A 107,121-nucleotide genomic window follows, 5' to 3' on the forward strand; every position below is an offset into this window, starting at 1 on the left:
AATCCACAACCACGATCTCGTCCACAAAGCTCAATTTCTGCAGACATTGTTCCAGTTGTTTGCCTGCATTCTTGGTGATTAGCACCGCGCTGACTGCTACTCGCATCTGTTCATGTATTCCCATTTATAAAATGATGAAACTGGTAGAAGGTTGCTTCTTCTTGTGGATAAGTACGTTTATCCGTTTATTTTCAATGGCTTGATTCTATCCAAAACCTGTTGTCAGCCGTGCTCGCAATTGGGTGAGCAGTTGTGGATAACTTTAGAGGTTTCTGCAGACTCATGGTTGTCCACAGTTGTTGATCCGGTTTTGCAGACTGGCTTGTGCACGACTTTTTTTGTATCCAACCTGGCCTACCTCAGCGGTTTTTCATTAACGCAACTATAAAATGATGAAACTGCTGAAGGTGGCACTTTGCTGTGGACAATTGCTAAAAAGGCCTTTGCTTCATAGGTTTGTCCTGTTGATAGGCATGGGATTATTGCATAGGGCAATGGCAGGGCAGATTGTGGGTAAATCCGGCCGGACTTATTCACAGCCGCTTATCCACATCCCGTCACGAGGGATTTTACGTGGTTAACCACAGCCCCGCTCGGGTACAATGCGCGCCATGATGAATGTGCTGATTGTGCGCACCTCGTCGATGGGCGACCTTATCCACACTTGGCCTGCCATCACCGAGCTGAAGACGCATTACCCGAATATCCGCTTGAGCTGGCTGACCGAGGAAAGCTTCGCCGACATCGCCCGCCTGCACCCGCAGGTGGACGAAGTGCTGACGCTGAGCTGGCGCAGTTGGCGCCGGCGCCTGTGGCAGCCCGCCGCCTGGCGCGAACTGAAGGCTTTGAAGCAAAAGCTGCGCGACGCGCGCTTCGATTTGGTGCTGGACAGCCAGGGGCTGGTCAAGAGCGCGATTCCGGCCCGCTGGGCGCGCGCGCCGTTGGCCGGGCTGGACTGGAGCAGCGCGCGCGAAGCCTTGGCCAGCCTGTTCTACGACAAGAAGCACAAGGTTTCGCGCAAGTTGTCCGCGATCGCGCGCAACCGGCAGTTGTTCGGCCTTAGCTTCGGCTACGCGCCGGAAGGCCAGCCGCTGTTCGGCGTCCGGCCCGGCGAGCGGCCCAGCTGGATGCTCAGCGGCCGCTACGCGGTGCTGCTGCACGCGACCAGCCGCGCCTCCAAGGAATGGCCGGAGGCCCGTTGGGTGGAATTGGGGACTCGATTGTCTTCCGGCCATGACATGGTGACCGTGCTGCCCTGGGGCAGCGACAAGGAAAAGGCGCGCGCCGAACGCCTGGCCGCGCGGCTGCCGGCCGCGGTGGTGGCGCCCAAGATGAGCCTGGGCGAAGCCGCCGGGCTGCTGGGCCACGCCAGCGCGGTGATAGGCGTGGATACCGGCCTGGTGCACCTGGCCAACGCGCTGAACGTGCCGGTGGCCGCCATCTACACCGATACCGACCCGCAGCAGACCGGCGTGGTGGAAACGCCGTGGGCGACCAATCTGGGCAATATCGGCCAGTGTCCCACCGTGGACGAGGTGCTGGCGGCGCTGCAATCGCGGCGGGATTGGACATGAGCTGGCAGCTGGCGCTGTACAACGGCCTGTGGCGCGCGCTGACGCCGCTGGTGCGGCGCTATCTGAGGAAGCGGGCGCGTAAGGCGTCGGCCTACCTAGAGCACTGGGATGAGCGCTTCGGCCAGGCCCTGTCGCCCAAGGCGGGAGGCGCGATCTGGATCCACGCGGTGTCGGTAGGCGAGACGCGCGCCGCGCAGCCGCTGGTGGCCGCGCTTCGCCGCGAATGGCCGGACGCGCCGCTGTTGCTGACCCAGATGACGCCGACCGGCCGCGCCACCGCCGAGCAGCTGTACCCGGACGCCGAGATCCGCTACCTGCCCTACGATTATCCACAGGCCGCCACCGATTTTCTGCGCGCCTACCGGCCGCGTTGCGGCGTGCTGATGGAAACCGAAATCTGGCCCAATCTGATCCACGCCGCGGCGGCGCAGCGCGTGCCCTTGCTGCTGGCCAATGCCAGATTGTCGGAAAAATCGCTGAATGGTTATCGCAAGATCGCCGGGCTGATTTCGCCGGCGTTGGCGAAATTGACCGCAGTTGCCGCGCAAACGTCTGAAGATGCCGAGCGTTTGACGAAGTTGGGCGCGCGGAATGTTTCGGTCTGCGGCAGCAGCAAATATGATATTGAAGTGCCTGAATCGCAACGTCATCTTGCCGCTGACTTCCGCGCGCGGGTCGGCGGGCGGCCGACGCTGTTGTGCGCGAGCACCCGCGACGGCGAGGAAGCGCTGATTCTGGACGCCTGGCTGGCCGCCGGCGACGCGGTCGGCGACGCGCTGCTGGCTCTGGTGCCGCGCCATCCGGAACGCTGGGACCAGGTGGAAAGATTGGCCGCCGAGCGCGGCCTGAAGCCGCAGCGCCGCAGCGACGGCGCCGCCATCGCCGCCGATGCCCGGGTGTGGTTGGGCGACAGCATGGGCGAGATGTTCGGCTACCTGGGAGCGTGCGACGTCGCCTTCATCGGCGGCAGCCTGCTGCCTTACGGCTGTCACAATCTGATCGAGCCGGCCCAGATGGGCGTGCCGGCGCTGTTCGGCCCGTCGGTGTTCAATTTCCAGCAAGCGGCCGCCGATTCTCTGGCCGCCGGCGCGGGCCGCCAGGTGGGGGACGCCGCCGAGCTGGTGTCGACGGCCTTGTCGCTGATGGATGATCCGGCCGCCGGCGAGGCGATGCGCCAGGGCGCCGCGCGCTTTCGCGACGCCCACCGCGGCGCCAGCGAAAGGATGTTGGCGCTGATCCGCCAGGCGCTGTCTTCCTGACGGCCGCTCAAAGCTTTTTTCGGGCCGCGCGGCCTAAAAATGAAAAACCGCCCGAAAGGGCGGTTTTTTCATGGTTGGCGTCATTGTCCCAGCCATTTGGCGGACAGTCTGGCGAAGCCGCCGTCCTGCATCCGCTGGCTCAGCCATTGGTCGACCCAGGCTTTCCAGCGCCAGTCGTTGGGCAGCAGGTAGGCTTTCTGCGAGAAGTCGAACGGCTTGTCCGGATGGATGGCGCACAGTTCCGGATGCAGCTTCTGCTGGTAGCGGGTTTCCACCGCGTCGGTTACCATCGCGTCGGCCTTGCCGTCGATGATCTGCTGGAAAATGCGGTTATTGTCGGGGAAAACCGTCAAATCGGCATCCGGCAGGCGTTGGCGGGCGAAGCGCTCGTTGGTGCCGCCGGGATTGACCACCAGCCGCGTTTGCTTGCGGTTCAGCTGTTCCAGCGTCTGGAAGCGGGCCGCGTTCTCGCAGCGGGCGATCGGCGTCTTGCCGTCGTTCAGGTAGGCGGCGGAATACAGCGCCTGTTTCTGCCGCTCCAGGCTGATGGAGATGCCGCTCATCGCGATGTCGAACTTGCCGTCGCGCTGGTCGCGCATCAGCGTCGGCCAGCTGGTGGCCACCAGTTGCAGCTTCACGCCCAGCGCCCGCGCCAGGTCCGCGGCCATGTCGATGTCCAGGCCGCGGTATTGACCGCTGGCCGGATCCAGGCGGCTGAACGGCAGATAGTCGCCGGTGGTGCCTACGCGCAGCTCGCCGCGGGCGAGGATATCGTCCAGCCGGTCGGCCTGGGCGGCCGGGCTCAGCAGCAGCGCCGCCAGGCAGGCGGCGGCGATGGTTGGGGCTTTCATCGGCTGCCTTCGCGCGGGTTCAGGGGGAAGGCGAACAGGTCGCGGCGGTAGGTTTCCACCACCAGGCTGAACGGGGTATTGCCGTCCTTGTACAGCACGGCGCGGTGCTGCAGCACTTGTTCCGGGATGTCCAGGCCGCGCTTGGCGTCGCCGGCCGGCAGCGGACGGGTTTCCCAGCCCTGCGGCAGCGGCGACCACAACAGTTTCGCGCTTTCGGTGCGGCGGGTGAAGTCCAGCGCCTTGACCGCGGCGCCGAACGGCGTGTCGGTGGTGTCCAGCAGGCGGTTCATCTCGGCGGTCAGCCGCGACGGCACGTACCAGTTGTCGGCCTCGGACAGCACGCGGTCGCCGCAGGCCAGCTGCACCCGGCGGTAGCCGATGGGCTCATCGGCGCCCACCTTCAACTGGCGGCGGATCTCGGCGTCGGCCGGCTTGCGGGTGGCGGTGTCGCGCAGTGCGCGGATGCGGGCCTCGGCGGCCAATTTGTGTTCGCCGCACCATTGCTGCAGCGTGCGGGTGGCGCTGGGATTGCTCAGCAGGGTGGCGTTCAGGGTCTGCAGCAGCGCCTGCGCCTTGACGCGGGTGTCGGCGCCGTCTTGCCAGCCGGGATAGGACCAGGCTTCGGCGTGGGCCTGGCCGGCCATCAGCAGCGCGGCGGGCAGCATCCAGGCCAGCGTCTGTTGGCGAAATCTTCCGGCATGGGTTTTGTGGGTGGCGTTATGCTTCATGGATCTTTACAAAAGTAGAACAAACATACTAATGAGGCCAATAGTAAACGCAAAGTTCCGCTAAGTTGAAAACAGGGTCGACCGCACTGGGCGGGCCAGCCCGTTTTCCCCTTTTCGAGTCGCCCTGCGAGGAGCCGTCATGGCTAAAGATTTTTCTCCCTTGCCCACACTGACTCTGCCGCGCACCACCGACCTGGTGAGACTGGACCAGCGGCCCCATCCGCCGATAGGCGTGGACAGTCCGGCGTTGAGCGTGATGACCGATCTGAAGCTGGTCAATCCGATAGGCATACGCGCCGACGCCGATCTGCGCGAAGCCCACCAGCGCATGGTCAGCCACGGCATCCGGCTGCTGTTCGTCCACGACGACGACGACAGCCTGCTCGGCTTGGTCACCGCCGTCGACCTGCTCGGCGAGCGTCCCATCCAGTGCATGAAGGAGCACGGCAAGCATTACGCCGACATCCAGGTATCCGATGTGATGACGCCGCGCGGGCGGCTGGACGCGTTGAGCCTGGCCGACGTGGCGGCGGCCAATGTCGGCCAGCTGGTCGCCACCATGCAGCATCTGGGCCGCCAGCACGCGCTGGTGGTGGAAGTGAATCCGTCCAACGGCCACCACGAGCTGTGCGGCTTGTTCTCCACTTCGCACATGGCGCGCTTGCTGGGACAGCCGCTGTCCTTCATCCGCGTGCCGCAGGCGCTGTCGGAGATCCAGTACTCGCTGCTGCACGCCGGTTGACCCGGAAGCGGGAACGGCAAGAATCGGGTCGCCGCCGGGCGCGCGCCGCCATAGACTTCGGACATCGCAATGATACGAAGGAGAGCGCCATGGCCTGGCAACTGGAAACCCTGGACCCGGTTTTCGTCGAACGCGCGCGGCGCGAAGGCGTCGACGCGCTCGGCCAGCCGGTGCGGCGGCTGACGGCGGCCGGCGGCGAACCGTGCCGCGACGCGCTGCGCCGCGCCCGCCCGGGCGAGGCGCTGATCCTGGCGAGCTACAGTCCGTTCCGCCAAACCGGGCCCTACCGCGAGTACGGGCCGATTTTCCTGGCCGGCGAGCCACAGCCGCCCGCCTTGCCCGGACTGTCGGCGCTGCTGGGCCGAGCCGGAGATAATGCCTACCTCGGCGACGGCGTGGCGCTGCGCGCTTATGACGACGGGCAGACGATGTTGGAAGCCGTGTTGCTGCCGACGCGCGAGGCGGGGGCGACGCTGGCGCGCTGGGAGGCGCGGCCGGAGATCGCGTTCGCGATGCTGCGTTTTCCCGCGCACGGCTGCTACGCGCTGCGGCTGAACCGGAGCGCGTGAAATGGACGCCCTTTTGCATGCCGACGAGGAAGCCGGCCGCGATTACGCCCGCGTCCGCGACGCCATCCGCTACCTGGTCGCCCATGCCGGCGAGCAGCCGCAGCTGGCCGACATGGCCGCCGCGCTTTATCTGTCGGAATCGCGGCTGCAGCGGCTGTTCAGCCGCTGGGCCGGCGTCAGCCCCAAGCGCTTCATCCAGCAACTGACCTGCGAGGCGGCCAAGGCGCGGCTGGCGGCCGGCGCTTCCCTGCTGCCGCTGTCGCACGAGCTGGGCTTGTCCGGCAGCAGCCGCTTGCACGACCTGTTCGTCACGCTGGAGGCGATGACGCCCGGCGAATACCAGCAGGGCGGCGCCGGGCTGGACATCGCCTGGAGCGTCGAAGCCACCCGTTTCGGCCCGGCGCTGCTGGCGCAGACCGCCCGCGGCGTGTGCGCGCTGCAGTTTGTTTCCGGGGACGAGGAGGCGGAGGCCTGGCTGCGCGGGCAATGGCCGCGCGCCGCGCTGCGCCATATCCCTGGCCAGGCGCGCGCGTTGTGCGGCCGCTTGTTCGATCCGCTGGCCGAGGCGGGCGGACCGCCGCTGGCGCTCAGGGTGCAGGGCAGCAATTTCCAGATCCAGGTGTGGCGGGCGTTGCTGGCCGTGCCCTACGGCGGCCTGCTCAGTTACGGCCAGCTGGCCGGAAAAATGGGGCGGCCGGGCGCCGCGCGCGCGGTGGGCAACGCGGTGGGAGCCAATCCGGTGGCCTGGCTGATTCCCTGCCACCGGGTGATTCGCGCCGAGGGCGCGCTGGGCGGCTACCGCTGGGGCGAGGAGCGCAAGCTGGACCTGATAGGCTGGGAAAGCGCGCGGCTGAGCCGCGAGGAAGCGACGGCGTGAGCGGGCAGCGGCGGGAGTTCGCTTGGCTCGCGCTGCTGGCGGCGCTGTGGGGCGGGTCTTTCCTGTTCATGCGCGTCGCCGCGCCGGCTTTCGGCCCGCTGCCGCTGATCGCGCTGCGCGTCGGACTGGCCGCCTGCCTGTTGCTGCCGTTGCTGTTGTGGCGCGGGCAATGGAAGCTGTGGCGCGGCCACTGGCTGCCCATCGCCGTGGTCGGCGTGTTTTTCACCGCGTTTCCGTTCAGCCTGATAGCCTGGGCGCAGCTGTCCTTGTCGGCCGGCATGGCCTCGGTGTTGAACGCCACCACGCCGTTGATGACCGCGCTGTGGGCGTGGCCGCTGGCCGGCGAGCGGCTGTCTTCGCGGCGGGCGGCGGGCCTGGTTTTGGGCTTGGCCGGCGTGTTGGCCTTGCTGGACGGCCACGGCGCGCGTTTCGAGGTCCGTTCGCTGGCGCCGGTATTGGCGATGCTGGGCGCCACCGCCAGCTACGGTTGGGCCGGGCATATGGCCAGGCGCTGGCTGCCCGGCATGCCGCCTCTGGTGACAGCCTGCGGCGGCTTGGCCAGCGGCGCGCTGCTGATGCTGCCGCTGGCGTGGCATGACTGGCCGGCGAGCCAGCCGCCGCAGAAAGCCTGGATCGCCCTGGCGCTGTTGGCGGTGTTTTGCACCGCGCTGGCTTATCTGATTTTTTACCGGCTTATCAACCGGCTGGGCGCGACCCGCGCCAGCGGCGTCACTTACTTGGTGCCGGTGTTCGGCGTGCTGTGGGGCGCGCTGTTCCTCGGCGAAACCATCGGCGCTGCGATGCTGCTGGGCGCTGCGCTGATCCTGGCCGGCGTGCTGGCGCTGAACGGGCGGCGCTAGGCGGACAGCCGGCTCAACTCGTGGAAGAACAAGCGGCTCAACCGTTCCAGGCCGGAGTCGTCGCGGCCTTCCGCTCGGCGATACAGGGCAAGCGGCACCGAGGGCAAGGGAGGCAGATAATCATCCGGCAACGGCGCCAGCCTGCCGCCGACAGCATTGGGCAACAAAGCGCCTACTCCCAAGCCTGCCTCCAGCGCGGCCTGGACGGCGAGCTGGCTCGCGCTTTCGAATACGATGCGGAATGGACGCGCGCTCAGGCGCAGCGCTTCCAGCATGGCGTCGCGCCAGCTGCATGGCGCGGCGAACATCACCAGGGGCAATGTATTTCCTTCCGGCATGCGCCCGTCCAGCGCCATCCAGCGCAATGGGCATTCCACCACCCACTTCGGCGTTTCCCTCAAGCCGCACTGCAGCGGATTGGCTATCAGCAAATCCAGATCGTTTCGGCGATAGGCCTCGCTGAGTTCGATTTCCATCGCGGCCCGCACCTCCACTCGCAGCGATGGATGAACGGCGGAAAAATCGGCTAATACCTGGGGCAGATGATGACTGATCACATCTTCGATCAGGCCGACCCGGCAGCGTCTCGGCTCCATGGCCAGAGCGCCGGGCACCATCTGTTCGGCCAGAGAGACGATGCGCTCGGCGTAGGGAAGCAGCGCCTGGCCGGCCGCCGTCAGCGCCACGCCGCGGGTGGAGCGCTGCAGCAAGGTCTGGCCGCAGTGTTGTTCCAGCTTGCGCAGCTGCAAGCTCAGCGCCGGCTGGGTTCGTCCCAGCTCAAGGGCGGCGCGGTTGATGCTGCCGAGGCGGGCCACGGCGGCCAGCGCGCGCAGCAAGGCGGTATCGATGTCGCTGGTCATATGAATTTCTTATAACGATTGCCGGATTTTCCAGTCTACCTATAGCGGCGACGAATGTTTAGCATGGGCCCAATGTGAATCGCCGCAAGGAGAGGAAAATGTTTTTCGCCGCATTATTGCTGGCGGTGGCCGGCTCCGTCGTCTACCACCTGTCGATCAAGCAGTTGCCGCAGGAGTTGAACCCGTTCTTTTCGCTGGCGGTCAGCTACGGCCTGGCGATGTCGCTGTGCCTGGCGGGCATGTGGTGGCTGCCGGCGGGCCAGCGCGGGATGTCGGCGCTGAACTGGAGCAGTTTGGGCGTGGCGCTGGGGATACTGGGAATCGAGATGGGCTTCCTGCTGGCCTACCGCGCCGGCTGGAACCTGGGCTACGCGGCGCTCAGCTCCAATGTGCTGAGCACCGCCTTGCTGCTGCCGATAGGCTATTGGCTGTTCCGCGAGAGCCTGTCGCCGGGCAGGCTGGCCGGGCTGGGGCTCAGCCTGGCTGGCTTGTGGATGATGCTGCGCTTTCGCTGAGCGTCTCGCCCAGCGGCAGGCGGATGGCCACCTTGAAGGCGCCGTCCTCGTCGGTCAGCTCCAGCGCGCCGCCATGCTGCTTGACCACCCGCGAGACGATGGCGAGGCCGAGGCCGCTGCCGCCGTCGGTGCCGCGGTGCTCGGCCAGCCGCTCGAACGGCGCCAGCGCGGTTTCGCGCAGCGCGGCGGGTATGCCGTCGCCGTGGTCGATCACGCTGAGCATGGCGTCGCCGGCGGCCTTCTCCAGCCGGACCACCACCGGCGGACGGCCGTAGCGGCGCGCGTTCTCCAGCAGATTGCTCAGCAGCCGCTCCAGCGCCAGCGCGTCGGCCCTCAGTTCGATCTCGTCGCGGATGTCCAGCCGCGCGTCCATGCTCTCGCGGCGGAAGCGCGCCACCACGCTGGCGGCCAGATCGGCCAGCGCCACCGGCTCCAGCCGGCTGGTCTCCTCGGCGCGGGCGAAATCGATGAACTGGCGGACGATGCGCGACAGCTCGTCGATGTCGGACAGCATGTCGTGCTGGTCGGTGCTGGCTTCCTGCATTTCCAGCGTCAGCTTCAGCCGGGTCAGCGGCGTGCGCAGGTCGTGCGACAGGCCGGCCAGCATCAGCCGCCGCTCGCGCGCGGCGTTGTCCAGCGCCTGGGCCATGCCGTTGAAGTTGTGCGCCAAGAGCTGCATCTCGCGCGGGCCGGTTTCCGGAATCGCCTGCGGCATCGAGCCGCTGGCCAGCTGGCGGCTGGCCTGCACCACCTGGCTGATCGGCCTGGTGATGCGCCAGGCCAGCAAGGACGCCAGCAGCGTGGCGAACAACGCCGCCAGCAGCGAGGCCTGCAGCATCGGGCTGATCATGCGGTCGCGGTAGCGGCCGAAGGGGATCACCAGCCAGTACGGCTGGTCCAGCACGTGCACGTGCACCCACAGCTCGCTGTGGTCGGCCCGGCGGGCGTAATGCGCCTGCACCGGCTCGTTCAGGTCATGCGACAGCCGCTGCGCCAGCATCGCGCCGATCTTGGGCAGATCCTCGCTGAACTGCTGGCCGCGGTCGGCGTTGAACGGCAGCAGGCTGGGCAGCCCGGGGCGGTTGTAGTTGTCGAGGAAGGCTTGCCGCTCTTCCTCGACCATGCCGGTCATCGAGTCCTCGAGAAAGGACAGCGTGTCCAGCACCTGGATGTACAGCTGCCGCTCCAGCAGCTTGTGGCGCTCGTTGTTGGCCAGCCAGATGGTGAACAGCTGGGTGGTGATCACCACGGTGACCACCAGCAGCGCCAGCCGGAAGAACAGGGAGCCTAACAGCTTGCGTAACAAGACCTACTCCCTGGGCGATCCGTCCGGCACGAACACGTAGCCGTAGCCCCACACGGTCTGGATGTAGCGCAGCTGGCTGTCGCTTTCGCCGTTTTCCAGCGCTTTGCGCAGGCGGGAGATGTGCACGTCGATGCTGCGGTCCAGCGATTCGCCGTTGCCCTTGCCCAGCGCCAGCTCCATCAGCTGTTCGCGGGTCAGCGGGCGGCGCGGATGGCTGACCAGAACCGACAACACCGCGAATTCGGCGCTGGTCAGCGACACCGGCTGGCCGCCGCGGCGCAGCTCGCGCTGGCCGAGGTTGAGCACGAACTCGCCGAACTCCACCACGTCGTCGGCGTCGTGCAGCGCGGCCAGCGCCGGCGTGGTGTGATGGCGGCGCAGCACCGACTGGATGCGGGCGGTCAGCTCGCGCGGATTGAAGGGCTTGGGCAGGTAGTCGTCGGCGCCCATTTCCAGGCCCAGGATGCGGTCGATGTCCTCGCCGCGGGCGGTCAACATGATCACCGGCAGCGATTCGCCCTGGGCGCGCAGCCGGCGCACCACCGCCAGCCCGTCCTCGCCCGGCATCATCACGTCCAGCACGATCAGGTCGGGACGGTTGCGCGCCAGCTTGCGGTCCAGATCCTTGGGATCGGGCAGCGTTTCCACGATATAGCCCTGCTGGGTCAGGTAGCGGGTCAGCAGTTCGCGCAGCTTGGCGTCGTCGTCGACGACCAGGATTTTATTATGTTCCATATGCTGTTCCTTCAGTGTTCCGGCTGCCAGCTTAGCGCGGCGCGGCGCAGGCTGGGACGCCTTGTTTTTTACAGATGTTAAGCCGCCACGTCGCGATACAGTCGTTAACAATTGTGACGTCCCCATTGACGTCCGCGCAAATGCTTGCGCTTAAGCTGGAACAAATGGCCGGCGCGGAAGCCGTTTCAAGCGGGAAATATGCAGTATTTTCATGACGCTGGCCGAATCCGCCGCTGCCGGAAAATGGATCGCTGCGACGCTGATCCGCATCCGATGCCTTGCCGGGCTTGCGTTTCGCCGCCTTGAGCGGCGATGGCAGCGCGGTCAACAGACAGGATAGAATATCGACATGAAGCGATATCTGATCATGCTGGCGCTGGGTGGCCTGCTGGCGCAGCAGGCCGCGCTGGCGCAGCATTTCCCCGGTCCGGGACCCGGCAGGCATGCCGAGGGCCGGCCGTCGGCGCGCGGGTGCGATGGCGATCAGTCGTGCAACAACCGCCGGCTGCGCAATCTGCGCCAGCGCGAAGCCGCGCGCAACGGCGACATCGGCTTCGATCCGGTCCAGCATCAGTCCAGCCGTCTGTTGCCTCCGCCGGACGATCATGTCAAATCAGTACCCAGCAAGCCCAATTTTTGGCAGGATAAACGCCGGCAGGAGCAGATGCAAAACCAATCCGATTGATTCGACGTCCGCTGGGGAAAGGACAGGACGATGACGCAAGGGGGAAAGCGCGGCGCAAGCCTGGGAAGGCGGGCCTTGACGGGCCTGCTGTTGTGCGGGCTGTCCGCTTTTCCGCTTGCCGGGTGGGGCGCCAAGGACGACTGCGCCGACGCGGTGGCTCCCCAGCGCTGCCAAGCGCATCTGCAGGGGCTGCGCAGCTGCCTGGATCTGCCGGAGGCCAGGCGCCGGGCCTGCCTCGCTTATTACACCCCCCCTCTCAGTTGCCAGCGCCAGCGCGACGCCAAACGCTGCGAAGCGCTGCTGGCGGCGCAATCGTCGTGCGAAGGCATGCTGGGAGCGCAACGCCGCGCCTGCGTGGACGAGCGTTTGCCGCCGGCGTCCTGCGCCCTGCGCGGCCAGCGGCCTTGCGCGGCGGACGACGCCGCCTGCGACGCCGGCCGCCACCGCGACGGTTGCAGCCGTCCATCCCTGCCGTTGGACGAGTAGCGGCCGGGATCAGGGCAGCAGGATGACGGAGCCGGTGGTGCGGCGCGCTTCCAGGTCGCGGTGCGCCTGCGCGGCTTCCGCCAGCGGGTAGCGGTGCGACGGCGCGAGCTTGACCGTGCCGTCCCGCAGGCGGCGGAACAGCGCGGCGGACGAGGCTTCCAGCTCGGCGCGGGTGGAGATGTAATCGCCCAGCCTGGGCCGAGTCAGGAACAGCGAGCCGCGCTTGGTCAATTCCAGCGGCGCCAGCGCCGGCACCGGTCCGGAAGCGTTGCCGAACGTCACCATCATGCCGCGCGGGCTCAGGCTGTTCAGCGAGGCCTCGAAGGTATCCTTGCCCACCGAATCGAACGCCACCGGCACGCCCTTGCCGCCGGTGATCTCGCGCACCCGCGCCGCCACGTCTTCCTCGCGGTACAGGATCACGTGGGCGGCGCCCAGGCCGCGGGCGATCTTGGCCTTGGCTTCAGAGCCCACGGTGGCGATGACGTGGACGCCCATCGCCGACAGCCACTGCAGCGCGATCTGGCCGACGCCGCCGGCGGCGGCGTGCCACAGCACGGTCTGGCCCGGCTGCACCGGGAAAGTGCGCTGCACCAGGTATTCCACCGTCATTCCCTGCAGCATCGCGCAGGCGGCGGTTTCATCGGACACGCCGTCCGGCAGCTTGACCAGGTGTTCGGCGGCGATCAGCCGTTCGGTCGAATAGGCGCCCAGCGGGCCGCCGGCATAGGCGACGCGGTCGCCGGGCGCGAGTCCGGCCACGCCCTCTCCCACTGCTTCCACCACGCCGGCGGCCTCGCTGCCGAGCCCGCTGGGAAGCGGCAGCGGATACAGGCCGCTGCGCTGGTAGGTGTCGATGAAATTGACGCCGATCGCGGTATGGCGCACCCGCGCCTGGCCGGGGCCGGGCGGGCTGATTTCCGCATTCTGCAGGCGCAGCACTTCCGGGCCGCCGGTTTCCGTGAAAACGATAGCTTGGCTCATGGCGTTTCCTTTGCGAGTGGATGGCACAGTCTGCGCCGGGCCGTGGCGGGCCGGCAAGCGGGGGCGGCTAGACAGGGCGTCAAACCTGGCTGGACAGTCGCCGCCGCGCCCAGGCGACCACCTCCGGCAATACCTTGGGCCAGTTGTTCAGCCGGTGGTCGTCGCCGTTGAATACAGCCTGCCGGCTGTGGCGGTAATGGACGGCCGCTTCGCGCCAATCCAGCGTCTCGTCGCGGCTGCCCAGCAGCAGCCAGTAGCGGCCGGCCGTCGGCGCCGCCACTCGCTGCGACAGCAGGGCCCGCAAGTCGTCGTCCCCCAGCGTGTAGACCTCGCCGGTGTAGGGGTTGGTCTGTTCGCCGCGAAAGCGCTCCAGATCCCGGTCCGGGCGCACCGCGGGATTGATCAGCGCGGCGGGACGGCCGCGCAGTTCGGCCAGATGCGTGGCGTAGAAGCCGCCCAGCGAACTGCCGATCAGCAGAGTGTCGGCCGGCAGGCCCGACACCAGTTCGTCGGCCTGGCGGATGGCTTCGGCCGGATGCGGCGAAAGCCGCGGACAGTGCAGGACGATGTCGGGCGCGTGCTGGCGCAGCCAGGCGGCGGTTTCGCCCGCCTTCAGCGATTGCGGGCCGGAGTTGAAGCCGTGGAGATAAACGATGTGCATGATGGACGCCGGTGTGGAGTGTGTCGATGGTACGACGCCGGCTGAGGTTTGTCTTTGCGGCAAGTGCTTAATTTCGTTGTAAATCTCGAGTAAAAGCTTGCAACCAGCGGCGATGAGCCATTGTCATGCCAGTGGGTGCAATGCTCAAATAGCCGCAAAATCCAATTACAAGAGGAGAACCACCATGACCACCCTTCCGGTAGGCGGCCCCACCGTTGCTCCGCATTCGCTGGAAAGCCTGATCGTCGCTTGCGGCTACCTGCAGCACAGCGCGCTGCTGTTCGCCGAGGACATCAACGACGACCTGGCGCTGATCCGCTCCGGCTTTTGCCCGCGCCACCAGGTGCAGCTGGACGCGCTGGGCGACATGCGGGTCAGCCAGGAAGTGCACGAGGAAGTGGACGCGCTGTTGCAGGACAGCCATACCCTGCGTTTCGCGCTGCACGAGATGCTGATGCAGTTCGGCCCCGCGGTGTGCAACGATCCGCTGGCGCGCGTCATCTTGCAGGGAGTGCGCAGCCTGGGCGATTGGCACCAAGTATGCCGCTCGCTGGCCGATCTGGGACGCGGCCCGGTGCGGGCGGCGGCCTGAGCGCGGTTTCGCGCCCGCCAGGGGCGGGCGCATCGAAGCGTGGTGCGTCAAATAAATTGTTTGCAATTAAGTAGTGTGCTATTTAATATGCGGACATGGAGCAAGAAAAAATTTGTCCGCCGCCGGACGCGCTGCTGAAGCTGGACCAGCAACTCTGTTTCGCGCTGTATTCCGCCTCGCTGGCGATGAACAAGGTGTACCGCGACAACCTGAAGCCGCTGGGCATCACTTATCCGCAATACTTGGCGCTGCTGGTGCTGTGGGAACAGGACGAGCGCTCGGTGTCCGACATCGGCGAGCGGCTGTATCTGGACTCGGCGACGCTGACGCCGCTGCTGAAGCGGATGGAGGCGGCCGGCTGGCTGGAGCGCAGGAGGCTGCCCAGCGACGAGCGGGTGGTGGTGGTCAAGCTGACCGAAGCCGGACGCGCGCTGCGCGGGCAGGCGGAGCGGATTCCGTTGCAGCTGTTGTGCCGCAGCGGCCTGCAGCTGGATCAGATCGCCGGTTTGCGCCAATCGCTGTGCGATTTGCGGGACCAGTTGCTGCAATGACCCGTCAGGGTTTTGATAATCAAATAGCGCACTATTTAATAGCATATTATTTCAATCGTAACGGCGACACGCCAAGGAGAGCCAGATGAACCCTCTGCAGAAAGTACTGTATACCGCCGAAGCCACCGCCACCGGAGGCCGCGATGGCCGGGCCGAATCCAGCGACGGCGCGCTGGCCGTGAAACTGAGCACGCCGCGCGAGCTGGGCGGCGCGGGCGGCGACGGCACCAATCCCGAGCAGCTGTTCGCGGCCGGCTATTCCGCCTGCTTCATCGGCGCGCTCAAGGTGGCCGCGCAGCAGGCCGGCGTGCGCCTGCCGGCCGAGGTGTCGGTGACCGGCAAGGTGTCGATCGGGCCGATCGCCCACGGCTTCGGCATCGCCGCCAAGCTGGCGGTGTCGCTGCCGGGCGTCGAGCGCGAGGCGGGTCTGAAGCTGATCGAAGCCGCGCATGGCATCTGCCCCTATTCCAACGCCACCCGCGGCAATATCGAAGTGGAGCTGACGCTGGCGTAAGCGCCGCGAAGGGAAAACAGCGGGCCGCTCCGGCGTTCGGGGCGGCCCGCTGTTTCATGCTCTGTCTCGGCAGGGGTTCTGGAAATCGCTGCAGTGGCTTCCGTTGCGCGCGCAGCGCTAGCCCACGGTTTCGGAATGGCGGCTGGGCGACTGCTTGTTGCCGTACATCTTGCGGTCGGCCACCGCCAGCAACTCGTCTATCAGCAGGCCGTCCTCCGGGTAGTAAGCGATGCCGATGCTGACGCCGACCAGCACCCGGTGCTGATCGACCTGGTAAGGCATCTGTATCGCCTGCTTCAGCCGCGCCGCCACCTTGTCCGCCTCGCGGTTGGACTCGATGTCCTCCATCAGGATCACGAATTCGTCGCCGCCGATGCGGGCGACGGTGTCTTCATTGCGGATCACGTCGCGGATGCGGGCGGCGATCAGTTGCAGCACCCGGTCGCCGACCATGTGGCCATAGGTGTCGTTGACCGGCTTGAAGCGGTCCAGGTCCAGGAACAGCAGGCCCAGGCGCTTGCCGCTGCGGTCCAGCCGGGTGATCGCGTGCTGCAGCCGGTCGTAGAACAGGTTGCGGTTGGCCAGGCCGGTGAGGCGGTCGTGGTTGGCCAGGTGGAACAGCTGGCTTTCGCGCTGGCGGCGGCTGTCGCTGCTGCGCACGAAGCTGAAGCCGGCCAGGCCGATGCCCAGGCCCAGCAGCAGCGACAGCAGCATCCATACCGTCCATTCGAACAAGCCGATCTGCGCCCAGCCTTGCTGCCAGCTCAGCGTCAGCCGCAGCGGCTGGCTGCCGCCGCCCAGCAGCTGGCTGGTCTCCAGCCGCGGGAACAGCAATTTCTCCAACGCGCTGGGGTGGGCGCCGCCCAAGTACAGCGCCTGGCCTTCCGGCGGGCGCAAGGGGTCGTCGCGGTGGTGCAGGCTGACTTCCATGCCCGGCTGCAGCGCGATGTCGGTGGGCAGCAGCGAATCGGCGCGGACGAACAGCATCACGAAATGCTGTGGCTGCAGGCCGATCAACTGGTCGTCGAGGCGGTCGTCCACGCCACGCAGCAGCACGTAGCCGGAATCGCCATGCGGCTGCAGCCGCAGCTGGCGCGACAGCGTGGCGCGGCCGCTGTTGATGCAGTCCTGCAGCGCCTCGCGCAGCCGCGGCTGCTGCCAGGCGTCCCTCCCCACCAGCCGCAGATTGGCCTGCGACTGCGGTTCGGCGTACATCAGCGGGAAGTAGGCGTCCTGTTCCGGCAGGCGGACGCCGCCGCCGGCGAAGCCGCGCAGCCGGTAAGCGGCGCCGTAATCGCGCTGCAGCGCACGGTCGTAGCCGGCGACCTGTCCGGCCGGCACGCGCTCGATATGGGCCAGCGTGGTGATTTGCGGATAGCGGCGCAGCAGTTGCGCGACGAAGGGGTGCTTCTGGCGGTGTTCGGTGCGGTGGTCGATGCTGCTGAAGGTGGCGTAGCTGTCGAGTATGGTTTCATTGGCGAGCAGGCGCTGTTTCAATTGCTCGGTCAATTGCTGGAGCTGGCTGTTGAATTGCTGTTCGGCGCCCAGCAGGGAGCGGCTGGCGATGGACAGGGCGGCAAGCGCGCTCAGTATCAGCCATAGGACGAGGCACCCAGCATAGACCAGTCTTGCGTGCATGTTAAAACCATCGACATATATTCAGCAGTGAACGATTCTATAAGAACAATGGGTCTATTTTTTAGCAATAAGCCGGGGAATGCCGGTTTTAAGTAGTAGTACGTAATCAATTGCCTACGCTCAGCGCGGCGCGCAGCGCGTGGATCTGGCGGCGGCTGACCGGCAGCGGCGTCGGGATGTCGCGCAGTCTGACAATCCACTGTTCGTCGCCGCCGTCGTCGCCGCGGCACAGCTCCTGCACGGCGTGGCGCATCACCAGGCAGTTGCGGTGGATGCGCAGCGCCGATTCGCCCAGCCGCTGCTCCAGCGCCACCAGCGCGTCGTCCAGCAGGTATTCGTTGTCGGAGGTGACCAGGGTGACGTACTTGAGCTCGGCTTTCAGGTAGCGCGCGTCGGCGAAGGGCACGTTGAGCAGGCGGCCGCGCTGGCGCACGGTGAAGCTGGGCTGCTGCCGGCCCTCCCGCCGCGCCTGGGCGCGTTGCAGCGCCTGTTCCAGCCGCTCGCGCCGCACCGGCTTGAGCAGATAGTCGGCGGCGTCCAGTTCGAAGGCCTCCACCGCGAAGTGATCGTGGGCGGTGCTGAACACCAGCGCCGGCGCCAGCGCCTGCTGCCGCAGCTGGCGGGCCAGCGCGATGCCGTCCAGGCCGGGCATGCTGATGTCGAGCAGCAGCACGTCGACCGGATGGCAGGCCAGCCAGTCCAGCGCCGTCTTGCCGTCGGCTAGGCAATGGACCTCTTCTACGCCGCAATCGGCCAGTAGTTGGCGCAGCCGCTCGCAGGCCAGCGCCTCGTCGTCCACCACCAGCGCCCGCAGCGCGCTCACAGCGCCCATTGCGGCTTGTCCATCTTGTTCACCAGCGCGCGCCAGGAGTGCAGGATCTTCTGGAACTTGTTGTTGGTGGGCGCGGTGTCGCGCACCTTGCCCAGCAGCTCGTAGGCGCGGCGCATATGGCTTTCGTGCCAGCCGTTCTGGCTGACGTAGGCCATCACCGCGTTGATCAGGTTGAGCATGATCTGCACGTTGTGCGGCATTTCGTCCAGCGCCTTGACGAAGCGGTCGATCGCCGCGTCGAACTGGCCGGACTGCGCCTCGCGCACCGCCTGGTTGTTCAGCTCCAGCACCGATTTGACGTTCTGTGCGATCAGTTGGCGGCCGGCCTGTCCCAGGCCGATCTCCTCGAACATGTCGCCGAAGTGGGCCAGCATGTCCTCGTCGTCGTGGTGGTTGCGCACCAGGTATTCCATCACGTCGTTGCCCTGGCCGTCGCGTCCCTGCTGGTAGCAGGCGCGCGCGTATTCCAGCTGCGATTCCTGATCCAGCTTGGGGGCCAGCTGCTTGAAGCGCTCGCCGGCGGCCTGCAGCAGTTCGCGGGCCTTGTCGGCGTTGCCGTTCTTGGATTGAAGCTGGCTGTCCATCACGCCGGCCAGCCACTCGCCTTCCTCGTTGTAGCGGTAATCGTGGCGCAGGCTGGCCAGCGTGCGGGCGGCGTTGCCGCTGTCGCCCCGGGCCAGCTGGACCCGAAGCAGCGCCGCGTAATGGGTGGGGCTGCGGTGCCAGGAGTACTTGGCGATGTCCAGCGTCTGCTGGCAGGCGGTTTCGGCGGTGGCGAGGTCGTGGTTGAGCAGCGCGATCTGGGCCAGCTGCTGCTGGCGGCGGAACACCACCGGCGACATTTCGGTCGCGGTCTGCAGCGTGTGCTGGGCGCGGCCCAGGTCGTGGCCGCGGTAGAGCCGGGCCAGCCAGTCGTAGGCTTCCATCACCTGGTTGTTGTCGGCCAGCACCGCCTCGAACAGCAGCCGCGCCTCGTCGTGGGACTTCAATCCGGCCAGCGATTTGGCCAGCCCCATCTTGGCCCAGGTGGAGGGGCGGACGCGCAGCGCCTGCATATAGGCGTCGCGGGCGGTGTCGAAGTCGTTGATCTTCAGCGCCAGCGAGCCTCTCAGCCGCATGAAGTCGAGCGCGAACTCGCCGTTTTCTTCAATTTTGAGGCCGCAGGTTTCGATGGCGGACAGGTATTCGTGGCGCAGCACGCTCTCGTCCACCAGCCGCAGGGCCTCGCGCTTGCGCATCGCCCGCTCCAGCCGGTCGCGCAGCACCTCGCCGGTGAACGGCTTGAGCAGGTAGTCGTCGGGCGCCAGTTCGGCGGCGGAGATCACCCGCTGCGCGCGGCGCTCGCCGGTGACGATCATGAATACGCAGGACTGCTTGAGCAGGTTGCGCTCCCGGATCTCCTCGAACAGGTAGAGCCCGTCGTAGCCGTTGCCCAGATCGTAGTCGCACAGCACCACGTCGAACTCGTACTTGGCCATCTTGGCCAGCGCGTCGCTGGCCTTGGCCGCGTATTCGACCGAGTTGGCGCCGAACGACGACAGGGTCATCGCCAACGCGCGCTGCATCTGCGGCAGGCTGTCTATGATCAAAAACAGCCGCTTGGCGTAGGGATCGTCGAAGGCGGCGCTGCGCGTCGGCGCCGTCTTCACGTGGTGCACCGGCGCGGATGCCGCTGTCGGGGAGGGAGTGGTTTCGCTCATGACGCCTCATCGGCTCGCTGTGCTGTGGTTGCGGATCGCAGTGTCGGCGGCGCGCGCGTCCCGGCTCAGGCCGGGCTCAGTTTCGCATAGCGCATATCCAGCCATTTGACGCCGTGTTCGGCGAAGTTGATTTGCAGCCGCACATCCTCCCCGTTGCCCTCGGCGTCTATCACCACGCCGATGCCGAACTTGGCGTGGCTGACCGCCTGGCCGATGGACAGGCCGTAGGCGTTTTCCGCCTGCCGGCGCGGCATGGCGGCGGAGCGCCGCGCCTGCTGCGGCGCAACGGGTGCTTTCACTGTAGCAGACAGCGAATGGATCAGTTCGGCCGGAATCTCGTCGATGAAGCGCGACGGGATCGGGTAGCGGCTCTGGCCGTGCAGCATCCGGCTCTGCGCGCTGGACAGATATAGCCGCTTGCGGGCGCGGGTGATGGCCACGTACATCAGCCGGCGCTCCTCCTGCAGGCCCTTGCCGTCCATCACGCTGTTCTCGTGCGGGAACAGGCCTTCTTCCAGCCCGCTGACGAATACGGCGTCGAACTCCAGGCCCTTGGCCGCGTGCACCGTCATCAGCTGCAGCGCGTCGCTGCCGGCGTCGGCCTGGTGCTCGCCGGCTTCCAGGCTGGCGGCGGACAGGAATTCGGTCAGGGCCTGTTCCGGCTGGTCGGGCATGAAGCTGGCGGCGGCGTTGACCAGTTCGTCCAGGTTGGCCAGCCGCTCCTCGCCGTCCTTCTTGTCCTGCTCGTACATGTCGCGCAGGCCGCTGCGGTCTATCACCAGGCTGATGGTTTCGGCCAGGCTGAAGTCGCGGCTCTGCTCGCGCAGCCGCTCGATCAGCAGCACGAACTCGCCGATCTTGGCGGCGGTGCGGCCGCTGCCGGCGCCGCAGGCGGCCTGCCACAGCGAGATGCCCTGCTCGCGGCCGGCGGCCTGCAGGTTTTCCACGCTGCGCGCGCCGATGCCGCGCGCCGGCACGTTGATCACCCTAAGCAGCGCGTTGTCGTCATCCGGGTTGGCGACCAGCCTGAGGTAGGCCAGCGCGTGCTTGATCTCCTGGCGTTCGAAGAAGCGCAGGCCGCCGTAGATCCGGTACGGAATCTGGGCGTTGACCAGCACGTGCTCCAGCAGCCGCGACTGGGCGTTGGAGCGGTACAGCACCGCCATGTCGGATAGCGCCAGGCCTTCGCGGTGCAGGCTCTTGACCTCATCGATGATGAATTCAGCCTCGTCGCCGTCGCTGCCGGCCTGGTAGAAACGGATCTTTTCGCCCTCGCCGGCGTCGGTCCACAGGTTCTTGCCCAGGCGGCCGTCGTTCCGTTCGATCAGCGCGTTGGCGGCGTTGAGGATGTTACCCATCGAGCGATAGTTCTGCTCCAGCCGCACCGGCTCGGCTACCTGGAAGTCGGACAGCAGCGCGCGCATATTGCCGACTTCGGCGCCGCGGAAGGCGTAGATGCTCTGGTCGTCGTCGCCGACGGCGAACAGCGCGCCGTGCTCGCCGGCCAGCAGTTTCAACCACGCGTATTGCAGGCGGTTGGTGTCCTGGAACTCGTCCACCAGGATGTGGGCGAAGCGGCTGCTGTAATGCGCGCGCAGCGCCTCGTTGCGGGACAGCAGCTCGTAGCTTCTGAGCAGCAGCTCGGCGAAGTCGACCACGCCCTCGCGCCGGCACTGGGCGTCGTAGGCGGCGTACAGCTCCATCAGCTTGGCTTCGTACGGGTTCAACGCCGGCGGCAGCGATTCGGCGCGCACGCCGGCCTCCTTGTTGCCGTTGATGAACGATTGCACCGCGCGCGGAGGGTATTTCTCGTCCGATAGCTCCAGGCTTTTCAGCAGGCGCTTGATCGCGGCCTGCTGGTCGGCGGAGTCGAGGATCTGGAAGGTTTGCGGCAGGCCGGCGTCCCGGTAGTGGATGCGCAGGAAGCGGTTGCACAGGCCGTGGAAGGTGCCGATCCACATATTGCGCACATTGACCGGCACCAGCGTCGACAGCCGCGTCTGCATCTCGCGCGAGGCCTTGTTGGTGAAGGTGACCGCCAGCACCCCGGCCGGCGAGGTCTGGCCGGTGGACAGCAGCCAAGCGATGCGGGTGGTCAGCACCCGGGTCTTGCCGCTGCCGGCGCCGGCCAGCACCAGCGCGCTCTTGGCGGGCCAGGTGACGGCGCGCAGTTGTTCGGGATTCAGGCCGGCTAACAGATCGCTCATGTCGGGACGCTTTTTCGCTGCAAAAACGCCATTTTAGCATGCGAGTCGAGCGGTCCGTTCCCGTCCGGCGGCGCGGAGGATCAGCCGGACGCGGCGTTTATTCCTGCCACAGGTAGTGCGACATCAGCGTTTTCAGCCGGCCGCTCTTGTGCAGGCGGTCGATCGCGCGGTTCAACTGGTCCAGCTTCACCGGCGAGCGTTGCGACAGCGCGCACATCGTCGGCTGCGACGACACCACCAGCGGATGGATCTTGAAGCTGGCCGCTTCCTGGGCATGGCCGCGCGCCCACCAGACATAGGTCAGCTCGGTGACGATGGCCACGTCGCTCAGCCGCTTGTCCAGCGATTTGGGCAGCAGGTCGAAGCGAGCCTCGGTGACGCGCTCGCTGCGGTTGCCGGACCACAGGTATTCCAGCGACGGGTAATGGTAGCCGTGGATGGTGCCGATGCGCTTGCCGGCCAGATCGTCCAGCTGGCGCAACGGGGGCTGGCTCTTCAGCGACAGCACGCGCTCCACCAGCGGATAGATTTCATGGCTCCAGCTCAGCCGGGCGGAGTTGCCGTACCAGTCGGGATTGGCGTTGCAGATGATGTCCACCTTGCCGCTTTCTATCGAGGGCTCCACCCGCCGCCGCGCCAGCAGCGTGAATTGCGGCTTCATGCCCATCTCGTCGGCCAGCAGCGCGCCCAGATCGCGGGCCAGGCCCCCGCTCAGCGTGCTGCCGTCCTCGGCCAGCACCGCGATCGGAGCCGCGTCGGTATCCGATACGCCGATTCGCAATGGCGTCGGTTCGGCCTGGGCTATCAAGGAAAATAGACACAACGGCAACAGCCATTTCTTATGCAAACTGGCCATATGGGTACTCTCTCAATATTCTATTGCCGGAAGACTGACGCATCGAACGACGATGTTAAGATGGATTGAAGCTCAGAAGTACCAGCGTTTGCTTTCGTTTTAGACAAAATACCAGCCACCGCCATGACAAAGCCATTCCTTCATCCCGTTTATCAGCAGTTATCGCAACGCATCCTGATCCTGGATGGGGGCATGGGCACCATGATCCAGCGCCATCAGCTGGACGAGGCCGATTACCGGGGCGAACGCTTCGCCGACTGGCGCTGCGACGTCAAGGGCAACAACGATCTGCTGGCATTGACCCGCCCCGACGTGATTGCCGGCATCCACCAGGCCTATCTGGACGCCGGCGCCGACATCGTCGAAACCAACACCTTCAACGCCACTTCCATCGCGATGGCCGACTACCAGATGGAAGAGCTGGTGTGGGAGATCAACCGCGAGGCGGCGAAGCTGGTTAAAGAGCTGTGCGCGGCGGAGACCGCGAAGAACCCGGCCAAGCCGCGCTTCTGCGCCGGCGTGCTCGGTCCCACCAACCGCACCTGTTCCATCAGCCCGGACGTCAACGACCCCGGCTACCGCAACGTCAGCTTCGACGAGTTGGTGACAAGCTACACCGAGGCGATAGACGGCCTGGTGGCCGGCGGCGCCGACCTGCTGCTGGTGGAGACCATCTTCGACACCTTGAACGCCAAGGCGGCGGTGTTCGCCATCCACCGGTATTTCGACGAGCGCCCGGACACGCCGCGCTTGCCGATCATGATTTCCGGCACCATCACCGACCAGTCCGGCCGCACGCTGACCGGCCAGACCACCGAAGCGTTCTACAACTCGCTGTCGCACGCCGACGCCGCCAGCTTCGGCCTCAATTGCGCGCTGGGCCCGGATCTGCTGCGGCCCTACGTCGAGGAAATGTCGCGGGTGTCGGCCACCTACGTCTCCGTGCACGCCAACGCCGGCCTGCCCAACGCCTTCGGCGGCTACGATCTGGAGCCGGAAGCGATGGGCGAGTACGTGCGCGAATGGGCCGAGAGCGGGCTGATCAACATCGTCGGCGGCTGTTGCGGCACCACGCCGGAGCACATCGCCGCCATCGCCCAGGCTGTGGCAGGCGTCGCGCCGCGCCAGTTGCCGCAGATCGAGGCCAAGTGCCGATTGTCCGGCCTGGAGCCGTTCAACATCGGCGACGGCGACTTGTTCGTCAACGTGGGCGAGCGCACCAACGTCACTGGTTCCCGCGCCTTCGCCAAGCTGATCCTGAACGGCGACTACGCCACCGCGCTGGACGTGGCGCGGCAGCAGGTGGAGAACGGCGCTCAGGTCATCGACATCAATATGGACGAGGGCATGCTGGACGCCCACGCCGCGATGGTGCGCTTCCTGAACCTGATCGCGTCGGAGCCGGACATCGCCCGCGTGCCGATCATGATCGACTCGTCCAAGTGGGAGGTGATCGAGGCCGGCCTGAAATGCATACAGGGCAAGGGCATCGTCAATTCCATCTCCATGAAGGAAGGCCGCGACAAGTTCGTCGAACAGGCGCGCTTGATCCGCCGCTACGGCGCCGCGGTGATCGTGATGGCCTTCGACGAGCAGGGCCAGGCCGACAATTACGCGCGCAAGATCGAGATCTGCGACGAGAGCTACCGCATCCTGGTGGACGAGGTGGGTTTTCCGCCGGAAGATATCATCTTCGACCCCAATATCTTCGCCGTCGCCACCGGCATCGAGGAGCACGCCCGCTACGGCCTGGACTTCATCGAGGCCACCGGCTGGATCAAGCAGCACCTGCCGCACGCCAAGATTTCCGGCGGCGTGTCCAATGTGTCATTCAGCTTCCGCGGCAACAACAAGGTGCGCGAAGCGATCCACGCGGTGTTCCTGTATCACGCCATCCAGCGCGGCATGACCATGGGCATCGTCAACGCCGGCGCGCTGGAGGTGTACGACGAAGTCGACGCAAGCTTGCGCGAGCGCATCGAGGACGTGGTGCTGATGCGCCACCCCAAGGACGGCGGCGACGCCACCGAGCGGCTGATCGAGCTGGCCGAGAAGTTCAAGGGCGAGGCGGCCGGCGAGAAAAAGGGCGAGGACCTGGCCTGGCGCGGCTGGCCGGTGGAAAAGCGGCTGGAGCACGCGCTGGTCAAGGGCATCACCACCTTCATCGTCGAGGACACCGAGGAGGTGCGGCTGAAATCGGCGCGGCCCATCCACGTGATCGAAGGCCCGCTGATGGACGGCATGAACGTGGTCGGCGACCTGTTCGGCGCCGGCAAGATGTTCTTGCCGCAGGTGGTGAAGTCGGCGCGAGTGATGAAGGCCGCCGTCGCCCACCTGGAACCGTTCATCGAGGAAGAGAAGATCCGCTTAGGGCTGGCCGACGCGCCGGCCAAGGGCATCATCATCATGGCTACGGTCAAGGGCGACGTGCACGACATCGGCAAGAACATCGTCGGCGTGGTGCTGCGCTGCAATAACTACCAGGTGATCGATCTGGGCGTGATGGTGCCGTGCCAGAAGATCCTGGATGCCGCCGTCGAGCACAAGGCCGACATCATCGGCCTGTCCGGCCTGATCACCCCCAGCCTGGAGGAGATGAGCCACGTCGCCAAGGAGATGCAGCGGCTGGATCACGCGGTGCCGCTGCTGATCGGCGGCGCCACCACCTCCAAGGTACACACCGCGGTGAAGATCGCGCCGCATTACCGGCAGCCGGTCATCTACGTGCCGGATGCCAGCCGCGCGGTGGGCGTCTGCTCCAACCTGCTGTCCGATACCCTGAAGGACGCCTTTGTGCTGGAAAACGCCGCCGAACAGCAGCGCGCGCGCGAAGGCCACGCCAACAAGGCCAACCGCAAGGTGGTCAGCCTGGAGGCGGCGCGCGCCAACAAGGAAAAGATAGACTGGGCCGATTACGTTCCGCCCAAGCCGCGATGGCTGGGCGTGCGCCGCTTCGAGAACTATCCGCTGGCCGAGATCGCCGCCTACATCGACTGGACGCCGTTCTTCCAGAGCTGGGAGCTGGCCGGCCGCTTCCCGCGCATCCTGAATGACGAGATCGTCGGCGAATCGGCGCGCGCGCTGTATGAAGACGCCCAGGTCATGCTGAAGCGGATCGTCGACGAGAACTGGCTGGCCGCCAACGCGGTGATCGGCCTGTTCCCGGCCAATAGCGTCAATGGCGACGACATCGAGATCCGCAATCCGGACAACAGCGCCAGCTTGATGACCTGGGTCGGCCTGCGCCAGCAGCTGCCCAAGATGGACGGCAAGGCCAACTGGGCGCTGGCCGACTACATCGCGCCCCGGGACAGCGGCGTGGAAGACTATATCGGCGCCTTCGCCGTCACCGCCGGCATCGGCATCGAACCGCACGTGAAACGCTTCGAGGACGCCAACGACGACTACTCGGCCATCCTGCTGAAGGCGCTGGCCGACCGCCTGGCCGAAGCCTTCGCCGAGCTGATGCACGCCCGCGTGCGGCGCGAGTTCTGGGGCTACGCCGCCGACGAGCATCTGGACAACGAGGCGCTGATAGACGAGCAGTACCGCGGCATCCGCCCGGCTCCCGGCTATCCGGCCTGCCCCGACCACACGGTGAAGACCGAGCTGTTCCAGCTGCTGGACGCGCCGGCCATCGGCATGACGCTGACCGAGGGCTACGCGATGCTGCCCACCGCCGCGGTGTCCGGCTTTTACTTCAGCCACCCGGCTTCGCGCTACTTCGGCGTGGGCAAGGTGGAAAAGGACCAGGTAGCGAGTTACGCCGAGCGGCGCGGCGTGACGCTGGAGCAGGCCGAGCGCGATCTGGCGCCGAATCTGGGCTACGACGCCTAGGCCGCGCCAGCGATGAGGCCCTGGATCAAACCCGCCCTCGCCAGCCTCGCCTTCGGCGGCTGGTGGTTGCTGCTGACCGTGTGCCGCGACCGCTGGGTGATGGTGACGCTGGCCGCCACCCTGCTGCTGTGGGAGGCCCTGCCGCGCGGCCTGCGCGGGCGGGCGCTGCTGCTGGCCGGCATCGGCTGCCTGCTGGATCTGGCGCTGGCGGCCGCGGGCCTGCTGCGCTTCGTCGGCGTTGGCGCGCTGCCTTTGTGGATGATGGTGTGGTGGCTGGGTTTCGCCTGCTGGTGGGTGTGGCTGCTGCAAGCCTGGCGGCCGTCGCCGCGCTTGCTGATGCTGTTGGGCGCGATCGCCGCGCCGCTGGCCCGCTACGCGGCGTTCAAGCTGCAAGCCTTGCAGCCCGGCGCGGCATGGTGGCTGCTGCTGCCCTTGCTGGCGCTGTCGTGGGGTTTGCTGCTGCCGCAGACGCTGAGGCTGGCTGGCCGCCTTCCGGCTGAGGCGAGGACGGAATGAAGCGGGCGATGCTGGGGATGGCGCTGCTGTGGTGCCCGCCCTGGTCGGCTTGGGCCGCGGTCGATAGCGAAACCCGCTGCTTCAGCGCCGACAACGGCGGCAAGCCGGTCCATTTGCAGTTCACCGTGGTCGGCGACGCGGACGCCGGCTGGCAGGCGGCCTATGTCCGCTATGGCAAGCGCGGCCGGCCGATCACGCTGGCGTGGCTGCGCGGCGAGCATGAAATGCTGGCCGAAGACCGGTCCTGGCAGTTCACCGACGAATGGCTGGAGATCGTCGACGGGAAAATCCATGGCCGCTACACCACGGTCCACCAGGGCGCCCGCTACTACGGTTTCCACTATCGCGGCGCCGACGGCCGCGAAGTCGAGTTCGCCGAGGATCTGGCCGCGTTGGATTCTTCGGGGCGGCGCTGCGAATGGTAGCTGTGGATATATTCTGCATTGGGGCGGGGTTGTGGATAACGATCAGTTGATCGCTTCCGGATCGTCCTGTGCTTTTGATCTGTCCATGCCAGCGGCTTCATGCCCACCCCAGCGGCAGCAGGCCCAGCGCCGCCAACGCCAGCAACAGCCACAGGCTTTGCCGCCCAGCCTCGCGCGCGCCCAGCGCGCAGGCGTAGACGCCCTTGGCGGCGTTGTTGGCCGCGGCGGCGATCAGGATGGCCGAGGCGGCCACCGGCAGCGGCGTCAGCGCGGGCGTGGATTGGGTAATGCCCATGATGAAGGGGTCGACGTCGCTGACGCCCATCACCGCCGCCAGCGCGTACACGCCGCCGGCCCCCAGATATTGGCTGGCCAGCCGGGTAGCGGCCAGCATGGCGAGGAACAGCAGCGCGAACAGCAACGCGGCGCCGATTTCCAGCGGGTTGCGCGGCCGGTAGTCTTCCTGCCGCCGCGCCGCCGCCTCATGGCCGCTTTTCGCCCACAACCAGCCTCCCAGCAGCGCCGCGGCCGCCAGCAGCAGGAAAGACAGCCACAGCCGCTGCAGCAACGCGGGATTGAACAGCGCCAGGAACACGCCCAGCCGCAGATACATGATGCCGGAAGCCATCAGGATGGCGCCGGCGTACAGCCTGGGCGAGCCGGCGGCCACCGAACGGCGAGACAGCACCACGGTGGTGACGGTGGATGAGTAGGCGCCGCCGGCCAGCGCGGCCAGCAGCAGGCCGCTGCGGCCCTGGCGCAGTCGTTGCAGCAGGTAGCTGCCGTAGGACACGGCGCTGACGGCCACCACCACCAGCCAGGCCTGGAACGGGTTGATGCGGAAGCGGCCCAAAGGCGCGTTGGGCAGCAAGGGCAGGATCACCGCCGCCAGCAGCAGGAACTGGGTGACGGTGAGGATGTCGGCCGGGTCGATGCGGCGGGCCAGGCTTTCCAGGCCGGCCTTGAACTCCAGCAGCAGCACGCTGGCGACGGTCAGCGTGGTGGCCAGCCAGAACAACTCGCGGAACACCAGCGCGCCGATCAGATAGGTGGCCAGGGCGGACATCTGGCCGGTGACGCCGGACTGGCCTGAGGCGTCCAGCTTGTGCCAGTAGGACAGCAGCAGGAAGGCGGCCACCACGATGAAGCCCAGCGTCAGCGGCAGCAGCTCGCCGCCGGACAACGCCGACATCGCGTAGCCTATCAGGCCGATCAACGGGTAGGTGCGCACGCCGCCGAAGGCGTAGGGATCGCCGTTGGTCTTGCGCTCTTCTCGTTCCAGGCCGATCAGGAAGGACAGGAACAGCACCACGATGATTTGCGTGGCTTCCGGCGGCAGCCAGTCCGGGTAGATCATCTTCGCACCTGCCTGCATGACGATGCATTCCCTTCAGGATACGCCGCCGCCGGCGCGTCGGCTACGAGCAGTCTGCGTTCAGCGACGGGTAAGCGGTGTTCAGCAGCCATTTGCCGGCGGTGCCGCCGCTGCCGGGCGCGTTGTAATACCAGAAGCAGACCTTGACCGGGGTGAACTTCTGCCAGGTTTCGCACAGGCCGTTGCCGCCGGCCTTGGTGCATTTCCAGCCCTGGGTGACGCCGACCAGGCCGGCGTCGACGATGTCCTTGGGGCCGCCGCTGGTGCCGCAGTTGACGTGCGGCTTGGTGGTGTCCTTGCTCCATTTGTCGAAGGACTGTTTGAAAGCGGCCCAGTTTTCGAACACCGACTTGTCGATCTGGCTTTGCGCGCCGCTGGACGGCAGCGGCAGCGCCGCGTTTTTCATGTGCAGGCCGACGTGGCCGCCCTTGCCGCCGGCCGCGCGGTTGTCGGCGTCGGACTTGGCGCTGGTTTGGACATTGGCGTTGGCGGTGCAGGCCGCGGCGTGGATCTGCGGCGCGGCGCTCAGCGCCAGCAGGGCGAGGAGGATGGAGCGGGACATGCGCATGGACGGTCTCCTTGGCCAGTCTGGGAGTGGCCTCATGCCATCGGCGATGGCTGTGGATAAAAGAGGAAGTCGGCGAGCGTTGTGGATAAGCCGCCATTTCTGTCAACGCGCATGATCGCGCCGCGTGAAGCCGCGCCGCGTAGGGCCTGGACTATGGAACTGGGGTGTCCTGGCTGAACAGGTTGCGCCACCGGCCGTCCCGGCGCAGCCACAACGAGGAGATGTACATGGTTTCCTCCTGTTCGGCGTTGGGGCGCAGCCATTGCGCGCGGTAGCTGAGTAGGCCGGCGCCGGGGGCGGCCCAGACCAGCCGCGCCTGGTCCAACTGGTAGCGGACGGCGGCGGGGCCGGCGCGCAGCGGCGCGACGTGCTCGTCCCGGTTGGAGAAGCCGCTGGCGTAGACGCCGACGAAGTCGTCGTCCAGCAGCGCGGCGTCGGCATCGGCGTCGCCGGCCACGAAGGCCCGCCACACGCCTTCCTCGAGGGACAGCAGCAAGGACAGGGAGGGGATGATGATCGCGTTCATGCCTGAAGCATAGCGCATGAGGTCACGCGGCTTCCTCTTCCCGCTCGATGAAGGCGAACACGTGGCCGTCCGGGTCCGGGAAGTAGCAGATCCGGCAGTGGTCGTCCTCGTACCTGGCGATGATGTCTATCTTGTCGCCCGCCTGGTCCAGCTTGGCGAAGATGTCGTCGACGCGCAGGTAGAAGATGGCGCTGGCCGGCGATAGGCTCGATGCCGGGCGCGGCAGGAAGGCGCAGGCGCCCGCGCGCGGCTGCACGGTGAACAGCGTGGCGCCGCCCTCGCGGACCGCGTGCACGGTTTCGTGCCGGGAGAGGCTGTCGCGGACGACTTCGTAGCCGAGCGACTCGAAGAAGTCCAGCGTGGCGCCGGCGTCCTGCACGGCGAGCCGGACGCAGAAGGGGTGGGAGGGCATGGTTTTCCTTTCGTTTAGGGCGCCGGAAATGGCTTGGACCGCCGCGCCCATGCGACAGTTTAGAATGCCCCTGCTGACAGCGTATTGTCAGTGGCATGCTCCCGCCGCCACGCCTGCTGCTGCCGGCGCAGGTAGTCGGCCAGGCTGGCGTGCGATGGCGGCGGCGGGGATTCGGTCCGCCGCAGCGCCTGGATCAGGTCGACGCGGAAGCTGCGGTAGTCGCCGCGCAGGCCGCACCACGCCACCAGCGTCCATTTGCCGCCCCAGTACAGCAGGCCCAGCGGAAACACCGTGCGCCGGGTGCGGGCCTGGGCCAGGCTGAAGTAGTCGATGTCCAGCGCCGCGCGTTCGGCGATGGCCAGGCGCAGCTGGTCCCAGCGCGCCTTGTGCGCGTCGTCGAACGGCTCGGTGAAGGCCAGCACCGCGCCTTCGCCGTCGCTGGCGCGCGCGTCGGGCAGGCTGGCGTAGATCTTGGCCAGCAGGCTTTGCGCCGCCCGGCTCAGGTCGTTGCCCACCGCGCGCGACAGCATGTCCATCGCCAGCGTCAGCGCCTCCAGCTCGGCCGAGTTCAGCGTCAGCGGCGGCAGTTCGAAGTTTTCCTCCAGCCGGTAGCCGACGCCGGCCTCGCCGTACACCGGGATGCCGTTGACCGACAGATCGTCGATGTAGCGGTAGATGCTGCGCACCGACACGCTCAGCCGCTCGGCCAGCTCCGCCGCGGTGATGGGCTGGCGGGCGCGGATCAGGTTGACCAGTTGGAACAGGCGTTCGGCTTTGCGCATGGGTGTGATCGTTGGCTGCGGGGTTGCCAAGTGTAGCGCCAACGCGCGGGCGGCTACACTGAATCAAGGGCCCGCCGGGCCGTCACGCGGGAGGGGATCATGGACATGCTCAGTCGCGAAAGCCTGTTGTGCCTGGTGGAGGACGTGGAGTCGGAGGACCCGATCGATTACGCCGACCTGCCGTTCGACGAGCAAAACCTGCGCGAATTGATCGTCGATTCGCTGCTGGAGCGCGAGCTGGTGTTTCGCGCCGAGGAGCCGGACGAGGCCAAGCGGATGCTGGTCTATCTGGCCGCCACCGCGCGGCTGACGCTGGAGAACATGGTGCTGCACGCCCGGCTGCTGCGGGCAGGGCTGGAAGAAGCCTAGCGCGGGTCTTGAGGATATCTTGCGCGCCGGCAGCCGGCGAAATAATCATACGGCATGAATCGGATTATACTGGCGGTTTCCCCACCGCGAGGAAGCCGCCATGCTCCGCATTCTCGGCCGCAGCAACTCCATCAATGTCCGCAAGGTGCTGTGGACCTGTCATGAAATCGGCCTCGACTACGAGCGCGAGGACTGGGGGCGCGGCGTGCGCCCGGTCGCCGATCCGGAATTCCTGGCGCTGAATCCGTTCTCCATGATCCCGGCGCTGGTGGACGGCGAGGTGACGCTGTCCGAATCCAACGCCATCTGCCGCTATCTGGCCGCCAAGCACGGCCGCCACGACCTGCTGCCGGCCGATCCGGCCGCCCGCGCCCAGGTCGAGCGCTGGATGGATTGGCAGGCCGCGGATCTGAACCCCGCCTGGAGCTACGCCTTCCACGCGCTGAGCCGCAACAGCCCCGACCACCGCGATCCGGCGCGCATCGCCGACAGCGTGGCGGCGTGGAAAAAGCAGATGGCGGTGCTGGAGTCGCTGCTGGGCGAGAGCTGGGCGCGGGGCGACGCGTTCACGCTGGCCGACATCGTGCTGGGGGTGTCGGTGCAGCGCTGGCTGCTGACGCCGTTCGACAAGCCGGCGCTGCCGAAGACCGAAGCCTATTTCGAACGCCTGCGCCGCCGCCCCGCCTACCAGGCCCACGGCGGCGAGGGGGTGGCCTGATGGAGAACCGAGAGATGACGATGCAAGCGCAATGGAACGCGGTGGACGATTATTTCTGCCGACAGCTGGTTCCGCAGGACGCCGCGCTGGAGGCGGCGTTGGCCGACAGCGCCGCCGCCGGGCTGCCGGCGATCAATGTGGCGCCCAACCAGGGAAAATTCCTCAACCTGCTGGCGCGCATCCACGGCGCGCGCCGGATTCTGGAGATCGGCACCCTGGGCGGCTACAGCACCATCTGGCTGGCGCGCGCGCTGCCGGAGAACGGCCGGCTGGTGACGCTGGAGTACGAGCCTAGGCATGTCGAAGTGGCGGCCGCCAATCTGGCCCGCGCCGGCGTAGCCGGCAAGGTGGACATCATTCAGGGCGCGGCGGCGGATTCGCTGCAACGATTGATAGACGACGGCGCGGCGCCGTTCGATCTGGTGTTCATCGACGCCGACAAGCCGAACAATCCGGTGTATCTGGAACTGGCGCTGCGGCTGTCGCGGCCGGGCACGGTGATCGTCGGCGACAACGTCGCGCGCCAGGGCGAGGTGGCCAATCCGGCCAATCCCGATCCGGCCATCGTCGGCACCCGCCGCTTCATCGAGCTGCTGGGTAGCCATCCGCGGCTGTCGGCCACCGCGATCCAGACCGTGGGCGGCAAGGGCTACGACGGCTTCGCGCTGGCCATCGTCGAAGGCTGAGCGCGGACGCGAAAACGGACGGCGCCGCGAGGCCCCGCCCGTTTCGTTTGGCTGCGCGGCCTTGCCGGCCGCGCGGCTTATTGCTGGGGTTCGAACACGTCGCGCCAGCCGGTGTAGGCGGTGACGAAGGCCACCGGGATCCACAGCAGCAGGCCCAGGCCCAGCGGCAGCAAAGCCACCATGCAGCTGAGGCCCAGCACCAGGCTGGCCACCAGCAGCGGCAGCCAGTTGCTCAGGCAGGCCTTCAGGCTGGCGCGCAGCGCCGGCCAGGGATCGATGCGGTTCAGCGCCACCATGGTCGGCGCGAACCAGTAGGCCATGCCCACCAGCACGCCGCCGATCAGGGCCAGCGCCCCCAGCGCGACGGCGGCGCCGCCGCCCGCGGCGGTGCCCGCGCCCGCTCCGGCCGCCTTGCCGAACAGGCCGGCCATCAGGCCGCCGGACACGCCCATCGCCACCGCGGCCACGATCACCACCAGCATCAGGCCGAAGATCATCGCGCCCAGCAGCAGCAGCGGGCCGGGCATCTGGCGGAAGGCGGCGAACAGGTCGGCCAGCTCCAGTTCCTCGCCGCGTTCGGATTTGGCGGCGGCCATCACGAAGCCGGCGGCAAACAGCGGGCCGATCAGCGCGCTGGCCAGATCGCCCAGCACCGGCACCACGCTCAGCGCGATCTGGATCACCAGGTAGACCAGGGTCAGCAGCACCCAGGTCAACGGTTGCTGGCGCACGATCTGGAAGGCTTCCACGAACCAGCGCCAGCCTCGGCCGGCGCCGACTTTGCGATGGATGGGCGGACTGTTGGGTTGCTGCATGGGGTTCTCCGGAAAGGCGCGCGCGGGCGCGGAATGTTGATCGAATATGTCGAAAGACTGCGTTTGATCGTTGCTTATGCCTGATTGTACTCAATTTGCGCCGGGGCGGCCGGTTGCCGGGAAAGGGCAAAATCGGCGATAATCTCGCGGTTTTGCGACGGAGTGCCCCTGTCGCCAGCCGCATCGAGCGCGAGGGATGGACCGTCGTACCGGTTCCCAATAGTCTTGAGGTTTTACCTGCATGGTTACCCGCACCGAGCTTGCCAACGCTATTCGCTTCCTCTCCATGGACGCCGTGGAAAAAGCCAAATCCGGCCACCCGGGCGCGCCGATGGGCATGGCGGACATCGCCGAAGTCCTGTGGCGCGATCACCTGAAGCACAATCCGGCGAACCCGGACTGGGTCGACCGCGACCGCTTCGTTCTCTCCAACGGCCACGGCTCGATGCTGATCTACAGCCTGCTGCATCTGACCGGCTACGATCTCTCCATCGACGACCTCAAGAACTTCCGCCAGCTGCACTCCAAGACGCCGGGCCACCCGGAATACGGTTACGCGCCGGGCGTGGAAACCACCACCGGCCCGCTGGGCCAGGGCATCACCAACGCCGTCGGCATGGCGATGGCCGAGAAGATGCTGGCCGCCCAATTCAACCGCGACGGCCATGAAATCGTCAACCATCACACCTACGCCTTCCTGGGCGACGGCTGCCTGATGGAAGGCATCAGCCACGAGGCCTGCTCGCTGGCCGGCACCTGGGGCCTCTCCAAGCTGGTCGCGTTCTGGGACGACAACGGCATCTCCATCGACGGCCACGTCGAAGGCTGGTTCAGCGACGACACGCCGGCCCGCTTCGAAGCCTACGGCTGGCAGGTGATCCGCAACGTCAACGGCCACGATCCGGCCGAGATCGCCACTGCGATCGCCACCGCCAAGAAGAGCGCCGACAAGCCGACGCTGATCTGCTGCCGCACCACCATCGGTTTCGGCGCTCCCACCAAGCAGGGCAGCCACGACTGCCACGGCGCGCCGCTGGGCGCCGCCGAGATCGCCGCCGCGCGCGATCTGTTGAAGTGGCCGCACGCGCCGTTCGAAATCCCGTCCGAGATCTACGCCGAGTGGAGCGCCCGCGACCAGGGCGCCGTCGCCGAAATCGAATGGAACAAGCGCTTCGACGCCTACCGCGCCGCGCATCCGGAACTGGCCGCCGAGTTCGAGCGCCGCATGGCGGGCGAGCTGCCGGCCGGCTGGGCCGAAGCCCAGGCCGCCGCCATCGCCAAGATCGCCGACGCCGCCCAGACCGTGGCCACCCGCAAGGCCAGCCAGATCGCGCTGGAAGCGTTCTCCCCGTCCCTGCCCGAGTTCGTCGGCGGCTCCGCCGACCTGACCGGCTCCAACCTGACCAACTGGTCTGGCAGCAAGTGGATAGACGGCGAAGGCAACGGCAACTACATCAGCTACGGCGTGCGCGAGTTCGGCATGGCCGCCATCATCAACGGCATGACGCTGCACGGCGGCCTGCGCCCGTACGGCGGCACCTTCCTGATGTTCAGCGAATACGCCCGCAACGCGCTGCGCATGGCCTCGCTGATGAAGATCAACCCGATCTTCGTGTTCACCCACGATTCGATCGGCCTCGGCGAAGACGGCCCGACCCACCAGCCGGTGGAACAGACCGCCACGCTGCGCTACATCCCCAACCACCACGTCTGGCGTCCGTGCGACACCACCGAGACCGCGGTGGCCTGGGCGCACGCGATCGAGCAAAAAACCACCCCGTCCAGCCTGGTGCTGAGCCGGCAGAACCTGCCCTTCGTCGCCCGCGACGCCGCGCAGACCGCCGCGATTAAGAAGGGCGGCTACGTGCTGCGCGACGCGGCCGGTGCCAAGGCAGTGCTGATCGCCACCGGCTCCGAAGTGGAGCTGGCGCTGAAGGCGCAGGAAACGCTGGCCGCCGAAGGCGTGCCGGTGCGCGTGGTGTCCATGCCTTGCACCAATGTGTTCGACGCCCAGGACAAGGCCTGGCAGCAGAGCGTGCTGCCGGCGGGCCTGCCGCGCGTGGCGGTGGAGGCCGGCCATCCGGACTTCTGGCGCAAGTACGTCGGCCTGGAAGGCGACGTTGTCGGCATCGACCACTTCGGCGAATCCGCGCCGGCCGGCCAGCTGTTCAAGGAGTTCGGCTTCACCGCGGAAAACGTGGTCGCCAAGATCCGCGCCGTTCTGCGTTAAGACGTAAACAGACCACCGGTTCTCCGGTGGTCTTTTTTTGCCGTGTCATGTAGTGACGCCACTACATTCAGTGCCCTGGAGAAGAGAGAAGCATGACCATCCGCCTCGCCATCAACGGTTACGGCCGCATCGGCCGCCAAGTTCTGCGCGCCATCTACGAAAACAAGTTGCACGACGACTTCAAGGTGGTGGCGGTCAACGCCTCCGGCGACCTGAACATCAATGCCCACCTGACCCAGTTCGACACCGTGCACGGCCGTTTCCCCGGCAGCGTCGAGCAGGATGGCGAGCATCTGATCCTGAATGGCGACAAGATTCCGTTCTTCAGCACCCGCAACCCGGCCGAGCTGCCGTGGAAGGCGCTGGAGGTGGACCTGGTGCTGGAGTGCACCGGCGCCTTCACCAGCAAGGAAAAGTGCCAGGCTCACTTGAACGCCGGCGCCAAGAAGGTGCTGATCTCGGCGCCGGGCGGCGACGACGTCGACGCCACCATCGTCTACGGCGTCAACCACGACACGCTGACGCCGGAGATGACCGTGGTGTCCAACGCCAGCTGCACCACCAACTGCCTGGCGCCGGTGGCCAAGGCGCTGAACGACGCGATCGGCATCAAGAAGGGCCTGATGACCACCATCCACGCCTTCACCAACGACCAGGTGCTGACCGACGTCAAGCACAAGGACCTGCGCCGCGCCCGCTCCGCCACCGACAACATGATCCCCACCAAGACCGGCGCGGCCAAGGCCGTCGGCCTGGTGCTGCCGGAACTGAAGGGCCGGCTTGACGGCTTCGCGGTGCGCGTGCCCACCATCAACGTGTCGCTGGTGGACCTGACCTTCACCGCGATGCGCGACACCTGCAAGGACGAGATCAACGAGATCTTGCAAGGCGCGGCCAACGGCAGCATGAAGGGCATCCTGGGCTTCAACACCCTGCCCCTGGTGTCCGGCGACTTCAACCACACCGAGCAGGCGTCCACCTTCGACTCCACGCTGACCAAGGTGACCGGCGGCAATCTGGTCAAGGTATTGGCCTGGTACGACAACGAGTGGGGCTTCAGCTGCCAGATGCTGCGCACCGCGCGCGCGATGTTCGGCCGCTGAGGCGGACAGCGCCAAACGGCGGGGCGGGCGGCGATTTCATGCCATTCGCCCTGTTGTTTTGTTACATGGCGCGCGCAAAAAATTTGATTGGTGTTAAAGTGACGCCGCCTGATCGGCATACACTGCCGGATAGGGGCGATCACCGGTCCGCGCGCCCAGCGCGCCGGATACGGCGGCAGCGGACGGGAAATTTTGCGACAGCCCGCGCGTCGAGAAGGATTGCCCGTGGTTTCGCCCTAGCCTGTTCCGCAAGACCGGCGGCCCGCCGCTTGCCGGACCGTTCCGCATCCAAACCGAGTGAGTGAAACGATGAAATTCAACAAACTCTCCGAACAGAATCTTTCCGGCAAGCGCGCGCTGATCCGCGTGGACATGAACGTGCCGCTGAAGAACGGCGTGATCGGCGACGACACCCGCATCCGCGCCAGCCTGCCCACCATCGAACACTGCCTGAAGGCCGGCGCCGGCGTGCTGCTGATGACCCACCTGGGCCGCCCGACCGAGGGCGAGCCGAAGCCGGAAGACAGCCTGGCGCCGGTGGTGGCCCGCCTGTCCGAGCTGTTGGGCAAGCCGGTGCGCCTGATCGCCGACTTCCACGCCGGCGTCGAGCTGGCGCCGGGCGAGGTGGCGATGCTGGAAAACGTGCGTCTGAACAAGGGCGAAAAGAAGAACAACGACGAGCTGGGCCGCGCCTACGCCGCGCTGTGCGACGTGTTCGTCCACGACGCCTTCGGCACCTCGCACCGCGCCGAGGCTTCCACCCACGCGGTGGCGAAGTTCGCGCCGGCCGCCTGCGCCGGCCTGCTGCTGTCGGCCGAGCTCGACGCGTTGGGCAAAGCGCTGCAGGCGCCGGCCCGCCCGCTGGTGGCCATCGTCGCCGGCTCCAAGGTATCGACCAAGCTGACCATCCTGGAAGCGCTGGCCGACAAGGTGGACCAGCTGATCGTCGGCGGCGGCATCGCCAACACCTTCCTGCTGGCCGAGGGCAAGGCCATCGGCAAATCGCTGGCCGAGGCCGAACTGGTGGAAGACGCCAAGCGCGTGATCGCCAAGATCCGCGCCCGCGGCGGCGACGTGCCGCTGCCGGCCGACGTGGTGTGCGCCAAGGAATTCGCCGAGACCGCCGCCGCTGTCACCAAGCCGGTGAGCGAAGTGAGCGCCGACGACATGATCCTCGACATCGGCCCGGACTCCGCCAAACAGCTGGCCGCCATCATCGCCGAGGCCGGCACCGTGGTGTGGAACGGCCCGGTCGGGGTGTTCGAGTTCGACCAGTTCGGCAACGGCACCAAGACGCTGGCCCAGGCCATCGCCCAGTCCAAGGCGTTCTCGATCGCCGGCGGCGGCGACACGCTGGCGGCGATCGCCAAGTACGGCATCACCGACGACATCAGCTACATCTCCACCGGCGGCGGGGCCTTCCTGGAATTCCTGGAAGGCAAGGAGCTGCCGGCGGTGGCCATCCTGGCCGAGCGCGCGGGTTAAAGGCAAGGATCGCATGGCGGCGTTTGCCGCCATGCGCTTGAGAATATGGATATTTTGACGCACAGCGGGCGCGCGATTGGCCGCCTGGAGCGGCTGCTCCGTTATACTGGCGGGTATCCCCCCAGCAGGAGAATGTGATGTCGCTGCAAACTTGGCTGTTGTTCGTCACCACCGTGTTCTTCGTCTCCGCCACGCCCGGCCCCAACATGTTGCTGGCGATGACGCACGGCATCCATTACGGCGTGCGCCGCACGCTGATGACCTGTTGCGGGCTGATGAGCGCGCTGGGCCTGATCATGCTGGGCTCGGTGGCCGGCCTGGGCGCGCTGCTGGCGACGTCCGAGCTGCTGTTCTCCATCGTCAAGTACGCCGGCGCGCTGTACCTGGTGTACCTGGGCGTCAAGACCTGGCGCAGCCTGCCGCAGCCGGTGGCCGAGCTGCGCGAGGACGACAGCGGCAAGCACGGCCCGTGGGCCTTGTTCCGTCGCGGCTTCCTGGTGGCGATGAGCAACCCCAAGGCTTTCATCTTCTTCACCGCGCTGTTCCCGCAATTCATGAACGCGCATCAGCCGCAGGGGCCGCAGCTGGCCATCCTGGCGGCCACGTTCTACCTGATAGAGTCCTGCTGGCAGCTGAGCTACGCCAGCGGCGGGGCCCGGCTGGCGCGCTGGCTGAACAGCGCGCGCCGGCTGCGCCTGGTCAACCGCTTCAGCGGCGGGGCCTTCGTCGGCGCCGGCCTGTTGCTGACCGGCCTGTCTCGACAATAACCATCACGGCTGCCGATTCGCCATCGTCAGCCGTTTTTTTCGAACCGGCCCCGCGCAGCGCGGGGCTTCCCGAAGGAGAAACTCATGGCACTCGTTTCCATGCGCCAGCTGCTGGACCACGCGGCGGAATACAGCTACGGCCTGCCGGCCTTCAACGTCAACAACCTGGAACAGATGCGCGCCATCATGGAAGCGGCCGACAAAGTCGACGCGCCGGTGATCGTGCAGGCTTCGGCCGGCGCCCGCAAATACGCCGGCGCCCCCTTCCTGCGCCACATGATCCTGGCCGCGATCGAAGAATTCCCGCACATCCCGGTGGTGATGCACCAGGACCACGGCACCAGCCCGGACGTCTGCCAGCGCTCGATCCAGCTGGGCTTCTCCTCGGTGATGATGGACGGCTCGCTGAAGTCCGACGGCAAGACCCCGGCCGATTACGACTACAACGTCGGCGTCACCCGCACCGTGGTCAACTTCGCCCACGCTTGCGGCGTGTCGGTGGAAGGCGAGATCGGCTGCCTGGGCAGCCTGGAAACCGGCATGGCCGGCGAGGAAGATGGCGTCGGCGCCGAGGGTGTGCTCGACCATAGCCAATTGCTGACCGATCCGGAAGAAGCAGCCCGCTTCGTCAAGGACACCGGCGTGGACGCGCTGGCCATCGCCATCGGCACCAGCCACGGCGCGTACAAGTTCAGCAAGAAGCCCACCGGCGACGTGCTGCGCATCGACCGCATCAAGGAAATCCACGCCCGCATCCCCAACACCCACCTGGTGATGCACGGTTCTTCCAGCGTGCCGCAGGACTGGCTGAAGATCATCAACGAATTCGGCGGCGACATCGGCGAAACCTACGGCGTGCCGGTCGAGGAGATCGTCGAGGGCATCAAGCACGGCGTGCGCAAGGTGAACATCGACACCGACCTGCGCCTGGCGTCCACCGGCGCCATCCGCCAGTTCATGGCCAAGAACCCGGCCGAGTTCGATCCGCGCAAATATCTGGCCAAGACCATCGAAGCGATGCGCGACATCTGTATCGCACGTTACGAGGCCTTCGGCTCCGCCGGCCAGGCCAGCAAGATCAAGGCCATCAATCTGGACTCCATGGCCAATAAGTACCTGAAGGGCGAGCTCGCGCAAATCGTGCGTTGAGCGCCGGATGACGATGAATGAGGCCGGGCGGGCTTTGTAAGCAAGATGTAAAAGCGCTTGCAAGGGTTTTCCTGGGAAGCAATAATTCATTTGTCATTTCAGGAATGGGTTCCGCATGCATACTGGCGTAGGCTCATCCGAGCGACGCCGGTTGCCATGCCGACTGCCCTACCCGCCCTCGCGGCGGGTTTTTTTTTGCCAATGAACGATGTTTGCGCGCCGGCATTGGCCCGGCCCGGCGGTTTGCATACACTGCCGGTATTCGGATCAAGAATCAGGAGGGACCCATGAAATTGAGCCTGCTGTATTTCGCCCGGCTGCGCGAGACGCTGGGCGTGGAGAGCGAGCAGCTGGACAGCGAGGCGGCCAACGTGGCCGAGCTGCTGGCCGAGCTGCGCCAGCGCGGCCAGGTATGGGCGCTGGAGCTGGCGGCGGACAAGGTGTTCCGGGTGGCGGTGAACCAGGAGATGGCGAGGCCGGACACGCCGCTGGCCGATGGCGACGAAGTGGCGGTGTTTCCGCCGGTGACCGGGGGCTGAGATGACCGTCAACCATATCCGGGTGCAGGCCGAGGACTTCGATGTCGGCGCCGAGGTGAGGCGCTGGTCGGCCAATCCGGCCTGCGGCGCGGTGGTCAGCTTCACCGGCCTGGTGCGCGACTACGGCGACCGCCAGGATGTGGTGGCGCTGGAGCTCGAGCATTATCCGGGCATGACCGAGAAGGCGCTGGCCGACATCGTCTGCGAGGCGCGCAAGCGCTGGTCGCTGAAGGGGGTGACGCTGATCCACCGCGTCGGCCGGCTGGCGCTGGGCGACGACATCGTGCTGGTGGTGGCGGCCAGCGGCCATCGCCGCGACGCCTTCGAGGCCGCTTCCTTCCTGATGGACTATCTGAAGCGGCAGGCGCCGTTCTGGAAATGCGAAATCCTGGCCGACGGCAGCCGCCACTGGGTGGATGCCAAGGCCAGCGACGAGGCGGCGGCGGCGCGCTGGGACGATCCGGCCGGCCAAGCTTGATCGGAGATCGCGAAGGGGGTTGGGCATGACGATGGACGTGATCGACTACCAGGTGTTCGGCGACGACATGCAGTACGTCGAGGTGGATCTGGACCCGGGCGAGGCCGCGGTCGGCGAGGCCGGGGCGCTGTACTACATGCAGGACGGCATCGCGATGGACACCGTGTTCGGCGACGGCTCCGGCCGCGACGGCGGCGTGCTGGGTTCGCTGCTGGGCGCCGGCAAGCGGCTGCTGACCGGCGAGTCGGTGTTCACCACGGTGTTCGCCAACCAGTCGCACGGCCGGCGCAAGGTGGCCTTCGCCGCCGCCACGCCGGGCAAGATCGTGCCGGTGCATTTGCTGGAGCTGGGCGGCGTGCTGTACGCGCAGAAGGACAGCTTTCTCGCCGGCGCCAAGGGCGTCAGCCTGGGCCTGGCCTGGCAGAAGCGCATCGGCACCGGCCTGTTCGGCGGCGAGGGCTTCATCATGCAGAAGCTGGAGGGCGACGGCTACGTGTTCCTCCATGCCGGCGGCGCGCTGACCGAGCTGCAGCTGCAGCCGGGCGAGACGGTGCGGGCGGATACCGGCTGCGTGGTGGCCTACCAGCCCAGCGTCGATTTCGACATCGAATATGTCGGCAAGCTGAAGAGCGCGCTGTTCGGCGGCGAGGGGCTGTTCTTCGCCAAGCTGACCGGCCCGGGGCGGGTGTGGCTGCAATCGCTGCCGCTGTCGCGGCTGGCTGACCGCATCGTCGCCGCCGCGCCGCGCGCCGGCGGGGAATCGAAAGAACAGGGCTCGCTGCTGGGCGGATTGTTCAGCGACAAGAACTAGGGCGCGTCAACTGGCCCGGGCTGGCGGCGCCAGCCGTCCAGCCGGTAATGGCGGGCTCCGTCGGCGAGCGGTTCGGACGCCAGCAGCGCCACTTCCTCCAAGGGCAGCGCCAACGGCGGCAGCGCCTGTTCCGGCAGCGGCCGCGCCAGGCGGCGCAGCAAGGTCAGGTGCGGGCGGTAGGCTTGCGTCTCGATGGCCAAACCCGCCGCGCGCAGCTCCGTTTTCAGTCGCTCCACCCACGCGCGCAGCGCCGGCGGCGGATGGGCCGGTCCGCACCAGCCCACATCGCGCCAGCTGCCGCAGCCGTCCAGAACGATGGCGGGCGGCAGATTGGCCGCCGCCCGTTCGGCGCAGTCGGCGGCTTGTTGCAGCCGCAGCGGCGTCAGTTCTCCCAGGAAAACCAAGGTCAGATGCAGCTGGGCCGGGGCAAGCGCGCGGCCGCCGGCCTGTCGCCGCAAGCTTTCCTGCCATGCCTGCAACTTGGCCAGGCATTCCGGCGGCGGCAGGCAGGCCAGGAAGGCGCGCATGCCGGCCTCAATCCTCGTGGCGGATCAGCGCCTGGCGGCGCTTGACGAAGCCGCGCACCCGTTCGTTGTCGTGCGGCAGCCAGTGCAGCAGCTCGCGCAGGCTCTGCATCTCGCCGGCGTAGTCCTGGCCGGCCTCCTGCCGGTTTTCGGCGATGCGCAGCAGCATCGCGCAGCCGTACAGGCCCAGCCGGCAGTTCAGCGTCCGCATCGCCTCGCCGTGCAGCATCGCGGCGGCGGTTTCCAGCTTGCCCTGGTTGGCCTGCTCCAGCGCGGCGCGGCTCTTGTCCTGCAGCTCGGCGTAGGCGGCGCGCGCGGCGTCGCCGCAAGCCGGCCGCGGCGCGGCCACTTCCAGCAGGCTGCCCAGCTCGTGGCGGCTGTCGGCGAAGCGCAGCGCGATGGATCGCGCCCAGTCCGGCGCGCTTTCGGCGCCGTGCCCGTCGGGCAGCTTGGCCGCCGCCGACAGGAAACGCAGCGCGCTGCCGAAATCGGTTTCCGGCGCGCTTATCCATTCCGCGGCTTCGGCCAGGTGGGTTTCGGCCTGTTGCGGTCGCTGCTGGGCCAGCGCGGTCAGCGCGCGGCACACCGCCATCGTCAGCGGGCCGCCGGGCAGCTCGCCCTGGCGCGCGGCGATGTCGTGCTGCAGCCGGTCCAGCTGTTGGGTCTGGCCGCTTTCGCAGCGCGCCTGCAGCAGGTCCACCATCGCCTCCGGGCCGAAGAAGCTGTTGCCGCGGCCGATGTCCACCGCGCGCTGCAGCGGCTCTACCGCCCGCGTAGCGTCGCCGCTGCGCAGCAGCGAGGTGCCGTAGTGGTGCAGCCGGTTGAAGTTGCGCGGCGAGATCGCCACCGCCTTTTCCAGCGCGCCGGCGGCGTCCGAATACTTGCCGTCGTCGGTCAGGTTCTGCGCCAAGAGGTCGTAGGCCTCGGTGTAGCGCGGGGCTTCGGCGATCACCTGGTCCAGCAGCGTATTGGCGCCGCCGCCGTCGCCCTGCTCGGACAGGATGCGGGCGACGCCCATCTTGGCCCAGGGCAGCTCATCCTTGGACAACACCTCGCGGTAGAGCCGCAGCGCCGCCTCGTGCAGCCCTTCGCGCGCCAGCAGCTCGCCGCACAGCCGCTGCGCGTCCAGCCGCCGCTGGCGGCTGTCGGCCTCGGCGATCAGCCCGCCCAGGGTCTGGATCGCCTGCTCGGTCTTGCCCTTGTCCAGCAGCCGGTGCGCCGGGGAGAGGAAGGCCTTGCGCCGGGCGGCCGCCTCCAGCCGATCCAGCAGCTGCTGGGTGGTGAAGGGTTTAAGGATGTAGTCGTCGGGGACCAGCTCGGCGGCGCTGGCCACCTGGCCGTAGTTGCGCTCGCCGGTGATCATCACCCACAGCGTGGACAGCGGCAGCGCGCCGGAGCGCCGGGTCGCCTCCAGCAGCTCCTGGCCGTTCATGCCCAGGCCCAGGTTGTAGTCGCACAGCACCACGTCGTAGCGGCGGCCGCGCAGCCGGTTCTGCGCCTCGCCGGCGTGGCTGGCGGTTTCCGACTGGGTGACGCCGCCCATGGCCAGGATGGCGCGTATGCCCTGGGACATGCTGTGGGCGTCGTCCACGATCAGCACCGTGGTGTTTTCGTCGAATGCCATATCGCCTCTCGCGTTGGCCGGCGCGCCGGCGGAAGGGTTGCCGGGCGGGTTTATTCGCAGTCGGGGTTCAGCGCGTGCAGCCGGCGCAGGAAGCCGCGCACGCGCTCGTTGTCTTCCGGCAGCCAATCGATCAGCCGCTGCACCTGGCGCTGCGCTTCGGCGAAGTCGCGGTTCGCCTTGTGGCGGTTTTCGCAGTTGCGCAGCAATAGCGCGCAGGCGTTCATGCTGATGCGTTCGTTCAGCGTTTCCTGCGATAGCTGGTACAGCATCGTGGCGGCTTCTTCCAGCTTGCCGTTGCCGGCCAGCTCCACCGCCTTGTTGCTCTCCTGCTGCAGCGTTTCGTAGGCGTTTTCGATGGCGGCGTGGCCGGCTTCGTGTTTGTGGGAGATTTCCAGCAGCGTGCCCAGTTCGTGGCGGCCGTCGGCGAAGCGCAGCGCGATGCCGTGGCCCCATTGCTGCGGCAGCTCGTTGCTCAGCTCGGCCGGCAGCCGCACCGCGGCGGACAGGAAGCGCTGGGCGGAGGAGAAGTCGGTTTCGCGGGCGCGCAGCTCGCCGGCCACGCCCTGCAGCTGGGCCAGCGCGTCGCTGGGCCGCTGCTGGGCCAGCGCGGTCAGCGCGCGGCACACGGCCATCGTCAGCTTGCCGCCGGGCAGCTCGTCGATGCGGCCGGCGATCTCCGCCTGCAGCCGGTCCAGCTGCTGGGTCTGGCCGCTCTCGCTGTAGGCCTGCAGCAGGTCCACCAGCACGTCGGGGCCGAAGAAATTGTTGTTGCGGCCGATTTCCACCGCCCGCTGCAGGTAGTCGGCGGCCTTGGACGGGTCGCCGCAGCGCAGCAGCGCGGTGCCGCAGCTCTTCAGCCGGTTGAAGTTGCGCGGCGAGATCGCCACCGCCTTTTCCAGCACCACGGCGGCGGTCTGGTACTGGCCGTCGTCGATCAGGTTCTGCGCCAAGAGGTCGTAGGCGTCGGTGTAGCGCGGCGCGTCGGCGATGATCTCGCGCAGCAGCGCGTTGGATTCCTGGCTTTCGCCCTGCTCGGCGACGATGCGGGCGACGCCCATCTTGGCCCAGGGGATCACGCGCTGGGTCAGCAGCTCCTGGTAGATGGTCAGCGCCTCGCCCTGGCGGCCCTCGTTGACCAGCAGCTCGGCGGCCAGGCGCTTGGCGTCCAGCCGGTACTGCGCGTTCTGCGTCTCGCGCGCCAGTTGCAGCAGCACCTGTATCGATTGCTCCACCTTGCCCTGGGCCAGCAGCTTGTGCGCCGGCGCGAGGAAGGTCTTGCGCTGGCCGGCCAGGTTCATCCGGTCCAGCAGCAGCTGGGAGGCGAACGGTTTGAGGATGTAGTCGTCGGGAGCCATCTCGGCGGCGGCCACCACCCGTTCGTAATGGCGCTCGCCGGTGATCATGATCCAGATGGTGGACAGCGGCAGGTTGCCGCCCTTGCGCATCGCTTCCAGCAATTCCTGGCCGTCCATGCCCTCGCCCAGATTGTAGTCGCACAGCACCACTTCGTAGTGCTTGCCGCGCAGCCGGTTGCGGGCCTCGCTGGCGTTGCTGACGGCTTCGGAGCGGGTGATGCCGGCCATGGACAGCATGGTGCGCAGCCCCTGGCGCACGGTGTGGGAGTCTTCGATGATCAGTACGGTGGTGTTGGCGTCGAATTGCATGGCGGGTGCCGGCGCGGGGCCGGTCTCAGACGATATCCAGGTGGTCTATGCCTTCCAGCGGGTCGCGGTTGCGCGCGCTTTCGCTGTACAGCTTGATTCTCAGGCGCAGGTCGTTGATCGAGTCGGCGTTGCGCAGCGCATCCTCGTAGGTGATCAGCTCGGCCTCGAACAGCTCGAACAGCGACTGGTCGAAGGTTTGCATGCCGGCCTCGCGCGAGCGCCCCATCACCTCTTTCAGCCCGGCGATCTCGCCCTTGAACACCATGTCCGACACCAGCGGGCTGTTGAGCAGGATCTCCACCGCCGCCACCCGGCCGCTGCCGGATTTGTGCGGCACCAGCCGCTGCGAAATGATGGAGCGCATGTTCAGCGACAGGTCCATCAGCACTTGCTGGTGGCGTTCCTCGGGGAAGAAGTTGAGGATGCGGTCCAGCGCCTGGTTGGCGTTGTTGGCGTGCAGCGTCGCCAGGCACAGGTGGCCGGTCTCGGCGAACTGCAGGCCGTAGGCCATGGTTTCCCGATCGCGGATCTCGCCCATCAGGATCACGTCCGGCGCCTGGCGCAGCGTGTTCTTCAGCGCGATTTCCCAGCTCTCGGTGTCCACGCCGATCTCGCGCTGGGTGACGATGGATTTCTTGTGGGTGTGCACATACTCGATCGGGTCTTCGATCGTGATGATGTGGTCCTGGTTATGGGTGTTGCGCCAATCCACCAGCGCGGCCAGCGACGTGGATTTGCCCGAGCCGGTGCCGCCGACGAAGATCACCAGCCCGCGCTTGATCAGCGCGATGTCCTTCAACACCTCGGGCAGGGTCAGCTGGTCGAAGGTGGGGATGTCGGTGTTGATCTTGCGCAGCACCATGCCCGCCATGCCCTGCTGGACGAAGGCGCTGACGCGGAAGCGGCCGACGCCGGGCGGGTTGATCGCGAAATTGGCTTCCTTCTTGGCCTCGAACTCTTCTGTCTGGCGGTCGTTCATCACCGCGCGCACCAGCTCCTTACTTTGCTGGGCGGTCAGCGCCTGCGGCGCCACCGGGGTGATCTTGCCGTCTATCTTCATCGCCGGCGGAAAGTCGGCGGAGATGAAGATGTCGGAGGCGTTCTTGCCTGTCGCGTGCTTGAGCAGGTCTTGGATGAATTTGGAGGCCTGGTCTTTTTCCATGGCGGCGTTTCCTGCGTGAGCTGCTGATACAGTCTAGCCCGCTATCGTCGCGGCGGGCGCTCGCGGCCTTCCTCCGCGGCGGCGGGACTCAGAACGCGTCCTTGTTGCTGGCCTTGGCCCGCGCCTCGTTCGGCGACACCATATTGCGCCGGGTCAGGTCGGCCAGGCACTGGTCCAGCGTCTGCATGCCGTGCTGCTGGCCGGTCTGTATCATCGAGTTGATCTGGGCGATCTTGTTCTCCCGGATCAGGTTGCGGATGGCCGGCGTGCCTATCATGATCTCGTGCGCGGCCACCCGGCTCGAGCCGTCCTTGGTCTTCAGCAGCGTTTGGGCGATCACCGCCCGCACCGATTCCGACAGCATCGAGCGCACCATTTCCTTTTCGCCGGCGGGGAACACGTCGACGATCCGGTCTATGGTCTTGGCCGCGCTGCTGGTGTGCAGCGTGCCGAACACCAGATGGCCGGTTTCGGCGGCGGTCAGCGCCAGCCGTATCGTCTCCAGATCGCGCAATTCGCCGACCAGGATCACGTCCGGGTCTTCGCGCAGCGCGCTTTTCAGCGCATTGGCGAAGCTGTGGGTCTGCAGGCCCAGCTCGCGCTGGTTGATCAGGCTCTTCTTGCTTTCGTGGACGAACTCGATCGGGTCCTCCACGGTAAGAATGTGCGAGAAGGCGTTTTCGTTGACATAGTCGATCATCGCCGCCAGCGTGGTCGACTTGCCGGAGCCGGTGGGGCCGGTCACCAGCACCAGGCCGCGCGGGTAGTTGGCGATGTCCTGGAAGATGCGCGGCGCGGACAGCTGCTCCAGCGTCAGCACCTTGCTGGGAATCACCCGGAACACCGAGGCCATGCCGCGGTTCTGGATGAAGGCGTTGACGCGGAAGCGGGCGATGCCGGGCAGCTCGAACGAGAAGTCGCACTCGTAGGTGTCTTCGAAGGTCTTGCGCTGGTAGTCGTTCATGATGTCGTACACCATGTCGTGCACGTCATGGTGGTCCAGCGGCGGCAGGTTGATCCGGCGGATGTCGCCGTTGACCCGTATCATCGGCGGCAGGCCGGCCGACAGGTGCAGGTCGGAAGCCTTGTTCTTGACGGTAAAAGCCAGGAGCTCGGAAATTTCCATATAATTCTCCACTATGCATAGTCGCCCGCCGGTTTCCCGTTGGCATGGCCGGATACGCAATCCATTGTATGCGCTTGCCGGGCGGCCGGATATCCCCGCCGCGTCCACGCCGGGCGCTTCACGGAAATGAAAACGACATGACCGATTCCCTTTCTTCCCGACTGCAGCAGGTGCGGCTGCGGCTGGACGCGGCTTGCGCCGCCGCCGGCCGCGAGCCGGGCGCCGCGGCGCTGCTGGCGGTCAGCAAGACCTTTCCCGCCGATGACTTGCGCGCCGCCTATGATTGCGGCCAGCGCGCCTTCGGCGAGAACTATGTGCAGGAGTTGCAACAGAAGTGCGAGGCGCTGGCCGGCCTGGATATAGAATGGCACTTCATCGGGCCTCTGCAGTCGAACAAGACCCGCGTCGTCGCCGAGCGCGCGCACTGGGCGCACTCGATCGACCGGCTGAAGATCGCCGAGCGGCTGTCGGCGCAGCGCCCGGACGTTTTGCCGCCGCTGAACGTCTGCGTGCAGGTCAACGTGTCCGGCGAGGACAGCAAGAGCGGCTGCGCACCCGAGGAGGCCGCGGCGCTGGCGCGCGCGGCGGCGGCGCTGCCCGGGCTGCGCCTGCGCGGCCTGATGTGCATTCCGGAACCGACGCAGGACGCCGCCCGGCTGGCGGCGCAGTTCGCCAGGCTGCGCGGCCTGCTGCAGCAGCTGAACGCCGAGGGGCTGGCGCTCGACACATTGTCGATGGGCATGTCGGCCGACCTGGAGGCGGCGGTGGCCGAAGGCGCCACGCTGGTGCGGGTGGGCTCGGCCATCTTCGGCCAGCGCGACTACCAACATTGAACATCCCGGTTTCCGGCGCGCGCCGGAGCCGACGCATACACAAGGGGACGCTATGCGGATCACATTCATCGGCGGCGGCAATATGGCCGGCGCCATCATCGGCGGGCTGGCCCGCCAGGGCGGCCACCGCATCCACGTGGTCGAACATCAGCAGGACAAGCTGGACCAGCTGGCGGCCGACTTCGGCGTCAGCGGCGGCCAGGCGCTGCCCGAGCGCTTTTCCGCCGACGACGTGGTGGTGCTGGCGGTGAAGCCGCAGCAGCTGCGCGAGCTGTGCCTGGCGCTGGCGCCTGTGCTTAACGGCGCGCTGACGGTGTCGATCGCCGCCGGCATCCGCCTGGATGCGCTGGCGCGTTGGCTGGGCAGTCGCCGCATCGTGCGGGTGATGCCCAATACTCCGGCCATGGTCGGCAAGGGCGTGTCCGGCTTGTACGCGGACGCCGCGGTGTCCGCCGCCGACCGCGAGGCGGCCGAGACCGTGATGCGCGCCGCCGGCCTGACCGTGTGGCTGGCCGACGAGGCCGGCATCGACGACATCACCTGCGTGTCCGGCAGTGGCCCGGCCTACGTGTTCTACTTCATAGAAAGCATGATAGAGGCTGGCGTGAAAGCCGGCTTCAGCGAAGTCCAGGCGCGCGAGCTGGCGCTGGCGACGTTCGACGGCGCGGTGGAGCTGGCGCGGCAGAGCCCGCTGCCGGTGGCCGAGCTGCGCCGGAACGTGATGTCCAAGGGCGGCACCACCGAGCGCGCGATCGCGCGCTTCGAAGCCGAAGGCGTCAAGGCGGCCATCGTCGCCGGCGCGATGGATTGCCGCGACCGCTCGATCGAGATGGGCCGCGAACTCAGCCAGGAGTGATGCCGCATCATGTTCGTTTCTACCTTGCAATCCCTGATCCAGATTCTGACCGACCTGTTCGCGCTGGTGCTGGTGCTGCGCTTCTACCTGCAGGTCGCCCACGCGCCGTTCAAGCACCCCTTGTGCCAATTCGTGGTGGCGGCCACCAACTTCCTGGTGCTGCCGACGCGCAAGCTGGTGCCGTCGGTGCGCAGCTACGACACAGCCACCCTGCTGCTGGCCTGGCTGGTGTGCATGCTGGCGCGGGTGCTGATGGTGCTGCTGTGGTGGCGGCCGGAGATCTTCGCGCTGCCGCAGGCCTGGATGGTGCTGTCGCTGTGGTCGGTGCTGGCGGTGTTCCAGCTGTCGCTGAAGCTGCTGCTGGGCGCGGTGATCGTCCAGGCGGTGCTCAGCTGGGTGAATCCCTACAATCCGCTGGCGCCGGTGCTGGACAGCCTGACCCGGCCGTTCCTGCGGCCATTCCGCCGCGCGGTGGTTGGCGGCGTGGACTTGGCGCCGATGGCGCTGTCGGTGATCGTCTGGGTGATCCTGGCGGCGCCGGTGGCTTGGCTTGAAGCAGTGTTCTTGACCCAACTCAATGTCATGGGATGATAAAACAGGTTATTTGTCATACTTTTGACAATGGCCGCCTGTCCGGGCGGCCACGTGAAACGCGATAGGGAGAACCACGATGAAAAAAACCTTGCTCGCCGCTCTGCTGCTGGGCGCCGCCGCCGCGCCGGCGATGGCGAACATGCAGCTGGCGCAGAAATATAGCTGTACCGCCTGCCACACGGTGGACAAGAAGCTGGTCGGCCCCGCGTACAAGGATGTGGCCAAGAAATATGCCGGCGACAAGGGCGCCGAGGCCAAGCTGATCGCCAAGGTGAAAAACGGCGGTTCCGGCGTCTGGGGGCCGATCCCGATGACCCCGCATCCGAATATTCCCGACGCTGATCTGAAGGCGCTGGTGAAGTGGGTGCTGAGCCAGAAATAAACACCGGTGTCCGGCTGTAATGAGGCAAGTCCGCAACGGATTTGCCCGAATTCAAAGGCGGCTTTTGCCGCCTTTGAACTTGTAAGGGGGCCAGGGGTCGAAACCGGCATTCCCATTATATTTCTGCCAATTCGGGCGGACTTGTTATCGGTACTGAAACGGGCTATATAAAATGTTAGTGCAATCGGTGATTATTGGGATTTCGCGCTGAATACAGTTGCGCAAACATTTGCCCGCCGGTAATCTTCTCCGCCTGTTGCCAACTCTGCTGGAAGCACCAAACATGGCCAAGCTGACCGAACAGGATATCCTCAACTGGGAAGGCGATGATTACATGAACGCCGACCACCTTGAGTTTTTCAAGGAACGGTTGTTGCAAATGCAGCAGGAGTTGCTGGTAAACGCCAACGCCACTGCCAACCACCTGCAGGAACAGGAAGCCACGCCTGATCCGGCCGACCGCGCCACTCTGGAAGAAGAGTACGCGCTGGAGCTGCGCACCCGCGACCGCGAGCGCAAGCTGCTGCAAAAGATCCAGGCGTCCATCCGCCAGATCGATGACGGCTCCTACGGCTTCTGCGAAGACACCGGCGAACCCATCGGCCTGAAGCGGCTGATGGCCCGTCCGACCGCCACGCTGTCGGTCGAGGCGCAGGAGCGCCGCGAACGGATGAAGCGCCAGTACGCCGACTAAGCGTCGCCTCTTCCCGACATCAAGCGCCACCGCCGCAAGGCCGTGGCGCTTTTTGTCTGGCGGTTGTCACCCGCGGACAAATCCGGTTATCTTGCTGCTATGCAGAAAACGACATAGCCACAAGGGACTACCGCATGCAACGCCAGACCGACGACGTCAGAATCCGTGAAATCAAGGAACTGCTTCCTCCGATCGCCCACCTGTACGAACTGCCGATCAGCGAATCGGCGTCCGAGCTGATCTACAACACCCGTCGCGAGATCTCGGCCCTGCTGCGCGGCGAGGACGACCGGCTGCTGGTGGTGATCGGCCCCTGTTCCATCCACGACGTCGACGCCGCGGTCGAGTACGCGCAGAAGCTGGCGCCGCTGCGCGCCGCGCTGGCGGACGAGCTGGTGGTGGTGATGCGGGTCTATTTCGAGAAGCCGCGCACCACCGTCGGCTGGAAGGGCCTGATCAATGACCCGCACCTGAACGAGTCCTACGACATCAACGCCGGCCTGCGCATCGCGCGCCGCCTGCTGCTGACGTTGAACAGCCTGGGCATGCCTGCCGCCACCGAATTCCTGGACATGATCACGCCGCAGTACTTCGCCGACCTGATCAGCTGGGGCGCGATCGGCGCCCGCACCACCGAAAGCCAGGTGCACCGCGAGCTGGCCTCCGGCCTGTCCTGCCCGGTGGGCTTCAAGAACGGCACCGACGGCAACCTGAAGATCGCCGTCGACGCGATCCGCTCGTCCAGCGTGCCGCACCATTTCCTGTCGGTGACCAAGACCGGCCATTCCGCCATCGTCTCCACCGGCGGCAACCCGGACTGCCACGTGATCCTGCGCGGCGGCAAGGAGCCCAACTACTCGGCCGAGCACGTGCGCGCCGCCGCCGCCGAGCTGGCGGCCGTAGGCCTGCCGCAGAAGCTGATGGTGGACTTCAGCCACGCCAACAGCCGCAAGGACTATCGCCGCCAGATGGAGGTCAGCGCCGATGTCGCCGGCCAGATCGCCGGCGGCGAGCGCGGCATCTTCGGCGTGATGGTGGAGAGCCATCTGGTGGAGGGCCGCCAGGACCAGAAGCCGGGCTGCGAGCTGAAGTACGGCCAGAGCATCACCGACGGCTGTCTGGGCTGGGACGATACCGAGAAGCTGCTGCGCCAGCTGGCCGACGCGGTCAAGGCGCGCCGCGCCGCCGCGTAAGCGCCAGCCGGTTTCGGCCGCCCGATGCCCCGCCTTGGCGGGGCATCGTCGTTTCCGCTTCGCCTCAGGGCGCCGAAACCAGGCGGTCGGCCATCGCCTTCAGCGCCCGCATCTGCAGCCCGCTCTTCCAGGCGTAGGCCGGGCCGGTATAGCCGAACCAGTCCCAGCAGCCCTGGGGATTGGCCGCCGAGGTGGTGGTCTGCGGATACAGCACCAGGATGCGGTTGCTGTCGGCCCAGTTGTTGTAGCCGGCATGGGCGTAGAAGGCGTCGCCCGCTTTGCCGGCGTACTGCTGGCAGCCGTGCAGCGCGATGTGCACCTTGCAGGCTTCGCCTTCGGCGCAGGCGCGCGGCACGTAAACGAAGCCCTCGTCCGCCAGGCTGCTGCCGGCGGCGGCGTAAGGCTTCTGGTTGAAGCGGACGATGCGGCCGGTCAGCGCCGAGGCTTTGGCCTGCAGCGCGCCGTAGATGTGTTGCAGGATCAGGCCGGCCTGGTCGTAGCCCTGGCCCTGCCAGCTGCAATGGTTGATGTAGGGAGAAGCGGTGGCGCCGCAGTCGTTGCCGTAGGCCGGGGTGATCTGGGCGTGGCCGGCCGGCAGCTGCTTCTGGTAGGCGATCTGCGCCGCCGGCACGCCCGCCAGTTGGAAGAAGGATGCGGCGGCGTCCACCACCGGGGTGCGGACCGTGTTGTCCTGGGTGCCGCTGAACAGGTACACCCGGCGCTTGGCCAGATCGGCCAGCGGATCAATGCGGCCGGCGGCGGCGAACTGCTTGGCGCTGGCCAGCAGCTGAGCCGGCTGGGGCGGCGGGCCGGCCATGCAGGCCACAGTGCCGGGCAGCGAGCCCTGGGCGCAATAGTAGGGGCCGCCGGCCACCACGCCGGCGCCGACCACCGACGCGGAATAGGCGACCTGGTACTGCGCCGCCATGAAGGCGCCGGACGACAGGCCGGAAACCGACGACTGCTTGGCGTCGCCATGGAAGGCGGGCAGCGGATCGGCGGCCCAGGCCGCCAGCGGCAGCGCGGCGGCCAGGCACAGCAAGGATTTGAGTTTCATCAACGCTCCTTGGAAGCATGCCGGCGCGGCCGGCGGGATGGGAAGGCGGAAAACGGCGAGCGGGTGTTCATGATGAAAATGGCAAATCATTGCGCAAATGGCAATGACAATTGTCGATTTTTCGTCGGAGAGGCGAAGCGGACTGCCCGGCAAGGCGCCGAGCAGCCTGCTTTCCAGGCCGGGGCCCGCGAGGCCCCGGCGGACGCGGCTTAGCGCGCGGCGGCGGCGGTGGAGCCGCCGATCAGCTTGGCGATGGACTGAGCCAGCGCGGCGTTGGGCAGCGCGAAGAACAGGCCGCCGCGGCCGTTCTGGGAGCTGGCGCAGTCGCCGGATAGCGCGCCTTCCTGGTTCATGTCGCCGAAGATCGCGTAGGACGCGCCGCCGCTGGTGCTGACGCCGATCTTGGCATGGTTGTAGTTTTTGCCGGGGCCGCCCTTCAGCGAGAAGGTCTGGCCCTGCCAGCTGCCGGAGGTGGCGATGGCCACCGGACCCGGGGTCGGCAGGCGGCTGTCCCAGCAGGCCGGCTTGCCTGGCTTGGCGGTGCTCGGGATGGCGGTGCTCTTGCCGCTTTCCCACCAGGTGGCGGCGCGCAGGCCGATCCCTCCCAGCTCTGCCGAAACCAGCTGCCACGGCGGCACTTGCAAGGCCGACGGCTTGGAAATCAGCGTGACGCCGCTGGACAGCTTGCTGACTTGCGGCGTCGCGCTGTCAGACTTCTGCCCCAGCTGGCTCACCGCGTTCTGGATGTCGGCCGGGCCGCCGTTCCTGACGATCTGCGGGTTGCCCGGATCGGTGACCACGCTGGCGTTGGCCAACCCTTGCAGCACCGCCAGCACGTCGGCGCGGCTCAGCTTCAGCGAGAAGAAGTGCTGGCTGACTTCCACGTCGTTGTCGGCCACGCAACCCAGGGTGTTGCCGTCGCTGGTGCGCGGAAACTGGGCATTGCCGGAGGCCGGCCACGACGGCGTGCTGACCTGCATCACCACGCCGTTGCCCTGCGCGTCCCAGGCCAGCACCCCCTTGGAGTGGCCCCAGGGCGCCAGGCAGGCGTTGCCGGAGCAACTGGCGATGGCGGGATCGTCGTAGAACTGGTCGTTCCACACCACGTAGTTCAGCGCGCCGTTGTAGATCTGGCCGAAGGTGGCGCCTACCGGATCGGCCGGAGTGTCGCCGACGCAGCCGTTGCCCTGGGCGAGGCTGGGCTGGCTGCTGCTGGCGTAGATGTACTGCTGGCTGTAGCTGCCGGCGCTGGTATAGCCCTGCGGCGCGCCGCCGAACTGGCAGCGGTTGACCGGCGCGGCGCCGCCGCAGCCTGGGAAGGAATAGGCGTTGAATTTGAAGGCGAACCACCAGTCGACAGGGTGGCTGGCGTCCAGCAGCGGCGACGGGGCGGCGTGGCTTTGCAGCGCGGCGGCGGCGAGCGCCAGGCTCAGGCAGGCGCGGCGCCAGGATGACAGGGTGGGCATGGCATTTCTCCTGTGATAGGTATTGTTAAGAACGAGCCGCGAGAGCGGCCGCGCCATGCTGATTGAGTATTGTGTGGAGAGTTTTAAGGCGAACGTCACCGCAACACTCGTTAACCAAGTGTCAACTTATCCACAGATCCATGGGTTTTGCCGAGTTACCCACATTGCGGCAAGCGATGGGAAAAACAGGTAAAATAGACAAATGCGCGAACTCGATACTCTGATCGTCTCCAGACCCGGCATCACCCCATCGCGGGGTGAGGGGGAGGAGTGCGCGCGCATCCCGGGAGCCTAGCTCCGTCCCCTCAAGCCCCGCCGCATGCGGCCGGGCTTGTCTTGTTGGCATCAAACGCCCAGCCGTCGGCATGTCTCGACATGGAGTTTTTTGACAATGACGCAAAACATCTACGACACCCCTGAGTTTTTCCATGGCTACAGCCAGTTGAACCGTTCCGTCCACGGCCTGGCCGGCGCGCCGGAATGGCCCAGCCTGCAAGCGTTGCTGCCGGAGCTGGCGGGCCGCGCGGTGGCAGATCTGGGCTGCGGCTACGGCTGGTTCTGCCGCTGGGCGCGCGAAGCCGGCGCCGGTTCGGCGCTGGGCCTGGATGTTTCTGAAAAAATGCTGGCCCAGGCCGCGGCGATGACGGCCGACGACGCCATCGAATACCGGCGGCAGGACCTGGAAACGCTGCAATTGCCGCCAGCCGCCTTCGATCTGGTCTACAGCTCGCTGACCCTGCATTACATCGCCGACCTGACCGGCCTGCTGGCCGCCTGCCATCAAGCGTTGAAGCCGGGCGGCCGCCTGGTGTTCTCGATCGAGCACCCGATCTTCATGGCCGCCCGGCAGCCGCAATGGCTACAGGACGCGCAAGGACAGCGGTGCTGGCCGGTGAGCGGCTACCAGGACGAGGGCCCGCGCGTCACTCACTGGCTGGCCGACGGCGTGATCAAGCAGCACCGCACCATCGGCACCTTGCTCAACCAGGTGATGGCGGCAGGCTTCACGCTGCGCCACGTCGAGGATTGGGGGCCCAGCGCCGGGCAGGTGGCGGCGATGCCGGAGCTGGCGGAGGAAAGGGAGCGGCCGATGCTGCTGCTGGTGGCCGCGCAGCGTTAGAGCCTGTTCAATGTCTGCTGCGCGTCGTGAGGGGCAACACGGCGAGTACCGCTGCAGAAGGCTCATGTGCCGCATGTACACCCCGCTTTTTCAGCCGTTTTCGCTCGCCTTTGCTCGAGAGACTTTGAACCGGCCCGTTTGCAGACAAAAGCCCCCGCAAAGCGGGGGCTTGGTCATGGGACGGCGGAAGGGTCAGATGGCGGCGGCCAGCCGCGAGCCCTGGTCGATGGCGCGCTTGGCGTCCAGCTCGGCCGCCACGTCGGCCCCGCCGATCAGGTGCACCGGCTTGCCGGCTGCTTGCAGCGGCGCTTGCAGCTCGCGCAGCGGGTCCTGGCCGGCGCAGATCACCACGTTGTCAACTGGCAGCACTTGCTGCTCGCCCTTGACGGTGATGTGCAGGCCGGCGTCGTCGATCAGGTCGTAGCTGACGCCGGACAGCATCTTCACCCGTTTCATCTTCAGGCTTTCGCGGTGGATCCAGCCGGTGGTCTTGCCCAGTCCTTCACCCACCTTGCTGGTCTTGCGCTGCAACAGGTAGACCTCGCGCGGGCTTGGATGCGGCTGCGGTCCTTGCGGCGCCAGGCCGCCGGCGGTGTCGCCCGTCATGTCCACGCCCCACTCGCGCATGAAGGCTTCGGCGTCCAGCGAGGTGGAGCGGCCCTCGTGGCACAGGTATTCGGCGGTGTCGAAGCCGATGCCGCCGGCGCCGATGATGGCCACTTTCTTGCCCACCGGCTTCTTGTGCTTCAGCACGTCCAGGTAGTTCAACACCTTGGGGTGGTCGACGCCGGGGATGGCCGGGCTGCGCGGCGCGATGCCGGTGGCCAGCACCACTTCGTCGAAGCCGGACAGGTCGGCCGCGGCGACGCGGGCGCCCAGCTTGAGCTCGACGCCGGTGGTTTCGATGCGGCGCTTGAAGTAGCGCAGCGTTTCGTAGAACTCCTCTTTGCCCGGAATCTGCTTGGCGACGTTGAACTGGCCGCCGATCTCGGCCGCGGCGTCGAACAGCGTCACCGCGTGGCCGCGCTCGGAGGCGACGGTGGCGAAGGCCAGGCCGGCCGGGCCGGCGCCGACCACGGCCAGTTTTTTCGGCGCGGCGGTTTTTTCGTAGTTCAGCTCGGTTTCGCGGCAGGCGCGCGGATTGACCAGACAGGAGGTGAGCTTGCCCTGGAAGATGTGGTCCAGACAGGCCTGGTTGCAGCCGATGCAGGTGTTGATCTCGTCGCCGCGGCCTGCCGCCGCCTTGCCCACGAAGTCCGGGTCGGCCAGGAAGGGGCGCGCCATCGACACCATGTCGGCGCAGCCGCCGGCCAGGATCTCTTCCGCCACTTCCGGGGTGTTGATGCGGTTGGTGGTGATCAGCGGGATCTTCACTTGGCCCATCAGCTTCTTGGTCACCCAGGCGAAGCCGCCGCGCGGCACCATGGTGGCGATGGTGGGCACCCGCGCCTCGTGCCAGCCGATGCCGGTGTTGATGATGGTGGCGCCGGCTTTTTCGATCTCGCGGGCCAGATGCACCACCTCGTCCCAACTGCTGCCGTCCTGCACCAGGTCCAGCATCGACAGCCGGTAGATGATGATGAAGTCGCTGCCAACCGCCGCGCGCACCGCCTTGACGGTTTCGATGGCGAAGCGGATGCGGTTTTCGAAGCTGCCGCCCCAGTCGTCCGTCCGCTTGTTGGTGGCGCGGGCGATGAACTGGTTGATCAGATAGCCTTCCGAACCCATCACCTCGACGCCGTCGTAGCCGGCCTGCTGGGCCAGCTTGGCGCAGTTGGCGAAGTCGGCGATGGTTTGCCAGACGTCGGCGTCGGACAGCTCGCGCGGGGTGTAGAAGTTGATCGGCGCCAGCAGCGGCGAGGCCGACACGCACTTTTCCTGGAAGCTGTAGCGGCCGGAGTGCAGGATCTGCAGCGCGATCTTGCCGCCTTCGCGGTGCACCGCGTCGGTGACCAGGCGGTGGTTTTCCACCTCGTGCGCGTCAGACAGCTGGGCCGCGCCCTCGGCCACGCAGCCTTCGGCATTGGGGCCGACGCCGCCGGTGACGATCAACGCCACGCCGCCCCGCGCGCGCTCGGCGTAGAAGGCGGCCATTTTTTCGAAGCCGTTCGGGGATTCTTCCAGGCCGGTGTGCATCGAACCCATCAGCACGCGGTTTTTCAGCGTGGTGAAACCCAGGTCCAGCGGGGCCAGCAGGTGCGGGTAAGCGCTCATGTTTCTTCCTCGTGTCCGTTATGTAGCGGCCCGGGCGGGGCGCGCCCAAGCCTTTGATTCGTCTGGCGATGTCAACCCTTTGGCCAAGATACTTACTGGTAAGTAAGTTGTCAATGGAATCGCCGGCTGTCGGCCGCGGCTGCCGCTATAATCGGCTGGATGGCGATTCGAATATGACAAAGGAGAACGGTATGTGCGAAACATCGCGCCATGAGCGCGCCGATTGCCTGGCCTCGCTGGAGGAGCGCCCGCTCGGCCGCCGCGGTTTTCTGAAACTGGCCAGCCTGGGCGGCGGCGCCGTGCTGCTGGGCAGCTTCCTGCCCCGGACCAGTTGGGCCGCCGGTGGGACCGACGCCTTGCTGCTGTCTTGCATGGATTACCGGCTGGTCCACGCCGTCGGCGAGTTCATGGACGGCCTGGACCTGCGCGGCAAGTACGACCACATCGTGCTGGCCGGCGCCTCGATGGTGTCGATCACCGACAAGTTTCCCGACTGGACAGCCACTTTCTGGCAGCACCTGGGCGTGGCGATAGACCTGCACCACATCAAACGGGTGGTGTTGCTGGACCACCGCGACTGCGGTGCCTACAAGGTGGCGTTCGGCGAGGATTTCGCGCAGGACCCGGGAAAGGAAACCCGCATCCACGCCAAGGCGCTGCTGAAGCTGCGCGACGAAATCCTGGACAAGCATCCGGCGCTGGCGGTGGAAACCTACCTGATGGCGCTGGACGGCAAGGTGGAGACCATCGCGGCCTGATCCGCCGGCCGGCCTTGGAGCCGCTAACAAAACCTCGCAGAGAACCTGAGCCAAGGCGCGCCGACGCAGGCAGTACCAGTCGTACGACAAGGAGGCGCAACGCAGGATCAGGGGTTTGGTTAGCGGCTCTTATTCGCCGTGCTGGTCGGCGGCGCGGCGGTAGGCCGGGCGCGCTTCGATCATGTCGACGAAGCGCGCCAGATTGGGGTAGCGGCCGCGGCCATCGCCCTTCACCGCGATCTGGGCGACGAAGGACAGCTGCACATCGGCGCCGGAGAGATCGTTGCCGACGAAGTAGTCGCGGCCCGCCAGTTGGCCGTCCAGATAGCCGAGGTGGTTTTGCAGCTCGCCGTGGATGCGGGGATGCAGCGGCGCGCCGGCCTCGCCCAGCCGGCCGACGTAGAGCTGCAGCAGGATGGGCAGCATCGCCGAGCCTTCGGCGTAATGCAGCAGCTGGACGTAGCGGTTGTAGTCGGAGGAGGCGATGTCCGGCGCGAAGCGGCCCTTGCCATAAGTGCGGATCAGGTAGTCGATGATGGCGCCGGACTCGATCAGCACCGCGTCGCCGTCGCGCAGCACCGGCGCCTTGCCCAGCGGGTGGACGGCTTTCAGCTCCGGCGGCGCCAGCCGGGTCTGAGAATCGCGCTGGTAGCGGATCACCCGGTAATCCAGCCCCAGCTCTTCCAGCAGCCAGGTGATGCGGCGCGAGCGCGATTCATTCAGGTGGTGCACTTCTATCATGGCGAAACTCCAGTCGAAATGGGGAACAGGCGGCGCTCAGGCGGGGACGATCCTGGCCAGCCAGGCCAGGATATCGCCTTCCACTTCGGCGCGGTTGCTTTCGTTCAGCATCTCGTGCCGTCCGCCCGGGTAAACCTTGCTTTGCAGGTCCAGCACGCCGGCGTCGCGGTAGCGGATCTCCAGCTGTCCCAGCGCCAGCCGGCCCAGGCTGACCGGATCGCGGCTGCCGGCGAACAGCAGCACCGGGCAGCGGCGGTTGATGCCCTGTCCCGCCGCCTCGCCTTGCTCCATGGCGACGATGCCGGCGAACAGATCGGCCCACAGGCCCGGCGCCGGATCGAAGCCGCAGTCCGGATCGGCGAGGTAGGCGTCCACTTCGGCCGGGTCGCGGCTCAGCCACTCCATCTTGGTCCGCCACGGTGGAAAGCCCAGATTGAAGCAGCCGAACACCAGCGCGGCCATCAGCCGGCTGGGCTGGTTCCAGCCCTTGAGCCGGCCCAGGAAGCGGGCGAAGGCGCCCAATAGCCGCGCCAGCGGCCGCTGGCGGTAGCCGGTGGACGACAGCATCAGGCCGGCCAGCTGGCCGCCGTAGCGCAGGAAGTGGGCGCGTGCGATGAAGCTGCCCATGCTGTGGCCGAACAGGACGACCGGCAGGCCGGGATGGCGCTCTGCCGCGTGGCGGCGCGTGGTCTCCACGTCGTCCACCACCTTGCGCCAGCCGTCGTCGGCGGCGAAATAGCCGCGCGGCGCGGTCGAGGCTCCGTGGCCGCGGTGGTCGTGCGCGTACACCGCGTAGCCGGCCGCCGTCAGCGTCCCGGCGAAGCGGTCGTAGCGCGCCGCGTATTCGCTCATGCCGTGCGATATCAGCACCGCGGCGCGCGGCGGGCCGTCCGGCAGCCATTCGCACAGCGGAATGGCTTCGCCGTCGACGGCGGTCAAAAAGGTACGGTGCATGCGCTTGCCCTTGCGTTGGTGAAGCGGGTTTCCCAGGCTGCGGCGCGCGGCCGTCGCGTCAGCCCAGCAGCGGCCGGCCGTTGAAGTTCGGGTTGGTCAGCGAAGTCAGCACGTGGTCGCGCCAGGCGCCGTCGAGAAACAGGTAATCCTTGGCCTGTCCTTCGACGGAAAAACCCAGCCTTTGCAGCAGCGCGGCGCTGCGCGCATTGTCAGGCTGGTAATTGGCCTGGATGCGGTGCAGCTTGAGTTCATCGAAGGCGAAGGCGATGGCCGACTGCAGCGCCTCGCGCATCAGGCCCTGCCCTTCGCGCGCGCGGTCGATGCCGTAGCCGAGGTGGCAGGCCTGGAACACGCCGCGGACGATATTGCTGAAGCCGACGGTGCCGATGATCCGTTCCGGCTCGGCCGGCATCGTCAGCAGGAAGCGCGCGCTATGTCCTTCCATCCATGAGCGCGCGCCTTGGCGCAGCTGGCTGCGCCAATATTCCTCGCTGTAGTACTGCGGCCCCGGCGTCGGTCCCCAGGGTTCGAGATGGGCGCGGTTGCGGCGGTAGTAGTCGAGCGCGGCCGCCGCCAGGTCCGGATGGGCCGGCAACAACTTCAGGCGCGCGGTGTCGAGTGCGGGCTGGATCAGGCTCATGCGTCGCTTCTTGATGACGACAGCCTAGATAGTAGTCGCAAGGCGAAGCGCCGCTCAAGCCCGGAATCAGGCCAGCAGCGCGGAAGCGTCGAAATCCGGATTGCGCAGCGAGGTCAGCGCGTGGTCGCGCCACTCGCCGTTGATGAACAAATAATCCTTGGCCACGCCTTCCTCGACAAAACCCAGCCGCCGCAGCAGCGCGCCGCTGCGGATGTTTTGCGGCTGGTAATTGGCCTGGATGCGGTGCAGCTTCAATTCGTCGAAGGCGAGGCGGATCACCGCCTGCAGCGCCTCGCGCATCAGCCCCTGGCCTTCGCAGTTCTGATCGATGCCATAGCCCAGATGGCAGGCCTGGAACACGCCGCGCACGATATTGCTGAGGCTGGCGGTGCCGATGATCCGTTCCGGCGCCTCGAGCCAGGTCAGCGCATAGCGCGCCTCGCGGCCCTCGCGCCACGCTTGCGCGCGCTGCGCCAGCTGTTTTGTCCAATAGCCTTCGGTGAAGAAGTCAGGGCCCGGCTTCGGGTCCCAGGGCGCGAAGTGTTCGCGATTGCGCTGCCAGTGGCTCAGCATGGCGGCGGCCAGCTCCGGCGCGGCGGGCAGCAAGCGCAAGCGCGGGGTATCCAGGATGGGGAGATCGAATGACATGGCGCGCGCTTTATGACAAAGCATTGGATGCTATCAAAAGAACTTTGTCACTTCCAGAGCGCGAGTGGAAAGCGGAAACTTCGCCGCCAGCGAACGCCGGCGGCGATACAGATGAGGCTTAGCCAGCCAGACGCTGCAGCGCCTCGCGGTATTTGGCGGCGGTTTTCTCGCGCACGTCCAGCGGCACGGCCGGGGCCGGGGCCTGCTTGTTCCAGCCGGAGGCCTCCAGCCAGTCGCGGACGAACTGCTTGTCGAACGACGGCGGGTTGCTGCCCGGCTGGTAGCTGTCGGCCGGCCAGAAGCGGCTGGAATCCGGCGTCAGCGCCTCGTCCATCAGCGTCAGCGTGCCGTTTTCGTCCAGGCCGAACTCGAACTTGGTGTCGCAGATGATGATGCCGCGCGTCGCCGCGTAGGCGGCGGCGGTCTGGTACAGCAGGATGGCGGTGTCGCGCACCTTGGCCGCCAGCGCCTTGCCGACGATGGCCTCGCACTGCGCGAAGTCGATGTTCTCGTCGTGGTCGCCCACCGCCGCCTTGGTGGACGGGGTGAAGATCGGCTCGGGCAGCTTGTCCGCCTCGCGCAGGCCGGCCGGCAGCGCGATGCCGCAGACCGAGCCGGACTGCTGGTATTCCTTCCAGCCGGAGCCGGCCAGGTAGCCGCGCACCACAGCCTCGATCGGCACCGCCTTCAGCCGCTTGGCGACCACGGCGCGGCCCTCCACCTGCGGCAGGTCTTCCGCCGCCACCACGTCCTCCGGCTGGTCGCCGGTCAGGTGGTTGGGCACCACATCCTTGAGCTTGTCGAACCAGAAGTTGGAGATCGCGGTCAGGATCTGGCCCTTGGCCGGGATCGGGTCGTCCAGGATCACGTCGAAGGCGGACAGCCGGTCGGTGGCGATCATCAGCATGCGCTGGTCGTCGATCTCATAGAGGTCGCGCACCTTGCCGGAGTAGATCTTGCGCAGGCTTTTCAGGTGGGTGGTGTTCAGTCCGGTCATCATGCTTCCTTCGCGGGCAGGGGTTTCTGTTGGATTCGTTTCAGCGCTTCGCGCCGCGACAGCGGCGACAGCGCGATGGAGGACGCGACGAAGCCGCGCACGGCCTCGGCGTCGGTGTAAGCGTATTCGCGCAAGGCCCAGCCTATCGCCTTGCGGATGAAGAATTCGGGGTCGGCGGCGTTGGCCGCGCAGTAGCGGAACAGCCGCTCGACGTCGGTTTCGCGCTTCCAGTACAGCTGGTGCAGGATGGCGACGCGGCGCAGCCAGAAATCGCCGCCGCCGGACAGCCTGTCCATGTCGGTTTGGAGTTCGCGCCGGGCGCGGACCAGCTCGCCTATGATCCAGGCCGCCAGGCCGTCGACGGTGTCCCACCATGATTTGGCGGTAACCAGCGCCAGCAGCCGCGGCAGGGCGGCCGCCGGCAATTCGGCGGCATGGCGGGCCAGCAGGTCCACCGCCACGTACTGGAATTCGCGCTCGGGCTGCCGCCACAGCGCGTCGGCCAGTTCCAGCCAGCCGTCGGGGCCGGCCGCGTCCTGCGACCGGATCCACGCGCCGGCGGCCTTGCGCCTAGCCGGCGCGGCGACGCCGAGGAAGTCGAACCGGTCGCGCATATAGGCGCGCATCGCCGGCGCGCGCGCCGGATCGGCGGCTGCGGCCAGCGCGTCACGCAGATCGGCTATCGCGCCCATCAGCAGGCCTCCTGGTCGAAGAACACCATGTCCCGGTAAGGCTGGGCGCGGCAGGCGGCGAGGCGGCTTTGCAGCGAGCCGACGTGCAGCTCCAGCCGGTGGCTGTCCGGGTCCAGGAAGTAAAACGAGTCGCCCTCGCTGCGGTTGTCTTTCCACACGCCGACGCCGGCCGCGCTGAGCCGCTCGGTCCAGGCCGGGAAATCTGCGGCGGCGATGTCGAACGCGTAATGGGTGTAGCCGCGGCCGGCTTCGGGCGCATCCAGCGACAGGCACAGCCACAGTTCGCCCAGGCTCAGGTAGGCGCCGCCGGCCCAGCGCGCGTGCGGACGGGCGCCGAGCAGGCCGTGGTAGAAGTCCCAGGCCCGGTCGAGGTCGGCGACCGCCAGGGTCAGATGGTTGAGTCCGTTCAGCTTCATCGGGATGAAAAATGGCGAAGCCGCCGGCCTCGCCATCTCTTTCGCTACAGGGTGTCCTTCAACGCCCTGGCCTGGTCCAGCGCTTCGTCGGCGCTGGCGGCCATCACGTTGAAGTGGCCCATCTTGCGGCCCGGGCGCGCCTGTTTCTTGCCGTACAGGTGGAGCTGGGCGTTGGGGGCCTCGGCCAGCACGTCCCAGTTGGGCTCGTGGCCGTTGTCCTTCCACACGTCTCCCAGCAGGTTCACCATCACCACCGGGCTGAGCAGGTCGGTGCGGCCCGGCAGCAGGCCGCACATCGCGCGCACCTGCTGCTGGAACTGATCGGTCAGGCAGGCGGTGAGCGTGTAGTGGCCGGAGTTGTGCGGCCGCGGGGCGATCTCGTTGACCACCAGGCTGTCGTCGGCCAGCACGAAGAATTCCACCGCCAGCACGCCGACGTAGTCCAGCGCCTCGGCCAGTTTCCGGGCCATCTCCTGCGCCTGCTTGGCCAGCGCCGGGGCGATGCGGGCCGGCACGATGGATTCGTCGAGGATGCCGTTCTTGTGGATGTTTTCCGCTACCGGGAACACCGCGCTCTGCGCCGAGCTGACGCGGGTGACGATGGCCGACACTTCCAGCTGCAGGTCCAGCATCTTTTCCAGCACGCAGGCCTGGCCGCCCAGGTTGGCGTAGGCGGCGCGCGCCTCGGCCGCGGTCTGCACCCGCACCTGGCCCTTGCCGTCGTAGCCGAGGCGGGCGGTTTTCAGGATGCCGGGCAGGTAGGGCGCCAGTTCCACCTGGATGTCCTCGACGCTTTCGATGGCCAGGTAGGGCGCGGTCGGCAGGCCGGCCTTGTTGATCCACGCCTTCTCGGCGATGCGGTCCTGAGCGACGGCGACGCAGTCGCCGGACGGCGATACGCGGGTGCGGCGCGCCAGCTCGCGCATCGCGTCGGCGTTGACGTTTTCAAACTCCGTGGTCACGGCGGCGCAGCTGTCGGCCAGCTCGCGCAGCGCGGCCGGGTCGTTGTACGGCGCGCGGATGTGGCGGTCGGCGAAGGCCGCCGCCGGCGCGTTCTCGTCCGGGTCCAGCACGGCGACGCGGTAGCCCATGGTCTTGGCGGCGACTGCGAACATGCGGCCCAGCTGGCCGCCGCCGAGTATGCCCAGCATCGCCGGCGGCAGGATGGCGGCCATTATTCGACCTCCGGCAGCGTCATCGCCAGCACGGTTTCTTCCTGTTGCTTGCGGAAGGCCGTCAGTTTCTCGGCCAGCTCCGGACGGGTGGTGGCCAGCATCGCCACCGCGAACAGCGCGGCGTTGGCGGCGCCGGCTTCGCCGATGGCGAAGGTGGCGACCGGGATGCCCTTGGGCATCTGCACGATGGACAGCAGCGAATCCTCGCCGCGCAGGTATTTGGACGGTACCGGCACGCCCAGCACCGGCACGTGGGTCTTGGCCGCCAGCATGCCCGGCAGATGGGCGGCGCCGCCGGCGCCGGCGATGATGGCCGCGAGGCCGCGCGGCGCGGCCTCCTCGGCGTACTGGAACAGCAGGTCCGGGGTGCGGTGGGCGGAGACGACGCGGGTTTCGCAGGCGATGCCGAAGCTTTTCAGCACGCGGGCGGCGTGCTGCATCACTTCCCAGTCGCTGTTGCTACCCATCACGATGCCGACTTCAATCATGGCGGTGCTGCTCGCGGATGGTGAACGAAGAACGCGATTTTAACCGATGCCGCAGGCTACCCGTTATGGTTTTTTATTTTCAGATCAAGACAGTTAGCGAATAAAGCTGTCCTGAATCGGCGGCTTCAAGCCAGTTTCGGATAGGTGAACAACAACAGGTGCAGCGTGTTGAAAGCCAGGTGGGCCAGCACTGCCAGCCATAGCTGGCGGCGCGCGGCGTAGATCAGGCCGTAGCCGATGCCGGCCAGCGTGGCCAGGCCCATCCAGGACCAGCCGCCGGCCAGGTGGGCCAGGCCGAACAGCAGCGACGCCGCCATCAGCGCGGCGAAGGGTTCGGTGCGCAGCTCCAGCCAGCGCTGGACGCCGGCGCGGAAGAAGGCTTCCTCCACCAGCGACACCAGGAAGCAGTTGGCCAGCAGCCACGGCAGCAGCCAGGTCGGCCACTTCGGCGCGAAGCTTATCGTTCCGACGGCGGCGGCGATGCCGAGCACGAACAGCAGCGCCAGCGCGCCGACCGCCGCGGCCGGCCAGCCCAGCTGCCGTTCCGGCAGCGGCGCGCGGCACAGGTTCAGCAGCAGCAGCAGGCCGGCGAAACCCTTGTCATAGCTCCAGAACAGCCGGTAAGGCGCGCTGTCCGGGCTGGCCCGGCCCTGCCACAGCAGCGGATTGTCGAAACCGGGCAGCGCGTGCACCGCCAGCGCCAACAGCGCGGCGATCCACACCAGGTAAAGCTCGGGCCGCGGATAGCGGCGCAGCGCCAGCGTCAAGCCGGCGACGGCGGCGGCGCTCAGCACGCCCAGCGGCTGCAGCATGCCGGCGGCCAGCGCCAGCATCGAGCTGGTGATCAGGGCGATCCAGCCGGGCGCCTCCTGGCGCAGGCTGGCGGCGAGCAGGCCCAGCGCCAGCAGGCCGTAGGCGGCCAGCGTCAAGGAGGAAAGCGTGAACATGGCGGCTCCGTCGCGGGATGGGCAAGCGTCCGATGATAAGGCTTGGACGCGGCGAGGCCAAACGCTTGCTCAGGGTTTGGGCGGATGCGGCCGCAGCAGCCGGCGGCGCTGGGCGTCGGCGAGGTAGGCGGCGATCGGCGCCACCTCTTCCGCCGGGATGGGCGCCTTGAACGCCTGCCGCATCTTGTCGACGACGGCGCGCCAGCGCGCTTCGTCGAAGTCCGGCTGCAGCGCGATGTAATCGACGGAATGGCAGATCATGCAGCGCTGCAGCGCCGGCAGATAGCCGGGATGGCCGCTGTCCGGCAGCATCGCCGTCTCGTTGGGCAGCGCGATGCTGGCCGCGCCGGCGGGGGCGGCCAGCAGGGCCAGGACCAGCAGCGCGGCCCTCATCGCTTCGCCTCCGCGACCATGATTTCCAGCCGCTCGACCACGTTGCGGGCGTAGCCGCCGGGGTTCCACGGCTGCGCCAGCGGCTGGACCTGGCCGTCGTTGGCGGCGGCGCGCGCCATCAGCGTCAGCGGTCCCGGCTTCACGCCGTCCAGCGCCAGCGTCCACGGCCGGAACGCGAAGCGCCCAGCGTCCGGCCCCAGCTCGGCCTGCCGCCAGCTGACGCCGCCGTCGGCGGAGACGTCCACCCGGCGGATGCCGCTGCCGCCGTCGAAGGCGATGCCGCGCAGCGCCAGCCTCCCGTCCGGCACGGCGTCGCCGCGGGCGAGGTTGGTGATGAAGCTGCGCACCTTCATCCGGGTCAGCCGGGTCGTCTTGTCCGGCTTGGTCCCGGGCGGCACGCCGTTGTCCGGGGTATCGGGCACGGTGTAGGCCTGGCTGGCGAACCAGCCGTCGAACACGTGGTCCAGCACTTCGATATGCGACAGGTGTTTGATCCAGTAGGCGGCGTAGAAGCCGGGAATCACCAGCCGGATCGGGTAGCCGTTCAGCACCGGCAGGGGCCGGCCGTTCATTTCCCAGGCGATCATCGGCTCCGGCCGCAGCGCGTCGGCGAGGTCGAGCGAGCGGATGAAGGGCGGCGTTTGCTCCAGCGCCGGCTGGTCGGTGCCGCGGCAGGCGATCTGGCGCGCGCCGTCCATCACGCCGGCGGCGGCCAGCACGTCGGACAGCCGCGCGCCGGCCATCTCGACGCAGGCCATGGAGCCGTTGCCCAGCTGCGCGCCCTGCACCCGCGGCTGTGACAAGCCGCGGCCGTTGCCGGCGCATTGCATCACCACGGTCTGGCGCACCGTCTCGAAGCGCTTTTGCAGGTCGGCCAGCGTCAGCGTCAGCGGCCGCTTCACTTTGCCGTCTATGGTCAGGGTGTGGGCGGCGGGGTCGATGTCCAGCGGGTGGCCGGCCAGGTGGTAGCGGACGAACACCGCCTCGTTGGGCGTGATCAGGCTGTGGTCGAATTGGGAAAACGGCGTTTCCAGATGTACCGGCCGGGCGGTGATGCGCAGCAGCGGCATCTTCTGCGGGTAAGGCGCCAGCTCGCGCCAGCCATTGTCGAAACCCTGGTCCAGCCAGGCGCCGGCGCGCGTCCGGCCGGCCAGGCCCAGCAGCCCGGCGGCGAGGCCGGCTTTCAGCAAGGCCCGGCGAGTTGCGGCATCATCCATGTTCGCGCCCTTTGGGCATGGGAATGGACGCGATGCTAGGAGCCGCGCGGGCGGCCGTCTACCGGGGAAAGGGACAGGCGCTCAGCCGCGGCGGGCGCGCCAGCGACGCGTCAGCGCGCCGGCCGTGGTGGCGAGGATGCCCAGTCCGGCCACCCACACGCCCAGGCCGAAGCCGGGCGGCATTTCGCCGGAATCGGTCGCGGCGGGCTCGGCCAGCAGCATCATCAGCAGGCCGCCGACCAGCAGCAGCGCGCAGCCCAGCCAGTACAGCCGGCGCTGGTGCCAGCCCTGGAACAGCGAATACAGCAGCGAGCCCAGGTACAGGCCCAGCAGCGCGGCGGCGGGAATCCATTCGGAGGAAGGGGTGGACATCGGTCTGGCGTTTGGCTCGGGCAAAAGACGATAGACCCGGCCGGACGGGACTGGTTCGTCCGGCCGGGGCGTTTTACCAGCGGCCGTAAGGGTTCTTGGACAAGTAGGCGTTGGTGTAGCGGCCGTCCTCGGTCACCTCCTCGCCCACCCAGTCGGGCTTGGCGAACGGAGTGTCCTCGCCGGGCAGCTCGATCTCGGCCAGCACCAGGCCGGCGTTGTCGCCGAAGAACTCGTCCACTTCCCAGACGAAGCCGCCGTGCTCGATGCGGTGGCGCAGCTTGTCCACCACCATCGGGCACATCGCGGCCATGATGGTTTGCGCGTCGGCCAGCGGGATCGGGTATTCGAACTCGTGGCGGCTGACGTTGCTGATATTGCTTTTCAGCGTCAGCCAGGCCTGCTCGCCCACCACCCGCACCCGCACCGTGCGTTCCTTTTCCACCGACAGATAGCCCTGCCGGTATTGCACGGCCGGGGCCAGGCCGCGCCAGCCGTCGCCGCTCACCACGAAACGGCGTTCGATTTCCAATGCCATCGATCAAATCCTCAAGCGAATTCAGGGTTAGGGATACATCAGAACGGCTTGACCACCACCAGGATCACGATCGCCAGCAGCGCCAGCACCGGCAGCTCGTTGAACACGCGGAACCAGACATGGCTCTTGCGGTTGCTGTGGGTGACGAAGTCGCGGCCCAATTTGGCGCAGTAGCCATGGTAAACGGCCAGCAGCGCCACCAGCGCCATCTTGGCGTGCAGCCAGCCGCCGGAAATGCCGAAATCCAGCCACAGCAGCAGGCCGGAGCCTATCGCCAGCACGCCTAGCGGCGTCATGAAGCGGAACAGCTTCCTGGCCATCAGCAGCAGGCGGTCGTATTCCGCCGGCTGGCGCGCCATCGCCAGGTTGACGAACAGCCGCGGCAGGTAGAACAGCCCGGCGAACCAGGACACCACGAAGAAGATGTGGAAGGCTTTCAGGTACAGATAGCTCATCGACTTTCCTATTGGGGCGGGATGGGGCGATGGACCGGACGCCGCCGGCCCGGTTCCCGCCGGATCAGGACCAGGCCTGCCGTTGCGCCTTCGGCAGCTTGCCCAGCACCAGCTCGCGCGAGCGTTCGATGCCGCGGCGGATGTCGTCCGGCTCCAGCGCTTCCAGCGAGGTCACCTGCACCCAGCGGGCGCGGGCCAGATACGGCGCCGGGCGCATGCCGGGCAGGCCGGACAGCGCCAGGAAATCGCCATCGTCGACCTTGTAGCTGATGCCGGCTTCGCCGCAGACCAGGAACATCTTGCCGCCGATGGAGACCACGCGCGTCCCGCCCCATTTGACGTCGAACTCGGCGCCCGGCAGCGCGCGGGCGTGGTCCAGCATCTCGTCGAACAGGACGGCGGGCAGCGGCATCGCTCAGCCCTTTTTCGGCGCGGCCTGGTACAGCGGCCACACTTGCGGGATATGGGCCTGCAGGTCGCGGATGCGGGTGGGGCCGGACGGATGGGTGGACAGGAATTCCATGCCGTTGCCGCCGCCGGCCGCCTGCATCTTCTGCCAGACGTTGACCGCGGAGTTGGGGTCGTAGCCGGCGCGGGCCATCAGTTCCAGGCCCATGATGTCGGCTTCGGACTCCATCGCGCGGCTGTGCGGCTTGGACAGCGTCACGTCGCCCACCAGCGAGGCCAGCTTGAGCTGGCTGTCGTTGAGGCCGACCAGCGCGCCGACCAGGCCGAGGCCCATCTGCTGCGCGTAGGCCTGGCTCATGTTTTCGCGGGTGTGCTCGCGCAGCGCGTGCGAGATCTCGTGGCCGATCACGGCGGCCAGCTCGGCGTCGGACAGCTTCAGCTGCCTGACCAGGCCGGTGTAGACCATGATCTTGCCGCCGGCCATCGCGTAGGCGTTCATGTCGTCGGTGCTCAGCACGTTCACCTCCCAGCGCCAGTTGCGGGCGTCGGGGCGGAAGGACGGCGTCTGCGCGATCAGCCGCTGCGATACGCGGCGCACGCGCGATGTCAGCGCCGGATCGGTGTTCAGGCGGCCCGCGGCGCGGGCTTTCTGCAGCTCGCCGGCGTAGGACTTGGCCGACATCTGCTCCACTTCCTGGCTGGACAGCAGCATGCTCTGGCCGCGGTTGACGCCGACCGCGCCCCCGGCGGTGGTGTTCACCTGGGCACAGGCGGCCAATAGCGCGGCCAGCAGCGCGCCGCCGATCCAGCGGGTCCGTCTTCCGGCCATCAGATTTCCACCATCTGGAAATCGTCCTTGCGGGCGTCGCAGTCGGGGCAGGTCCAGTTGGGCGGCAGGTCTTCCCAGCGTGTGCCCGGCGGGATGCCGTCTTCCGGCCGGCCGGCTTCTTCGTCGTAGATGAAACCGCAGATCAGACACATCCAAGTACGCATCGCTTCGCCCTCGTGTTCGGATAAAATGGGTATTCTAAATCGTGCCACCGCAATAAAACAGAAGAGGTTCGCCCTTGACCACTCCTCCCCCCCCTCCCGTGGTGCTGACCCTGGCCGGTTCCGACCCTTCCGGCGGCGCCGGCATCCAGGCCGACATCCTGACGCTGGCCAGCCTGGGCTGCCATCCGCTGTCGGTGATCACCGCGATCACGGTGCAGGACACCGTGGGCGTCAACGACTTGATGGTGCTGGACGCGGACTGGGTCAACGACCAGGCCCGCTTCCTGATGGAAGACATGCAGGTGGCGGCGTTCAAGATCGGCATGCTGGGCAGCGTGGAAAACGTCGCCGTGGTGGCGCAGCTGATCGCCGACTATCCGGACATCCCGGTGGTGCTGGACCCGGTGCTGGCCAGCGGCGGCGGCCACGAGCTGGCCGACGAGGATCTGATAGGCGCGATGCGCGACATGCTGATTCCGCAGGTGTCCATCCTGACGCCCAATAGCCTGGAGGCGCGCCGGCTGGCCAGCAACGATCCGGACGACGATGAGGAGCTGACGCTGGACCAGTGCGCCGAACGCCTGCTGGGGCTGGGCTGCCCCTATCTGCTGATCACCGGCACGCATGAAAACACCAAGGAAGTGGTCAACAGCCTGTACGGCCAGGACGGCGTGGTGCGCGCCGACCACTGGGAGCGGCTGCCGGGCAGCTACCACGGCTCCGGCTGCACGCTGGCCTCGGCCATCGCCGGCATGCTGGCCACCGGCCTCTTGCTGCCGGAGGCGGTGCGCGAGGCGCAGGAGTACACCTACCAGACCCTGGTCAACGGCTTCCGCCCCGGCATGGGCCAGTTCCTGCCGGACCGGATGTTCTGGGCGCGCGGCGACGACGAGGAAGACGGCGATGCCGCCAAGGGTTGAGGGCTTGTACGCGGTGACGCCGGATGGCCTGGACGACGCGCGCTTGTTCGCGCTGGCCGGAGCGGCGCTGGCGGGCGGCGCGCAGACCTTGCAGTACCGCGACAAGAGCGACGACGCCGAACGCCGGCTGCGCCAGGCGGCGGAGCTGCGCCGGCTGTGCCGCGTCCACGGCGCGCTGTTCATCGTCAACGACGACGTCGAGCTGGCCGAACGGGTCGGCGCCGACGGCGTCCATCTGGGCCGCGACGACGGCGACATCGCCGCCGCGCGCGTCCGGCTGGGCGCGGATGCGGTGGTGGGCGCCTCCTGCTACGACCGCATCGAGCTGGCGCGGGCGGCGCTGGCCGCCGGGGCCAGCTACGTCGCCTTCGGCGCGGTGTTTCCGTCGCGGACCAAGCCGCATGCTGTGGCCGCGCCGCTGTCGCTGTTTTCCGAGACGGCGGCGCTGGGCGCCAACGCGGTGGCGATAGGCGGCATCGCGCCGGACAACGCGGCGCAAGTGGTCAAAGCCGGCGCGGACGCGGTGGCGGTGGTGGGGGGAATATTCGAAGCGGCCGACGCGGCGGCGGCCGCGCGGGCGCTGGCGGGCCTGTTCACAGCACGATGATGTCGGCCAGCCGGTAGCTGCCGGCGCGGTCTTCCTGGCAGAAGGCGCGGGCCTGCACGGTGACGGCGCGGCCCTTCAGCTTGGCCATGTCCTCCTGGCTCAGCGCCAGGCTGCGCATTTCCTGCTCGCCGCAGACGGCGCCGTCGTCCAGCCGCAGCGGATGGTCCAGCTTCAGATGATAGGCCTGGAACAGCGTGCCTTCGGCCTTGCTGCCGGAACGCACGGGGCCGATCACGGTGCCGCTCAGGGTCAGGGGGGCGGCGGAATCGCCGTTTATGCGGAAAACCTGGCCGGCGGCATGGCCGGCCAGGCTGCTCGCCAGCATGAAGCCGGCCAGCGCGGTACTGCAGAGCTTACTCATCCCGATGAATCTACCAGTCCATTATTTTTTCAGACTTGTGACGCCATTTCATCAGCGATTCATCTGTCCGACAATCAGGGATATCCCGACGTTGGCCAAATAAAAACGCCCCTGCCTGATGACGGGGGTGTTTTTCGATGCCGGCGGAGGGCTCAGCCGTTGACCTTGCGGTACAGCTGGATCAGCCGGCGGGTGGAGCTGTCGTGCTCGGCCTGCTCCAGCTTGCCGGTCAGCTCGGCGTGGATGGTCTTGGCCAGCTGCTTGCCGAGCTCCACCCCCCATTGGTCGAAGCTGTTGATGTGCCAGATCACGCCCTGGACGAAGATCTTGTGCTCGTACAGCGCGATCAGCGAGCCGAGGTTGCGCGGATCCAGCCGGCTCATCAGCAGGGTGTTGGTCGGGCGGTTGCCGTCGAATACCTTGTGCGGCACCAGATCGTCCAGCGCCGCGCCCTTCAGCCCCTGCTCCGCCAATTCGGCGCGCGCCTCGTCGGCGGTCTTGCCGCGCATGAAGGCTTCGGCTTGGGCGAACACGTTGGCCAGCAGGATTTCGTGGTGGCCCGGCAGGCTGGAGCGGTTTTCCAGCGAGGCGATCAGGTCGATCGGCGAAATGTGCGTGCCCTGATGCAGCAGCTGGAAGAAGGCGTGCTGGCCGTTGATGCCGGTCTCGCCCCAGATGATGGGCGCGGTTTCAAAGTCGACCGGCTGGCCGTCCAGCATGGTCTTCTTGCCGTTGGACTCCATGTCCAGCTGCTGGATGAAGGCCGGCAGCCGGTGCAGGTACTGGTCGTACGGCGCGATGACGTGGCTGCCGCCGCCGTAGTAGTTGATGTACCAGACGCCTATCATCGCCAGCAGCACCGGCATGTTCTGCTCGAACGGCGCGTTCATGAAGTGCTGGTCCATGATGTGGGCGCCGTTGAGCAGCTCGGTGAAATTCTCTTCGCCCAGGTAGAGCATGATGGGCAGGCCGATGGCAGACCACAGGCTGTAGCGGCCGCCGACCCAATCCCAGAATTCGAACATGTTCGCCGGGTCGATGCCGAAGTCCGCCACCGCCTTCTGGTTGGTGGACACGGCGACGAAGTGCTTGGCCACCGCCTTTTCGTCGCGGGCGCGGGACAGGAACCACTCGCGCGCGGTCAGCGCGTTGGTCAGCGTCTCCTGGGTGGTGAAGGTTTTGGACTCCACCACGAACAGCGTGGTCTCCGGGTGCACCTTCTTCAGCGTTTCCTTCAGCTGCGCGCCGTCGACGTTGGACACGAAGTGCATGTTCAGCCGCGGGTGGCCGAAGGGCTTCAGCGCGCTACAGACCATCAGCGGGCCGAGGTCGGAGCCGCCGATGCCGATGTTGACGATGTCGGTGATCGGCTGGTTGGTGTAGCCCAGCCAGTCGCCGGAGCGCACCGCGTGGGCGAACTTGCCCATCCGCTCCAGCACCGAGTTGACCTTGGGCATCACGTCCGCGCCGTCGACGCGGATCGGCGAGTTGGTGCGGTTGCGCAGCGCCACGTGCAGCACCGCGCGGTCCTCGGTGCGGTTGATCTTCTCGCCCTTGAACATGGACTTGATGCGCGCGGGCAGGCCGGCCTCGCGCGCCAGCTCCATCAGCCCCAGCAGGGTGGCGTCGGTGATGCGGTTCTTGGAATAGTCGAGGAACAGTCCGCCCACTTCCAGCGAGTAGCGCTCGGCGCGGCCGGGATCGGCGGCGAACAGGTCTCGCATGTGCAGGTGCTTGGCCTCGGCGAAATGGTCCCACAGGGATTGCCAGGCCGGCAGTTCGGTCAGTTCACTCATGATGTCTCGTCCTATTCCTGTTGTTTATTGTCCAGCCTGCGGTTCTTCAGGCTGTGCTTGGTCTTTTCCAGCTGGCGGATCAGGCCCGGGCCGCGGCGCAGCGCCACGCTGACGGTCAGGATGTCGATCTGCACCAGGTGCACGATGCGCGAAATCATCGGGCTGTAGGTTTCGTTGTCTTCCAGCGTGTCGGCGATCAGCGACACGGTGGCGCGGCGCGCCAAGGGCGAGCCGCTGGTGGTCAGCGCGATGACCTTGGCACCGGAGGCCAGCGCCACGTCCACCGCGTCCAGCAGCTCCATGGTGCGGCCCGAGCTGGAGATCGCCACCAGCACGTCGTCCGGGCCCAGCACCGACGCCGCCATCATCTGGATGTGGGTGTCGGAATAGGCGACGGTGGGGATGCCGAAGCGGAAGAACTTGTGCTGGGCGTCGGCGGCGATGATGCCGGAGTTGCCCAGGCCGTAGAACTCGATGCGGTTGGCGTCGGTCAGCAGCCGCACCGCGGCCTCTATCGCCTGCGGATTGACGTCGTTGCGGCACTTGAGCAGCGCCGACACGGTGTTGTCGAACACCTTGGCCACGATCTCGGACGTCGGGTCTTCCGGCCGCACGCTGGAATGGACGTAGGGCACGCCGGTCACCAGGCTGCCGGCCAGCTTCAGCTTGAAGTCGGGCAGGCCGGAGCAGCCGACGGTGCGGCAGAAGCGGATCACGGTGGGCTGGCTGACGCCGGCGTTCCTGGCGATCTCGGCGACGGCGGCCTGGATCACGGTGTACGGCTGCTCCAGCACCAGATCGGCCACCTTGCGTTCGGCCGAGGACAGCTGTTCCAGCTGGCCGCGAATGCGATCAAGCATGCATGTCTCCTGCGGTGCCGCCGCGAGGATGGGTGGTCTTGTCCACCGGGGCCGGGCCGCGCGGCGCCAGGTGGTCCGCCAGATGGGCGGCCACGCCCGGCAAGGCCGGATAGGCGCTGGTGATCAGGTAAACCGGGATGTCGGCCAGGTAGGCCGACATCCGCCCCTTGTCCTCGAAACGGCGGCGAAATGGGGATTGTTCAAAAAAACCGCTCAAACGCGGCACAATACCACCACCTATGTATACCCCGCCACGGGCACCGAGGGTCAAGGCCAGGTTCCCGGCCGCGGAACCTAGCAATCCGCAGAAGATTTCCAGCGTTTCGCGGCAGCGCGCGTCGGCGCCGGACAGGCCGCGGGCGCTGACTTCGGCCGGCGCCAGATCAAGCTCCGCCGCGCCGTCCAGCGCGCACAGCGCCTGGTGCAGCAGGCTGAGGCCGGAGCCGGACAGCAGCCGTTCGTGGGACACGTGGCCGAAGCGGGCCGAGACGTAGCGCCAGACGCCGATCTCGCGCTCGTTGGCCGGCGCGAACGAGGTATGGCCGCCCTCGCCGGACAGCGCGCGCCAGCCGCCGGCGTGCGGCACCAGCGCCGACACCCCCAGCCCGGTGCCGGGGCCGATCAGCGCCAGCGGCGAATCCGGCCGCGGCGCGCCGCCGCCTATCCGCGAGAGCTCGCCGCGCGGCAGCCTGGGCAGGGCCAGCGCCAGCGCGGTGAAGTCGTTGAGCAGCAGCAGCGTGGTCAGGCCCAGCGCGCGGCGCGTCGCTTCGATGGAAAACGTCCAGTGGCAATTGGTCATCGTCACCTGGTCGCCGTTCAGCGGATTGGCGATGCCAATCGCGGCGTGGGCGACGCGGCGCGCGCCGGCCTGGGCCAGGTAGTCGCGCAGCGCGTCCTGCAGCGTCGGGTAGCGGGCATTGGACAGCGCCAGGATGTCTTCAATCACTCCGGGCGCGGTTTCCAGCGCGAAGCGCGCGTTGCTGCCGCCGACGTCGCCGAGCAGCCGCGGCCAGGCTTCAGGCAGACCAGTAGACATCGAACGGCACCTTGTCCTGGGCCAGGAAATGGCTGATCGGCAGCGCGTCGTCGGGGCCGCGGGCGGCGGCTTCCAGCACTTCGCGCTTCTTCGCCCCCTGGATGGACAGGATCAGGCAGCCGGATTGCAGCAGCGCGGCGTAGCTCAGCGACACGCGGCGGTGCGGCGCGGTCTGCGGCGTCACCGCCAGGAAGGGCGCCGGATTGGCCGGGTCCAGGCCGGCGGCCAGCTCCGGCGCGCCGGGGAACAGCGAGGCGGTGTGGCCGTCCTCGCCCATGCCCAGGATGGCGACGTCCGGCGCGATGAAGTCGCGGTTGTCGGCCGCCACTTCGGCGTCGATGTTGGCGACGGCGCGCACCAGCGGCAGGAAGCGGGCGGTCGCGGCGCGGCCTTGCAGCAGGTGCTCGCGCACCAGCGCGCCATTGCTGTCGGCGTGGTCGGGGGCGACGAAACGCTCGTCCACCAGGGTGACCGTGACCCGGGCCCAGTCTATCGCCATCTCGGACAACAGCTTGAACAGCGGGATCGGCGATTTGCCGCCGGACACCGCCAGCGCGGCCTGGCCGCGGCTTTCGATGGCCGCCGCCAAGCGGGCGGCGATGCTGTTGGCCAGCGCGTCGGTCTGCTGCGCGGCGTCGGGGAATTCCAGCCAGTTCATGTCAGCACTCCTCGTGCCAGCTGATGCCGTCGCGCGACAGCAGCGCGCTGGACGCGGCCGGGCCCCAGCTGCCGGCGGTGTACTGCTTGGGCGGGTTGTTGGTGCTGGCGGCCCAGGTGTCCATGATGGGCTCCACCCAGCGCCAGGCCTCGATCAGCTCGTCGCGGCGCATGAACAGCGCCAGCTTGCCGCGGATCACGTCCAAGAGCAGGCGCTCGTAGGCGTCGGCGCGGCGCACCTTGAACGCCTTGTAGAAGTCCAGGTCGAGGTAGGTCGGCTGCAGGCGCATGGTGTCGCCCGGCTCCTTGGCCAGGAAGTACAGGCGGATGCTTTCCTCGGGTTGCAGGCGGATCACCAGCCGGTTGGCGTGGTGGCTGCCGCCCAGCGGGCCGGAAAACACCTGGTGCGGCACGTCGCGGAAATTGATGACGATCTCGGCCAGACGCTCCTGCATCCGCTTGCCGGTGCGCAGGAAGAAGGGCACGCCGGCCCAGCGCCAGTTGTCGATCTCGGCCTTGATGGCGACGAAGGTCTCGGTCTGGCTGCCGGCCGGAATGCCGTTCTCCTGCTGATAGCCCACCACCGGCTGGCCGCCCACGGCGCCGGCCTTGTACTGGCCGCGCACGGTCTTGGCGGCGACGTCCTGCTCGGCGAACGGGCGCAGCGCCTTCAGCACTTTCAGCTTCTCGTCGCGGACGGCGTCGGCCTCCAGGTTGGCCGGCGGCTCCATCGCCACGATGCACAGCAGCTGCAGCAGGTGGTTCTGCACCATGTCGCGCAGCGCGCCGGTGCCGTCGTAGAAATCGCCGCGGCTGCCCACGCCCAGTTCCTCGGAAATGGTGATCTGCACGTCGTGTATCCATTCGCGGCGCCACAGCGGCTCGAACAGCGCGTTGGCGAAGCGGATCGCCATCAGGTTCTGCACCGATTCCTTGCCCAGGTAGTGGTCGATCCGGTACAGCTGCTCTTCCTGGAAGAAGCGGGCGACGTCGTCGTTGATCTCGTTGGACGAGGCGAGGTCGGTGCCCAGCGGCTTTTCCAGCACCACCCGCACATTGGGGCGGTTGAGGCCGACGGCGGCCAGGTTTTCGCAGATGCCGGCGAACAGATTGGGCGCGGTGGCCAGGTAGCACACCACCACCTTGCCGGCGTCGTCGCCCACCTTCGCCGCCAGCGCCGGGAAGTCGGCGGCCTGGGAGGCGTCGACGCGCAGGTAGTCGATGCGGCTACAGAAGCTCTGCCAGGCGGCGTCGTCGAAATGGGCCTTGATATGGATGCGGGACTGCTTTTCGACGGAAGCCAGGTAGTCGTCGCGGCTCAGATCCTTGCGGCCCAGCGCCAGGATGCGGCCCTGCTCGTTGAGCAGGCCGGCGGCATGGGCCTGGTACAATGAGGGCAGCAGCTTGCGCATCACCAGATCGCCGGCGCCGCCGAACAGCACCATGTCGAAGGCCGGAGTAGGGGTAGAACGAGTCTCCATCCTGATCTTCCATCTCGTTAAGTGTATTAGATGTAGTTATATTACCATTCGCCATCGTGCTGTCTACGTCGGTACAGACGATGTGGCCGCTTTTGCAACACCATTTGCCTTGGCTCAAAAATCGGCTATTTCCGCTGGAAATCCTTGAGAAGAAATAGGATAGTCGCCTTGGGCCGCCGCGCGGGACGCGTAGCGAACCTTGCATTTTGAGTGTAGTAAAACTACTATCAGTTTCAAATCCAATTACGGAATGTCATCATGGCCTTGCATCCCACCCTGTCCGCCGTCACCGACCGCATCGTCGCGCGCAGCCGCGCGCGCCGCGACGCCTACCTGGCGCGGGTGCGCGCCGCCGCCCAGCAGGGCCGGGTGGAACGCGCCCAGCTGTCGTGCACCAACCTCGCCCACGCCTTCGCGGCGATGCCGGAGACCGTCAAGATCCACCTGAAGGAAGAGCACCGGGCCAACCTGGCGATTGTATCTTCCTACAACGACATGCTGTCGGCCCACCAGCCGCTGGCAGCCTTCCCGGCCTGGCTGAAGGAGGCCGCGCTGTCCGCCGGCGCCACCGCGCAGTTCGCCGGCGGCGTGCCGGCGATGTGCGACGGCGTGACGCAAGGCCAGCCGGGCATGGAGCTGTCGCTGTTTTCCCGCGACGTGATCGCGATGAGCACCGCCGTCGCGCTGAGCCACCAGATGTTCGACGCCGCGCTGTATCTGGGCGTGTGCGACAAGATCGTGCCGGGCCTGATGATAGGCGCCCTCACCTTCGGCCACCTGCCGGCGCTGTTCGTTCCGGCCGGCCCGATGACCACCGGCATCGCCAACGACGAGAAGGCCAAGGTGCGCCAGCTGTACGCCGAGGGCAAGGTCGGCCGCGACGCGCTGCTGGAGTCCGAGTGCCAGTCCTACCATGGACCCGGCACCTGTACCTTCTACGGCACCGCCAATTCCAACCAGATGCTGATGGAGATCATGGGCCTGCACCTGCCGGGCGCCGCCTTCGTCAATCCGAACACCGCGCTGCGCGAGGCGTTGACCCGCGCCGCCGCCGTCCAGGGCAAGAAGATCGCCGCCCAGGGCGAGCAGTTCACTCCGGTGGGCGAGATGATCGATGAGAAATCCATCGTCAACGCCATCGTCGGCCTACTGGCCACCGGCGGCTCCACCAACCACACCATGCACATCGTCGCCATCGCCCGCGCCGCCGGCATCGATGTCAACTGGGACGATTTCGACCAGCTGTCCGCGGTGATTCCGCTGTTGGTGCGCGCGTACCCGAACGGCAAGGCCGACGTGAACCACTTCCACGCCGCCGGCGGCATGGGCTTTGTGATCCGCGAGCTGCTGTCCGCCGGCCTGCTGCACGAGGACGTGGGCACGGTGATGGGCCGCGGCCTGTCGCATTACACCCAGGAGCCGTGGCTGGACAACGGCGAGCTGAAATGGCGCGACGCGCCGGCGGTAAGCGGCGACGACAGCGTGCTGCGCCCGGCGTCCAACCCCTTCTCCGCCGACGGCGGCCTGAAGCTGATGGCCGGCAACATCGGCCGCGCGGTGATCAAGGTGTCGGCGGTGAAGCCGGAGCACCGCGTGGTGGAAGCGCCGGCGGTGGTGTTCCACGACCAGAACGACATGCTGGCGGCGTTCAAGCGCGGCGAGCTGGAAAAAGACTTCGTCGCGGTGATCCGCTTCCAGGGCCCGCGCGCCAACGGCATGCCGGAGCTGCACAAGCTGACCCCGGCGCTGACCATTCTGCAGGAGCGCGGCTTCAAGGTGGCGCTGGTCACCGACGGCCGCATGTCCGGCGCGTCCGGCAAGGTGCCGGCCGCCATCCACGTGTCGCCGGAAGCGCTGTCCGGCGGCGCCATCGGCAAGCTCCGCGACGGCGATTTGATCCGCGTCGACGCGCACACCGGCGAGCTGTCCGCGCGGGTGGACGCCGCCGAGTGGGCGGCGCGCGAACAAGCGCAGGCCGACCTGTCGCACAACGATTACGGCATGGGCCGCGAGCTGTTCGCGGTGTTCCGCCACGGCGCCGACGAGGCCGAAGCCGGCGCGATGAGCTTCCGCCACCCCGCCTGGAACTGAGCGCGGGCGGCACAATATTCAGCAGGGCGGCGCAGCGTGGTCTGGCCGTCCGCCAACAGGAGATGGAAATGGATGCATTGTCTGTACTGCGCCAGGGCCCGGTGGTTCCGGTGATCATCGTCAACGACGCCGCGGTGGCGGTGGACCTGGCCCGCGCGCTGGTGAACGGCGGCATCAAGGTGCTGGAAGTGACGCTGCGCACCAAGGCGGCGCTGGCGGCGATGCGCCGCATGCGCGACGAAGTGCCGGAAGCCATCGTCGGCGCCGGCACGCTGCGCAACCGCGCCCAGCTGGAGGCGGCGGTGGACGCCGGCGCGCAGTTCGGCATCAGCCCAGGCTTCTCCGGCGAGCTGGCTTCGGCCGCGCGCGCGTCCAACCTGACGCTGATCCCCGGCATCGCCACTCCGTCGGAAGCGATGTGGGCGCAGGACGAAGGCTTCAACACGCTGAAGCTGTTCCCGGCCGAGGCGGTGGGCGGCGTCAAGCTGTTGAAGTCGCTGGCCAGCCCCTTCCCGGACCTGCGCTTCTGCCCGACCGGCGGCATCGACATCAAGAAAGCGCCGGAATACCTGGCATTGCCCAATGTGCTGGCCGTCGGCGGCAGCTGGCTGACGCCGGACGACGCCATCGCCGCCCGCGACTGGGACCGCATCACCGCGCTGGCCCGCGAGGCCTGCCAGCTGAGCGCCGGCTAAGCGCCCCGCTGCCGCTGCATCGATGCCGCCCACGGGCGGCATTTTTCATGGCCGCGCTTGGGCTTGGCGGCGCTGGAAAAACCTCGCTGAGAACCTGAGCCGAGGCGCGCCGGCGCAGGCCGCGCCCGTCGTTTGACGGTGAGGAGCGACGCGGGGTCGGGGGTTTTGCCAGCCGGCCTCAGGGCGCGAACACCCGCTCGGCCATGTGGTCGATGAAGGCGCGCAGCCGCGGCGGCATCGCCGGCGTCGCCGGCCACAGCAGATACATGTTTCCGCTGCGCGCCACCGCGGGCGCGTCCAGTTGCGCCAGCGCGCCGGCGGCCAGCTCGCGGCGGACGGAGAAGTCCGGCAGGCAGGCGATGCCCATGCCGCGCGCGGCCAGCTCGATCAGCGCCTCGCCGGTGTTGCAGCTGGCGCTGACCGGCGGCGAGGCGTCCTCCCCCTCGGCGTCCAACAGCGGCCACGGCAGCAGCTTGCCGCTATGGGGCAGCCGGTAATGCAGGCAGCGGTGGTGTTGCAGATCGCGCGCGGTCCGCGGCGCGCCGTATTCGGCCAGATAGCCCGGCGAGGCCAGCAGCCGCATGTGGTAGCTGCCCAAGCGCCGCGCGGCCAGCCGGGAATCGCCGGGCTCGCCGCCGCGCACCACCACGTCGAAGCCCTCGCCGATCACGTCCACCAGCCGGTCGCTGTAGTCCAGGTCCAGCGCCACCTGCGGATAACGGCGCATGAAGTCGGCCAGATGCGGCGTCAAGAGGCCGCTTTCGTGCGGCACGCCCACCTTCAGCCGGCCGCTGGGCGCCGCCAGGCCCTGCTGCAGCTCGCGTTCGGCCGCTTCCGCCTCTTCCAGGATGCGCAGGCAGCGCGCCAGGTATTGCTGCCCTTCGGCGGTCAGCGCCAGCCGCCGGGTGCTGCGGTGGACCAGCCGCGCGCCCAGCCGCTGTTCCAGCCGCGCCAGCCCCTTGCCCACCGCCGACGCCGACAGGCCCAGCCGCCGTCCGGCCGCCACCAGGCTGCCCTGGCGCGCGATCTGGGCGAACAGCTCGATTCCGCTCATTCTGTCCATGGTTTTCTCTGAATTGCGGAAATAAATTCCGTTATGAGCGGCATGCTAACCCATTTATCCGTCATGGACGCGCTTTTAGCATCGGGGTTTCAACCCATGCAGGAGCTTTGCCATGCCGACGACGACAGCGCATCCCGAACCCAATGGCGCGCCGCCGCGGCCCGCCGCCATCTATCTGCTCAGCCTATGCGTTTTCGCGATGGCCACTTCGGAATTCATGGTGGCCGGCATGATGCCGTCGCTGGCGGCGGCCTTCCGCGCCTCGCTGGCCGAGGTCGGCAATCTGGTGTCCGCCTTCGCCGCCAGCGTGGTGATCGGCGGGCCGCTGCTGACCTGGCGGCTGCGCGCGGTCCGGCGGAAGCCGGCGCTGCTCGGCCTGCTGGCGGTGTTCCTGGCCGGCCAGCTGATCGGCGCGACGGCTGACGGCTATCCGCAGATGCTGGCGTCGCGCATCGTCTGCGGCGTCGCCCAGTCGGCCTTCTTCGGCGTGGCCCTGGCGCTGGCCGGCGAGCTGGTGGGCATGGACCGCATCGCCCGCGCCGCCGGCCTGGTGCTGAACGGTTTGATGCTGGCCTCGGTGGCCGGCTTGCCGATGGCGACGCTGCTGGATCAATACTGGGGCTGGCGCCCGGCGTTCTGGCTGGTGGCGGCGCTGGTGGGGCTGGCGATGCTGGGCATCGCCGCGGCGGTGCCGGCCGGGGACAAGCCCGCCGGCCAGGATGCCGGCGGGGAATGGCGGGCGCTGGCGCGGCCGGCCTTGTGGGCCGCCTATCTGTCCAGCGGCCTGATCATCGGCGCGGTGTTCGCCGCCTTCACGTATCTCGCGCCGCTGTTGCTGCGCGTCAGCGGTTTTTCCCCGGCGATGGTGCCGCTGCTGTTCGGCGTCTACGGCGCGGCGACGGTGCTGGGCAATCTGGTCACCGGCCGGCTGGCCGACTGCCACACCCGGCGCGTGCTGCAGGGCGGCGTCCTGACGCTGCTGCTGGTGATGCTGGCGTTGGCGTTGGGCGCGCAATGGCAGGCGCTGGCCGTGGCCGGGGTGTGCTTGCTGGGGCTGGCCGGCTTGCCGATGAATCCGGCGATGGTGGCGCGGGTGGTGCGCGCCGGCGGCGCGGGGCCGATGGTGAACAGTCTGCACATGGCGGTGGTCAACCTGGGGCTGATGTTCGGCGCCTGGGCCGGCGGCCTGTGCCTGGACGCCGGGTGGGGCTTGCGCGCGCCGCTGTGGCTGGGCGCGGCGCTGGCCCTGCTGGCCTTGCTCAGCCTGGGGCTGGACCGGAGCGGCGATAGCTGGCGAGCCAAGGCCAGCCCGGCGGATGTGTCGGTTTGATGGAGCCGTAGGGTGTGACACCCGGCCTATTATTATTCTTTGTAAAACCTTATCTGCCGGGCGTCGCACCACGGCCAACTCATGCCGGCGCGATGCCCGACTGTTGAACGCTCAGCCTTGATAAGATCGAGCCCGGGTATCGCAATGATGACAGGTGCCGGCTGCAATGATGGGTTAGGCATTTGTTTTCCCCTTCATGCGCTCCTTGCGCCAATACTCGAGCAGTTCAGTGTTGCCAGATGCCACATGAATAAGCATTTGCAGCGACAGTACTGAGCCAGGAACAATGCCCTCTTCATCAATCTCTTCCCCATCAAAGTCTGGGTCGGTAGGAATTTCAACGTTAATGACCCACCACACGCCAATCTTGCGCAACAGCGCTACAAGAGCATCGAACTGAGCTTCATGCGCAGACTGGACCTGCCCCGTAACCACGGCGAAGAGCTGATGAGCGAGTAGATTGCGAGTACTCTTCAGTTTCTCGAAGGTGACTAAGTCTTCGTCATCGATGGCGTTGTTCTCGAGTAGCCATTGAAGAGATGCATAAAGCGGGCTCTTATTCTTGGATAAAACCTCGGATTGGTAATCTAGCCCGACTATTGGTCCATGTTTATTAAACCCGTTCGCGTAGAAACTGCGAATGTTGTCTACGACGGAGTCCTTAAGAATCTCAAACGTGGTGATAAACATCGTCGCTAAGAAGAGAGATGGCCTGACCACATCTGGGTCTAGAAACCTTTCCCATTGATCAGTCGAGTCACTCATTAAATACCTAACGTTTGACGTGAGAGGCGACCGAAGCCGCGAATCCGCGAAGGAGACACACAAGCACAGCTTGTGGGCAGTCCCTCTTGACGGAGTGGTTAGGTGATTTTTCCATTCCGGTCTAGCTCGAATCCCAAGTTGTTGAGCACATCTTGCAGAAAATCAATGATGATCGCAGTTGCAATCTCTTGTGCAAGAACAGCCATTTCAGGGTTGGCGGGCTCGGCACGATGAGCCACTAAGTTTCTAGCCTTTTGCACAAGGTCGATTTCTTCCCAAATGTTCTTCGTATGGCCAGAGATTTTATAGTTCTTAAAGTCGACCGTTCCATACTGGCTCATGACTGCAGATAGTACCTCTTTGAAGCGATCGAGACCATTGTTCTTAACCGCCAGGTCAGAGATCAAATCAGCCACTGACTCGTTATGAACCAAACCGTAGATTACTGGTTTAAGAACTGTGCTTTTAAGTGTGACTTCAATAGCAGCCGTGAAGAGCAGTAATGCCGCAGTAGGAGACATTTCTGCAACGGATTTTGCCTCACGATAAATTGAAAATACATTCTCTGCCACGGAAGGATATTTTTGGTAGTACGAGCACAGACGGCCGGAGGTAAAACCTTCAATAGCTTCTATGGAAATGCTCTCGTGCATTTCGTAAAGCCAGTTATCTTCAGCGATTTCGTCCGGGGTCATCATTGCGGATTTCGCCTAACGTTCAAAGTAACGGGCTGCCGGAATCCACCGCGTGGAGACAGCCTCGTAGATTCCCCATAAACCCCCGCGCGCTACAGCTGGCGGACCACCGCCAGCTCGCCCGGCCTGCCCAGGTGATAGCCCTGGTATAGCTCGACGCCGAGCGCGCGCATCGCTTCCAGCTGCTCGGCGGTTTCTATCCCTTCCACCAGCATCCGGCTACCGATCTGCCAGCCGAATTCCAGCAGCGCCGGCAGCCTTTGCGTCTGGCCCGCCATGTGGTCCAGCAGCAGGCTGCGGTCGATCTTGATGATGTCCGGGCTCAGCTCGCCCATCCTGTCGCGGCGGGAGGGCAGCGCGCCGAAATCGTCCACCGCCAGGCCGAAGCCCATCTCCGCGGCGTGGCGCATGCCGTTCAGCAGCGGCTGGCCGTGGTGCTCCACTTCGAATTCCGGCAGCTCGAAGATCACGCCGCCGCTGTCCAGCTCCACGCTCTGAAGCATGCTGCTCAGCAGCGGCAGGTGGGTGCGGCCGCTCTGGTCTTGCTGCACGGTGGCGGGCATCAGGTTCAGGCACAGGCAGCCGCCCTGGCCGCTCTGGGCGAAGTTGCGCACGTGGATCAGCCGGGCCAGGCGGTCGGCCTCCAGCGCCATGTCCGGCGCCAGCGAGGCGAGAAAGCGGTCCGGCGGCAGCCATTCGCCGCCCTCGTCCACCACGCGCAGCAGCGCCTCGTGGCCGAACAGGCTGCCGCCCTTGTAGAAGATGGGTTGGAACGCGCTCAGCAGGCGGTAGCCGGCCAGGCTGGAGCAGTAGCGGCCGGAAGCGTCGCGGAACAGCATGCTGCCCGCCTGCGCGCCAAGAGTGGGCTGCATGGCGCACCTGCCTTGGTGAGGAATCGATGCTTCAGCATAGCAAAATCACGTAGCGGAATAAGACGCGCTAACAAAATCTTGCAGAGTATTCCGGCCCGCGGAGCCGTTGTCTTTCTGGCCTGGAGGCCGGCGGCGGAAACCGTCGGCAGGCGTTCATTCCGCCAGATGCAGCTGGGTGCCGGACTCCTGGATGACGCGGGCGATGGCCGGCGGCACCGGCTTGTCGGTGAACAGCGCGGCGATCTGGGAAAGCCGGCCCAGCTCCACCAGCGCCGGGCGGTCGAACTTGCTGTGGTCGGCGGCCAGGAACACCTGGCGCGATTGCTGGATGATGGCCTCGGTGGTGCGCACTTCGCGGTAGTCGTAGTCGCGCAGCGTGCCGTCGGACTCGATGCTGGACACGCCGATGATGCCGTAGTCGACGCGGAACTGGCGGATCATCTGCACCGTCGCCTCGCCGGTCAGGCCGCGGTCGCGCTTCCTGAGCGAGCCGCCCAGCACGATCACCTCGCAGTCCGGGTAGTCGCACATCTGCTCGGCCACGTGCAGGTTGTTGGTGATCACCCTCAGGCCGCGATGGCGGTGCAGCGCCTTGGCCACTTCCTCAGTGGTGGTGCCCAGATTGATGAACAGCGACGCGTTGTCCGGGATGTGGCGGGCCAGGCAGGCGGCGATGCGGCGCTTTTCCTCGATGCACAGCACCTGCCGCGCCTGATAGGCGACGTTCTCGACGCTGGACAGCACGCTGGCGCCGCCGTGGTAGCGCTGCAGCAGCTGGTGTTCGGACAGCAGCGAGATGTCGCGGCGTATGGTCTGGCGGGTGACGGAGAAGTGGTCGGCCAGCTTTTCCACGCTGACGTAGCTCTCGCGCTTGACCAGGTCCAGCAGCTCTTGTTGACGTTGATTCAGAATCAGCATGCTTGTTGTTTCTCCGCGTATTGCAGCTGATTGTAAGCGATTTGCATCCGCGCCCGTCAACGTCCGGCCCGGCTAGCCGAGCAGCAGGGCGCGGGCCTCCTCGGCGATGGCGAGGCAGCTGGTCAGCCCCGGCGATTCGATGCCGAACAGGTTGACCAGGCCCTTGGCGCCGTGGACCGCCCTCCCCTGGATGACGAAGTCGGCGTCCGGCTCGCCGGGGCCGGCGATCTTGGCGCGGATGCCGGCGTAGCCGGGCGTCAGCGAGCCGTCCGGCAGTTGCGGCCACCAGGCGCGCACCGCGTGGTAGAAGGCGGCCGCGCGCGCCGGGTCGACGTGGTAGTTGACGCCGTCCACCCATTCCACGTCCGGGCCGAAGCGCGCCTGGCCGGAGAGGTCCAGCGTCAGGTGGCTGCCCAGGCCGCCGGCTTCCGGCAGCGGGTAGATCAGCCGCGAGAACGGCGCCAGGCCCTGCAGCGAGAAATAGACGCCGCGCGCGTAGCGGGCTTTTGGAACCGCATCGACGGGCAGGCCGGCGATGGCGCGGGCGAGGTCGGGCGCGAACAGGCCGGCGGCGTTGACCACCTTGTCCGCCAGCAGCTCCATGCCGGCGACGCGCAGCACGATGCCGTCGGCGGTGACCGCGCCCCCTTCCACCGGCGATGCCAGCGCCAGCTGCGCGCCGGCGGCTTCGGCGTCGCCCAGCAACGCCAGCATCAGCGCGTGGCTGTCGACGATGCCGGTGGACGGCGACAGCAGCGCGGCGGCGCAGCCCAGCGCCGGCTCCAGCGCGCGGGCCTCGGCGGCGCTAAGCCGGCGGATGTCGTCCACGCCGTTGGCGCGCGCCTGTTTTTCCAATGCATCCAGCCTGGCCCGCTGGCCGCGGCGGCTGGCGACGATCAGCTTGCCCAGCCGCCGGTGCGGCACCGCGCGCTCGGCGCAATAGCGGTACAGCGCGTCCCGTCCGGCCACGCACAGCTTCGCCTTCAGGCTGCCTGCCGGGTAGTACAGGCCGGCGTGGATCACCTCGCTGTTGCGGCTGGACGCGTGCTGGCCTATCGCCCGCTCCGCCTCGACGATCACCACCTCGCGCCCGGCCTCGGCCAGCGTTTTGGCGACGGCCAGGCCGACCACGCCGGCGCCGATCACTACCGTGTCTATCCTGTCCATCGGCCTGTCCTCATGCCTGGGCGCGCCGCATCGCGACGCGGTTGCGCAGCCCGGCCGCCGCCTCGGCGCGCAGCTGGTCCGCCAGCGCGCTGCCGGCCGGCGGCTCGAATTCCATAAAGCCGTGGCGGCGGTAGAACGGCGCGTTCCACGGCAGGTGGACGAAGGTGGTGAGGGTGACGGCGGCGCAGCCGCGCAGCCAGGCCTGTGCCAGCGCGTGCCGCAGCAGCGCGGAACCGATGCCGCGGCGGGCGTGGTCCGGGTCCACGTCCATCTCGGCCAGGTGCAGCTGGCCGTCGACGATCTCCGCCAGCGCGAAGCCGACCGCCCGGCCCGCGTCGTCCGCCACCCACAGCAGGCCGGCGTCGCGGGCGGCGCTCAGGGTCTCGGCCGGCAGCGTGTGCTCGGACAGCGCGGAGGGCAGGTCCGCGGGGGAGAACAGCCGCGCGGCGCGGCGCTCTATCCGCGCCAGCAGCGGCAGCTCGGCCGCCTCGGCCAGACGGATCAGCAGGCCGTTTTCTATCATGTGGTCCTCAGTTGTTCGGCGGCCAGCCGGCCCAGCCGGGCGATGGCGGCTTGCTGCGCGGCATCCCAGGGCTGGCCGAAATTCAGCCGCAGGCAATGGCGGAAGCGGGGCTCGGCCGAGAACAGCATGCCCGGCGCGAAGCTGATCGACTCCTTCAGCGCCGCCTCCAGCAGCCGGCCGCTGTCCAGGCCCTCCGGCCCCTCCACCCACAGCAGCAGGCCGCCCTGCGGCCGCCGCACCCGGGTGCCGCGCGGAAAGGCGGCCAGCACCGCGTCGGCCACCCGCTCCATCTGCTCGGCCAGCCGCGCGCGCAGCCGCTGCGAGATGCGCGCGTAGTCGCCGCTGGCCAGCAGGTCGGCCAGCGTGCCCAGCAGCAGCGCCGGGCTGACCAGGCTGCTGCTGGCGCGCAGCCGCTCCAGCGCCGCGTGGTGGCGGCCGCCGGACAGCCAGCCCAGCCGGAACGACGGCGCCAGACTCTTGGTGAACGAGGCGCAGTAGATCACGTCGCCGTCGCGGTCCCAGGCTTTCAGCGGCGTCGGCCGGCGCTTGCCGAAGTACAGCTCGCCGAACACGTCGTCCTCGATGATGGATACGCCGTGGCGGCGCGCCAGCGCCAGCAGCCGCTTCTTGTTGTCGTCCGGCATCAGCGCGCCGGTGGGGTTCTGGTAGTTGGTCACCGTCACCAGACAGCGCACCGGCGGGCCGTAGCGCAGCGCGAACTCCAGCGCCTCCAGCGACAGGCCGGCGTCCGGCGTGCACGGAATCTCCAGCGCCTTCAGCCCCAGCGCCGCCAGCGTCTGCAGCAGGCCGAAGTACACCGGCGTCTCCACCGCCACCGTGTCGCCGGGCCGGGTGAGGTGGCGCAGCGCCAGGCTGATGCCCTCGGTGATGCCGTTGCAGAACAGGATTTCGTCCGGCCGCACCGCCAGCTGCCAGGACGCCGCCATCTGCTGCAGCTTCAGGCACAGCCGCTCGTGCTGGGCGGCCGGCAGGTAGGCGCCGATCAGCTCCGGCTGCCGCAGCAGCGTCTGCTGCAGCCGCCGCGCCAGATCGGCGGCCGGATACAGGCTGTGGTGGGCCTCGGCCATGTGCAGCTGCACCGCCACGTCCGACGCCGACAGCGCCACCAACTGCGACATGCGGCTGTCCACGTCCACCAGCGTGGCCGGCGACGGCAGCGCGCGGGCGGGCGGCTGGCCGTCTGCGCGGGCCGGCAGCGCGGCGTAGAAGCCGGCGCGCGGCCGCGCCACCACCCGCTGCTTCTGCTCCAGCCAGCGGTAGGCGGCCAGCGCGGTCAGGCTGTTGACGCCGTGGTGGGCGGCCAGCTGCCGCACCGAGGGCAGCTTGCCGCCGGGCGGGAATTCGCCGGCGTCCAGACGGGCCTGCAGCAGCCGGGCGATGTCCTGGTATTGCGGCATGGGCTTAGTCGACGATGAACAGCTTGGCGCCTTGCGGCGCGCGGGAGCGATGGGCCTCGGCCCGGTCCGCCACCTGGTAGCTCATGCCGGGCGTGAGGACGAAGACGCGGCCGTCGTCCAGCTCGGTGTGCAGCTCGCCCTCCAGGCACAGCAGGATGTGGCCCTTCTCGCACCAGTGGTCGGCCTGGTAGCCGGCCGTGTACTCCACCATCCGCACCCGGATGTCGCGGAACTGGCGGCTGCGCCAGTACGCGCGGCCCTGTTCGCCGGGATGCTCGGCGGCGGGGACGTCCGCCCAGTCGGTGACGCCGAAGGGGGTGCCGGTCAGCTGCATGCGGGGCTCCTGAGGATGGCTGTTATATAGAACAGATGCGGTCCAGCATAAACTGTTTGGCGCGCTTGTGGGAGTCCGCGGCGCGCAGGCCGTGGCACGCTGGCGACATTGGTTTTCATCAGGAGAGTCGCCATGTGGCAAACCTTGCGGCGCGACGCCGCCCCCTCCGCCTTGCTGGCCGCCGTTCTGGCCCTGCTGGTCGGCTTTTCCGGCCCGTTTCTGATCATCGTCCACGCCGCCCAGTCGGCCGGGCTGTCGCAGGGGCAGCTGGCGTCCTGGGTGTGGGCGGTGTCCATCGGCTCCGGCGCGGCCGGCCTGTGGCTGAGCCTGCGCTGGAAAACGCCGGTGATCGCCGCCTGGAGCACGCCGGGCGCGGCGCTGCTGCTGGCCGCCCTGCCCGGCGTGCCGTATCCGGAGGCGGTGGGCGCCTTCCTCGCCGCCGCCGCCATCGTCACGCTGGTGGGCGTCAGCGGCTTGTTCGACCGCCTGATGGCGCTGTTCCCGCCGGCGCTGGCGGCGGCCTTGCTGGCCGGCATCCTGTTTCATTTCGTCGGCGAAGTGGTGGCCGAGGCGACGGGCCATCTGGGCCTGGTGCTGGCGATGGCGGCGCTGTTCTTCATCGGCCGCCGCTGGTTTCCCCGTTGGGCGCTGCTGGCCGCCATCGCGGCCGGCGCGGCCTTGTCCGCCGGCGAGCTGCATGCGCCGGCGGCCGCGTCTTTGCATGCCGTCGCCGCGCCGTTGTTCACCTGGCCGGCCTGGTCGTGGTCCGCTTTCGTCAACCTGGCCCTGCCGCTGGCGCTGCTGGCGCTGACCAGCCAGTTCCTGCCCGGCATGGCGGTGCTGCGCGCCTTCGGCTACGAGGTGCCGGCGCGCTCGCCGGTGACCGCGCTGGGCCTGGCGTCGATGCTCACCGCGCCGTTCGGCGGCCATGGCGTGACGCTGGCCGCCATCATCGCCGCCATCTGCACCGGGCCGGAAGCGCACCCGGACCGCAGCCGCCGTTACGTAGCGGGCGTGTTCTGCGGGCTGATCTACATCGTCATGGGCGTGATGGGCGGCGCGCTGGCGGCGCTGGCGCTGGCCTTGCCCAAGCCCTTGCTGGTGACGGCGGCCGGCCTGGCGCTGTTCGGCACGCTGGCGTCGTCGCTGGGCGCGGCGCTGGCCGATGCCGAGCATAGGGAATCGGCGCTGCTCACCTTCGTGGTGGCGGCTTCCGGCGTCAGCTTCGCCGGTCTGGGCGCGCCGCTGTGGGCGATGCTGGCCGGCGGCCTGCTGTGTCGGCTGCTGAGCCCGGTCAAACCCGCGCCGGAAAAGGCCGTGGAGGCGCCCGCGCGCTGAGGCGGCGGCTGGCCGGCGGGGGCCGCGCGTGATAACTTAGGCGGTTGAATATACCCGCAGCGGCGCCTCCCGCCGGCATGCGGCAAAAGGAGAAAACATGTTCGCCCCTTCCGTCTACGCCCAGCGCCGCGCCGGCCTGCAAGCGTCCGGCCTGTCCGGCCTGCTGCTGTTCGTCGGCAACGTCGACTCGCCGATGAATTACCACGACAACACCCTGCCCTTCGTGCAGGACTCCAGCTTCCGCTACTTCTTCGGCCTGAACGAGCCCGGCCTGGCCGGCGTCGTCGATGCCGACAGCGGCGAGGCGACGCTGTTCGGCAACGATCCTGACGTGGCCGACATCGTCTGGACCGGCCCGCTGCCGTCCCTGGCCGAGCGCGCCGCCAAGGTATCGCTCTCGCGCAGCCGCCCGTACGCCGAGCTGGCGCAAGCGGTGTCCGAGGCCCGCGCCGCCGGCCGCCCGGTGCGGTATCTGGCGCCGTACCGCGGCGAGACGCTGATCGAGATGGGCCGCCTGCTGGACACGCATCCGGCCCAGGTGAAGGCGGGTTTCTGTCCCGAGCTGACCCGCGCGGTGGTGGCGCTGCGCGAGATCAAGGGCGAGGAAGAGATCGCCGAGATGGAGGCCGCGCTGGGCGTCACCCACGCCATGCACATCGCCGCGATGCAGAACGCCAAGCCCGGCGTGGTGGAATACCAGGTGGTGGGCATCATGGAAGGCATCATGCGCCGCCACGACTGGCAGCTGGCCTACCCGTCCATCTTCTCCAAGCGCGGCGAAGTGCTGCACAACCACCACCACGACCACGTGCTGCAGCAGGGCGACCTGGTGCTGAACGACACCGGCTGCGCCAGCGGCGGCGGCTACGCCAGCGACATCACCCGCACCTTCCCGGTGGGCGGCAAGTTCTCCACCCGCCAGCGCGAGCTGTACGACATCGTGCTGGAGATGCAGGAGGCCGCCATCGCCGCGGTCAAGCCGGGTGTCAAATACCAGGACATCCACAAGCTGTCCGCCGCCGTGATGGTGGAGCGGATGGCCGCGCTGGGCTTCTTCCAGGGCGACGTGGACGCCATCGTCGAATCCGGCGCCTACGCCATCGCCTTCCCGCACGGCCTGGGGCACCAGATCGGCATGGACGTGCACGACATGGAAGCGCTGGGCGAAGACCTGGTGGGCTACGGCGACGGCACCGAGCGCAGCAAGCTGTTCGGCCTGGGCTATCTGCGCCTGGGCAAGACGCTGAAGGCCGGCATGGCGCTGACTGTGGAGCCGGGCGTCTACTTCATCCCGGCGCTGATCGAAGCCTGGGAGAAGGAAGGCCGCCACAGCCAGTACATCAACTTTGCCAAGTTCCGCGAATACGCCGACTTCGGCGGCATCCGCATCGAGGACAACGTGCTGGTGACCGCGGACGGCAGCCGCGTGCTGGGCGAGCCGATCCCGAAGACGGTGGACGAAGTGGAAGCGGTGATGGCCGTATAAGCCAGCTGGTCCCGCATCGAGAAACGCCCCGCCCGCGCGGGGCGTTTTCGCATCCGCCGCCCGGATTGACCGGCCGGCCGCGGCGGCGACACAATGACGACAGTCTATTTCGCGCCGATCCGCATGACCTTTCCGCCGCAGCCCGGCCCGCGCGCCGGACCCTGCCAGACCAAGCGGCAAGCATCGTTCCCAGGGAGACACCGATGACCATCCAGCCTGATTTTTCCGCCATCCCGCTGCTGGCCGACGCCGCCAGCCGCTATCCCTGGCAGGATTGCCGCAGCCGGCCGCTGCAGTCCGGCGCGCCGGCGGCCGACGCCGCCAGCCTGCTGCGCGCCTTCTCCGCGGCGATGCCGCCCTGGGCCCGCGCGCTGATGTGGCTGCGCGACCGGCTGGTATCGCCGCTGGGCCTGAAAACCGCCCAGACAGCCTCTTCTTCCGTTGAGCCTTTTCATGTCGGCCAGCATCTGGGCGTGTTTGCCGTGCTGCACTTGGGCGAGCGCGACGCGGTGCTGGGCGAGAACGACCGCCATCTGGATTTCCGAGTGGTTTTGCAGTGCCAGGCGGGCCGTTTGCAGGTGAGCACGCTGGTGCGGCCGCACAATTGGTTGGGGAGGACGTATCTGGCGGCGGTGACGCCGTTTCATCATTTGATCGTGGCGGCAAGCATGAGGAGGATGGTGGAAGCGCTTGGAAGGGGATAATCCGTAGGGCGCGTCGCCCCTGCGGGGGGACGCACCCTACCCGCACAGCCCCCTTGCCTGCTCGGCGGGCAGCCCCGCCATGAAAATCAATCATCCGCGAAGCGGATTGCATCGCAGATATCATTTCTTTGGATTGGCGCTGTCTGCCTTATCAATCAAATTCATCGCCGCCAGAGCGGCATTCTCGATATTCCGGCGCGAGAAGCTGTCCAGCCGGCACGCTCTCAACACCTCCTGCTCATCTCGATAAAAATCCATCAACTCCAGCTTGCTTTGATTGCGGAGAAAGTCTTCCCAATGCTGGACCAAGAACTGGTCCCGCGAGTTGTTCTACTGCTCGCAATTGGCGGCGACGCTGTTCGCGCTGGCTGCGGCGGCTATGAGCGCGGCGACGATGACGGTGATTGATTTCATGGTGCGTTCCTTGTCGAACAGGCGATGCCCTGATCCATCTGCATTGAGTTCGAGCGGCTAAGCGCCGCTAACCAAGCCCCTGATCCTGCGCTGCGCTTTCTTTGTCGGCTAAGAAAAACGGCGCGTCCGACATTCGCGGCCTGATCTTCAGCTAGGCATACCGGAGGTCAACCGTGCCGCTGGCATTCACCACGGCAGCCTGGCCGCACTCGCTGACGATGGTCGCGTTAGACCACGTTACCGATGCGGGGCCTGTTTTTGTGTGAACCGAGATATCGGAAAACGTGGTTTTGCTTGTCGCCGGATAGTCGCTGCATTGAGAAATGTTGTATGCCTCCAGGGTCTCATTGCACCATTTGAGTTCAGGCACGTTTTGCACCGGCAGCCTGGTTCCCGCCACGCCCTCGAACTCGCATACATAGCTGAATGTCCCATCCTGGCTGTCCGCGAGGGAGATGAGTCCGACAAGGCGCTCTCCAACGTCAACCCGCATCAGGTCTGTGTGATAAGCGTGTCCATCTCCCGCGACATACCAGCTCGAGATAGACCAGAATGGCCCTCCGCCGGCGCCAGACCGTCCCCACTGCAACACGGGTTGCAGGATGCTGGACGATACGTTCATCGGGTCAATGCCGTTGAAAAGGAAAATCGTCTGCTGCCCTTGCGTTGTTGGCTCGGGGGGTACTTCCCAGCTTGTCTTGAAGGCTGTGATAGGGGAGCCCGTTTCATTCATCCAAGACGTGTAACAAATCCAACCCCGGCCAAAGGCCGGAACCTCTCCAGGCCGCACCATCTCTTCTTTTAGGATTCGAAACTCGTTCGTGTGCATGTTTCGCAGGCGCTTTGACGTTGCGCTGTGATGCACTTCGTGGTCGCAGTCGACATGGTGGACAAGCGAAGGGTGCCGGAACCCTCCAGGCGTCAGGATAAGGCTTTGGCGCTTGGCGATGCGATGAACCTGCGCGGCATCCACCGGCCCGCCGGGCGCTAGATTCTGATTCAAATCACTGGGCATGATGCACTCCATTCTGTCCAGGAGCCGCGCTGATCGAGTCGGGCGGCGCGATGCTATGCCAGGCTTCCGCGTATCCTTCCTATCAACTTATCCACAGCAACCGGCAAAGTCCACTTTTATCCACAGCCCATGGCTGCGCATCGTCGCCGCGCAAAACAAAACGGGCAAGGCGCCATCGCCATTGCCCGTTCTCTTTCTCCACGCCGCGCGGGTGGACGTTAGATCACAACAACACCACGTCGAACTGCTCCTGCGTGTAGCTGGACTCCACCGACAGCGACACCGGCTTGCCGATGAAATCCACCAGCATCGCCAGGCTCTGCGACTCCTCGTCCAGGAACATGTCGATCACCGACTGCGCCGCCAGGATGCGATAGCTCTTGGCGTCGTATTGCCGGGCCTCGCGCACGATCTCGCGCTGGATCTCGTAACACACCGTCTGCGCGGTCTTGATCTCGCCGCGGCCCTGGCAGGTGGGGCAGGGTTCGCACAGGATGTGGGCCAGGCTCTCGCGGGTGCGCTTGCGGGTGATTTCCACCAGGCCCAGGCTGGTGAAGCCGTTCAGCGTCACCCGGGTGCGGTCGCGCGCCATCGCCTTGGCCAGCTCGGCCAGCACCGCCGCCTGGTGCTCGTCGTTGTCCATGTCGATGAAATCGACGATGACGATGCCGCCCAGATTGCGCAGCCGCAGCTGGCGGGCGATCACCTGGGTGGCTTCCAGATTGGTCTTGAAGATGGTTTCGTCGAAGTTGCGGTTGCCGACGAAGCCGCCGGTGTTGACGTCTATCGTCGTCATCGCCTCGGTCTGGTCGACGATCAGATAGCCGCCGAACTTCAGGTTGACGCGGCGGGCCAGCGCCTTTTCGATCTCGGCCTCGATGCCGTGCATCTCGAACAGCGGCCGCTCGCCGGCGTAGCGCTCGATCTTGTCGACGGCGATCTGCACGTACTGTTCGGCGAACTCCACCATGCGGCCGTAGTTCTCGTTGGAGTCCACCAGCACCTTGTCGGTGTAGCCGCTGACCATGTCGCGCAGCACCCGCACCGCCAGCGGCAGGTCGTCGTACAGCAGGCTCTGCGCCGGCAGCGTCTGCGACTTCTGCTTGATGTCGGACCACAGCTTGGACAGGTATTCGATGTCGGCGGCCAATTCGTCGTCGCGGGCGGTCTCGGCGCTGGTGCGTATGATGTAGCCCCTGGGGCTGCCGGCGGGCAGCAGCTTTTCCAGCCGCGCCTTCAGGCTGTGGCGCTCGGCGTCGCTTTCAATCTTCTGCGACACGCCGATGTGCTCTTCCTGCGGCAGGTGCACCAGAAAGCGGCCGGCCAGCGAGATCTGCGTCGACAGCCGCGCGCCCTTGGTGCCGATCGGATCCTTGATCACCTGCACCAGCACGGTCTGGCCTTCAAACAGCATCTTCTCGATGCGCTGCGGCTCGGTGGGGTGCTGGCGCTGTTCCAGCACGTCGGCGATGTGCAGGAAGGCGGCGCGCTCCAGGCCGATCTCGATGAAGGCGCTCTGCATGCCCGGCAGTACGCGCTTCACCTGGCCCAGATAGATGTTGCCGACGATGCCGCGGCTGGCGGCGCGTTCCACGTGCAGTTCCTGGACGATGCCTTCCTCCAGCACCGCGACGCGGGTTTCCTGCGGGGTGATGTTGACCAGGATCTGTTCTTGCGGCCGCGGCAGGTCGCGCGGCAGGGGTATCGATTGATGCAGCATGGCGCCCTCCCGGCTCATGGCAATTCGAAGCCGAACTCGGCCAGGAGCAACGCGGTTTCGTGCACCGGCAGGCCCATCACGCCGGTGTAGCTGCCTTCTATATGTTCGATGAACACGCCGGCCTTGCCCTGGATGCCGTAGGCGCCGGCTTTGTCGAACGGCTCGCCGCTGGCTATATAGCGCTCGATCTCGGCGTCGGACAGGGGTTTGAAGAACACGTCGGTGACCGAGGTTTTTACGAGCAGCTTGCCGCCGTCGCGCACGGCGACGCTGGTGATGGCCTGATGGCTGCGGCCGGAGAAGGCGCGCAGCATGCGGCGGGCGTCGTCGGCGTTTTCCGGCTTGCCGAAGATTTCGCCGTCCTGGGTCACCGTGGTGTCGGCGGCCAGCAGCGGACGCTCTGGCAGGCCGCAGGAGGAGACCACGCGCCAGCCGGCTTCGGCCTTCTCGCGCGCCAGCCGCTCGGTGTAGGCGACGGCGTCTTCGCCCGGCCGCACCGTCTCGTCGATGTCGGCATGGATGCGTTCCAGATGCAGGCCCAGCTGTTCCAGTATCTCGCGGCGGCGCGGGCTGCCGGAGGCCAGGTATATTCGGGTGTCATTGGTGCTCATGTCAGGCTGCTCGTTTGTTCTTGGGCTGCCGCCTAGGTTACCAGAGCGGCCCCGAGGCAACCATCTCCGCGGCGCGGCGGGCCGCGGCCGGCGCGGATTCTGCCTTTCGATTCAAGGCCTTGCGGCGGCGTGGATTTGGTGAACGATTGTAATCTCCCGGCTGCATGCCGATCCGCCGATATGCCATTGATTTTTAAAGATGATAATTTTATGCCAATTGGAGATATGGGCAGGGTTTGATAAACTGTCGACTTTCGCCCTTCGAAGCACGCGTCATGCCGCATTCCAGCCTTGCCGTCCGCCAGTCGAATCCGGCCACCGCCGCCGCCATCCTGCTGATTCTGTTCAACCCCTTGGGCGTGGATTTGTACCTGGCCGCGCTGCCGGCGCTGCAGCGCCATTTCCAGGCCGATGTGTCGGCCAGCATCAGCGTGTTCGTGTTCTGTCTGGGCCTGGGCCAGCTCTTGTTCGGCCCGCTGGCCGACCGCGCCGGCCGCCGCCCGGTGGCGCTGGGCGGCCTGCTGGCCTACGCGCTGGGCTCGGCGCTGGCCAGCCTCAGCGATTCGATGGGCAGCTTCATGCTGGCGCGGATGCTGCAGGGCCTGGGCGCCAGCGCCAGCTCGGTGTGCGCGTTCACCATCATCCGCGACTGCTTTTCCGGCAACGCGGCGGCGCAGCGCTACAGCATGCTCAACGGCGCGCTCAATATCGTGCCGGCGCTGGCGCCGGCGCTGGGCGGGGTGCTGACCGAGCTGTACGGCTGGCAGTCCTGTTTCCTGTTCCTGGCGGTGTCGGCGCTGGCCGCGCTGGCGCTGCTGGCGCGGCTGATGCCGGAAACGCGGCCGGAGCGCGTGGAGAGCGCGGCGGGCCCCGGCTTCCTGCAGGTGCTGCGCCATCCGGCGCTGCTGCGCAACGGCGCCTGCAGCAGCACCGCGCTGGGCCTGATCGTCAGCTACGTGACGCTGGCGCCGACGGTGCTGATCGAGCGTGGCGGGCTGTCTGCGGCCACCTTCGGCCTGCTGTTCGGCGCCAACGCGCTGCTGATCATGGCGGCCAGCTTCATCGGCCTGGGCCTGATCGGCCGGCTGGGGCCGCGCCGGGTATTGAAGACGGGCCTGGCGATCATGCTGGCGGCCGGCGCGTTGCTGCCGGCGCTGGCGCATCAGCCCGGCGCCTGGCATTACATGCTGCCGATCGCGGTGCTGAGCGTGGGCTTCGCCTTCACGCTGGGCCCGGCGGCGGGCATGGCGATGGCGCCGTTCGCGGAGTCGGCCGGCCGCGCGGCGGCGCTGCTGGGCTGCGCGCAGATGCTGTTCGCCTCGGCCTTGTCGGCGCTGCTGGCCGCGCTGCCGGTGGCGGGCGAACTGGCGCTGGGCGGCGCGGTGATCGCGCTGTCGCTGGGCTGCCTGGCGCTGCAATGGCGCATGCCGGCGCGGGGCTGAGGCGCGTTTTGGGCCGCCGCCGGCGGCCAACTGCCTGAATCGCTTGGGACATTTGCCGCCGCGCGAGTACAATCGCGGCTGTTCCCAAGATTGGCAGATTCATGAGCAAGCACATACCGCGCAAGCGTTTCGGGCAGAACTTCCTGCAGGACGCCAGCGTCATCGCCGGCATCGTCCACGCGGTCAATCCGCAGCCGGACGACATCGTGATCGAAATCGGCCCCGGCCTGGGCGCCATCACCAAGCCGCTGCTGTCGCGGCTGAAGCACCTGCACGTGGTGGAAATCGACCGCGACATCATCGAGCGCCTGCGCGCCGAGCATCCGGCCGACAAGCTGACCATCCACGGCGGCGACGCGCTGGCATTCGACTTCGCCTCGGTCAGCGAGGCGCCGCTGAAGATCGTCGGCAACCTGCCGTACAACATCTCCACGCCGCTGCTGTTCCACCTGGCCACTTACGGCAACCGGGTGCTGGACATGCACTTCATGCTGCAAAAGGAAGTGATCGAGCGGATGGTGGCCGAGCCCTCCACCGCCGACTACGGCCGGCTGTCGGTGATGCTGCAGTACCGCTTCTACATGGAGAACATCCTGTTCGTGCCGCCGGAAGCGTTCTGGCCGCCGCCGAAGGTGGATTCCGCCGTGGTGCGGATGATGCCGGCGCCGGGCCGCTGCGGCGTCGCCCGCGACGAGGCGCTGCTGGAGAAGCTGGTGATCCAGGCTTTCGCCCAGCGCCGCAAGACGCTGCGCAACAACCTGAAGGGCCTGGCCGACGTGGCCGATCTGGAAGCGCTGGGGATCGATCCCGGCCTGCGCCCGGAGAACCTGCGGGTGGAGGACTACGTCCGTCTGGCGAACCATTTGTCCGACAAGGGCGCGCGCGGCTGAGCGCGCTCCGCGGCTTGGCGTGGCTTCCCGTTGCGCTAAGTTCTGACACAAACAAAAAATAACAGCATACTGTCAGACAATCACTAAAAAGAAGATCATGGCGCCGCGACAGCGGCGCCGCTTTACCCCGCAAAGAGAGTCTATAAGGAGAAACCTCATGCGCATTCGCACCTCCGTCGTCGCTGGATGTACGCTGGCCGCCATGGCCACCCTCGCCGCGCTGCCCGCAGGCGCGGCCGAGCTGACCGGCACCCTGAAGAAGATCAAGGATTCCGGCGTGATCGTGCTGGGCAACCGCGACTCTTCCATTCCCTTCTCGTACTACGACAACAACCAGAAGCCGATCGGCTACTCGGTGGACCTCGCCAATAAAGTGGTGGACGAGGTGAAGAAGGAGCTGAAGATGCCGAACCTGCAGGTGAAATACAATCTGGTCACCTCGCAGACCCGCATCCCGCTGGTGCAGAACGGCACCGTCGACCTGGAGTGCGGCTCCACCACCAATAACGCCGAGCGCGGCAAGCAGGTGGCGTTCTCGGTCGGCATCTTCGAGATCGGCACCCGTCTGCTCACCGCCAAGACCTCCGGCGTCAAGGACTTCCCGGACCTGAAGGGCAAGAACGTGGTCACCACCGCCGGCACCACGTCCGAGCGCCTGATCAAGGCGATGAACGCCAGCAAGAACATGGGCATGAACGTGATCTCGGCCAAGGACCACGGCGAATCGTTCCTGATGCTGGAATCCGGCCGCGCCGCCGCCTTCATGATGGACGACGCGCTCTTGTACGGCGAAATGGCCAAGGCCAAGAACCCGGCCAACTGGGTCGTCACCGGCAAGTCGCAGTCCTACGAGATCTACGGCTGCATGCTGCGCAAGGAGGATCCGGCGTTCAAGAAGGTGGTGGACACCGCGCTGGAGAAGACCTTCAAGTCCGGCGAAGTGAACAAGATCTACGCCCGCTGGTTCACCAGCCCGGTGCCGCCCAAGGGCCTGAACCTCAACTTCCCGATGTCCGACGAACTGAAGGCGCTGTTGGCCAAGCCGACCGACAAGCCGGCCGAGTGACGCGGACGGGCCGCGTCCGCGGCCCTCGCCCTGAAGTTTGTGACGCGAGCCGCCCGTTTTCGCGGGCGGCGGCTTGATCCTGCGCGGCCGGAATCCGGCCGCAGGGGCATCGATCGCCGCGCCGTCTTCCCGACGCGCGGCTGGGAGTGCTTGCAATGAATTATCACTGGGACTGGGGAGTCTTCTTCAAACCCACCGGTGTCGGTAGCGAGATCTATCTGAGCTGGTTCGCCAGCGGGCTGGGCTGGACGCTGGCGGTGTCGCTCAGCGGCTGGATCATCGCGCTGCTGCTGGGCATCGCGGTCGGGGTGGCGCGCACGCTGCCCAATCGCTGGATCGCCAGCCTGGCGACCGTCTACGTCGAGTTGTTCCGCAATGTGCCGCTCTTGGTGCAGCTGTTCGTCTGGTACTTCCTGGTGCCGGACCTGCTGCCGGAGGGCGCCCAGGTCTGGTTCAAGCAGGACCTGTCGCCGACCACCTCGCAGTTCCTGTCGGTGGTGGTGTGCCTGGGCCTGTTCACCGCGGCCCGGGTGGCGGAGCAGGTGCGCACCGGCATCGAGGCGCTGCCGCGCGGCCAGCGCAACGCGGCGATGGCGGTGGGATTCTCGCTCGGCCAGACTTACCGCCACGTGCTGCTGCCGCAGGCGATGCGCATCATCATCCCGCCTTTGACCAGCGAATTCCTGAACATCATCAAGAACTCGTCGGTGGCGTCGCTGATCGGCCTGGCCGAGCTGCTGGCGCAGACCAAGCAGACCGCCGAGTTTTCCGCCAACCTGTTCGAGGCCTTCACCCTGGCCACGGTCATCTACTTCACGCTCAACATGAGTTTGATGCTGATGATGAACGCGCTGGAGAAGAAACTTAGGGTGCCCGGCATGATGGGAGGCAAATGATGGATTTCAGCCAAATCGTTCCGGCGCTGCCGGGCCTGAGCCAAGGCATGCTGCTGACGCTGAAGATGCTGGCCGGCGGCGTGGCGGGCGGCGTGCTGCTCGGCATCCTGCTGGCGCTGGCGCGCCTGTCCAGCAACAAGGTGTTGTCGGGCTTCGCCACCGCCTACATCTATTACTTCCGCTCCATTCCGCTGCTGCTGGTGATCTCCTGGTTCTACCTGGCGGTGCCGATGCTGCTGAACTGGATCACTGGCAATCTGGAGCCGGTGGGGGCGTTCACCTCCTGCCTGGTGGCTTTCGTGATGTTCGAGGCGGCCTATTTCGCCGAGATCGTCCGCGCCGGCATCCAGGCGATACCGAAGGGCCAGCCCAATGCCGCCTACGCGCTGGGCATGCGCTACCACCAGGTGATGGGATTGATCGTGCTGCCGCAGGCGCTGCGCAAGATGTTGCCGCTGCTCTTGCAGCAGTCCATCATCCTGTTCCAGGACACCTCTCTGGTATACGCTGTCGGCTTGATGGATTTCCTCAACACCGCCCGCTCCAAGGGCGACATCGTCGGCCTGCCGCACGAATTCCTGATATTCGCCGGCATGGTCTACTTCCTGATCAGTTTCGGCGCCTCCCGCCTGGTGAAGCGCCTGCAACAAAGGTTGGCTGTATGACTGCAATGATTTCGCTGAACAAGGTCAGCAAATGGTATGGCGCCTTCCAGGTGCTGACCGACTGCACCACCCAGGTCGCCAAGGGCGAGGTGGTGGTGGTGTGCGGGCCGTCCGGCTCCGGCAAGTCCACCCTGATCAAGTGCGTGAACGCGCTGGAGCCGTTCCAGCAGGGCGAGATCGTCGTCGACGGCATCTCGGTCGGCGATCCGAAAACCGACCTGCCCAAGCTGCGTAGCCGCGTCGGCATGGTGTTCCAGCACTTCGAGCTGTTCCCGCACCTGACCATCACCGAGAACCTGGCCATCGCCCAGATCAAGGTGCTGGGCCGCAGCCGGGACGAGGCGATGGCCAAGGGCCTGAAGCTGCTGGACCGCGTCGGCCTCAGGGCGCACGCCGACAAGCATCCCGGCCAGCTGTCCGGCGGCCAGCAGCAGCGGGTGGCCATCGCCCGCGCGCTGGCGATGGACCCGATCGCGATGTTGTTCGACGAGCCGACCAGCGCGCTGGACCCGGAGATGATCAACGAGGTGCTGGACGTGATGACCGAGCTGGCGCACGAGGGCATGACCATGATGTGCGTGACCCACGAGATGGGCTTCGCCCGCCGCGTGGCCGGCCGGGTGATCTTCATGGACCAGGGCCGCATCGTCGAGGATTGCGCCAAGGACGAGTTTTTCGGCGACCTGGACGCCCGCAGCGAGCGCGCGCGCCAGTTCCTGTCCAAGATCCTGCAGCACTGAGCCGCTGCGGAGTCCAGTTGGCGAAGGCCCGGCATGCCGGGCCTTTTTCGCGTCCGGATCATATCTATGTTGCCAGAGTGGTATTTTTCGCAAGCCGCCGCCGGCTAGCGCGGCGGCGGCGGTTCCCGCTTTCCGATCAATGGCTTGTCGCCGCCGGCCTTGCCGACTGGATGGCGTTTTCGCAACAGCGGCGGGGAGCGCGGTCGACAAATGCGCAGCGCATGTCGCTTAGGGGATAGCATTGCTGAAAACATCTCCAAGCAAATGCCGTGAAGAAACTGATCGTCCTGCTGTTGTTTTGCCTGGCGTTCGAGCCGGCGCTGGCGGATGCGCGCGAGCTGGTGCTGGCCTACAACGTGTTCGAGCCGTGGAAAAAACTGGATGCGCGCGGGGAGCCGGCCGGACCGTACACCGAGATCGTGCGCGAGCTGGCGCGGCGGCTGGGCCTGCCGCTGCGCTTCCTGCATTGCCCGCTGTCGCGCTGCCTGGCGGCGATGCAGCAGGGACGGGCCGACCTGATGATAGGCGTGCGGCCCACGCCGGAGCGGTCGCGCTATCTGGATTTCCTGATGCCGCCCTTCGCCAACAGCAACCATCTGGTGTTTTACCAGCGCAGCGGCGACGCGCGCGCGCTGGCCCGCTACGACGATCTGCTGCCGCTGACGGTCGGCGTGTCGGAGGGCGTGAGCTACGAGGCGGGCTTCGACCGCGACGCCCGCATCCGCCGCGACGCCAGCCCCGGCATGGAGTCCGGTTTTCGCAAACTGGCGGCCGGCCGCGTAGACGCCTTGATCGTAAACGCGAGCCAGGGCGCGGCGCTGGCCGCGCGGCCCGAGTTCGCCGGCCGGGTGAAGCGGGCCGCGCTGACGCTGGACGACCGCCATCCCAACCGGCTGGCGCTGGCGCGGCGCTCGCTGCTCCATCCGCGCAAGGCGGACCTTGAACAGGCCTTGCGCGGCATGGTGGCCGACGGCACCGTCGCCCGCGTCCTTGCGGCTGCCGGACGGTAGGACAAATCCGCGCTGGCCGTGGGCGGTTGCGGCTGGCATAGTAGGGTTTTCGCACCCTCACCGCAGGACGCTACGCCATGCAAGACCAACACGCCTGGTCCGGCCGTTTTTCCGAGCCGGTTTCCGAACTCGTCAAGCACTACACCGCCTCCATCGGTTTCGATTACCGACTGGCCGAGGTGGACATCGAAGGCTCGCTCGCCCACGCCGCGATGCTGAACCGATCGGGCGTGCTGTCCGACGCCGACCTGGAGTCGATCCGACGAGGCATGGCGGACATCCGCGACGAGATCCGCGCAGGCAAGCTTGAGTGGAGCGTGGACCTCGAAGACGTGCACATGAACATCGAGCGCCGTCTGACCGACCGCATCGGCGACGCCGGCAAGCGCCTGCACACCGGCCGCAGCCGCAACGACCAGGTGGCCACCGACATCCGGCTGTGGCTGCGCGGCGAGATCGACGCCACCGTCCATCTGTTCGGCGAACTGCAGAAGAGCCTGCTGGACCTGGCCGAGCAGCACGCCGACACCGTGATGCCGGGCTTCACCCACCTGCAGGTGGCGCAGCCGGTCACTTTCGGCCACCACCTGCTGGCCTATGTGGAGATGCTGGCGCGCGACGCCGAGCGGATGCAGGACTGCCGCAAGCGCGTCAACCGGCTGCCCTTGGGCGCGGCGGCGCTGGCCGGCACCACCTATCCGATAGACCGCCATTACACCGCCCAGCTGCTGGGCTTCGACGACGTTTGCCACAACTCGCTGGACGCGGTGTCAGACCGCGACTTCGCCATCGAATTCACCGCCGCGGCCTCGCTGGCGATGATCCACCTGTCGCGGCTGTCGGAAGAGCTGATCCTGTGGATGAGCCCGCGCGTCGGCTTCATCGACATCGCCGACCGCTTCTGCACCGGCTCGTCCATCATGCCGCAGAAGAAGAACCCGGACGTGCCGGAGCTGGTGCGCGGCAAATCCGGCCGCGTCGTCGGCCACCTGATCGCGCTGATCACATTGATGAAGGCCCAGCCCTTGGCCTACAACAAGGATAATCAGGAGGATAAGGAACCGCTGTTCGACACGGTGGACACGCTGCAGACCACGCTGCGCATCTACGCCGACATGATGCGCGGCGTGACGGTGAAGCCGGAGGCGATGCGCGCGGCGGTGCTGCAGGGCTACGCCACCGCCACCGACCTGGCCGACTACCTGGTCAAGAAGGGCCTGCCCTTCCGCGACAGCCACGAGGTGGTGGCACTGGCGGTGCGCCATGCCGAAGGCCTGGGCGTGGATCTCGCCGACCTGCCGCTGGCCAAGCTGCGCGAGTTCTCGGCGCTGATCGAGGACGACGTGTTCGGCGTGTTGACGCCGGAGGGCAGCCTGGCGCAGCGCGACCATGTCGGCGGCACCGCGCCGGCCCAGGTGAAGGCGCAGATCGCCCGCCACCGCGGCCGTCTGAGCTAAGCCGCCCGGCTCGCGCGCGAACCCTCCTGCGGGAGGGTTTATTTTTTGGTTTAAAATAAGACTATTATTTAAAACCAATTATCAATTCCGCATACGGCGGAATTGCACGCGCGGAGAGTCGATGAATCCCCTGCAGCCACGCCGTCGCCATCGCCTGTCCCATTTGATGTTCGCCCTGCTGGTGGCGGCCATGCCGTTTGCGGCCACCGTGCCCGCGCTGCTGTGGCAGGAGCGGCAGGATCTCCAGGCTTCCGTGCGGCAGCAGGTGGACCAGGGGCTGCAACTGGTGGACGGCATCCTCGACCAGGCCGACGAGGCCGCGCGCATCCTGCTGCCCTTGGCCGGAGGATCGTGCGACAAGGCCGTCTATTTCTTGCGCCGCCAGGTGGCGGTCGCGCCTTTCGTGCGCAGCACCGTGCTGCTGGACGGCGATAACGTCTATTGCTCGTCGCTGAGCGGCAGCACCCGCTGGGCGATGCCAGCGCGCGGCTTCGTGCAAGGCAGGATGCAGCTGCTGTCCGGCAACGCGATCACGCCCAACGTGCCGCTGCTGTATTACCGGCTCAA

Annotated in this window: 115 protein-coding genes (2 of these 115 cut by a window edge); 50 read left to right on the forward strand and 65 right to left on the reverse strand. The window is 67.1% G+C overall.

Going from position 1 to position 107,121, the window contains the following annotated elements:
• Positions 1-106, reverse strand: partial view of a glycosyltransferase family 2 protein gene (locus BKX93_RS14280; protein WP_046166973.1) — the 5' portion only. 653 nt of this gene lie to the left of the window's left edge; the window shows 106 of its 759 coding nt (coding positions 1-106); its start codon is at positions 104-106; its stop codon lies beyond the left edge, outside the window.
• A 508-nt stretch (positions 107-614) separates the two neighbouring features.
• Here BKX93_RS14280 and waaC point away from each other — a divergent pair.
• Together waaC and waaA are read left to right on the forward strand one after the other, a co-directional pair.
• The gene (gene waaC, locus BKX93_RS14285; RefSeq protein WP_186009426.1) at positions 615-1,574 is read left to right on the forward strand and encodes a lipopolysaccharide heptosyltransferase I; all 960 of its coding nucleotides are present in this window, start codon (positions 615-617) and stop codon (positions 1,572-1,574) included.
• A complete protein-coding gene (gene waaA / locus BKX93_RS14290; RefSeq protein ID WP_046166972.1) occupies positions 1,571-2,833 on the forward strand; it encodes a lipid IV(A) 3-deoxy-D-manno-octulosonic acid transferase in 1,263 nt (420 codons plus the stop codon). The genes waaC and waaA overlap by 4 nt, the downstream gene beginning before the upstream one ends.
• An 80-nt stretch (positions 2,834-2,913) precedes the next feature.
• Here waaA and BKX93_RS14295 read toward each other — a convergent pair whose 3' ends face one another.
• Together BKX93_RS14295 and BKX93_RS14300 are read right to left on the reverse strand one after the other, a co-directional pair.
• Positions 2,914-3,684, reverse strand: a complete 771-nt coding sequence (locus BKX93_RS14295) for a transporter substrate-binding domain-containing protein (protein ID WP_046166971.1) — start codon at positions 3,682-3,684, stop codon at positions 2,914-2,916.
• Positions 3,681-4,412: a chorismate--pyruvate lyase family protein gene (locus tag BKX93_RS14300; RefSeq protein ID WP_235429210.1), complete on the reverse strand. Its 732-nt coding sequence runs from the start codon at positions 4,410-4,412 to the stop codon at positions 3,681-3,683. The genes BKX93_RS14295 and BKX93_RS14300 overlap by 4 nt, the downstream gene beginning before the upstream one ends.
• Before the next feature lie 139 nt (positions 4,413-4,551).
• On the opposite strand from BKX93_RS14300, the gene BKX93_RS14305 reads away from it, so the two are divergent.
• The 4 genes from BKX93_RS14305 (at position 4,552) to BKX93_RS14320 (ending at position 7,460) form a co-directional block, all read left to right on the forward strand.
• Complete coding sequence (locus tag BKX93_RS14305; RefSeq protein WP_046166970.1) at positions 4,552-5,154, forward strand: CBS domain-containing protein; 603 nt, start codon at positions 4,552-4,554, stop codon at positions 5,152-5,154.
• 89 nt (positions 5,155-5,243) lie between these two features.
• Positions 5,244-5,723, forward strand: coding sequence for a DUF1203 domain-containing protein (locus BKX93_RS14310; RefSeq protein ID WP_046156024.1), 480 nt, complete (start codon positions 5,244-5,246; stop codon positions 5,721-5,723).
• A 1-nt stretch (position 5,724) separates the two neighbouring features.
• A complete protein-coding gene (locus BKX93_RS14315; RefSeq protein ID WP_070980341.1) occupies positions 5,725-6,600 on the forward strand; it encodes a methylated-DNA--[protein]-cysteine S-methyltransferase in 876 nt (291 codons plus the stop codon).
• Positions 6,597-7,460 (forward strand): DMT family transporter, encoded by an 864-nt coding sequence (locus tag BKX93_RS14320; protein WP_046166969.1) that lies wholly within the window; start codon positions 6,597-6,599, stop codon positions 7,458-7,460. Before BKX93_RS14315 ends, BKX93_RS14320 begins: the two co-directional genes overlap by 4 nt.
• Here BKX93_RS14320 and BKX93_RS14325 read toward each other — a convergent pair.
• Positions 7,457-8,320 carry a LysR family transcriptional regulator gene (locus BKX93_RS14325; protein WP_070980343.1) on the reverse strand — a complete coding sequence of 288 codons (864 nt, stop codon included), beginning with the start codon at positions 8,318-8,320 and terminating at the stop codon, positions 7,457-7,459. The genes BKX93_RS14320 and BKX93_RS14325 overlap by 4 nt on opposite strands.
• A 98-nt stretch (positions 8,321-8,418) precedes the next feature.
• Between BKX93_RS14325 and BKX93_RS14330 the strand changes: the two genes are divergently transcribed.
• Entirely contained in the window at positions 8,419-8,835 is a 417-nt protein-coding gene (locus BKX93_RS14330) for an EamA family transporter (RefSeq protein ID WP_046156028.1), read from the forward strand.
• Here BKX93_RS14330 and BKX93_RS14335 read toward each other — a convergent pair.
• The 3 genes from BKX93_RS14335 to BKX93_RS24770 are packed head-to-tail and all read right to left on the reverse strand — an operon-like array spanning position 8,795 to position 11,447.
• Positions 8,795-10,141, reverse strand: coding sequence for an ATP-binding protein (locus BKX93_RS14335; RefSeq protein WP_046156029.1), 1,347 nt, complete (start codon positions 10,139-10,141; stop codon positions 8,795-8,797). The two genes, BKX93_RS14330 and BKX93_RS14335, sit on opposite strands and share 41 nt — an antisense overlap.
• Before the next feature lie 3 nt (positions 10,142-10,144).
• Positions 10,145-10,876, reverse strand: a complete 732-nt coding sequence (ompR, locus tag BKX93_RS14340; protein WP_046156030.1) for an osmolarity response regulator transcription factor OmpR — start codon at positions 10,874-10,876, stop codon at positions 10,145-10,147.
• A 31-nt stretch (positions 10,877-10,907) separates the two neighbouring features.
• Positions 10,908-11,447, reverse strand: a complete 540-nt coding sequence (locus BKX93_RS24770; RefSeq protein WP_145929323.1) for a hypothetical protein — start codon at positions 11,445-11,447, stop codon at positions 10,908-10,910.
• Positions 11,448-11,591: 144 nt separating this feature from the next.
• Between BKX93_RS24770 and BKX93_RS14350 the strand changes: the two genes are divergently transcribed.
• Entirely contained in the window at positions 11,592-12,047 is a 456-nt protein-coding gene (locus tag BKX93_RS14350) for a hypothetical protein (protein WP_145929324.1), read from the forward strand.
• A gap of 9 nt (positions 12,048-12,056) precedes the next feature.
• Here BKX93_RS14350 and BKX93_RS14355 read toward each other — a convergent pair whose 3' ends face one another.
• Together BKX93_RS14355 and BKX93_RS14360 are read right to left on the reverse strand one after the other, a co-directional pair.
• A complete protein-coding gene (locus BKX93_RS14355; protein ID WP_070980346.1) occupies positions 12,057-13,031 on the reverse strand; it encodes a quinone oxidoreductase family protein in 975 nt (324 codons plus the stop codon).
• Positions 13,032-13,110: 79 nt separating this feature from the next.
• Positions 13,111-13,692 carry a YqiA/YcfP family alpha/beta fold hydrolase gene (locus BKX93_RS14360; RefSeq protein WP_046156032.1) on the reverse strand — a complete coding sequence of 194 codons (582 nt, stop codon included), beginning with the start codon at positions 13,690-13,692 and terminating at the stop codon, positions 13,111-13,113.
• A gap of 184 nt (positions 13,693-13,876) precedes the next feature.
• Between BKX93_RS14360 and BKX93_RS14365 the strand changes: the two genes are divergently transcribed.
• The 3 genes from BKX93_RS14365 (at position 13,877) to BKX93_RS14375 (ending at position 15,349) form a co-directional block, all read left to right on the forward strand.
• On the forward strand, positions 13,877-14,284 hold the full coding sequence (locus tag BKX93_RS14365) for a hypothetical protein (protein ID WP_046156033.1): 408 nt from the start codon (positions 13,877-13,879) through the stop codon (positions 14,282-14,284).
• 95 nt (positions 14,285-14,379) lie between these two features.
• On the forward strand, positions 14,380-14,835 hold the full coding sequence (locus BKX93_RS14370) for a MarR family winged helix-turn-helix transcriptional regulator (protein WP_046156034.1): 456 nt from the start codon (positions 14,380-14,382) through the stop codon (positions 14,833-14,835).
• 85 nt (positions 14,836-14,920) lie between these two features.
• Positions 14,921-15,349, forward strand: coding sequence for an organic hydroperoxide resistance protein (locus BKX93_RS14375; protein WP_046156035.1), 429 nt, complete (start codon positions 14,921-14,923; stop codon positions 15,347-15,349).
• Between the two features lie 117 nt (positions 15,350-15,466).
• Here BKX93_RS14375 and BKX93_RS14380 read toward each other — a convergent pair whose 3' ends face one another.
• The 5 genes from BKX93_RS14380 to BKX93_RS14400 all read right to left on the reverse strand — a co-directional run bounded on the left by BKX93_RS14380 (position 15,467) and on the right by BKX93_RS14400 (position 22,582).
• On the reverse strand, positions 15,467-16,987 hold the full coding sequence (locus BKX93_RS14380) for a sensor domain-containing diguanylate cyclase (RefSeq protein ID WP_046166964.1): 1,521 nt from the start codon (positions 16,985-16,987) through the stop codon (positions 15,467-15,469).
• 106 nt (positions 16,988-17,093) lie between these two features.
• On the reverse strand, positions 17,094-17,819 hold the full coding sequence (locus BKX93_RS14385) for a LytR/AlgR family response regulator transcription factor (RefSeq protein ID WP_046166963.1): 726 nt from the start codon (positions 17,817-17,819) through the stop codon (positions 17,094-17,096).
• Positions 17,807-19,519, reverse strand: coding sequence for a tetratricopeptide repeat-containing response regulator (locus BKX93_RS14390; RefSeq protein WP_052717384.1), 1,713 nt, complete (start codon positions 19,517-19,519; stop codon positions 17,807-17,809). The genes BKX93_RS14385 and BKX93_RS14390 overlap by 13 nt, the downstream gene beginning before the upstream one ends.
• A 65-nt stretch (positions 19,520-19,584) precedes the next feature.
• On the reverse strand, positions 19,585-21,726 hold the full coding sequence (locus BKX93_RS14395) for a UvrD-helicase domain-containing protein (RefSeq protein WP_046166962.1): 2,142 nt from the start codon (positions 21,724-21,726) through the stop codon (positions 19,585-19,587).
• 97 nt (positions 21,727-21,823) lie between these two features.
• Entirely contained in the window at positions 21,824-22,582 is a 759-nt protein-coding gene (locus BKX93_RS14400; protein ID WP_046156039.1) for a substrate-binding periplasmic protein, read from the reverse strand.
• A 123-nt stretch (positions 22,583-22,705) separates the two neighbouring features.
• Here BKX93_RS14400 and metH point away from each other — a divergent pair, with 123 nt between their 5' ends.
• The 3 genes from metH to BKX93_RS14415 are packed head-to-tail and all read left to right on the forward strand — an operon-like array spanning position 22,706 to position 27,360.
• Positions 22,706-26,419, forward strand: a complete 3,714-nt coding sequence (gene metH / locus BKX93_RS14405) for a methionine synthase (RefSeq protein ID WP_070980348.1) — start codon at positions 22,706-22,708, stop codon at positions 26,417-26,419.
• A gap of 12 nt (positions 26,420-26,431) precedes the next feature.
• Positions 26,432-26,935 (forward strand): DUF2878 family protein, encoded by a 504-nt coding sequence (locus BKX93_RS14410; protein WP_046156041.1) that lies wholly within the window; start codon positions 26,432-26,434, stop codon positions 26,933-26,935.
• Positions 26,932-27,360 carry a hypothetical protein gene (locus BKX93_RS14415; protein WP_070980350.1) on the forward strand — a complete coding sequence of 143 codons (429 nt, stop codon included), beginning with the start codon at positions 26,932-26,934 and terminating at the stop codon, positions 27,358-27,360. Before BKX93_RS14410 ends, BKX93_RS14415 begins: the two co-directional genes overlap by 4 nt.
• A 97-nt stretch (positions 27,361-27,457) precedes the next feature.
• Here BKX93_RS14415 and BKX93_RS14420 read toward each other — a convergent pair whose 3' ends face one another.
• The 5 genes from BKX93_RS14420 to BKX93_RS14440 all read right to left on the reverse strand — a co-directional run bounded on the left by BKX93_RS14420 (position 27,458) and on the right by BKX93_RS14440 (position 31,023).
• Positions 27,458-28,735, reverse strand: coding sequence for an MgtC/SapB family protein (locus BKX93_RS14420; RefSeq protein WP_235429428.1), 1,278 nt, complete (start codon positions 28,733-28,735; stop codon positions 27,458-27,460).
• A gap of 43 nt (positions 28,736-28,778) precedes the next feature.
• A complete protein-coding gene (locus tag BKX93_RS14425; protein WP_052717383.1) occupies positions 28,779-29,303 on the reverse strand; it encodes a hypothetical protein in 525 nt (174 codons plus the stop codon).
• 151 nt (positions 29,304-29,454) lie between these two features.
• Positions 29,455-29,829: a DUF4440 domain-containing protein gene (locus BKX93_RS14430; RefSeq protein ID WP_046156044.1), complete on the reverse strand. Its 375-nt coding sequence runs from the start codon at positions 29,827-29,829 to the stop codon at positions 29,455-29,457.
• 22 nt (positions 29,830-29,851) lie between these two features.
• The gene (locus BKX93_RS14435) at positions 29,852-30,241 is read right to left on the reverse strand and encodes a VOC family protein (protein WP_046156045.1); all 390 of its coding nucleotides are present in this window, start codon (positions 30,239-30,241) and stop codon (positions 29,852-29,854) included.
• A gap of 59 nt (positions 30,242-30,300) precedes the next feature.
• Entirely contained in the window at positions 30,301-31,023 is a 723-nt protein-coding gene (locus BKX93_RS14440; RefSeq protein WP_070980351.1) for a helix-turn-helix transcriptional regulator, read from the reverse strand.
• A gap of 99 nt (positions 31,024-31,122) precedes the next feature.
• Between BKX93_RS14440 and BKX93_RS14445 the strand changes: the two genes are divergently transcribed.
• The 3 genes from BKX93_RS14445 (at position 31,123) to BKX93_RS14455 (ending at position 32,796) form a co-directional block, all read left to right on the forward strand.
• Positions 31,123-31,392, forward strand: coding sequence for a hypothetical protein (locus tag BKX93_RS14445; RefSeq protein WP_046156047.1), 270 nt, complete (start codon positions 31,123-31,125; stop codon positions 31,390-31,392).
• A 100-nt stretch (positions 31,393-31,492) separates the two neighbouring features.
• Positions 31,493-32,110 carry a glutathione S-transferase family protein gene (locus tag BKX93_RS14450; RefSeq protein ID WP_046156048.1) on the forward strand — a complete coding sequence of 206 codons (618 nt, stop codon included), beginning with the start codon at positions 31,493-31,495 and terminating at the stop codon, positions 32,108-32,110.
• Positions 32,111-32,124: 14 nt separating this feature from the next.
• Positions 32,125-32,796, forward strand: a complete 672-nt coding sequence (locus tag BKX93_RS14455; protein ID WP_235429212.1) for an O-methyltransferase — start codon at positions 32,125-32,127, stop codon at positions 32,794-32,796.
• 77 nt (positions 32,797-32,873) lie between these two features.
• Here the strand turns inward: BKX93_RS14455 and BKX93_RS14460 are convergent, their stop codons facing one another.
• On the reverse strand, positions 32,874-33,611 hold the full coding sequence (locus BKX93_RS14460) for a BPSS1780 family membrane protein (protein WP_046156049.1): 738 nt from the start codon (positions 33,609-33,611) through the stop codon (positions 32,874-32,876).
• 241 nt (positions 33,612-33,852) lie between these two features.
• Here BKX93_RS14460 and tkt point away from each other — a divergent pair, with 241 nt between their 5' ends.
• From tkt to BKX93_RS14500, 8 genes are all read left to right on the forward strand, one after another.
• A complete protein-coding gene (gene tkt / locus BKX93_RS14465) occupies positions 33,853-35,841 on the forward strand; it encodes a transketolase (protein ID WP_070980353.1) in 1,989 nt (662 codons plus the stop codon).
• A gap of 92 nt (positions 35,842-35,933) precedes the next feature.
• Positions 35,934-36,944 carry a type I glyceraldehyde-3-phosphate dehydrogenase gene (gap, locus tag BKX93_RS14470; protein ID WP_070980354.1) on the forward strand — a complete coding sequence of 337 codons (1,011 nt, stop codon included), beginning with the start codon at positions 35,934-35,936 and terminating at the stop codon, positions 36,942-36,944.
• A gap of 309 nt (positions 36,945-37,253) precedes the next feature.
• Complete coding sequence (locus BKX93_RS14475; protein ID WP_070980356.1) at positions 37,254-38,429, forward strand: phosphoglycerate kinase; 1,176 nt, start codon at positions 37,254-37,256, stop codon at positions 38,427-38,429.
• Positions 38,430-38,566: 137 nt separating this feature from the next.
• Positions 38,567-39,196, forward strand: coding sequence for a LysE family translocator (locus BKX93_RS14480; RefSeq protein WP_070980358.1), 630 nt, complete (start codon positions 38,567-38,569; stop codon positions 39,194-39,196).
• Positions 39,197-39,280: 84 nt separating this feature from the next.
• A complete protein-coding gene (gene fba / locus BKX93_RS14485; RefSeq protein WP_046156053.1) occupies positions 39,281-40,345 on the forward strand; it encodes a class II fructose-bisphosphate aldolase in 1,065 nt (354 codons plus the stop codon).
• A gap of 287 nt (positions 40,346-40,632) precedes the next feature.
• Positions 40,633-40,884, forward strand: coding sequence for a molybdopterin converting factor subunit 1 (moaD, locus tag BKX93_RS14490; protein WP_046156054.1), 252 nt, complete (start codon positions 40,633-40,635; stop codon positions 40,882-40,884).
• 1 nt (position 40,885) lies between these two features.
• Positions 40,886-41,362, forward strand: coding sequence for a molybdopterin synthase catalytic subunit MoaE (gene moaE / locus BKX93_RS14495; protein ID WP_046156055.1), 477 nt, complete (start codon positions 40,886-40,888; stop codon positions 41,360-41,362).
• Between the two features lie 25 nt (positions 41,363-41,387).
• Positions 41,388-42,173 carry a TIGR00266 family protein gene (locus tag BKX93_RS14500; RefSeq protein WP_046156056.1) on the forward strand — a complete coding sequence of 262 codons (786 nt, stop codon included), beginning with the start codon at positions 41,388-41,390 and terminating at the stop codon, positions 42,171-42,173.
• Here the strand turns inward: BKX93_RS14500 and thpR are convergent.
• From thpR to BKX93_RS14525, 5 genes are all read right to left on the reverse strand, one after another.
• Positions 42,170-42,700 (reverse strand): RNA 2',3'-cyclic phosphodiesterase, encoded by a 531-nt coding sequence (gene thpR, locus BKX93_RS14505; protein WP_052717382.1) that lies wholly within the window; start codon positions 42,698-42,700, stop codon positions 42,170-42,172. The two genes, BKX93_RS14500 and thpR, sit on opposite strands and share 4 nt — an antisense overlap.
• Before the next feature lie 7 nt (positions 42,701-42,707).
• Positions 42,708-44,321, reverse strand: a complete 1,614-nt coding sequence (locus tag BKX93_RS14510) for a response regulator (RefSeq protein WP_052717381.1) — start codon at positions 44,319-44,321, stop codon at positions 42,708-42,710.
• Positions 44,322-44,371: 50 nt separating this feature from the next.
• Positions 44,372-45,985, reverse strand: a complete 1,614-nt coding sequence (locus BKX93_RS14515) for a response regulator (protein ID WP_046156057.1) — start codon at positions 45,983-45,985, stop codon at positions 44,372-44,374.
• A 25-nt stretch (positions 45,986-46,010) separates the two neighbouring features.
• Positions 46,011-47,147, reverse strand: a complete 1,137-nt coding sequence (locus BKX93_RS14520; RefSeq protein WP_046156058.1) for a PilT/PilU family type 4a pilus ATPase — start codon at positions 47,145-47,147, stop codon at positions 46,011-46,013.
• Positions 47,148-47,235: 88 nt separating this feature from the next.
• Positions 47,236-48,273 carry a type IV pilus twitching motility protein PilT gene (locus BKX93_RS14525; protein ID WP_046156059.1) on the reverse strand — a complete coding sequence of 346 codons (1,038 nt, stop codon included), beginning with the start codon at positions 48,271-48,273 and terminating at the stop codon, positions 47,236-47,238.
• Positions 48,274-48,410: 137 nt separating this feature from the next.
• On the opposite strand from BKX93_RS14525, the gene BKX93_RS14530 reads away from it, so the two are divergent.
• The 6 genes from BKX93_RS14530 to aroG all read left to right on the forward strand — a co-directional run bounded on the left by BKX93_RS14530 (position 48,411) and on the right by aroG (position 52,825).
• Entirely contained in the window at positions 48,411-49,106 is a 696-nt protein-coding gene (locus tag BKX93_RS14530) for a YggS family pyridoxal phosphate-dependent enzyme (protein WP_070980360.1), read from the forward strand.
• Positions 49,107-49,158: 52 nt separating this feature from the next.
• Positions 49,159-49,962, forward strand: coding sequence for a pyrroline-5-carboxylate reductase (gene proC / locus BKX93_RS14535; RefSeq protein ID WP_046156061.1), 804 nt, complete (start codon positions 49,159-49,161; stop codon positions 49,960-49,962).
• A gap of 9 nt (positions 49,963-49,971) precedes the next feature.
• Positions 49,972-50,553 carry a YggT family protein gene (locus BKX93_RS14540; RefSeq protein ID WP_046156062.1) on the forward strand — a complete coding sequence of 194 codons (582 nt, stop codon included), beginning with the start codon at positions 49,972-49,974 and terminating at the stop codon, positions 50,551-50,553.
• Between the two features lie 79 nt (positions 50,554-50,632).
• A complete protein-coding gene (locus BKX93_RS14545; RefSeq protein WP_046156063.1) occupies positions 50,633-50,938 on the forward strand; it encodes a c-type cytochrome in 306 nt (101 codons plus the stop codon).
• A 283-nt stretch (positions 50,939-51,221) separates the two neighbouring features.
• Positions 51,222-51,632 carry an RNA polymerase-binding protein DksA gene (gene dksA / locus BKX93_RS14550; protein ID WP_046156064.1) on the forward strand — a complete coding sequence of 137 codons (411 nt, stop codon included), beginning with the start codon at positions 51,222-51,224 and terminating at the stop codon, positions 51,630-51,632.
• Between the two features lie 134 nt (positions 51,633-51,766).
• A complete protein-coding gene (gene aroG / locus BKX93_RS14555) occupies positions 51,767-52,825 on the forward strand; it encodes a 3-deoxy-7-phosphoheptulonate synthase AroG (RefSeq protein WP_021478431.1) in 1,059 nt (352 codons plus the stop codon).
• A 64-nt stretch (positions 52,826-52,889) separates the two neighbouring features.
• On the opposite strand, the gene BKX93_RS14560 is transcribed toward aroG, so the two are convergent.
• Positions 52,890-53,882, reverse strand: a complete 993-nt coding sequence (locus tag BKX93_RS14560) for an extracellular catalytic domain type 2 short-chain-length polyhydroxyalkanoate depolymerase (RefSeq protein WP_046166950.1) — start codon at positions 53,880-53,882, stop codon at positions 52,890-52,892.
• Between the two features lie 209 nt (positions 53,883-54,091).
• Entirely contained in the window at positions 54,092-55,348 is a 1,257-nt protein-coding gene (locus tag BKX93_RS14565) for a deoxyribonuclease II family protein (protein WP_046166949.1), read from the reverse strand.
• Positions 55,349-55,739: 391 nt separating this feature from the next.
• Between BKX93_RS14565 and BKX93_RS14570 the strand changes: the two genes are divergently transcribed.
• Positions 55,740-56,468, forward strand: coding sequence for a class I SAM-dependent methyltransferase (locus BKX93_RS14570; protein WP_070980361.1), 729 nt, complete (start codon positions 55,740-55,742; stop codon positions 56,466-56,468).
• 192 nt (positions 56,469-56,660) lie between these two features.
• On the opposite strand, the gene BKX93_RS14575 is transcribed toward BKX93_RS14570, so the two are convergent.
• The gene (locus BKX93_RS14575; protein WP_046156068.1) at positions 56,661-58,682 is read right to left on the reverse strand and encodes an NADPH-dependent 2,4-dienoyl-CoA reductase; all 2,022 of its coding nucleotides are present in this window, start codon (positions 58,680-58,682) and stop codon (positions 56,661-56,663) included.
• 191 nt (positions 58,683-58,873) lie between these two features.
• Between BKX93_RS14575 and BKX93_RS14580 the strand changes: the two genes are divergently transcribed.
• Entirely contained in the window at positions 58,874-59,440 is a 567-nt protein-coding gene (locus BKX93_RS14580; RefSeq protein ID WP_046156069.1) for a carbonic anhydrase, read from the forward strand.
• A 129-nt stretch (positions 59,441-59,569) separates the two neighbouring features.
• On the opposite strand, the gene BKX93_RS14585 is transcribed toward BKX93_RS14580, so the two are convergent.
• From BKX93_RS14585 to BKX93_RS14670, 18 genes are all read right to left on the reverse strand, one after another.
• Positions 59,570-60,181: a glutathione S-transferase family protein gene (locus BKX93_RS14585; RefSeq protein ID WP_070980363.1), complete on the reverse strand. Its 612-nt coding sequence runs from the start codon at positions 60,179-60,181 to the stop codon at positions 59,570-59,572.
• A 36-nt stretch (positions 60,182-60,217) separates the two neighbouring features.
• Positions 60,218-61,135 carry an alpha/beta hydrolase gene (locus tag BKX93_RS14590; protein ID WP_070980365.1) on the reverse strand — a complete coding sequence of 306 codons (918 nt, stop codon included), beginning with the start codon at positions 61,133-61,135 and terminating at the stop codon, positions 60,218-60,220.
• A gap of 58 nt (positions 61,136-61,193) precedes the next feature.
• Positions 61,194-61,775 carry a GNAT family N-acetyltransferase gene (locus tag BKX93_RS14595; protein ID WP_046156072.1) on the reverse strand — a complete coding sequence of 194 codons (582 nt, stop codon included), beginning with the start codon at positions 61,773-61,775 and terminating at the stop codon, positions 61,194-61,196.
• Positions 61,776-61,841: 66 nt separating this feature from the next.
• Positions 61,842-62,423, reverse strand: coding sequence for a GNAT family N-acetyltransferase (locus tag BKX93_RS14600; protein WP_070980367.1), 582 nt, complete (start codon positions 62,421-62,423; stop codon positions 61,842-61,844).
• 118 nt (positions 62,424-62,541) lie between these two features.
• Positions 62,542-63,420 carry a phosphoribosylaminoimidazolesuccinocarboxamide synthase gene (locus tag BKX93_RS14605; protein ID WP_046156074.1) on the reverse strand — a complete coding sequence of 293 codons (879 nt, stop codon included), beginning with the start codon at positions 63,418-63,420 and terminating at the stop codon, positions 62,542-62,544.
• A complete protein-coding gene (locus tag BKX93_RS14610; RefSeq protein ID WP_070980369.1) occupies positions 63,420-64,112 on the reverse strand; it encodes a DNA alkylation repair protein in 693 nt (230 codons plus the stop codon). Before BKX93_RS14610 ends, BKX93_RS14605 begins: the two co-directional genes overlap by 1 nt.
• A complete protein-coding gene (locus BKX93_RS14615; protein ID WP_070980370.1) occupies positions 64,112-64,528 on the reverse strand; it encodes a fosfomycin resistance glutathione transferase in 417 nt (138 codons plus the stop codon). The genes BKX93_RS14610 and BKX93_RS14615 overlap by 1 nt, the downstream gene beginning before the upstream one ends.
• Before the next feature lie 44 nt (positions 64,529-64,572).
• Positions 64,573-65,703: a 5-(carboxyamino)imidazole ribonucleotide synthase gene (locus BKX93_RS14620; protein WP_070980372.1), complete on the reverse strand. Its 1,131-nt coding sequence runs from the start codon at positions 65,701-65,703 to the stop codon at positions 64,573-64,575.
• Entirely contained in the window at positions 65,703-66,191 is a 489-nt protein-coding gene (gene purE, locus BKX93_RS14625) for a 5-(carboxyamino)imidazole ribonucleotide mutase (protein WP_046156077.1), read from the reverse strand. Before purE ends, BKX93_RS14620 begins: the two co-directional genes overlap by 1 nt.
• A 125-nt stretch (positions 66,192-66,316) precedes the next feature.
• A complete protein-coding gene (locus BKX93_RS14630; RefSeq protein WP_070980374.1) occupies positions 66,317-67,138 on the reverse strand; it encodes a CPBP family intramembrane glutamic endopeptidase in 822 nt (273 codons plus the stop codon).
• Positions 67,139-67,207: 69 nt separating this feature from the next.
• Entirely contained in the window at positions 67,208-67,531 is a 324-nt protein-coding gene (locus tag BKX93_RS14635) for a hypothetical protein (protein ID WP_070980376.1), read from the reverse strand.
• A complete protein-coding gene (locus tag BKX93_RS14640) occupies positions 67,528-68,748 on the reverse strand; it encodes a molybdopterin-dependent oxidoreductase (protein ID WP_070980377.1) in 1,221 nt (406 codons plus the stop codon). The genes BKX93_RS14635 and BKX93_RS14640 overlap by 4 nt, the downstream gene beginning before the upstream one ends.
• An 81-nt stretch (positions 68,749-68,829) precedes the next feature.
• Complete coding sequence (locus BKX93_RS14645) at positions 68,830-69,120, reverse strand: hypothetical protein (RefSeq protein ID WP_046156080.1); 291 nt, start codon at positions 69,118-69,120, stop codon at positions 68,830-68,832.
• 73 nt (positions 69,121-69,193) lie between these two features.
• On the reverse strand, positions 69,194-69,655 hold the full coding sequence (locus tag BKX93_RS14650; RefSeq protein WP_070980379.1) for a CYTH domain-containing protein: 462 nt from the start codon (positions 69,653-69,655) through the stop codon (positions 69,194-69,196).
• A 38-nt stretch (positions 69,656-69,693) separates the two neighbouring features.
• Entirely contained in the window at positions 69,694-70,110 is a 417-nt protein-coding gene (locus BKX93_RS14655) for a CopD family protein (protein ID WP_046156082.1), read from the reverse strand.
• A 64-nt stretch (positions 70,111-70,174) separates the two neighbouring features.
• A complete protein-coding gene (locus tag BKX93_RS14660) occupies positions 70,175-70,522 on the reverse strand; it encodes an MmcQ/YjbR family DNA-binding protein (protein ID WP_046167608.1) in 348 nt (115 codons plus the stop codon).
• 3 nt (positions 70,523-70,525) lie between these two features.
• The gene (locus tag BKX93_RS14665) at positions 70,526-71,347 is read right to left on the reverse strand and encodes a M48 family metallopeptidase (RefSeq protein WP_046156084.1); all 822 of its coding nucleotides are present in this window, start codon (positions 71,345-71,347) and stop codon (positions 70,526-70,528) included.
• Positions 71,347-71,511 (reverse strand): rubredoxin, encoded by a 165-nt coding sequence (locus BKX93_RS14670; RefSeq protein ID WP_011133707.1) that lies wholly within the window; start codon positions 71,509-71,511, stop codon positions 71,347-71,349. Before BKX93_RS14670 ends, BKX93_RS14665 begins: the two co-directional genes overlap by 1 nt.
• Before the next feature lie 74 nt (positions 71,512-71,585).
• Here BKX93_RS14670 and thiD point away from each other — a divergent pair, with 74 nt between their 5' ends.
• Together thiD and thiE are read left to right on the forward strand one after the other, a co-directional pair.
• A complete protein-coding gene (thiD, locus tag BKX93_RS14675) occupies positions 71,586-72,431 on the forward strand; it encodes a bifunctional hydroxymethylpyrimidine kinase/phosphomethylpyrimidine kinase (RefSeq protein ID WP_046156085.1) in 846 nt (281 codons plus the stop codon).
• Positions 72,415-73,038: a thiamine phosphate synthase gene (thiE, locus tag BKX93_RS14680; protein ID WP_070980381.1), complete on the forward strand. Its 624-nt coding sequence runs from the start codon at positions 72,415-72,417 to the stop codon at positions 73,036-73,038. The genes thiD and thiE overlap by 17 nt, the downstream gene beginning before the upstream one ends.
• Here the strand turns inward: thiE and BKX93_RS14685 are convergent.
• From BKX93_RS14685 to zwf, 6 genes are all read right to left on the reverse strand, one after another.
• Complete coding sequence (locus tag BKX93_RS14685; protein ID WP_046167606.1) at positions 73,025-73,399, reverse strand: hypothetical protein; 375 nt, start codon at positions 73,397-73,399, stop codon at positions 73,025-73,027. The genes thiE and BKX93_RS14685 overlap by 14 nt on opposite strands.
• Before the next feature lie 152 nt (positions 73,400-73,551).
• A complete protein-coding gene (pgi, locus tag BKX93_RS14690) occupies positions 73,552-75,195 on the reverse strand; it encodes a glucose-6-phosphate isomerase (protein ID WP_046156088.1) in 1,644 nt (547 codons plus the stop codon).
• Between the two features lie 11 nt (positions 75,196-75,206).
• On the reverse strand, positions 75,207-76,055 hold the full coding sequence (gene hexR, locus BKX93_RS14695) for a transcriptional regulator HexR (protein WP_046156089.1): 849 nt from the start codon (positions 76,053-76,055) through the stop codon (positions 75,207-75,209).
• The gene (locus BKX93_RS14700; RefSeq protein WP_070980382.1) at positions 76,048-77,091 is read right to left on the reverse strand and encodes a glucokinase; all 1,044 of its coding nucleotides are present in this window, start codon (positions 77,089-77,091) and stop codon (positions 76,048-76,050) included. Before BKX93_RS14700 ends, hexR begins: the two co-directional genes overlap by 8 nt.
• Positions 77,072-77,749 (reverse strand): 6-phosphogluconolactonase, encoded by a 678-nt coding sequence (gene pgl / locus BKX93_RS14705; protein ID WP_046167604.1) that lies wholly within the window; start codon positions 77,747-77,749, stop codon positions 77,072-77,074. Before pgl ends, BKX93_RS14700 begins: the two co-directional genes overlap by 20 nt.
• 1 nt (position 77,750) lies before the next feature.
• Complete coding sequence (gene zwf, locus BKX93_RS14710; RefSeq protein ID WP_070980384.1) at positions 77,751-79,229, reverse strand: glucose-6-phosphate dehydrogenase; 1,479 nt, start codon at positions 79,227-79,229, stop codon at positions 77,751-77,753.
• A 258-nt stretch (positions 79,230-79,487) separates the two neighbouring features.
• On the opposite strand from zwf, the gene edd reads away from it, so the two are divergent.
• A complete protein-coding gene (edd, locus tag BKX93_RS14715; RefSeq protein ID WP_070980386.1) occupies positions 79,488-81,320 on the forward strand; it encodes a phosphogluconate dehydratase in 1,833 nt (610 codons plus the stop codon).
• 68 nt (positions 81,321-81,388) lie between these two features.
• Positions 81,389-82,015 carry a bifunctional 4-hydroxy-2-oxoglutarate aldolase/2-dehydro-3-deoxy-phosphogluconate aldolase gene (locus BKX93_RS14720; RefSeq protein ID WP_046156094.1) on the forward strand — a complete coding sequence of 209 codons (627 nt, stop codon included), beginning with the start codon at positions 81,389-81,391 and terminating at the stop codon, positions 82,013-82,015.
• A gap of 178 nt (positions 82,016-82,193) precedes the next feature.
• Here the strand turns inward: BKX93_RS14720 and BKX93_RS14725 are convergent, their stop codons facing one another.
• A complete protein-coding gene (locus tag BKX93_RS14725) occupies positions 82,194-83,078 on the reverse strand; it encodes a LysR family transcriptional regulator (protein ID WP_070980388.1) in 885 nt (294 codons plus the stop codon).
• Positions 83,079-83,190: 112 nt separating this feature from the next.
• On the opposite strand from BKX93_RS14725, the gene BKX93_RS14730 reads away from it, so the two are divergent.
• Positions 83,191-84,408 (forward strand): MFS transporter, encoded by a 1,218-nt coding sequence (locus tag BKX93_RS14730; RefSeq protein ID WP_070980390.1) that lies wholly within the window; start codon positions 83,191-83,193, stop codon positions 84,406-84,408.
• A 174-nt stretch (positions 84,409-84,582) separates the two neighbouring features.
• Here the strand turns inward: BKX93_RS14730 and BKX93_RS14735 are convergent, their stop codons facing one another.
• From BKX93_RS14735 to BKX93_RS14770, 8 genes are all read right to left on the reverse strand, one after another.
• Positions 84,583-85,173: a hypothetical protein gene (locus BKX93_RS14735; RefSeq protein WP_070980392.1), complete on the reverse strand. Its 591-nt coding sequence runs from the start codon at positions 85,171-85,173 to the stop codon at positions 84,583-84,585.
• Between the two features lie 98 nt (positions 85,174-85,271).
• Positions 85,272-85,871, reverse strand: coding sequence for a hypothetical protein (locus tag BKX93_RS14740; protein WP_070980394.1), 600 nt, complete (start codon positions 85,869-85,871; stop codon positions 85,272-85,274).
• An 89-nt stretch (positions 85,872-85,960) separates the two neighbouring features.
• Positions 85,961-86,740 (reverse strand): EAL domain-containing protein, encoded by a 780-nt coding sequence (locus BKX93_RS14745; protein ID WP_070980396.1) that lies wholly within the window; start codon positions 86,738-86,740, stop codon positions 85,961-85,963.
• A 153-nt stretch (positions 86,741-86,893) separates the two neighbouring features.
• Positions 86,894-87,658 carry a DeoR/GlpR family DNA-binding transcription regulator gene (locus BKX93_RS14750; protein ID WP_046156097.1) on the reverse strand — a complete coding sequence of 255 codons (765 nt, stop codon included), beginning with the start codon at positions 87,656-87,658 and terminating at the stop codon, positions 86,894-86,896.
• Positions 87,659-87,730: 72 nt separating this feature from the next.
• The gene (locus BKX93_RS14755; RefSeq protein WP_070980397.1) at positions 87,731-88,825 is read right to left on the reverse strand and encodes an NAD(P)/FAD-dependent oxidoreductase; all 1,095 of its coding nucleotides are present in this window, start codon (positions 88,823-88,825) and stop codon (positions 87,731-87,733) included.
• Between the two features lie 10 nt (positions 88,826-88,835).
• Positions 88,836-89,348, reverse strand: coding sequence for a GNAT family N-acetyltransferase (locus BKX93_RS14760; protein ID WP_070980399.1), 513 nt, complete (start codon positions 89,346-89,348; stop codon positions 88,836-88,838).
• Entirely contained in the window at positions 89,345-90,766 is a 1,422-nt protein-coding gene (locus BKX93_RS14765; protein ID WP_070980401.1) for an aminotransferase-like domain-containing protein, read from the reverse strand. The genes BKX93_RS14760 and BKX93_RS14765 overlap by 4 nt, the downstream gene beginning before the upstream one ends.
• A 4-nt stretch (positions 90,767-90,770) precedes the next feature.
• Entirely contained in the window at positions 90,771-91,100 is a 330-nt protein-coding gene (locus BKX93_RS14770) for a DHCW motif cupin fold protein (RefSeq protein WP_070980403.1), read from the reverse strand.
• A 132-nt stretch (positions 91,101-91,232) separates the two neighbouring features.
• Here BKX93_RS14770 and BKX93_RS14775 point away from each other — a divergent pair, with 132 nt between their 5' ends.
• The 3 genes from BKX93_RS14775 (at position 91,233) to BKX93_RS14785 (ending at position 94,628) form a co-directional block, all read left to right on the forward strand.
• On the forward strand, positions 91,233-92,438 hold the full coding sequence (locus BKX93_RS14775) for a benzoate/H(+) symporter BenE family transporter (protein ID WP_070980405.1): 1,206 nt from the start codon (positions 91,233-91,235) through the stop codon (positions 92,436-92,438).
• 97 nt (positions 92,439-92,535) lie between these two features.
• The gene (locus BKX93_RS14780) at positions 92,536-93,924 is read left to right on the forward strand and encodes an aminopeptidase P family protein (RefSeq protein WP_070980407.1); all 1,389 of its coding nucleotides are present in this window, start codon (positions 92,536-92,538) and stop codon (positions 93,922-93,924) included.
• A 203-nt stretch (positions 93,925-94,127) separates the two neighbouring features.
• Entirely contained in the window at positions 94,128-94,628 is a 501-nt protein-coding gene (locus BKX93_RS14785) for a DUF2867 domain-containing protein (RefSeq protein WP_070980409.1), read from the forward strand.
• 120 nt (positions 94,629-94,748) lie between these two features.
• Here BKX93_RS14785 and BKX93_RS14790 read toward each other — a convergent pair whose 3' ends face one another.
• The 4 genes from BKX93_RS14790 to BKX93_RS14805 form a co-directional block, all read right to left on the reverse strand.
• A complete protein-coding gene (locus tag BKX93_RS14790) occupies positions 94,749-94,937 on the reverse strand; it encodes a hypothetical protein (protein ID WP_046158641.1) in 189 nt (62 codons plus the stop codon).
• A gap of 256 nt (positions 94,938-95,193) precedes the next feature.
• Positions 95,194-96,057: a hypothetical protein gene (locus tag BKX93_RS14795; RefSeq protein WP_070980411.1), complete on the reverse strand. Its 864-nt coding sequence runs from the start codon at positions 96,055-96,057 to the stop codon at positions 95,194-95,196.
• 223 nt (positions 96,058-96,280) lie between these two features.
• Positions 96,281-97,777, reverse strand: a complete 1,497-nt coding sequence (rng, locus tag BKX93_RS14800; RefSeq protein WP_046158658.1) for a ribonuclease G — start codon at positions 97,775-97,777, stop codon at positions 96,281-96,283.
• A gap of 14 nt (positions 97,778-97,791) precedes the next feature.
• The gene (locus BKX93_RS14805; RefSeq protein WP_046158643.1) at positions 97,792-98,388 is read right to left on the reverse strand and encodes a Maf family protein; all 597 of its coding nucleotides are present in this window, start codon (positions 98,386-98,388) and stop codon (positions 97,792-97,794) included.
• A 275-nt stretch (positions 98,389-98,663) separates the two neighbouring features.
• On the opposite strand from BKX93_RS14805, the gene BKX93_RS14810 reads away from it, so the two are divergent.
• The 9 genes from BKX93_RS14810 to BKX93_RS14850 all read left to right on the forward strand — a co-directional run.
• The gene (locus BKX93_RS14810) at positions 98,664-99,830 is read left to right on the forward strand and encodes a multidrug effflux MFS transporter (protein WP_046167593.1); all 1,167 of its coding nucleotides are present in this window, start codon (positions 98,664-98,666) and stop codon (positions 99,828-99,830) included.
• A 101-nt stretch (positions 99,831-99,931) separates the two neighbouring features.
• On the forward strand, positions 99,932-100,720 hold the full coding sequence (gene rsmA / locus BKX93_RS14815) for a 16S rRNA (adenine(1518)-N(6)/adenine(1519)-N(6))-dimethyltransferase RsmA (RefSeq protein ID WP_046167592.1): 789 nt from the start codon (positions 99,932-99,934) through the stop codon (positions 100,718-100,720).
• A gap of 157 nt (positions 100,721-100,877) precedes the next feature.
• Positions 100,878-101,786: a glutamate/aspartate ABC transporter substrate-binding protein gene (locus BKX93_RS14820; protein ID WP_046158646.1), complete on the forward strand. Its 909-nt coding sequence runs from the start codon at positions 100,878-100,880 to the stop codon at positions 101,784-101,786.
• 155 nt (positions 101,787-101,941) lie between these two features.
• Entirely contained in the window at positions 101,942-102,682 is a 741-nt protein-coding gene (locus BKX93_RS14825; RefSeq protein WP_070980413.1) for an amino acid ABC transporter permease, read from the forward strand.
• Complete coding sequence (locus BKX93_RS14830) at positions 102,682-103,347, forward strand: amino acid ABC transporter permease (RefSeq protein WP_046158659.1); 666 nt, start codon at positions 102,682-102,684, stop codon at positions 103,345-103,347. Before BKX93_RS14825 ends, BKX93_RS14830 begins: the two co-directional genes overlap by 1 nt.
• Before the next feature lie 5 nt (positions 103,348-103,352).
• Positions 103,353-104,087 carry an amino acid ABC transporter ATP-binding protein gene (locus tag BKX93_RS14835; protein WP_070980415.1) on the forward strand — a complete coding sequence of 245 codons (735 nt, stop codon included), beginning with the start codon at positions 103,353-103,355 and terminating at the stop codon, positions 104,085-104,087.
• A gap of 269 nt (positions 104,088-104,356) precedes the next feature.
• Positions 104,357-105,097 (forward strand): substrate-binding periplasmic protein, encoded by a 741-nt coding sequence (locus tag BKX93_RS14840; RefSeq protein WP_070980416.1) that lies wholly within the window; start codon positions 104,357-104,359, stop codon positions 105,095-105,097.
• A 77-nt stretch (positions 105,098-105,174) separates the two neighbouring features.
• A complete protein-coding gene (argH, locus tag BKX93_RS14845; protein WP_070980418.1) occupies positions 105,175-106,554 on the forward strand; it encodes an argininosuccinate lyase in 1,380 nt (459 codons plus the stop codon).
• 121 nt (positions 106,555-106,675) lie between these two features.
• Positions 106,676-107,121, forward strand: partial view of an EAL domain-containing protein gene (locus tag BKX93_RS14850; protein WP_046158651.1) — the start only. 1,096 nt of this gene lie beyond the right edge of the window; only the first 446 of its 1,542 coding nucleotides appear in the window; the start codon lies at positions 106,676-106,678; the stop codon falls past the right edge of the window.

Source organism: Chromobacterium vaccinii (genome assembly GCF_001855275.1).
Lineage (GTDB): Bacteria > Pseudomonadota > Gammaproteobacteria > Burkholderiales > Chromobacteriaceae > Chromobacterium > Chromobacterium vaccinii.

What these genes read in the sequence shown, in the direction of transcription:
- thiE (WP_070980381.1), top strand. Translation starts at nt 72,415, where the DNA reads ATGCCGCCAAGGGTTGAGGGCTTGTACGCGGTGACGCCGGATGGCCTG.
- BKX93_RS14640 (WP_070980377.1), bottom strand. Translation starts at nt 68,748, where the DNA reads ATGGATGATGCCGCAACTCGCCGGGCCTTGCTGAAAGCCGGCCTCGCC.
- BKX93_RS14630 (WP_070980374.1), bottom strand. Translation starts at nt 67,138, where the DNA reads ATGTTCACGCTTTCCTCCTTGACGCTGGCCGCCTACGGCCTGCTGGCG.
- BKX93_RS14460 (WP_046156049.1), bottom strand. Translation starts at nt 33,611, where the DNA reads ATGCAGCAACCCAACAGTCCGCCCATCCATCGCAAAGTCGGCGCCGGC.
- BKX93_RS14360 (WP_046156032.1), bottom strand. Translation starts at nt 13,692, where the DNA reads ATGCACATCGTTTATCTCCACGGCTTCAACTCCGGCCCGCAATCGCTG.
- BKX93_RS14445 (WP_046156047.1), top strand. Translation starts at nt 31,123, where the DNA reads ATGGACATGCTCAGTCGCGAAAGCCTGTTGTGCCTGGTGGAGGACGTG.
- BKX93_RS14780 (WP_070980407.1), top strand. Translation starts at nt 92,536, where the DNA reads ATGTTCGCCCCTTCCGTCTACGCCCAGCGCCGCGCCGGCCTGCAAGCG.
- BKX93_RS14350 (WP_145929324.1), top strand. Translation starts at nt 11,592, where the DNA reads ATGACGCAAGGGGGAAAGCGCGGCGCAAGCCTGGGAAGGCGGGCCTTG.
- BKX93_RS14510 (WP_052717381.1), bottom strand. Translation starts at nt 44,321, where the DNA reads ATGGCATTCGACGAAAACACCACGGTGCTGATCGTGGACGACGCCCAC.
- BKX93_RS14430 (WP_046156044.1), bottom strand. Translation starts at nt 29,829, where the DNA reads ATGAACGCGATCATCATCCCCTCCCTGTCCTTGCTGCTGTCCCTCGAG.
- ompR (WP_046156030.1), bottom strand. Translation starts at nt 10,876, where the DNA reads ATGGAACATAATAAAATCCTGGTCGTCGACGACGACGCCAAGCTGCGC.
- BKX93_RS14740 (WP_070980394.1), bottom strand. Translation starts at nt 85,871, where the DNA reads ATGATGACCCCGGACGAAATCGCTGAAGATAACTGGCTTTACGAAATG.
- BKX93_RS14425 (WP_052717383.1), bottom strand. Translation starts at nt 29,303, where the DNA reads ATGCGCATGTCCCGCTCCATCCTCCTCGCCCTGCTGGCGCTGAGCGCC.
- BKX93_RS14440 (WP_070980351.1), bottom strand. Translation starts at nt 31,023, where the DNA reads ATGCGCAAAGCCGAACGCCTGTTCCAACTGGTCAACCTGATCCGCGCC.
- BKX93_RS14820 (WP_046158646.1), top strand. Translation starts at nt 100,878, where the DNA reads ATGCGCATTCGCACCTCCGTCGTCGCTGGATGTACGCTGGCCGCCATG.
- tkt (WP_070980353.1), top strand. Translation starts at nt 33,853, where the DNA reads ATGGTTACCCGCACCGAGCTTGCCAACGCTATTCGCTTCCTCTCCATG.
- BKX93_RS24770 (WP_145929323.1), bottom strand. Translation starts at nt 11,447, where the DNA reads ATGCTGGACCGGATCGAAGCCGATGTCGCCGTTGCGCGCGGCTTCGCG.
- BKX93_RS14770 (WP_070980403.1), bottom strand. Translation starts at nt 91,100, where the DNA reads ATGCAGCTGACCGGCACCCCCTTCGGCGTCACCGACTGGGCGGACGTC.
- moaE (WP_046156055.1), top strand. Translation starts at nt 40,886, where the DNA reads ATGACCGTCAACCATATCCGGGTGCAGGCCGAGGACTTCGATGTCGGC.
- pgl (WP_046167604.1), bottom strand. Translation starts at nt 77,749, where the DNA reads ATGAACTGGCTGGAATTCCCCGACGCCGCGCAGCAGACCGACGCGCTG.
- BKX93_RS14700 (WP_070980382.1), bottom strand. Translation starts at nt 77,091, where the DNA reads ATGTCTACTGGTCTGCCTGAAGCCTGGCCGCGGCTGCTCGGCGACGTC.
- BKX93_RS14400 (WP_046156039.1), bottom strand. Translation starts at nt 22,582, where the DNA reads ATGGCCAGTTTGCATAAGAAATGGCTGTTGCCGTTGTGTCTATTTTCC.
- waaC (WP_186009426.1), top strand. Translation starts at nt 615, where the DNA reads ATGAATGTGCTGATTGTGCGCACCTCGTCGATGGGCGACCTTATCCAC.
- BKX93_RS14565 (WP_046166949.1), bottom strand. Translation starts at nt 55,348, where the DNA reads ATGCCCACCCTGTCATCCTGGCGCCGCGCCTGCCTGAGCCTGGCGCTC.
- BKX93_RS14655 (WP_046156082.1), bottom strand. Translation starts at nt 70,110, where the DNA reads ATGAGCTATCTGTACCTGAAAGCCTTCCACATCTTCTTCGTGGTGTCC.
- BKX93_RS14515 (WP_046156057.1), bottom strand. Translation starts at nt 45,985, where the DNA reads ATGCAATTCGACGCCAACACCACCGTACTGATCATCGAAGACTCCCAC.
- argH (WP_070980418.1), top strand. Translation starts at nt 105,175, where the DNA reads ATGCAAGACCAACACGCCTGGTCCGGCCGTTTTTCCGAGCCGGTTTCC.
- BKX93_RS14450 (WP_046156048.1), top strand. Translation starts at nt 31,493, where the DNA reads ATGCTCCGCATTCTCGGCCGCAGCAACTCCATCAATGTCCGCAAGGTG.
- BKX93_RS14725 (WP_070980388.1), bottom strand. Translation starts at nt 83,078, where the DNA reads ATGGACAGAATGAGCGGAATCGAGCTGTTCGCCCAGATCGCGCGCCAG.
- BKX93_RS14685 (WP_046167606.1), bottom strand. Translation starts at nt 73,399, where the DNA reads ATGAGTAAGCTCTGCAGTACCGCGCTGGCCGGCTTCATGCTGGCGAGC.
- BKX93_RS14575 (WP_046156068.1), bottom strand. Translation starts at nt 58,682, where the DNA reads ATGAGCGCTTACCCGCACCTGCTGGCCCCGCTGGACCTGGGTTTCACC.
- BKX93_RS14835 (WP_070980415.1), top strand. Translation starts at nt 103,353, where the DNA reads ATGATTTCGCTGAACAAGGTCAGCAAATGGTATGGCGCCTTCCAGGTG.
- metH (WP_070980348.1), top strand. Translation starts at nt 22,706, where the DNA reads ATGACAAAGCCATTCCTTCATCCCGTTTATCAGCAGTTATCGCAACGC.
- hexR (WP_046156089.1), bottom strand. Translation starts at nt 76,055, where the DNA reads ATGCTTGATCGCATTCGCGGCCAGCTGGAACAGCTGTCCTCGGCCGAA.
- BKX93_RS14365 (WP_046156033.1), top strand. Translation starts at nt 13,877, where the DNA reads ATGACCACCCTTCCGGTAGGCGGCCCCACCGTTGCTCCGCATTCGCTG.
- BKX93_RS14825 (WP_070980413.1), top strand. Translation starts at nt 101,942, where the DNA reads ATGAATTATCACTGGGACTGGGGAGTCTTCTTCAAACCCACCGGTGTC.
- BKX93_RS14610 (WP_070980369.1), bottom strand. Translation starts at nt 64,112, where the DNA reads ATGGGCGCGATAGCCGATCTGCGTGACGCGCTGGCCGCAGCCGCCGAT.
- proC (WP_046156061.1), top strand. Translation starts at nt 49,159, where the DNA reads ATGCGGATCACATTCATCGGCGGCGGCAATATGGCCGGCGCCATCATC.
- BKX93_RS14760 (WP_070980399.1), bottom strand. Translation starts at nt 89,348, where the DNA reads ATGATAGAAAACGGCCTGCTGATCCGTCTGGCCGAGGCGGCCGAGCTG.
- BKX93_RS14635 (WP_070980376.1), bottom strand. Translation starts at nt 67,531, where the DNA reads ATGAGGGCCGCGCTGCTGGTCCTGGCCCTGCTGGCCGCCCCCGCCGGC.
- rng (WP_046158658.1), bottom strand. Translation starts at nt 97,777, where the DNA reads ATGCTGCATCAATCGATACCCCTGCCGCGCGACCTGCCGCGGCCGCAA.
- fba (WP_046156053.1), top strand. Translation starts at nt 39,281, where the DNA reads ATGGCACTCGTTTCCATGCGCCAGCTGCTGGACCACGCGGCGGAATAC.
- pgi (WP_046156088.1), bottom strand. Translation starts at nt 75,195, where the DNA reads ATGAGTGAACTGACCGAACTGCCGGCCTGGCAATCCCTGTGGGACCAT.
- BKX93_RS14525 (WP_046156059.1), bottom strand. Translation starts at nt 48,273, where the DNA reads ATGGAAATTTCCGAGCTCCTGGCTTTTACCGTCAAGAACAAGGCTTCC.
- BKX93_RS14475 (WP_070980356.1), top strand. Translation starts at nt 37,254, where the DNA reads ATGAAATTCAACAAACTCTCCGAACAGAATCTTTCCGGCAAGCGCGCG.
- BKX93_RS14745 (WP_070980396.1), bottom strand. Translation starts at nt 86,740, where the DNA reads ATGCAGCCCACTCTTGGCGCGCAGGCGGGCAGCATGCTGTTCCGCGAC.
- gap (WP_070980354.1), top strand. Translation starts at nt 35,934, where the DNA reads ATGACCATCCGCCTCGCCATCAACGGTTACGGCCGCATCGGCCGCCAA.
- BKX93_RS14480 (WP_070980358.1), top strand. Translation starts at nt 38,567, where the DNA reads ATGTCGCTGCAAACTTGGCTGTTGTTCGTCACCACCGTGTTCTTCGTC.
- BKX93_RS14310 (WP_046156024.1), top strand. Translation starts at nt 5,244, where the DNA reads ATGGCCTGGCAACTGGAAACCCTGGACCCGGTTTTCGTCGAACGCGCG.
- aroG (WP_021478431.1), top strand. Translation starts at nt 51,767, where the DNA reads ATGCAACGCCAGACCGACGACGTCAGAATCCGTGAAATCAAGGAACTG.
- BKX93_RS14830 (WP_046158659.1), top strand. Translation starts at nt 102,682, where the DNA reads ATGGATTTCAGCCAAATCGTTCCGGCGCTGCCGGGCCTGAGCCAAGGC.
- BKX93_RS14785 (WP_070980409.1), top strand. Translation starts at nt 94,128, where the DNA reads ATGACCATCCAGCCTGATTTTTCCGCCATCCCGCTGCTGGCCGACGCC.
- BKX93_RS14735 (WP_070980392.1), bottom strand. Translation starts at nt 85,173, where the DNA reads ATGAGTGACTCGACTGATCAATGGGAAAGGTTTCTAGACCCAGATGTG.
- BKX93_RS14590 (WP_070980365.1), bottom strand. Translation starts at nt 61,135, where the DNA reads ATGCACCGTACCTTTTTGACCGCCGTCGACGGCGAAGCCATTCCGCTG.
- BKX93_RS14530 (WP_070980360.1), top strand. Translation starts at nt 48,411, where the DNA reads ATGACCGATTCCCTTTCTTCCCGACTGCAGCAGGTGCGGCTGCGGCTG.
- BKX93_RS14805 (WP_046158643.1), bottom strand. Translation starts at nt 98,388, where the DNA reads ATGAGCACCAATGACACCCGAATATACCTGGCCTCCGGCAGCCCGCGC.
- BKX93_RS14795 (WP_070980411.1), bottom strand. Translation starts at nt 96,057, where the DNA reads ATGCCCAGTGATTTGAATCAGAATCTAGCGCCCGGCGGGCCGGTGGAT.
- BKX93_RS14325 (WP_070980343.1), bottom strand. Translation starts at nt 8,320, where the DNA reads ATGACCAGCGACATCGATACCGCCTTGCTGCGCGCGCTGGCCGCCGTG.
- zwf (WP_070980384.1), bottom strand. Translation starts at nt 79,229, where the DNA reads ATGGAGACTCGTTCTACCCCTACTCCGGCCTTCGACATGGTGCTGTTC.
- BKX93_RS14385 (WP_046166963.1), bottom strand. Translation starts at nt 17,819, where the DNA reads ATGGGCGCTGTGAGCGCGCTGCGGGCGCTGGTGGTGGACGACGAGGCG.
- BKX93_RS14605 (WP_046156074.1), bottom strand. Translation starts at nt 63,420, where the DNA reads ATGACCGGACTGAACACCACCCACCTGAAAAGCCTGCGCAAGATCTAC.
- BKX93_RS14750 (WP_046156097.1), bottom strand. Translation starts at nt 87,658, where the DNA reads ATGCTGATTCTGAATCAACGTCAACAAGAGCTGCTGGACCTGGTCAAG.
- BKX93_RS14580 (WP_046156069.1), top strand. Translation starts at nt 58,874, where the DNA reads ATGTGCGAAACATCGCGCCATGAGCGCGCCGATTGCCTGGCCTCGCTG.
- BKX93_RS14775 (WP_070980405.1), top strand. Translation starts at nt 91,233, where the DNA reads ATGTGGCAAACCTTGCGGCGCGACGCCGCCCCCTCCGCCTTGCTGGCC.
- BKX93_RS14670 (WP_011133707.1), bottom strand. Translation starts at nt 71,511, where the DNA reads ATGCGTACTTGGATGTGTCTGATCTGCGGTTTCATCTACGACGAAGAA.
- BKX93_RS14540 (WP_046156062.1), top strand. Translation starts at nt 49,972, where the DNA reads ATGTTCGTTTCTACCTTGCAATCCCTGATCCAGATTCTGACCGACCTG.
- BKX93_RS14645 (WP_046156080.1), bottom strand. Translation starts at nt 69,120, where the DNA reads ATGTCCACCCCTTCCTCCGAATGGATTCCCGCCGCCGCGCTGCTGGGC.
- BKX93_RS14435 (WP_046156045.1), bottom strand. Translation starts at nt 30,241, where the DNA reads ATGCCCTCCCACCCCTTCTGCGTCCGGCTCGCCGTGCAGGACGCCGGC.
- BKX93_RS14375 (WP_046156035.1), top strand. Translation starts at nt 14,921, where the DNA reads ATGAACCCTCTGCAGAAAGTACTGTATACCGCCGAAGCCACCGCCACC.
- BKX93_RS14730 (WP_070980390.1), top strand. Translation starts at nt 83,191, where the DNA reads ATGCCGACGACGACAGCGCATCCCGAACCCAATGGCGCGCCGCCGCGG.
- rsmA (WP_046167592.1), top strand. Translation starts at nt 99,932, where the DNA reads ATGAGCAAGCACATACCGCGCAAGCGTTTCGGGCAGAACTTCCTGCAG.
- BKX93_RS14355 (WP_070980346.1), bottom strand. Translation starts at nt 13,031, where the DNA reads ATGAGCCAAGCTATCGTTTTCACGGAAACCGGCGGCCCGGAAGTGCTG.
- BKX93_RS14720 (WP_046156094.1), top strand. Translation starts at nt 81,389, where the DNA reads ATGGATGCATTGTCTGTACTGCGCCAGGGCCCGGTGGTTCCGGTGATC.
- BKX93_RS14570 (WP_070980361.1), top strand. Translation starts at nt 55,740, where the DNA reads ATGACGCAAAACATCTACGACACCCCTGAGTTTTTCCATGGCTACAGC.
- BKX93_RS14660 (WP_046167608.1), bottom strand. Translation starts at nt 70,522, where the DNA reads ATGCCGCTGCCCGCCGTCCTGTTCGACGAGATGCTGGACCACGCCCGC.
- waaA (WP_046166972.1), top strand. Translation starts at nt 1,571, where the DNA reads ATGAGCTGGCAGCTGGCGCTGTACAACGGCCTGTGGCGCGCGCTGACG.
- BKX93_RS14810 (WP_046167593.1), top strand. Translation starts at nt 98,664, where the DNA reads ATGCCGCATTCCAGCCTTGCCGTCCGCCAGTCGAATCCGGCCACCGCC.
- moaD (WP_046156054.1), top strand. Translation starts at nt 40,633, where the DNA reads ATGAAATTGAGCCTGCTGTATTTCGCCCGGCTGCGCGAGACGCTGGGC.
- purE (WP_046156077.1), bottom strand. Translation starts at nt 66,191, where the DNA reads ATGATTGAAGTCGGCATCGTGATGGGTAGCAACAGCGACTGGGAAGTG.
- BKX93_RS14415 (WP_070980350.1), top strand. Translation starts at nt 26,932, where the DNA reads ATGAAGCGGGCGATGCTGGGGATGGCGCTGCTGTGGTGCCCGCCCTGG.
- dksA (WP_046156064.1), top strand. Translation starts at nt 51,222, where the DNA reads ATGGCCAAGCTGACCGAACAGGATATCCTCAACTGGGAAGGCGATGAT.
- BKX93_RS14370 (WP_046156034.1), top strand. Translation starts at nt 14,380, where the DNA reads ATGGAGCAAGAAAAAATTTGTCCGCCGCCGGACGCGCTGCTGAAGCTG.
- BKX93_RS14650 (WP_070980379.1), bottom strand. Translation starts at nt 69,655, where the DNA reads ATGGCATTGGAAATCGAACGCCGTTTCGTGGTGAGCGGCGACGGCTGG.
- BKX93_RS14560 (WP_046166950.1), bottom strand. Translation starts at nt 53,882, where the DNA reads ATGAAACTCAAATCCTTGCTGTGCCTGGCCGCCGCGCTGCCGCTGGCG.
- BKX93_RS14305 (WP_046166970.1), top strand. Translation starts at nt 4,552, where the DNA reads ATGGCTAAAGATTTTTCTCCCTTGCCCACACTGACTCTGCCGCGCACC.
- BKX93_RS14380 (WP_046166964.1), bottom strand. Translation starts at nt 16,987, where the DNA reads ATGCACGCAAGACTGGTCTATGCTGGGTGCCTCGTCCTATGGCTGATA.
- BKX93_RS14500 (WP_046156056.1), top strand. Translation starts at nt 41,388, where the DNA reads ATGACGATGGACGTGATCGACTACCAGGTGTTCGGCGACGACATGCAG.
- BKX93_RS14520 (WP_046156058.1), bottom strand. Translation starts at nt 47,147, where the DNA reads ATGGAAAAAGACCAGGCCTCCAAATTCATCCAAGACCTGCTCAAGCAC.
- edd (WP_070980386.1), top strand. Translation starts at nt 79,488, where the DNA reads ATGGCCTTGCATCCCACCCTGTCCGCCGTCACCGACCGCATCGTCGCG.
- BKX93_RS14585 (WP_070980363.1), bottom strand. Translation starts at nt 60,181, where the DNA reads ATGATAGAAGTGCACCACCTGAATGAATCGCGCTCGCGCCGCATCACC.
- BKX93_RS14420 (WP_235429428.1), bottom strand. Translation starts at nt 28,735, where the DNA reads ATGCAGGCAGGTGCGAAGATGATCTACCCGGACTGGCTGCCGCCGGAA.
- BKX93_RS14455 (WP_235429212.1), top strand. Translation starts at nt 32,125, where the DNA reads ATGACGATGCAAGCGCAATGGAACGCGGTGGACGATTATTTCTGCCGA.
- BKX93_RS14620 (WP_070980372.1), bottom strand. Translation starts at nt 65,703, where the DNA reads ATGGCCGCCATCCTGCCGCCGGCGATGCTGGGCATACTCGGCGGCGGC.
- thpR (WP_052717382.1), bottom strand. Translation starts at nt 42,700, where the DNA reads ATGCGCGCCTTCCTGGCCTGCCTGCCGCCGCCGGAATGCCTGGCCAAG.
- BKX93_RS14295 (WP_046166971.1), bottom strand. Translation starts at nt 3,684, where the DNA reads ATGAAAGCCCCAACCATCGCCGCCGCCTGCCTGGCGGCGCTGCTGCTG.
- BKX93_RS14300 (WP_235429210.1), bottom strand. Translation starts at nt 4,412, where the DNA reads ATGAAGCATAACGCCACCCACAAAACCCATGCCGGAAGATTTCGCCAA.
- BKX93_RS14765 (WP_070980401.1), bottom strand. Translation starts at nt 90,766, where the DNA reads ATGCCGCAATACCAGGACATCGCCCGGCTGCTGCAGGCCCGTCTGGAC.
- BKX93_RS14330 (WP_046156028.1), top strand. Translation starts at nt 8,419, where the DNA reads ATGTTTTTCGCCGCATTATTGCTGGCGGTGGCCGGCTCCGTCGTCTAC.
- BKX93_RS14545 (WP_046156063.1), top strand. Translation starts at nt 50,633, where the DNA reads ATGAAAAAAACCTTGCTCGCCGCTCTGCTGCTGGGCGCCGCCGCCGCG.
- BKX93_RS14315 (WP_070980341.1), top strand. Translation starts at nt 5,725, where the DNA reads ATGGACGCCCTTTTGCATGCCGACGAGGAAGCCGGCCGCGATTACGCC.
- BKX93_RS14410 (WP_046156041.1), top strand. Translation starts at nt 26,432, where the DNA reads ATGAGGCCCTGGATCAAACCCGCCCTCGCCAGCCTCGCCTTCGGCGGC.
- BKX93_RS14665 (WP_046156084.1), bottom strand. Translation starts at nt 71,347, where the DNA reads ATGGCCGGAAGACGGACCCGCTGGATCGGCGGCGCGCTGCTGGCCGCG.
- BKX93_RS14755 (WP_070980397.1), bottom strand. Translation starts at nt 88,825, where the DNA reads ATGGACAGGATAGACACGGTAGTGATCGGCGCCGGCGTGGTCGGCCTG.
- BKX93_RS14395 (WP_046166962.1), bottom strand. Translation starts at nt 21,726, where the DNA reads ATGAGCGATCTGTTAGCCGGCCTGAATCCCGAACAACTGCGCGCCGTC.
- BKX93_RS14615 (WP_070980370.1), bottom strand. Translation starts at nt 64,528, where the DNA reads ATGAAGCTGAACGGACTCAACCATCTGACCCTGGCGGTCGCCGACCTC.
- BKX93_RS14390 (WP_052717384.1), bottom strand. Translation starts at nt 19,519, where the DNA reads ATGAGCGAAACCACTCCCTCCCCGACAGCGGCATCCGCGCCGGTGCAC.
- BKX93_RS14595 (WP_046156072.1), bottom strand. Translation starts at nt 61,775, where the DNA reads ATGAGCCTGATCCAGCCCGCACTCGACACCGCGCGCCTGAAGTTGTTG.
- BKX93_RS14600 (WP_070980367.1), bottom strand. Translation starts at nt 62,423, where the DNA reads ATGTCATTCGATCTCCCCATCCTGGATACCCCGCGCTTGCGCTTGCTG.